Source organism: Actinomadura sp. 3N508 (assembly GCF_044326375.1).
Classification (GTDB): Bacteria; Actinomycetota; Actinomycetes; order Streptosporangiales; family Streptosporangiaceae; genus Spirillospora.
Genome location: NZ_JBIRAX010000001.1, coordinates 400,876 through 510,681, shown reverse-complemented (window position 1 = coordinate 510,681; position 109,806 = coordinate 400,876). Strand labels below are relative to the sequence as shown.

The window sequence follows — 109,806 nt, the reverse complement described above, 5'->3', positions numbered from 1 at the left end:
CGGTCCTCCTGATGCGTGCCGAAGGTCAGATTGCCGCAGCCGGCCAGCGTCGCCGCGGCCGCGGCCGTCACGACGGCGGTGATCGTCAGGGTCCTCACGTGGTCACTCCTGTTGTCGCTTGGCGCCCGCGGAAAGCCGTGCGCCTTATGGAACCAGCCTGCTCTGCGCAGGACCGCGTCACCAGGAGGGGAACCGGTCTTCCAGGGGTGGGGCTAACCCCACCCCTGGGTTCCTAACGCTCGCCGCCCGGCTTCCAGAGCACGTCGCCGTGCTCGGCGTTGGCGATGCGGCACAGGATGAACAGCAGGTCGGACAGCCGGTTCAGGTAGCGCGCCGTCAGCGGGTTCACGCCGCCCACCGGTGCCTCCGGGTCGCCTTCGGCGGCGGCGCCGTGCGCCTCCAGGGCCGCCCACGTGGTGCGTTCGGCGCGGCGGCAGACCGTCCGCGCGACGTGCAGCAGCGCCGCGCCGGGCGTCCCGCCCGGGAGGATGAAGCTGCGCAGCGGTTCGAGGGCCTCGTTGTGCTCGTCGCAGGCCGCCTCCAGCCGGTCGACGTAGGACGCGTCGACGCGCAGCGGCGGGTACTGCGGGTCGGGGACGACCGGCGAGCACAGGTCGGCGCCCACGTCGAACAGGTCGTTCTGGACGACCCTGAGCAGCGCGACGAGAGCGTCCGGCAGGGCGCCGAGCGCGATGGCAGTGCCGATCGCGGCGTTGGCCTCCTCGACGTCGGCGTAGGCGGCGAGCCGCGGGTCGGTCTTACGGGTCCGGGACGCGTCGCCCAGCGCGGTGGTGCCGTCGTCGCCCGTCCTGGTGTAGATCCGTGACAGGACGACGGGGTTGTCCCTGTTCTTCGCCATATCGAGCAGCCTAGCGTTGCGGCCGCCAGAAGCCCGTTCGGTAAGGTGCGAGAAATACCCCGGAGGCCGCCGTGTACGACTACATCATCGTGGGAGCGGGCAGCGCGGGCTGCGTTCTCGCCGCCAGACTGACCGAGGACCCCTCGGTGAAGGTCCTCCTGCTGGAGGCGGGGCCGCCCGACCACGCCCCCGAGATCCACATCCCGGCCGCCGCGGCCACGATGTTCAAGGGCCCCTACGACTGGAACTACACGACCGTCCCGCAGGAGCACGCCGCCGGACGCAGCGTGTACTGGCCGCGGGGCCGCACGCTCGGCGGGAGCTCGTCCACCAACGCGATGATCTACATTCGCGGGTCCCGGTACGACTACGACACCTGGCGCGACTCCTACGGCTGTGACGGCTGGGGCTACGAGGACCTGCTGCCCTACTTCTGCCGCGCCGAAGACCAGCAGCGCGGCGAGATCCCCTACCACGGCGTCGGCGGCCCCCTCCGCGTCGAAGATCTGCGCTACAAGCACCCGCTGACCCGCGCGTGGGTGCAGTCGGCCAAGGCGTACGGCCTCGCCGCGAACCCCGACTTCAACGGCGCCGACCAGGACGGCGTCGGCTTCTACCAGGTCACGCACAAGCGCGGCCGCCGCTGGTCCGCCGCCGCGGGCTACCTGCACCCCGTCTCGAACCGCCCGAACCTCACGATCGTCACCGACGCGCTCGTGACCCGCGTGCTGTTCGAGGGGCGCCGCGCGATCGGCGTCCGGTACGAGGCGCGCGGCGAGAGCCTGTCCGACCGCGCCGAGGCGGAGGTCATCCTGGCGGGCGGCGCGGTGAACAGCCCGCAGCTCCTCATGCTCTCCGGGATCGGGCCCGCCGACCACCTGCGCTCGCTGGGCATCGACGTCCTGGCCGACTCCCCGGTCGGGCAGCGGCTTCAAGACCACCCGTTCGTGAACGTCATGGTCGCCACGCCCCGGGCGAAGGCCCTGTGGGAGCTGGCGAACAGGCGGTCCCTCGGCCTCTACCAGGCGTTCGCGCGCGGCCCTTACGCGTCCAACATCGCCGAGGCGGGCGGGTTCGTCCGGACGGTCGACGGCCTGCCCGCGCCCGACCTGCAGTACCACGTGCTGCCGTCGCCGTTCGTCAACCAGGGCCTCACCGAATCGCACGAGCGGCTCCTGTCGGTCCTCGTCGCCGCGGTCGCCGTCACCGGCCGCGGCTCGGTCACGCTCCGCTCCGCGAGCCCGCACGCCAAGCCGCTGATCGACCCGGCCTACCTCGCGGACAAGGCCGACCTGGACATCCTGGTCGCGGGCGTCCGCCAGGCGCGCGAGATCGCCGCGTCCGGGCCGCTGGCGTCGCTGACCGCCGGCGAGTGGGCCCCCGGCGAGCAGGCCGACACCGACGAGGCCATCGTCGAGTACATTCGCCGCGACGTCGCGACCCTCTACCACCCGACGAGCACCTGCGCGATGGGCGGGGACGACGCCGTCTGCGATCCCGAGCTGCGCGTCCGCGGTGTCGAGGGCCTGCGGGTGGTGGACGCGTCCGTCATGCCGGCCGTCCCGCGCGGCAACACCAACGCCCCCACCATCGCGATCGCCGAACGCGCCGCCGACCTCATCCGCAACCGCACCCCCCTGAAGCCCGCCGCACCGCAGGCATGAAGATGCCCGCGCACTACTTCTCGCCGCCCCGCCGGAGACGAAGGCCGAGCACTGGGCGGAGCGAAGGTGATCTTGAGCGGGTAAAATGGGGGGTGCAGATTTCCATTCGGTGCCCTTGAGGAGGCATGACCTTGGAGTTACGCGCAGCACGTAATGCGGCGGTCATCGCGGCTGCCGCGGCGGCGCTCGCGGCGGCCGCCGTCGCGACCACCGTCGACGATGGCGACGCCCGGCAGGACTCCGTGGCCGGTGTCGCGACCCCGGATCACATGAAGCTGGCCGCCCCGGATCACATGAAGATCGCGACGCCCGATCACATGGAGATGTGAGGCGAGGCGGGGCGCGGGGGCGGTGAGCACCGAGACCGTCATCGGCCGGGTCGCGGAGACCGCCCGGCGGCTGGTCGGCTACTGGGAGCGGAATCCCGGCGGTGTTCGCCTGCCCGGCTGGCACGCGCCCTTCCGTCCGCTAGGTGACCTGCTGCCCGCGCGGGACGTCGAGTTCGCCGAGCGGAACCCCCAGATGGTGCCCCTGCTGTGGTATCCGGCCCTGAGCGCGGGGCCGGACACCCGGCGGGTCATCGACGTCCTCGACCATCTGCCGGTGGACCATGACGCCGCCTCGGCGATGATCCGGAGGCAGGAACTGTCCCGGATCTACAGTTGGGCGATCGCGTCCCGGACGGCTCTGGACTGGCTCGGCGACCGGCTCGCGGGCCGCGGCCTGCTGGAAGTCGGGGCGGGCAGCGGGTACTGGGCGTCGCTGCTGCGGGCGCAGGGCGCCGACGTCCTGGCGACCGACTCGGCGACGGACCGCAACGGCTACACCGACCGGTTCCGCTTCACCGACGTCCAGGCCGCTACGGCGGCGGAGGCGGCGCGGTGCCATCCGGACCGTGTCCTGGCCGTCATCTGGCCGCCGTATCGGGACACTATGGCGGCGGAGGCCCTGGACGCCTATCAGGGGTCCGGCCTCGTCTACATCGGGGGTGGCCGGGGCGGGCTCTGCGCCGAGCGCTCGTTCTTCGACGCGCTGGCCGAGCACTGGCGCCCGGTCTTCCGATGCCCTCTCGCGCTGCGCTGGCTCGGGTATGACGATCAGGCGACGTTCTACGTCCGGCGGTCGTCTTGAGCCCAAAGAGGAGCGCCCCCGTCCGTCCGGACGGGGGCGCGTGGCTGGGCGTACAGGCCGGGGGCGTCACCGCTTCAGGGCCTTCGCGATGCGGACGCGGCGGGCCTTCTTGGCCTCGTTGCGCAGCACCGTCACGCGGTCGCTGATGATGATGTTGCTGAAGTCCGGGCGGATCATCTCGATCTCCTTGTGTTCTGCCGGGCCCTCTCGGCCCGACATCTACAAGGTTCGTCCTAAGGCCCCGGGCCCCACATCGGGACGACGCCTTATCTAGGCGCCTTAGCCCGCCTTAGATCCGACCCGGGCGCCGCACCCCGGCTTAGGCGACCTCTACGAAACCTAGGCGGTCGTAGAGGCGGCGGGCGCGGCGGTTGCGGCGGGTCACCGCGAGGGTGAGGGTGTCGTGGCCCTGTTCGGCGAGGGCGTGCATGACGGCCTGGACCAGCTCTCGTCCCAGGCCGTGGCCGCCGTGGGACTTGGCGACGAACAGGAACGCCAGGAGCGGGACGTCCCTGTAGAGGGTGACGAGGGCCCCGGCCACGGGACGTCCATCGCGTTCGGCGATGAACGACGCCTCGCGCAGGAACGTCCCGTACTCGCCGTCCAGGGTGAGCCGCACCTCGCGTGCCGCGCCCTTGAGGTCTCCCACGTCGGCCTCGTCGGGGGTGCCGCGGTAGGCGTCCCACAGGAGGGCGGCGAGCGCGGCGGTGTCGGCGCCGTCGAACGTGCGGAAGCCGGGTGGCGGCGGGGGCGCCGGCTCCAGGGTCACCTGGAGCCGGCTGCGGACGGGTGCGTCGGAGCCCATGGTCCCCTCAGCGCTTGTAGCGGCGGCCGTGGATCAGGTTGATCATGTCGAGGAGGCGGGACATCTCCTTCTCGGTGCGGCCGAACGAGGTCACGTTCACGGTCGAGAACCGCTGCCGGGTGATCGCCTTGGGGCGGGTGAACTCGCGCAGGCCGTCCGCGCCGTGGATGCGGCCGAACCCCGACTCGCCGACCCCGCCGAACGGCAGCGCCGCGACCTGGGCGAACGCGGCGAACGCGTTGATGGAGGTCATCCCGGACCGCATCCGGCGGGCGGCGTCCAGGGCGCGGGACTTGTCCCCGGAGAAGATCATCCCGGCGAGGCCGTAGGCGGTGTCGTTCGCCTTCTCGACCGCCTCGTCCAGATCCTTGACGCGGTGGACGGTGATCGTCGGCCCGAACGTCTCCTCGCGGACGGCGGACGAGTCGTCCGGCACGTTGGTCAGCACCACCGGCTCCACGTACGGCTTGCGCACCGAATCCGCGCCGCCCACGACGGCCTTGCCGCCCCGGTCGAGTGCGTCCTTGATGTGGCGCTCGATGATGTCGAGCTGGCCGGGCATCGTGATCGGCCCGTAGGCGGCCTCGCGGTCGAAGCCGGGACGCAGGTCGCGGGCCTTCTCGGTGAGCTTGCCGAGGAACTTGTCGTAGGCCTCGTCCACCACGTAGATCCGCTCGACGCCGATGCAGGTCTGCCCGGCGTTGGCCATGGCGCCCCACAGCGCGGCGTCGGCGGCGGCGTCGAGATCGGCGTCGGCGTCGACGATGCAGGCGTCCTTGCCGCCGCACTCGGCGACGATCGGGGTGAGGTTCTCGGCGCAGGCTGCCATGACGCGCTTCGCGGTCCGGGTCGAACCGGTGAAGGCGATCTTGTCGACGCCGGGGGAGGACGCGAGCGCCGCGCCCGTCTCGCCCAGCCCCGTCACCGTCTGCAGGACGGGATGCTCCGGCACGACCGCGGCGACCAGCTCGGCGAGGAACGCGCCGACGCCCGGGGTGAACTCCGACGGCTTGAACACCACGGTGTTGCCCGCGGCCAGCGCGTACGCGATCGAGCCCATCGGGGTGAAGATCGGGTAGTTCCACGGGCCGATCACGCCGACGACGCCGAGCGGCTGGTACTCCAGCACGCACTTCTGGTTGATCGCCATGATCCCCGGGTAGACGCCGCGCGGCCCCAGCACCTTCTGGGCGTTGCGCGCCGCCCAGTCCAGATGCGTGATCGCCATGATCGTCTCGAGCTGGGCGTCCGGCAGCGGCTTGCCGGTCTCCTGGTGGATCAGCTCCGCCATCCGGTTGAGGTTCCGGGCGAGCGAGCCCTTGACGTTCAGCAGCCGGAGCCGGCGCTCCTTCCAGCCGAGGGCGCGCCACCACCCGGCGGCCTCCCGGGCGCGCTCGACGGCCGCGGCGACGGCGGCGGCGTCGTGGACGGGGTGCTCGGCGACGACCTCGCCGGTGGCCGGGTTCAGCGACGCGAACGTCTCGGTGCTCTCCGTGGCCACGGACATGGGAACCTCCCGGGAGGAGCCGTGTAAGTGCCTGCTTGCAGGTTGGTACTCGCTAGTAAACCACCCTAGGCCCACGCATGGCCGAGCAGATCGGCCCCGCGGCCCTAGAGGTAGTCCTCCCACCACTTGAACAGCGAGTGCCCGACCTGGATCGGCAGCTCGCCGAGGCCCAGCACGCCGGTGATGTTGAAGATCAGGTCGAAGAACGCCTTGTTGACCGGTTCCAGCCACAGCAGGGCGATCAGGACGAGGAAGGCGTACCCGCCGTAGGCGCCGAGCTGGTCGGCCAAGCGGCGCGGCAGGTAGGGCTCGACGATCCCGAAGCCGTCCAGGCCCGGAATCGGCAGCAGGTTCAAGATCGCGGCGGTGACCTGCAAGAACGCCAGGAACGCCACGCCCAGCCAGAAGACGCCGTGGTCCTGGTGGGCGAAGTTCTTGTACAGGACGGCGAGCATCACCGCGAACATCGCGTTCGACAGCGGCCCCGCCGCCGAGATCAGGCTGTGCCTGATCTTGCCCGGGATCACGTGCCGGTCGATCCAGACGGCGCCGCCGGGCAGGCCGATCCCACCGAGCAGGATGAACACCACCGGGATCACGAAGCTGAGCAGCGGGTCGGAGTACTTCAGCGGGTTCAGCGTCAGGTAGCCCTTGGCGACGACGCCGCGGTCGCCCGACCGGTAGGCCATGTAGGCGTGCCCGAACTCGTGCAGGGACAGCGACAGCACCCACGCCGACAGGACGAACCCGAACAGCGCGACCCGCGCCGCCGTCGTCGGGTTCTCCCCGTACCGCCAGACGACCAGGCCGCACAGGACGGTCGCCGCGACGATCACGAGGAACACCGGGCTCGGCCGGACCGCCGCGGCACCCCGCGTCCCGTGCGTGGTTCCCCTCATCGTTCCCGGCCCCTCTCGCCGTGCCGGCCGCCCGGCGTCCCGTCCAGCCTGATCTTCGCCGCCATCTCGGAAGCTACCTTCTCGCCGCGGTCATGGCGCCGCGATGACCGGAACGACATAGGTGCGCAGGAAGCGGCGCAGCCCGTCGGCGTCCCGGTCCCGGTCCATGACGATCAGCGAGGTGATGATGCGGAAGAGGAACTCGACCGTCCCCTCCACCTCGATGTCGGCCCTGAGCGTCCGCTGCCGCTGCGCCCGCTCGAAATGCGGCCGGACGTACTCGCAGCACAGCGCGAGCACGTGCTCCGCCGCGCCCGCCACCGCCGCCTGCATGTGCCCCGCCGCCTCCGGCACCAGGAAGTGCGCGACGGTGGGCTCGCGCCGGACGTACTCGACCGCGTCCAGCGTGCCCTCCACGATCGCCTCCGGCACCGACCGCTCGCCGCGCAGCCGCTCGGCGAGCCGGTCGAGGAAGCGGCGCAGGTCGCGCATCAGCACGGCCAGGATCAGCTCGTCCCGCCCGCCGGTGACGCTCCGGTACACGGTGGCCCGCGACAGGTTCGCCGCGGCGGCGATGTCCTCGACCGTCGTCTTGGCGACGCCGAAGCGGCCGAAACACTCTTCGGCGGCGTCGATGATCCGCTCGCGTGTCGCATCGGCGGTGACCGGGGGCATGCCTGAAGATTACCGGCAGCCCGCCCCGATTCCGCTCCGCCGCTCTGCCGCCCTCAGTCGAGCGTGTACTCCAGCGCCCAGGTGTGCCCGCCGTCCTCGGTGACGGTGATCTGCCCGAGCCCGCGGATGCCCGCCAGCTCCCCGGTGCCGGACGTCGGCACGATCAGCCACCGCAGCCACTGCGTGTCCGGGGTGCCGTCCTCGCTGCCCGCGCTGTGCTGCAGGACGAACGTCCCCTCCCGCCCGTGCAGGATGCCCTGGACGCTCTCGACCCCCACATAGGCCACGGGCCCGGCGGCGGACTCCACGGTGATCAGCTCGCTGCTGCTCGTCCCGACGAGATCGCCGTGAAAGGTCTTCCCGACCTGCACCCGGGTCAGCTTGGTCCCGTCCTGCTCGTCATAGGGCTTCTCGGCTTCCCACGAGTCGATGTCGAAGCTGCCGCTCGCTTGAAACGTCATGGAGCAATGATGCCGTGTTCGCCCCCGGAGAGGGCCCGGGTTAGAAGAGGGTTCCCTCGTGTTCGATGCCTCTGAGGGCGTCATAGTCGAGGGTGACGCAGTCGATGCCGCGGTCGGTGGCGAGGACGCGGGCCTGCGGCTTGATCTCCTGGGCCGCGAACACGCCGCGGACGGGCGCGAGGTGCGGGTCGCGGTTGAGCAGCTCCAGGTAGCGGGTGAGCTGCTCGACGCCGTCGATCTCGCCGCGCCGCTTGATCTCGATGGCGACGGTGGCGCTGTCGGCGTCCCGGCAGAGGATGTCGACCGGGCCGATCGCGGTGGGGAACTCGCGGCGGATCAGCGACCAGCCGTCCCCGAGCGTGGTGATGTGCTCGGCGAGCAGCTCCTGGAGGTGCGCCTCGACGCCGTCCTTCTGCAGGCCCGGGTCGATGCCCAGCTCGTGGCTGGTGTCGTGCAGGAACTCCTCGATGGTGAGGATGAGCCGCTCGCCGGACTTGCCGTGCGTGACCGTCCAGCGGGCGACGGCGCCGTCGCCCTCGTGCGGCTCCTCGCGCAGCGAGCAGGGCGGGTTCATCCAGTTCAGGGGCTTGTAGGCGCGGTCGTCGGCATGGATGCTGACGCTCCCGTCCGCCTTGATCAGGATCAGGCGGAGTGCCATCGGCAGGTGGGCGGTGAGCTTGCCGGCGTAGTCGACGCTGCAGCGGGCGATAACGAGACGCACGGCGACCAACCCTAGTGCGACCGGACGGCTAAGGCGCCCGGACGCCCGATATAAGGCGTCGTGCCGATGTGGGGGCCGGGGCCTTAGGACGAGTCTCTTAACTGCGGGGCCGTGCTGTTCGGCCTGGCAAGGGACCTGGGAGGGGTCGTGTTCCATCACGAGATCATGCAGTCGGTCATGGAGGAGCGGGCCCGCGAGCGGCGGGCGGAGGCGCGGGCCGTGCGGGCCGGGCGGGTGGCGCGCCGTGCCCGCGAGTACTGGGCGGAGCGCGCCGAGCGCGGGTCCGCCGCCCGTCCGATGCGGCGCCGGCCGTCCGGCCACGGCGCCCCGCAGGCGCGCTGAGCGCGTCCCGGCTCGCGGGGGCGGCCGGGACGCGCATAGCGGAATGAAAACCTTTGTCAACCCTGGAAATCTTCCGGTGGCGTGATTAGCGTCGGTGGCATCCGACGAAAGGACCCCCGCAATGTCCCTAGACGTGACCCCGGAACTCCTGGAGACGGCGAAGCAGGGTGAGGTCGGCGACGCGGAGTTCGTCGAATGCATCAAGACGTCCCTCCCGTACGCGTGGGACATGGTCAGCGGCCTGGTGGCCCGGCTGCAGGTGGACGGCGGCGAGTTCGCCGACAACCAGACGCCGCCGCCGGACGAGCAGGCCCGCGGCCAGCTGCTCCGGATGCTGGCGAGCGACTCGATGCGCGACGCGCTGGAACGCTACTTCGGTGTCAGGCTGGCCTTCCAGAACTGCCACCGCCTCGCCGTCTTCCCGGACGGCGGCTCGGACGCCTACCGCACGTTCGTGACGCCCCGCGAGCAGATCCTCAACCAGTCGCCCGAACTGCGCGACTGCTGACGCGCCGGCCTCGGCGCGCCGGGTCCACCGGCGCGCCGACCGCCGGCTCCCGGCGTGCCGCGCGTCAGCCCGGGGGCGTCGCGCGGCAACACCCGGACGCGCCGCGTGATCAGGATCCGGGAGCGCCGGAGCGGACCCTCGGCAGGACGTCCGCGCCGAGCCGGGCGATGTTCTCCAGCGTGGCCTCCCTGGACCCGGCCGCCTCGACCATCAGGATCAGATGCCGGATGCCGGTGCGTTCGACGGTGGTCACGAGCGACTCGACGCAGTCGTCCGGCGAACCCACGGCATGGAGCTCGCACATGAGCCGCGTGTAGCCGACCGGGTCGCGGGGCCGCCGCGGACGGTCGTCCACGGCGACGTATCCCTCCAGGCCGGGCGCCAGCCAGCGCGGCATCTCGGCCATGACCGTCTTGACGGCCTCCTCGCGCGTGTCGGCGACCTGCGCCACATGGGTGGAGATGTGCGGGGCGTCCGGCAGCCCGTGGCGGGCGACGGCCGCGGCCTTCTCGTCCGGCCCGGCGTGCATGCCCAGCAGCATCGGCAGGCCCCGCGCCGCGGCCAGCGCCTCGGTCTCCGGGGACATGCACGCGACCGTCACCGGCGGCGGCACAGGCGCGCGCGGGACGACCGGCACCTCGCGGAAGCTGAACTGCTCCCCGCTCCATCCGACCCTGTCGGATTTCAGCCAGGCCAGCAGCAGGTCCAGCGATTCGGCGAACCCGTGCTCGAAGCGGTCGAGGCCGGTGCCGAAGACCTCCAGGTCGCGCCACGGGCCGCCGCGTCCGACGCCCAGCCGGAACCGGCCGCCGGACAGCAGCGACAGCATCGCCGCCTGCTCGGCCAGGGCCACCGGATGCTGGGTGGAGAGCACGCTGACCGCCGTCCCGACGTCGATGCGTCCGGTGGCGGCCAGGACGTGCCCGGCGAGGACGGTCCCGGACGGGACGACCCCGTACGACATGAAGTGATGTTCCGCGAACCACACGTCGTCGAACCCGGCCCGTTCGGCGGCGATGGCCGCCTCCACGGTGCGGGAGAGGGCTGCGGCGTCGTCCTGGCCGGGGAAGCGGGTCGCGAGAAGGAAGAGTCCGAGGCGCACGTCCCCTGTCGTACCCGGCATCGTGGACGCCTGCGCGCTCTGCGAGACTGCCGTCCATGACTGGTCGTTCGTTCAGCAGGGTCGGGGTCGTCGGACTGGGCACGATGGGCGCGGGCATCGCGGAGGTGCTGGCACGCGGCGGCCTCGCCGTCGTCGGCGTCGAGGTGGACCGGGACGCGCTGGAACGCGGGCGCGGGCACCTGGAATCCTCGACCGGACGGGCCGTCAAGCGCGGGCGCCTCACCGCCGAGGCCCAGCAGGAGATCCTCGGCCGCGTCACGCTCTCGACCGACTTCGCCGACCTGGGCGACTGCGACCTGGTCATCGAGGCCGTCCCGGAACGGCTCGACCTGAAGCGCAAGGTGTTCGCCGAGCTTGACCGGGTGTGCCGCGACGACGCCGTCCTCGCCACGAACACCTCCTCGCTGCCGGTAACCGACATCGCGGCGGGCACCGGCCGTCCCGCCAAGGTCGTCGGCGTGCACTTCTTCAACCCGGCGCCGGTGATGAAGCTCGTCGAGGTGATCGCGACCGTCCTGACCGAGCCGGACGCCGTCACCCGCGTCGCCGAGCTGGTCAAGGGCCTCGGCAAGACCCCGGTCACGATCGGGGACCGCGCCGGGTTCGTCGCGAACCGGCTGCTCTTCGGCTACCTGAACCAGGCCGCGGCGATGCTGGAGTCCGGGCACGCCACCCGCGACGACATCGACACCGCGATGAAGACCGGCGCCGGGCTGCCGATGGGCCCGTTCACCCTCATGGACCTGATCGGCCTCGACACCTGCCTCCAGGTGCTGGAGGCGATCTACGCCGAGTCCCGCGACCGCCGCCACGCCGCCTCGCCGCTGCTGCGCGAGCTCGTCACCGCCGGGCTGCTCGGCCGCAAGACCGGCCGCGGCTTCTACACCTACGACGGCGCCGCCGGACAGCCCGCGCCGGAGGCCCCGGACGGCCCGCGGCCGGTCGTCGGCATCGTCGGCGTCGGCCCGCTCGCGGACGCGATCGCCGCCCTCTGCGACCGGGCGGGCACCCAGGTCCGCGACTCCGCCGCCGCGCTGGCCGGCTGCGACCTGGTCATCGAGGCCGCGGAGGACGCCGAGGCCGGCCGGGCGCTGCTGTCCGCCGCCGCCCAGGCCGTCAAGCCGGGCACGGTGCTCGCCGTGACGTCGGTGGACGGCTCGGTGATCCGGCAGGCCATGGCGACCGGACGTCCCGCCGACGTCGTCGGCCTGCACCTGCCAGACCCGGCGGCAGCGGCCCCGCTAGCCGAGATCGCTGCCACGGTCGCCACCGCGCCCGACGTCGCCGACCGGGCCGCCGACCTCGCCGGGCGCCTCGGCCTCACCGTCGTCCGCTGTCGCGACCGCGCCGGGTTCATCGTGGACGCGCTCCGCTTCCCGTACCTGAACGACGCCGCCGCCATGCTCGGCGCCGGATACGCCGACGCCGACTCGATCGACGCCGCGATGACGCTCGGCTGCGGCTACCCGACCGGCCCGATCGCCGACCTCGACCGTCTCGGCCTGGACCGTGCGGTCACCGTCCTGCAAGCCCTGCACGCCGAGACCCGTGACCCCGCCCTCGCCCCGACCCCGCTCCTTGTGGAGCACGCCACCGCGGGCAGCCCGCTGCGCTGAATATCCTCGAAGAGTGAGCCCCCGGAAGAACCGTCGAGCCGTGTCCGGCCGCCCTGAGAAAGGCGGCGGGGGCGGCTCGTGGGCTCAGGAGACCGAGGACGCGCCGGACGGGGAGTGGATCGTCCGGGCCGTGCCCGGGACCGGGGCGGGCAAGGCGTACCGGTGCCCCGGATGCGACCAGCAGATCCCGCCGGGCGTCGGGCACGTCGTCGCCTGGCGGGCCGACGACCAGGGCGGCGAGTACCGGCGGCACTGGCACCGGCCCTGCTGGCAGGCACGCTCCCGGCGTTCGCCCCGCGTGCAGAGGTCGCGCAACGCGCCCCGCTACTAAGGAGATCCATGGCTGAGATCAGGGCGGCCACCGTGCTGCCGGCGCGGCGTGAGGAGATCACGCTGCACACCTCCGACGGGCTGGAGCTGGTGGGGGAGCTGGCGCTGCCGGCCGACCGGCCGCCGGTGGCGACGCTGGTCTGCCTGCACCCGCTGCCCACGGCCGAGGGCATGATGGACAGCCACGTGCTGCGCAAGGCGTCCTACCGGCTGCCCGCGCTCGCCGGCCTCGCGGTGCTGCGGTTCAACACGCGCGGGACGACGTCCGCGCGCGGCACGAGCCAGGGCGAGTTCGGCGAGGGGGAGACCGAGCGGTTCGACGTGGCGGCGGCGCTGGAGTACACCGAGTACCACGATCTGCCGCGCCCGTGGCTGCTCGGCTGGTCCTTCGGGACGGAGCTGGCCCTGAAGTGGGGGCGTGACCCGCTGGTCCAGGGCGCGATCCTGCTGTCCCCGCCGCTGAAGCGCGCGGGCGACGCCGACCTGGACGCCTGGGGCGCCGACGGACGGCCCCTCGTGGCGCTCGTCCCCGAGCTCGACGACTACCTGCGTCCGGCGGAGGCGCGGGAGCGGTTCAAGCGCGTCCCGCAGGCCGAGGTGATCGGGGTCGGCAACGCCAAGCATCTGTGGGTGGGCGAGCCGTACGTGCGCATCGTGCTGAACGAGATCGTGAAGCGGGTCGCCCCGGCCGCCGCACCGCTGCCCACCGAATGGGATGAATCAGACAAATAACAGCATGCGGCCGGTCACGGCCATTTCCGTCACGTTTCCTCAATAGCGGGTAAACGATGGTGGAGGCGACGCCGTCCGGGAGGACCGGCCATGACCGTGCAGCTGTACGCCAGGGACGTCGGATCCGGTACGCCGCTCGTCCTCCTGCACGCGTTCCCGCTCTCCTCGGCGATGTGGCTCGCCCAGCGCGAGGGTCTCGCCGACCGGTTCCGGGTCATCACGCCCGACCTGCGCGGCTTCGGCGGCTCGCAGCTCGGCGACGACGACCCGTCGCTCGACGCGATGGCCGACGACGTCGCCCGGCTCTGCCGGCGGCTCGGCGTCCGGCGGGCCGTGGTCGGCGGGCTGTCCATGGGCGGCTACGTCGCGATGGCGCTGTGCCGGCGGCATCCCGACCTCGTCCGCGGCCTGGTGCTGGCCGCCACCCGCGCCGCCGCCGACAGCGGGCCCGTCCGGGAGAACCGGCTGCGCCAGGCGGGCCGGCTGGAGGGCGACGCCACCACAAGGGTCCTGGTGGACGAGGTCCTGCCCGCGCTCGTCGGGCCCACGACCTACCAGCAGCGCGCGCTGGTCTACGGGCGCGTCCGCGGGCTCGTCCAGGCGACGCCGCCGCGCGCCGCCGCGTGGGCGCAGCGCGCCATGGCGGAACGCCCCGAGTCGTTCGGCACGCTGCGCGGACTCCGCGTCCCCGCGCTCGTCATGATCGGGGACGAGGACACCCTCGCCACCGAGGACGAGGCCCGCGCCATGGCGGACGCGACGCCGAACGCGGAACTGCTCGTCATCCCGCGCGCCGGGCACCTGTGCGCCGTCGAGCAGCCGGACCTGTTCAACCAGGCCGTGGCGGAGTTCACCGCCGCCCTGGCCCGGACCAGCCGCTGACCCCGGGCGCCAGGGGCTACATCGTCTCCTGGCGCGGCACGACGATCTCGCGGATCAGCAGCGAGATCGCCGCCGCGGTCGGGATCGCCAGCAGCGCGCCGACCACGCCGAGCAGCGCCCCGCCGACCAGCGCCGCCACGATCGTCACCGCGGGCTGGACATCGACCGTCCGTTTCATCACCCGCGGATAGACCACGTAGTTCTCCAGCTGCTGGTAGATCAGGTAGAAGATCGCGCAGACGATCAGGTCGGTGACGTTCCCGGTGAGGAACGCGACCAGGCACACGACGACCGCGCCGATCGTGGCGCCGATCAGCGGGATCAGGTCCGTCACCGCGACGATCAGCGCCAGCGCCAGGGCGTACTTCACCCCGAGGATCGACAGGAAGATGTAGGAGATGGTGCCCGCTATGAACGCGATCGTGAACTGCCCGGCCACGTAGCCGCCGATCCGGTCGAGGATCTCGTCGCCGAGCAAGGCGACCCTGGCTCTTCGGGACCGCGGCGCCAGCTTGTAGAAGAACGTCTTGATCTGCGGCAGCGAGCTCATGAAGTACAGCGTCAGGATCAGGATCGTGATCGTCTGGAAGACGCCGCTGACCGCGACCTTGCCGATGCCGGTGGCGATGTCGGTGAGGCTCTTCTGGAAGTCGTCGCCCTTGACGGTCTGCTCGGCACGGTCCAGCAGCCCGTACCGCTTGTCCCAGTTGGCGAGGGTCTTGTTCTCCTGCAACTGCTCGACGTACTCGGGGATGTTCTTGCGCAGCTCGGTGACCTGCTCGGACACCGGCTGGACGAGCGAGGCCACGAACCCGGCGAAGAACAGGATCACGACCAGGAACACCGCCGCGACCGCCGCGCCGCGCGGCAGCCCGAACCTGCGCAGCCGCTCCACCGCCGGGTTGAGCCCGACCGCGAGGAACATCGCGACCACGATCATCACGATCACGGACTTGGCGTTGGACGCGGCCTGCACCAGCAGCCACGCGGTGATGACGCCGAGCGCGGCGGTGAACCCGAACACGAACGGGTGCGCGCGGCCGAGCGGCTCGCCGGGCCGCCCGAACGGGAAGCGGTGGTCGACGCCCGCCTCGCGCCTGCGCTGCTCGACGTCGTGCGCCGGGTCGGGCGCACCCGGCTCGGGCGTCACCTGGACGCCCGCCGCCGTCGCCACCGGGGCCGGGAGATTGACCGGGGCGCCGGTGGCCGGGTCACGCTCGCCGACGGGCTGCTCGATCTCCTCGGGCTTCAGCGCACCGCTGGCCGCGACGACCTCCGCATCCGGCTCGCCCGCCTCGGCCGCCGATTCGCCCGGCTCCTCGCGCGCATCGCGCTCGTCGCGTGCGACGGGCTCGTCGGGCTGGGTCGGCTCGTCGGGCTCGGCCGCTTCGTCGTTGTCGTCGGCGGGCGGAGCGGGTGCCGGGACCTTGCCGCCGGTGGTCGGACGCGCGTCGTCGTGCGTCGTCTCCGCGCCGTCCTCGTGGGGGCTCTGGTCGGGCACCGCTCTCCTCTTTCCCTCCGGCCGCGGTCGCCCGCCCGGCCCGCGACGGGATCCGGATCGAGCGACCACGAGGTAAGACATAGGAAAGCCTAGAGGCGTTTCCGGCCTCTAGGCTCTCCGTCGCACGTCGACCGCGTCACGCGGTCGTGAACCGGCTCACTCCTGCCACCAGTCCTCGTCGTCCTCGTCGGACTTCTTGGCCTGGCCCTGCTTGGCCGGCGCGCCCTTCGCGGCCGGCTGCTGCTGCTTCGGCTGCTGCTGCGCCGGGGCCGGCTTGGGCTCGGCCGCGGGGATCGCGGCCTTCTCCGGGGGCGCGGCCAGCTCGGCGTCGCCGCCCATCGTCGGCGCGACACCGCCGATGAGCTGGCGCAGCTGGTTGAGGTGGCTGGTGATGCTGTCGCGCTGCCGGGTGAGCTCGTCGACCTGCCGCTGCGCCGCCGTCCGGACGCGGTCGGCCTCGGCCTTGGTCTCGGCGAGCAGCTGCTCGGCCTGCGACTTGGCCTCGGCGATCACGTTGTCGGAGTTCTTGCGGGCGTTGGCCATGAGCTGCTTGGCGTGCGAGTCGGCCTCGCGCCGGGTCTGCTCGGCCTGCTGGGTCGCCTTCGCGGCCCGCTGCTCGGCGGACGCGGCGCGCTGCTCCGCCTCGGCGACGAGCTTCTGCGTGGCCTGCTGGGCCGCGGAGTGGCGCTCCGCGTCCTGCCGGTCGGCCTCCTCGCGGCGGGCGGCCAGCTGGATCTCGAACTCCGCCTCCGCCTGGGCGCGCTGGGCCTCGCTCTCCTCCAGGATGCGCTGGGCCTGGGCCCGCATCTCGTCGGCCTGCCGCTTGGCGGTGGTGAGGATCTCGTCCCGCTCGCGCTTGGTGGACGCGCGCAGCTGCGCGACCTCGCGCTCGGTCGTGGTCCGCAGCTTCGCGATCTCACGCTCGGCACCGGCGCGCTTCTCGGCGACCTCGTGGTCGGCGGTGGCGCGCAGCTTGGCGACCTCGCGCTCGGTCGTGGAGGTCAGCTCGTCGGCCTCACGGCGGGCCGACGTGCGCACCTCCTCGGCCTCGCGTTCGGCGGCACCGCGCATGTCGTCGCCCTCGCGCTGGGCGTTGGCGCGCAGTTCGGCCGCGTCGTTCTCGGCGTTGGCGCGCTGCTCGGCGGCGTCGACCTTGGCCGCGGCCTTGATCTCGTTCGCCTCGGACCTGGCGGCCTGCACGAGCTCGGTGGCCTGCTCCTCGGCCAGCCGGAGCAGCTGCTCGATGCGGGCGCCGAGCCCGGAGTAGGTCGGACGTTCCTGCTCCTGCAGCTGACGGTGCGCGTCCGACAGTTCCCGCTGCAGGGCCTGGGTCTGCTCGCGGGTCTGCCGGACTTCGTTGTCGAGCGATTTGATGTGCTCGTCGACCTGGTGCCGGTCGTAGCCGCGGAGCACCACGTCGAACTCGCGTGGGGGCGTGTCTTCGAAGAAGTTGCTGAGCTGGGCGTCGATGTCGGACTGCATGTGGCTCAATCCTGGATGTGACGGGGCTACCAGTGGTTCCGGGGACCGGTTGATCGCCTGGCATGACGGCATGACTGGCTCGCATGACGGGCTCTGTGCCCCAGACCTCTTCCGGCGAATGAAGCCTACTCCCGACACTGCCGTGTTGGGGGTTCATCTTGACACGCTGCGTGGTTTGTCCGCTTTGTGATCGACCTCACCGGGGCCGAGAGTCCGCAGGTACCGAGCCCACAAATACACCAAATGTGTCTGAACAGTCACAGAGCGGCGGTCGGGGTCGGGCCGTCCGGCGCCGTGATATCGAACACGTCACGATCCGGTCGCGCTCCGGGGCGGCGGTGCCACAGGGCCTGTGGGAGCGCGGCTCCGGGCGTCCCGCGGGCACCGCCCGCAAGATCATTCGGGGTCGCGGCGCTTCTGCACGAGCTCGGTCAGGACGCCGTGGCAGTCCTTCGGGTGCAAAAAGTTGATCAAGGATCCCATGGATCCGTTGCGCGGCGCGTCGTACAGGACGCGGACGCCCTTGCCCGCGATGCCGGCGGCCTCGCCGGCGACGGTCCCGTCCGTCCCGAACGCGATGTGGTGCACGCCCTCGCCGTTCTTCGCCATCCACTTGGCGACCGCGGAGTCGTCCCGGATCGGCTGGATCAGCTGCAGGTAGCTCGCCGCCCCGTCCCCGGTGTCGTTGATCTTGAGCATGCACTCCCGGACGCCCTGCTCCTCGTTCACCTCGAAGTGCGCGTCGGTGAAGCCATAGGTCGCCTTGTAGAACTCGACGGTCGCCTCAAGGTCGTGACAGGCGATGCCGATGTGGTCGATACGGGTCAGCACGGGCGTTCTCCCTACTACGGCGGCCAGGCGGGGCCGAACGGAACCGATCGGTCTCCTCCTGGGTATCGTGGCAAACGTCGCTGACGCACCCCTTGGAGGCCCCTAAATGTCCGTGATCGTCGCCGGCGCGCGTACCCCCGTTGGGCGTCTGATGGGCTCGCTGAAGGACTTCTCCGCCGCCGACCTCGGCGCGCACGCGATCAAGGCGGCGCTGGCGCGGGCGGGCGTGACCGGAGATCAGGTGCAGTACGTGATCCTCGGCCAGGTCCTGCAGGCGGGCGCCGGGCAGATCCCGTCCCGGCAGGCGGCGGTCAAGGCGGGCATCCCGATGAGCGTCCCGTCCGTCACGATCAACAAGGTGTGCCTGTCCGGGCTGGACGCGATCGCCCTCGCCGACCAGCTGATCCGGGCGGGCGAGTTCGACATCGTCGTCGCGGGCGGCATGGAGTCGATGACCCAGGCGCCGCACCTGCTGCCGAAGTCGCGCGGCGGCTACAAGTACGGCTCCGTCGAGGTCCTCGACCACATGGCCTACGACTCGCTCACCGACGCCTTCGACGGCCTCTCCATGGGCGAGTCGACCGAGCGCCACAACGCGAAGCTGAACATCTCCCGCGAGGAGCAGGACGAGTTCTCCGCCCGCTCCCACCAGCGCGCGGCCGCCGCCATCAAGAACGGCGTCTTCGACGAGGAGATCGCCCCGGTCGAGATCCCGCAGCGGCGTGGGGAGCCGGTCGTGTTCGCCACGGACGAGGGCGTGCGCGGCGACACCACCGCCGAATCGCTCGGCAGGCTGCGTCCCGCGTTCAGCAAGGACGGGACGATCACCGCGGGCTCGTCCTCGCAGATCTCCGACGGCGCCGCGGCCGTCGTCGTGATGTCCAAGGCCAAGGCCGAGGAGCTGGGGCTCACCTGGCTCGCCGAGATCGGCGCGCACGGCAACGTCGCCGGGCCGGACAACTCGCTGCAGTCCCAGCCGTCCAACGCGATCAAGCACGCCCTCGGCAAGGAGGGCCTGAGCGTGGCCGACCTCGACCTCATCGAGATCAACGAGGCGTTCGCGTCGGTCGGCGTCCAGTCGATGCGCGACCTCGGCGTCGACGCGGAGAAGGTCAACGTCAACGGCGGCGCCATCGCGCTCGGCCACCCGGTCGGCATGTCCGGCGCCCGCATCGTCCTGCACCTGGCCTACGAGCTGAAGCGGCGCGGCGGCGGCGTCGGCGCCGCGGGCCTGTGCGGCGGCGGCGGCCAGGGCGACGCCCTCATCCTCCGCGTCCCCACCGCCTGAGCACGAGTCGGGGTGGGGCTGGCACCAGTCCCATCCCACCGGCCAGCCGCATCGCGGCGGCCCGTTGATGATCTTTAGCCTCGACGGACCGCACCGGACGATGACGGCTGGAGGAGACGGCGATGCACTCGGACGCCGCACGTGCGCGGACGAGGCCCGGCCCACTGGCCGTGACCGGGACCCTGCTCCTCACCGCAGGGGTGGCGGTCGCTTCCGCGGCGCCCGTGTCGGCCGCCGCCGGGCACGCCGGGGACCGGCTGCGCCGCGATGTCGAGGGGCTCCACCGCCTCGGCATCACCGGAGTGCTCGCGGAGGCGGACACCCCGGAGGGACGGATCACCGCGCGCGCCGGCGTCGCCGACCTGCGGACCGGACGGCCCGTCCCGCCCGGCGCCCATTTCCGCGCCGCCAGCATCACCAAGACCTACGTCGCGACCGTCGTGCTCCAGCTCGCCGGCGAGGGGCGGCTCGGCCTCGACGACACGGTGGACCGATGGCTGCCCGGACTCGTCCGCGGCAACGGCAACGACGGGCGGAAGATCACGATCCGCCACCTGCTCCAGCACACCAGCGGCCTGCACAACTACCTGCTGGACATCCCGCTGCTGGAGAGCGCCGACTACTACCGCGAGCACCGCTTCGACGGCTACACGCCCGAACGGCTCGTCGCCCTGGCGCTTGAGCACGAGCCCGACTTCCAGCCCGGCGACACCCACCCCGGCGGGACGCCGAAATGGAACTACACGAACACCGGCTACGTCCTGCTCGGCATGATCATCAAAAGGGCGACCGGCAAGGACTGGGCGGACGAGGTCGGCGACCGCGTCATCCGGCCGCTCCGGCTTCACGGCACCTACGTCCCGGGGAACCGCGCCACGCTGCGCCGCCCGTTCGTCCGCGGCTACCACCAGTACGGACGCTCGGACGCGCCGCTGACCGACGTGACGCTGCTGGACCCGAGCGTGGCGGACGCGTCCGGCTCGATGATCACCACGCTGCGGGACAACAACCGGTTCTTCCGCGCGCTGATCGGCGGACGGCTGGTCCCGGCGCCGCTGCTCGCCCAGATGCAGCGGACCGTCCCGACCGGGTGGGACGGCCCGTACGAGGGTTCACGGTACGGGCTCGGCCTGTTCTGGTACCCGCTGCGCTGCGACCGCGCGGGTTACTGGGCGCACGGCGGCGACATGCTCGGCTACAAGATCCGCGAAGGCGTCCGCGCGGGCGGCGGCCGGGCCGTCACCGTCGCGATGGCGAGCCAGCTCGCCGGGGAGCCCGCCGAACGGCAGGGGATGGCCGCCAGGGCGACGATCGAGAACGTGCTCTGCTGACCCTGCCCCATCCCCTTACTGGGATGAGGGGGTGATGGTGACGGTCGTGAAGCCGAGGGCCTTGAGCATGTTCTCCAGCATCGTCCTGGTGTTGGCGTCGGCGCGTTCCTTCAGGCCGCTCCGCGCGGCGGCCGTCTGGATCTTCTGGGACGCCAGCACGTAGAGCTGCTGCTGGTCGTTCGGGTTGCTGCTGAAGAAGTCGCCGAGCCGGTTGAACAGCCCGCGTTCGGTGGCGTGGACGTAGCTGTGCTTGGTGTCCAGGTTGGTCTTCTCCAGCTGGGCGGGCGGCAGCGTGATGGTGGCGGACGTCCGGTCGGCGTTCACCTTGACGGCGCCCGAGCCCAGCTTCGAGAAGTCCACGTAGGCGTCGACGGAGCCGTTCCCGACGAACAGGGTGCGCTGGCCGCGCAGGCCGTCCGGCAGGAACTTGGCGTCCTTCTCCAGATCGACGATGACCTGGAAGTTGCCGCTCGCCGCTTCGTAGCGGTGCAGGTCGCGCATCGACTGCAGCAGGACGGGCCCGCTGCGGTCCTTCGTCTCCTCCGCGAAGGGGTTCAGCCAGCCGGGGAGGCCGCGCAGGGCCTGCTGGGCCAGCAGCAAGACCGCGACGGTCACGACGACGAGCAGCGCGGGGGCGAGGAGCCCGCGCCGGGGCAGAACGGAGAAGGACCTGCGGGGCGTGTCGTTCTTCGGTTCCGAGCGAGCCATGTACCGGACGTTCCCACCTGGACCGTCCCGTATCTGGCGAGACGGTTAGGTCGGTGTGAGAGACGCGGGCGCGCTGGTCCGGGGCGCGGCGGCCCGTTCCGTCAGTTTCCGCGTGCCTGGTTGTGCCTGCCGCGTCCTTCGCCGGGTTCCGGGCGCACTCCGCCGCCGTGCCCGGCGCGCCCGGCGTTGCCTGCGGTGCCCGGGCGTCCCGGGGTCTTGCGTTTCGGGACGGCGGCGCTCGAATCGGCCGCGGCCCGCCCCGGCCGCTGCGGGTGCTGGACGGTGCGGGTGTCGGTCGCCCGGAAGTCGGCCGGGCCGAGCGCGCACGACCGGTAGGCGGCGAAGTGCAGGCGCAGCCAGGTACGGCGCCGGGCCTCGCTCCAGGACGCGAACCGGCGCGCGGCGCGGGCGTCGGGGATGGTGGGGGAGTCGTCGCCGAGGAGCCAGGCGTCGACCATCGCGCGGTAGCCGTTCGGCGGGCCCGCGCAGGTGCGGGTGTCCTTGAGGCTCTCGCTGATCTGCCGGACGGCCCGCGCCGCGTACCCGGGCGACAGCCGCTCGTCGAGGTGGACGGTGGCGACGCCGTCCGTGACCGCGATCGGCGCCCACGCCGGACGCTGCTCGACCGTGGTGAACGCGCCGGGCGTCCCGTTGAGCCGGGCGGCAAGCGGGGTGGCCGCCGCCATCAGCCGGGGCAGCGCGTCCCGCAGCGCGGGGTGGACGCACACGGTCAGCGGCCACTCGCGGCACACCGGCTCGGCCGACACGGGCGCCGCCGTCCCGCCGCCGGAGCGGTGCAGGCCGAGCGTGGCGGTGACCGTCGCGGCCAGCGCCATGAGCAGCGGCAGCACGATCCAGAACCGCCGCGTCGCCCACAGCACGTAGCCGAGGATCAGCGCGGCGGTCAGCCCGGCCGCCCAGGTGACCTGGCCGGCGAGCACCCCGGGACGCAGCGTGGTGAACAGGGCCAGGTTGTCGAACGCGGCCGGGGGAAGCAGGCTCCACCACGACACGCCGGGGACGCGTGCCGCCGCCCACACCGACGTCACGGCGACGACCAGGGCCGCGGTGGCGCGATGCGGGACGACCCGCCCGGTCAGGTAGCCCGCGACGACGTGCAGCACGAGCGACGCCGCTCCCGAGAGCACGCCCAGCGGGTTGGGGTTCCCCGACCCCGCCTGCACGAGGGTGATGACGGTGACCACCAGCGTCACCGCGACGTAGGAGGCCAGTGCGGCGGCGGACAGCAGCAGCAGATCGAACAGCGCGCCCGTGGCGGGCGAGCGGGCGGTGAGGTCGCGCAGATAGTCGAGCGGACGTTCCCGTACCGCCGTCCAGGCGGCCAGGCCCGCGGCGACGGGGCTCAGGTAGCGGACCGCGTTGAGCAGCGCGACGACGGTGTTGTCCCAGTAGGCGACCGCGGGGGACAGCGACAGCGCGGCCGCCGTCGTTCCGACCGCGGTCAGCACGGGCACCGCGACCAGCAGTGCCGTGCGACGGGCGTCCAGCCGGAGCACCCGCCCCAGGTCAGACACCGGAGGCGCTCCCGGCGGGCGGCCGCCTCGCCCGCGGCCTCGCCAGCTGCGGCAGCGGCAGCTGCGGCAGGGACAGCTGTGGCAGCGCCGGCCGGGGCAGCGACAGCCGCGCGGGACGGCGGTGGCCCGCGCCGCTCCGCTTCCGCGGCGCCGCCTCCGGTGCCGTGCCGCCGGCACCGGCGCCGTCGAGCCTCGGGCCGTCGTGCGCGGTGCCGTCGTGCGCGGTGGCGCCGAGGACGCGGCGGTCGGCGGGGGTGCGGCCGCGGCGGGCGGCGGCCGAGTGGGTGGGCTGCTCGGTCAGCCTGCCGCGGGCGAGCGTGAACAGCCGGTCGCACCAGCCGTCGAGCGTCTCCGGCGCGTCGGCGGTGATCACCACCGTCGGGGCGAGGGCGCGGAGGACGGGGATGAGCTCGGCCATGGCGGCGGTGAGCGCGTGGCGTCCAGGACCGGCGGCGCCGGTGGGCCAGGGCTCGGCGGCGGCGCACAGGTCGCCGAACGGATCGTCCAGCAGGACGACGGCCGGCTCGTGGACGCAGGCGGCCGCGAGCCCGGCGCGGAGGCGGACGTCGGCCGGCAGCAGCGCGAGCTCGGTGCCGGCGGCCTCGGCGAGGTCGAGCCGCCGCATCGTGGAGCGCGCGGTGGACGCGCTCGTCCGCTTGTAGTAGGCCGCGTACTCGACGAACTCGCCCGCGGTCATGTGCTCGGCGCGGGCGAACCGCGCCGGCAGGTAGCCGATGCCGGCCCGCGCGGCGCGCAGGGCGGTGGCGTTGGTGATGTCGTGTCCGAGAATGTGCAGCGCACCGGCATTAGGCCTGCGCAAGGTCGCGAACGTGGCCAGCAGAGTGGATTTACCGGCACCAGGTGGACCGGCCAGGCCGACCACGCCTTCGGGAACGCCGAAGGTCACCGGGCGCAGGAGCCACCGCCCCCCGCGGCGGACACCCATTCCTCGGGCCACGATCACGGAATGCTCCGCGATCACAAGATTCCCCCCATAGCTTGTCATGCGGTCGCGGCGCCGGCCTGCGAACCGGTGCGGCGGGTGCGCCGGTGGCCTCGGTCCCCCAACCTGCCACGCGCCGTCCGCCCGACCGGGCCTCCGCCGTTCGGCGGGCCCGGTGCGCCGGTCGCTTTAGCCGTGCCGCGATGCATCGACACGGTGACTATAACCGGGCTTGGTGATGGCTGTCAGCAATCTTTTTGCCTTTACGGCGGTACTCCTGGATTCTTTGCCCGCCGCACCGAAGGTGAGAATTAGAAAAAGCCGGACAATTGCCGAATTGCACTCTGGATCGGGATGGGGCGGGTGTCTCGGACGCGCGGAGCGCTCCGCTTCGAGCGGACGGACGCGCAGCCACCGGCGGTCATGGGGCAGGATGGACCCATGTCTTCTCGGGACTTTTCGTTGCACGGGGCCATCGACCTGGGGGCGCGCCAGGCGGCCTCAAGGAAGCAGCAGGAACGCCGGGCCCAGGGAGGAGGCGCGTCCGCGGATGCGGGCGGGGGCGCCGGGCAGTACGTCGTGGACGTGACCGACCAGACCTTCAACACCGAGGTCGTGGAGCGGTCTCAGTCCGTCCCCATCCTCGTGGACTTCTGGGCCGAGTGGTGCGGGCCGTGCAAGCAGCTCTCGCCGATCCTGGAGAAGCTCGCCGCCGAGGCGGCCGGCGCGTGGATCCTCGCCAAGGTCGACATCGACGCCAACCCGCAGCTCGGCGCGTACATGCAGCAGATGGGCGTGCGCGGCATCCCGTTCGTCGCGGCGGTCGTCGCCGGGCAGCTGCTGCCGTTCCTGAACGGCGCGGCTCCAGAGGCGCAGGTGCGCCAGGCCATCGACCAGCTCTTCGAGGCGCTGCGCAAGGAGGGCATCCTCCCGGACGCCCCCGAGGGCGAGCAGGAGCCCGCCGCGGTCGCGGGGGAGGAGCAGCCCGCCGCCGACCCGCTGTACCAGGAGGCGCAGGTCGCCTTCCACAACGGCGATCTGGACGGCGCCAAGTCCGCGTTCGAGCGGATCCTCGCGGCCGACCCGCGCGACGCCCAGGCCAAGCAGGGGCTCGCGGCGGTCGAGGTGAGCATCCGGGTGCGGTCGCTCGACGACGCCGAGCGCGTCCTCCGGGAGGCCGCGGAGAAGCCGGGCGACGTGCAGACGCAGATCGGCGCGGCCGACGTGGAGATGGTGTCCGGACGGCCCGAGCAGGCCTTCGAGCGGCTGGTGACGGCGGTCAGGACGAGCGCGGGCGACGACCGCGACGCGGCGCGCAAGCACCTCCTGGCGCTGTTCGAGGTCCTGCCGCCCGACGACCCGCGCGTCGCCAAGGCCCGCCGTTCCCTCCAGTCCGCCCTGTTCTGACCAGCGCGTTCGGTTCCGATCGGTGCGTTCCGTCCATGCCCCCGGCGGGCATGGACGGGGTGTGAGCGCGCGCGTGGTGACGATCTCCGCCACGTACGGGGCGGGTGGTTCGAGCATCGGCCCCGCCGTGGCGGACCGGCTCGGGCTGCGCTTCGTCGACCGCGCCATCCCCGAGCTCGTCGCCGGGGAGATCGGCTGCACGCTGGAGGAGGCGCTCGCCCACGACGGCCGCGCCGAGAGCGGCATCGGCCGGATCCTCGCGGGGGCGGCGCGGCTGCCCACGGTCGCGCTCGGCATGGACGTCTACATCCCCGATCACGGGTTCGTCCCGCCGGAGGAGTTCGTCGAGCACACCGAGCGGGTCCTGATCCGCACGGCCGATCGGGGCGGGGCCGTCCTGCTGGGCCGGGCGGCGGCGGTCGTGCTGGCCGGTAGGGAGGACGCGCTCCACGTCCGGCTGGACGGTCCGAGGGAGCGCCGCCTGGCCCGCGCCATGACGGACGCCATCCCCGCGACCGGGCCTCCGGACCGCGATGTTGAGCGTATGCTCGAAGCCAATGACCGCGCCCGGACGGCCTACGTGAAGCACTTCTACGGGGCCGACCCCGCCGATCCACGGCTCTACCACCTCGTGATCGACGCCACGAGGTTCCCCGCGTCCGCGACCGCCGACCTCATCGCCCAGGCGGCGCGGGCGTTCTGAGCCCGTCGGCCGGTCGGCCAGGCCGGGCCGCGGCCCCCATCCGGAGCAGAGGGAGCAGTTGTCGTGGCGAGCGTGCCGAGCGTGTCGTACTCCATCACCGTCCGGCTCGAAGTGCCGGCGGGCGGCCGGGCCGTCAGCCAGATCACCCACGTCGTGGAGAACGCCGGCGGCATCGTCACCGCCCTCGACGTCAACACCGCCGGGCACGAGACGCTCCGCATCGACGTCACGATCGCGACCCGCGACACCCAGCACGCCGAGTCGCTCGCCGCGGCGCTGGAGCAGATCGACGCCGTCAAGATCCACAAGGTCAGCGACCGGACGTTCCTGATGCACCTCGGCGGCAAGATCGAGATGCAGTCCAAGGTGCCGCTGCGCAACCGCGATGAGCTGTCCATGGCCTACACGCCCGGCGTCGCCCGCGTCTCCCTCGCGATCGCCCGCAACCCCGAGGACGTCCGGCGGCTGACGATCAAGCGCAACAGCGTCGCGGTCGTGTCGGACGGCTCCGCGGTGCTCGGCCTCGGCAACATCGGCCCGGAGGCCGCGCTGCCCGTCATGGAGGGCAAGGCGGCGCTGTTCAAGCGGTTCGCCGGGATCGACGCCTGGCCGATCTGCCTCGACACCCAGGACACCGACGAGATCGTCCGGACGGTCCAGATCATCGCGCCCGCGTTCGGCGGCATCAACCTGGAGGACATCTCGGCGCCGCGCTGCTTCGAGGTCGAGGCCCGGCTGCGCGAGCTGCTCGACATCCCCGTCTTCCACGACGACCAGCACGGCACCGCGATCTGCGTGCTCGCCGCGCTGACGAACGCGCTGCGCGTCGTCGGCAAGGACATCGGCTCCGTCCGGATCACGATGGCGGGCGCGGGCGCGGCGGGCAGCGCGATCCTGAAGCTGCTGATCCACGCGGGCGCCCGCGACCTCGTCGTCTGCGACTACCGCGGCGCCGTCCACGCGGGCCGCGACGACCTCGACGACTCGCTCCGCTGGATCGCGACCCACACCAACGCCGCCGGCTACGCGGGCGACCTGCGCGGCGCCGTGAAGGACGCCGACGTGTTCGTCGGCGTGTCCGCCCCCGCCATCCTGACCGGCGACGACATCGCGACGATGAACGACGACGCGATCGTGTTCGCGCTCGCCAACCCCGAGCCCGAGGTGTCGCCGGACGAGGCCCGCGAGCACGCCGCCGTCGTCGCGACCGGCCGCAGCGACTACCCCAACCAGATCAACAACGTGCTGGCGTTCCCGGGCGTGTTCCGCGGCCTGCTGGACGCGCAGGCCGACGGCGTCACCCTGGAGATGCTCGCCGCCGCGGCCAAGGCGCTCGCGGAGGTCGTGACGCCGGACGAGCTGGGCCCGAACTACATCGTCCCGAGCGTGTTCCACCCGGACGTCAGCACCCGCGTGGCGGGCGCCGTCCGCGAGGCCGCCGGCGGCCGGCCCCGCACCGAGGCCTGACGGGCCCGGCGGCTAGGTGTTCTTCTTCGAGAAGACCTGCTCGCGGCGGCGCGGCCAGATCCCGCCGTACCAGAAGATGATCGCGCCGGTGAGGATGATGCCGACGCCGGTCGCGGCGCGCGCCCACACGACGTCGTCGGGGCCGGTGTGCGGGAGGTCGTCCGGCGGGGTCTTCGTCGGCGTCGGCGTCGGCGTCGTTCCGCCCCCGCCGCCGCTGGCCTTCTCGCAGTTCGCCTTGACGCTCTTGGCCACGATCCGCTTGTTGGCCCAGTTGACCGTGATGCGGGTGCGGCGGTCCTCGCGGAGCTTGACGGCGATCGTCCGGGTCGAGTCCGGCCGGATCTGGCCGGGGATCGCGGCGGTGTCGTCGTCCTTCTCGATCGCGAAGTCGATGGTCTTGCCGCTGGTGTTGCGGACGGTGACGGTCAGCGTCCGGGCCGGGCACGACACGCCCCCGATGGTGGCCGTCACCGCCAGCGCGGTGGAGGAGCCGTTCGGGGACGGGCTGGAGGTGGTGGCGGACGCGGCGGGCTCCGTGTCCGGCGACACCCAGTTGATCAGCGCCGGGACCGCGAGCAACGCTCCGATCACGAAGAACACGGCGGCGATGACGACCCTGGGCAACTGCATCGCTGTCCTCCCCGGCCCGCCGGCGGGTGCCGCGCGGGTGGCCGATGATCCTAGATCATTGTCAACCTAGGTTCTTGTGGTGCCGATATCCCCATCGATAGGAATGCGTAACAGGCTAACGAGCCCTGGGACGTGCCGCCGGAGGTCCGCGCAACGCATGATGGAACCCATGGAAGACGGCATCAGGGTGGGGCTCCTGCTGGTGGCGACCCCTCAGCTGGAGGATCCGAATTTCCGGCGGAGCGTCGTCCTGCTGGTCGAGCACGACATGGAGGGCGGAACGCTCGGCGTTGTCCTCAACCGGCCGACCGAGGTGCCGGTCGACCGCGTCCTGCCGCCGTGGGCCGAGCTCGTCACCGGCCCGGCGGTCGTGTTCCAGGGCGGCCCGGTCGCGCTGGAGAACGCGCTCGCCCTGGCCCGCCTGCCCGGCGAGGACGAGCCGCTCGGCTGGCGCGCCCTGGACGGCGGCACGGAGGTGGCCAGGGTCGGCCTGGTCGACCTGGAGGCCCCGCCCGGCCTGCTGGCCGCCGAGCTGCTGCAGTTCCGGGTGTTCGCGGGCTACGCCGGCTGGTCGGCGGGGCAGCTGCGCGGGGAGATCGAGGACGGCTCCTGGTACCTGGTGCCGGCCGAGGCGGGCGATGTGTTCGCCGCCGACCCGGACGGGCTGTGGCGGCAGGTTCTGCGCAGGCAGGGCGGCGATCTGGCGTTCGTCTCCACGTTCCCCGAGGACCCGACGCTGAACTAAGGTGAAGCACGTGAGTACGAAGATCCTGCCCGACGGCGACACCCAGACAGATGTGCGGCCGGACCTCTCGCACGGTGACGGCGACCATGAGCGGTTCGCGCACTATGTGAAGAAGGCGAAGATCACCGAGAGCGCGGTGAGCGGCACGCCCGTGATCGCGCTGTGCGGCAAGGTCTGGGTGCCGAACCGGGACCCGAAGAAGTTCCCGGTCTGCCCGGAGTGCAAGGAGATCTACGAGTCGATGAAGCCGAGCGGCGGCAAAGACGACGAGTGACCGGCCGCCGCTGGGGAGCGGTGGCCGAGGGCGCCTCGCCGGTATCGGCGTGCGCGCGTGAGAGGTCCCGCGGTCGGGGGACATGACCGCGGGGCCCTCGCAGTTCCACGGGGCTTGAACACATCTACGGGGGATCGATGCGGCGGATCGCCGGGGTTTCACTCTGCGCACTACTGGTCACGGTGTGCGCCGTTCCAGTTTCAGTGAGTGACAGGACGCGGACCAAGGACAGGTCAGGGGCCGGGGCGCGGGTGCGGGCCGTCGCTCCGGTGGCGGCGGCTCAGGACGACTGCCTTCCGGAGGGCGGTGCGCGGACCGCGCGTCCGGGTGACCGGGCCGATCTCGGCCACGACCAGGTCGTCGCCATGCTCGCCGACCTCCGCCGGACGCTCACCGCCCGGTTCGGCACGTCCGACGAGCACCGCCTGGACTCGATGCTGCGCAGGGCGCGGCACATCACCGTCCCGGTGCGGTTCCACGTCGTGCACAGCGGGGGCAAGGGGCGGCTGTCGAAGGCGGCCGTCAAGCGGCAGGTCGCCACGCTGAACGCCGCGTACGGGGGGAGGAAGGGCGGCGTGGACACGCGCGTCAGGTTCCGCCTCGCCGGCTTCGACCGGACGAACAAGCCGTCGTGGTTCCGCCATCCGCGCAAGTACGAGGGCGCGATGAAGAGGCGCCTGCGCAAGGGCGGGCGCGGCACGCTGAACGTCTTCACCGCCGCCGTGGGAACCGACGTGCTCGGCTTCGCCACCTTCCCGCACCAGTACAAGGAGGACCCGCGCCTGGACGGCGTCACCATCGACTACCGCAGCCTGCCGAAGGGGCCGCTCGCGGAGTTCGACCGCGGCTACACGGCCGTCCACGAGATCGGGCACTGGCTCGGGCTGCTGCACACCTTCGAGGACGGCTGCCTGCCGCCGGGCGACGGGGTGCGCGACACGCCGTACGAGGCGATGCCGGCGGAAGGATGTCCTGACTTCCGCGACACCTGCCCGCAGCGCGGCGACGACCCCGTGCACAACTTCATGGACTACGCCCACGACGCCTGCATGCGGGAGTTCACCGCAGGCCAGGGCCGCAGGATCCGCGCCGCCTGGGCCGCCTACCGGGGCCGCTGACACCGGCCGCGCCGCCGCGGGCCCGCCGCGGACCCACTGTGGATCTCGGCACAAGTGGGGCCGCGGCGGCGCGATCTGTCGGTGGGGCTCGGTAGCCTTCGATGACCGTGAGCACCTTCGCCGCATCGAGCATGCCTCCCGCCTTCCCCGAGCGGGCCGCCTGGGGGACGGCGCAGTCCCTGCGCGCCTGGCAGCAGCAGGCGCTGGAGGCTTACTTCGGAACCGACGGCACGCAACCCGGCCCGCGCGACTTCCTCACCGTCGCGACGCCCGGCGCCGGTAAGACGACGTTCGCGCTCCGCCTGGCCCGCGAGCTGATGGAACGCCGCGTCATCGCCGCGATCACGGTCGTGTGCCCCACCGAGCATCTCAAGCGGCAGTGGGCCGAGTCCGCAGCCCGCGTCGGCATCAAGATCAACCCCGAGTACCAGAACGGCGACGGCCCCGTCGGCAAGGACTTCGACGGCATCGCCGTCACCTACGCCACCGTCGCGGCGCGTCCCGCGCTGCACCGCAACCGCACCGAGTCCCGCAAGCACCTCATCATCTTCGACGAGGTGCACCACGCGGGCGACGGGCTGTCCTGGGGCGACGCCGTCCGGGAGGCGTTCGAGCCCGCCACCCGCCGGCTGGCGCTGTCCGGCACGCCGTTCCGCACCGACATCAACCCGATCCCGTTCGTCCAGTACGACGAGGGCCCCGACGGCGTGCGCCGCAGCCGCGCCGACTACACCTACGGCTACGGCCCGGCCCTCGCCGACGGCGTCGTCCGCCCGGTGATCTTCCTGGCGTACGCGGGGGAGATGCGCTGGCGCACCCGCGCCGGCGACGAGATCACCGCGACCCTCGGCGAGCCCCTCACCCAGGACCAGACCGCCCAGGCGTGGCGCGCCGCGCTCGACCCCAAGGGCGACTGGATCAGGCAGGTCATCGCCGCCGCCGACCGCCGCCTCACCGAGCTGCGCCGTGTCATCCCCGACGCGGGCGGCCTGGTGATCGCCACCGACCACGAGACCGCCCGCGCCTACGCCGGGATGCTGCGCGCCGTCACCGGCCAGGGCGCCACGGTCGTGCTGTCGGACGACCCGGGCGCGTCCAAGAAGATCAAGCAGTTCACCGACACCGACGACCGCTGGATGGTCGCGGTCCGGATGGTGTCCGAGGGCGTCGACATCCCGCGGCTGTGCGTCGGCGTGTACGCCACGTCCACCAGCACGCCGCTGTTCTTCGCGCAGGCCATCGGCCGTTTCGTGCGCGCCCGCCGCCGCGGCGAGACCGCGTCGGTGTTCCTGCCGTCGGTCCCCACGCTGATGGGGCACGCCGCCGACATGGAGGAGGAGCGCGACCACGTCCTCGACCGTCCAGTCCGTGAAGATGGCCTCGACGACGACCTCCTCGCCGAGGCCAACCGGCAGAAAGACACCCCGGACGCGGTCGGCGAGGAGCTGCCGTTCGAGACCGTCGAGGCGTCCGCGACGTTCGACCGCGTCCTCTACGACGGCGGCGAGTTCGGCATGCACGCCCAGCCCGGCTCCGCCGAGGAGGAGGAGTACCTCGGCATCCCCGGCCTCCTCGAACCCGACCAGGTGTCGGCGCTGCTGCGCAAGCGCCAGGCCGACCAGCTCGCCGGCGAACGCAAGAAGAAGACCGGCGACCCGCGCGCCGACCGCACCACCGCCGAAGACCTCGCGACCCTACGCCGCGAGCTGAACGGCCTGGTCAACGCCTGGTACCACCGGACGGGCCAGCCGCAGGGCGTCATCCACAGCGAGCTCCGCCGCTCCTGCGGCGGCCCCGCCGTCCCGCAGGCCAGCGCCGACGACCTCCGCAAGCGCATCGCCAAGATCCGCGAATGGGCCGCCAAACGCCGCCACTGACCCCGGCGCGCTGCTACGTCCGCGACTGACGCGACGAGTCGCCGGCGGACGGGGAGAGGTCGAAGGCCCGGAGGAGGTGGGCGACCGTCTCCTCCGGAGAGTCTGTGATCGGCACGGTCAGGACGCCCTCGTCCGGGGCCGGGCGTTCCAGGTCGGCGAACTGGGTGTCGAGGAGGTCGGCGCTGAAGAAGTGGGCGTCGCGCCCCCCGATGCGGGCGGCGATCAGGTCACGGTCGCCGTCCAGCATGACCACGCGGGCGCCCGGCCGCCCGCCCGCCACCATCTCCCGGTAGCGGCGTTTGAGCGCGGAGCAGCTGACCACGCCGGGACGTCCAGCGGCGAGATGGTCGTCGACCCAGGCGGCGATGGCGCTCAGCCAGGGGAGCCGGTCGCCGTCGGTCAGCGGGTGGCCCGAGCGCATCTTCTCGATGTTGGCCTCGGTGTGGAACGAGTCGGCGTCGGCGTAGTCCCAGCCGAGCCGCTCGGCGAGCAGCCTCCCGATCGTGGTCTTGCCGCTGCCGGACACGCCGGCGATCACGACGACCGTCGGGGGGTGCGGGGCCGCGGGGGGTGCCATGGTCAGGAGGCCACGACCGGGGCGCCGGACATGACGATGCCCTCCTGGGCGAGCTCGTCCAGGGCGCGGTCGACGGTCGCCTTGCTGACCCCGGCGGTGAGGTCGAGCAGGACGGCGGTGCGCAGGCCCGCGCGGGCGGCGTCGACGGCGGTGGCGCGGACGCAGTGGTCGGTGGCGATGCCCGCGATGTCGACGGCGTCCACGCCGCGGGCGGCGAGCCAGTCGGCGAGGGGCGTCTCGTCGTCGGACGCGCCCTCGAAGCCGCTGTAGGCGGCGGTCTCGCGGCCCTTGCTGAAGACGGCCTCGATCGGCGCGAGCGCCAGGTTGGGGTGGAAGTCGGCGCCCGGCGTGCCGATCACGCAGTGCGGCGGCCAGGTGTCGGCGAAGTCGGGCTCGGCGGAGAAGTGCTCGCCCGGGTCGAGGTGGAAGTCGCGGGTCGCGACGATGTGCGCGTACTCGGGCCGGTGCCCCGCCATGTACCCGGAGATGGCCGTGGCCACGTCCGCCCCGCCGGCGACCGCGAGGGAGCCGCCCTCGCAGAAGTCGTTCTGCACATCGACGATGATCAAGGCCTTCTTGCCCATGACCGCTCCCTGTACGAGGCACCCCGACCGAAAAGTCCGATTCATCCGCTCTCTTCTGAGACGTGGCATTCTCGGCCCGTCGCAGGATGAAAAGGGCTCAATGGGGACCGTACCCCAGCTCCGCCCGGATGTTCTCAGTGAACATTTTTCATCCGGCCTGTTCGCCACGACCTGGCCTCGCGCGCCTGCCGAGGATGAAAAGTGTTCAGTGGCGTGGGCCGCCGTTGACGAACTCGGTCGGGACCGCGGGCTCGCCCCTGGAGAGCTGCGTCGCCGTCGGCGGCAGTTCGGCGATCGCGCGCGCGTGACGTTCCCGGGCGGCGGGGAGCGATTCGCGCCCGACGATCTCGCCGTCCCGCACGAGCGGCACCTGGAGGACGCGGTCGCGCGGGCCGGGCGTCGGCTCTCCGGTGGAGACGGTCTCGGCGTAGGCGGTGCCGTGGCCGTCGATGCGGCGGACCGCCGTCTTGCGCCCGCCGCGGCTCGGCTTGCCGGTGGAGCGTTTCGCGACCGGGCGCATGGGCGCGTCGTCGTCGGGGCCGTCCGAGCGGGCGACGAGCTTGTAGACGAGCGACGCGGTCGGGGCGCCCGAACCCGTCACCAGGGACGTCCCGACGCCGTAGCCGTTCACCGGCGCGGCGGCGAGGGCGGCGATGCCGAACTCGTCCAGGTCGCCGGTGACCACGATGCGGGTGCCGTGCGCGCCGAGCGAGTCGAGCTGGTCGCGGACGCGCCGCGCCACCACCCCGAGGTCACCGCTGTCGATGCGCACTGCCCCCAGCGACGGCCCGGCGAGTTCCACGGCCGTGCGCACCGCCCGTTCGACGTCGTAGGTGTCGATCAGCAGCGTGGTGCTCTCGCCCATCGCGGCGAGCTGGGCCTCGAACGCGTGCCGCTCGCTGTCGTGCAGGAGCGTGAACGAATGCGCGCTCGTCCCGGCCGTCGGCACCCCGTAGAGGCGGCCCGCCTCCAGGTTGGACGTGGTGGCGAACCCCGCGATGTAGGCGGCGCGGGCGGAGGCCACGGCGGCGCGCTCGTGCGCCCGCCGCGAACCCATCTCGATGATCGGACGGTCCTGCGCCGCCTGCACCATCCGGGACGCGGCCGACGCGATCGCGCAGTCGTGGTTCAGGATCGACAGCGCGACGGTCTCCAGCAGGACGGCCTCCGCGAACGTCCCCTCCACCACCAGGATCGGCGATTCCGGGAAATAGCAGTCGCCTTCGGCGTAGCCCCAGACGTTCCCGGTGAAGCGGTACTTCTCCAGCCATTGCGCGGTGGGCTCGTCCACGATGCCGTTCGAGGTCAGGTAGTCCAGCTCGGCGGGCTCGAAACGGAACCGCTCGATCGCGTCGAGGAGGCGTCCCGTCCCGGCGATGACGCCGTAGCGGCGGCCTGCGGGCAGGCTCCGCGCGAACACCTCGAACACGGCGCGCCGGCCGGCCGTCCCGCTGCGCAGCGCGGCCTGGAGCATGGTCAGCTCGTACCGGTCGGTCAGCAGGGCAGTACCGTCTCCAACGTCCACAGGTGGAACCTTACGGCCCGCTGTGGGCACCATGGTCGTGTAGCCCGCCACACCGGGACCCCGCCACATCCGCCGGGAGCGGCGCATAGCATCGGGTGCGGTGGGCCACCGACTTCACGCAGAGAGGGAGGCGAGCGGAATGAGCGCCATGAGCACGGCGCCCGCGCCCGTCGAACTGGAAAGGCCGGACGTCGAAGAGGACGTCAGCGCCGACCGGCCCTGGCTGGCCATCGTCTGGAACGATCCGATCAACCTGATGTCGTACGTCACCTACGTGTTCCAGGCCGTCTTCGCCTATCCCAAGGCCAAGGCCGAGAAGCTGATGCTCGACGTCCACCACAAGGGCCGCGCCGTGGTCGCCAACGGCACCCGCGAGGAGATGGAGCGCGACGTGGAGATCCTCCACTCCTACGGCCTGTGGGCCACCGTCAAGCGGGACGACTGAGCCCGGATGAGCCTTGTGGAGAAGAGCAGGGACGGCATCCGGGTGCGGCTTGAGCCCGAGGAGACCGCGCTCCTGCGCGCACTGATGGAGCAGCTCCTCGCGCTGATCGGCGACGCGCCCGGCGAGGACGACGAGCTCGCGTCCATGGGCATCGCCGAGAACGCCACCACGCCGGACGACCCCGTCCTGGCGCGGCTGTTCCCCGACGCCTACCGCGACGACGGCGAGTCCGCGACGGAGTTCCGCCGCTACACCGAGATGGGCCTGCGCGACGGCAAGCGCGAGGCGGCCGGGACGGTGCTGGCCTCGCTGGCCGGTCCCGGGTCCGAGATCGTCCTGGACGAGAAGCAGGCGCAGGCGTGGCTGCGGGCGCTCAACGACGTCCGGCTGGCGCTCGGCACCCGGCTGGACATCACCGAGGAGTGGTACGAGGAGGCGGAGAACATGTCGCCGGACGACCCGCGCGCCCCCCTGTTCGCCGCCTACGACTGGCTCACGTCGCTGCAGGAGAGCCTCGTCCGCGTCCTCTGGTGACCGCCGGCACCCTGGCGCGGGCCGGTGCGCCGCCGGGTAGCCTTCGGATCATGCTGACGATCGAACGGGCCCTGGTCGACAAGATCGTCGCGCATGCGCGCGCCGACCACCCCGACGAGGCCTGCGGCGTCATCGCCGGTCCCCTCGGCTCGGACCGGCCCGTCCGCTACATCGCGATGACGAACGCCGAGCGCTCCCCGACGTTCTACCGGTTCGACTCCCAGGAGCAGCTCAAGGTGTGGCGGGAGATGGACGACCGGGACGAGGAGCCCGTGGTGATCTACCACTCGCACACCTCGACCGAGGCGTACCCGTCCCGCACCGACATCTCCTACGCCGCCGAGCCGAACGCCCACTACGTGCTGGTCTCCACCCGCGACGAGGACGATCACGAGTTCCGCTCGTACCGGATCGTGGACGGCGAAGTGACCGAGGAAGAGGTCACGATCGTCGACTCCTACGGCTGAGGGCGGCGGCATGGCGGCGGGTACGGCGGCGGGAATCGTCCGGAACGCGCCCGGTAAACTGGCCGTCATGTGGACGGGTGAGCAGGGATCGGGCGGCGTGCGGCGCCGCACCGGCACCTCCGCCGTCCCACCCGTACAGAGCTTCCTCTTCGGGCACTCGCGCGCCGAGGTCGTCTACGACTGTCGCTGACGCGCCGATCCCGCCTCGGGAGAGGCCCGAACACGCCCGACCATGCCCGGAATCATCCCGCTGCCCGCCCGGTTGTGAGCAGGTTAGAGGGCGGGGAGCCCCGTACGACGTAGAAGGAGACCACCGCGATGGCGATCGAGGTCCGGATCCCGACGATCCTGCGCAACCTCACCGACGGCGCCAAGGCCGTCGAAGGCAAGGGCGGCACGCTGGACGAGCTGTTCACCGACCTGGACGCGCGCCACCCCGGCCTGCGCGACCGGCTGGTCGACGGCAAGGGCCTGCGCAAGTTCGTCAACGTCTACCTCAACGACGAGGATGTGCGCTTCCTCGGCGGGCTGGAGACCGAGGTCGCCGACGGCGACAACGTCACGATCCTGCCGGCCGTGGCCGGCGGCTGACCCCCGCCGCGAGCAGCGCGGGCCGAACGGCCCGTGCCGACAGAACAGAGCAGACACATGCGCTTCGACTCGCTGCTGGACTCGCTCGGCCGCACCCCGCTGGTCGGGCTGCCGCGCCTCTCGCCGTCCGCCGACGTCCGGATCTGGGCCAAGCTCGAAGACCGTAACCCCACCGGTTCGGTGAAGGACCGGCCCGCCTTCTACATGATCGAGAAGGCGGAGAAGGAGGGGCTGCTGACGCCCGGCCGCACGATCCTGGAGCCGACGTCCGGCAACACCGGCATCTCCCTCGCCATGGCCGCCACGCTGCGCGGCTACAAGATGATCTGCGTCATGCCGGAGAACACGTCCGCGGAGCGCCGCCAGCTCCTGGAGATGTGGGGCGCCAGGATCATCTTCTCGCCGGCGGCGGGCGGGTCGAACGAGGCCGTCCGGGTCGCGAAGGGGCTGGCGGCGGAGAACCCCGACTGGGTGATGCTCTACCAGTACGGCAACGAGGCCAACGCGCTCGCGCACTACGAGACGACCGGCCCCGAGATCCTCGAAGACCTCCCGACCGTGACGCACTTCGTCGCCGGGCTCGGCACCACGGGCACGCTGATGGGCGTCGGCCGGTTCCTGCGCGAGCGGGTGCCGGACGTCAAGATCGTCGCGGCGGAGCCCCGGTACGGCGACCTGGTGTACGGGCTGCGCAACATCGACGAGGGCTTCATCCCCGAGCTGTACGACGACTCCGTCCTGACCACCCGGTTCTCCGTCACCTCGGGCGACGCGCTGCGCCGCACCCGCGAGCTGCTCCAGCAGGAGGGCATCTTCGCGGGCATCTCCACCGGCGGCGCGCTGCACGCCGCGCTCGGGATGGCGGCCAAGGCGGTCAAGGCGGGCGAGCGCGCCGACATCGCGTTCGTGGTCGCGGACGGCGGCTGGAAGTACCTGTCCACCGGCGCGTACGGCGGCACCCTGGAGGAGGCCGAGGCCCGCCTCGAAGGCCAGCTCTGGGCCTGACTCCGGCCGCTCCGCCCCCGCGCGGTAGAGTGCATTCTCGAACGTCATTCTAGAAATGCGGGAGGGTGCGGGTGATCGGGTTCGGTGCGGCGACCGCGGTCGAACCGGCGGGCGAGGGGCGGTACGGCGCCGTCCTCGACGCGGGCTACCTCATCGGCGACGCGCTCAACGGCGGCTACCTCATGGCCGTCCTGGGCCGCGCCGCCGTCGCCGCGTCCCCGCACGCGCACCCCGTCTCGACCGCGGTGAACTTCCACCGCGTCGCCGTGCCCGGCCCCGCCGAGGTGATCGTGGAGCCGCGCAAGGAGGGCCGGACGGCGGCCACGGCCCGGGTCACGCTCGTCCAGGACGGCCGCCCCGCCGCGGACGCCCTGATCACCACCGCCACCCTCGACACCACCGCCGAACCCGCCTGGTCCGGCGCCGAGCCCACCGGCCTGCCGCCCCTGGAGGAGTGCACCGCCGCCCGCCCGCCGTCCGGCAGCAGCGGTTTCGCCGACCAGGTGGACATGCGCTTCGACCCGGCCACGATGGGCTGGCTGGACGGGCGCCCCAGCGGACGGCCCGAGGTCCGCGCCTGGTTCCGGCTCCGCGACGGCCACCCGCCCGACGCCTACGTGCTCGCCCTCGCCGTGGACGCGCTGCCGCCCGTCGTGCTGAACCTCGGCGCGCGAGGCTGGGCACCGACCGTCGAGCTGACCTGGCACATGCGCGCCGTCCCGGCGCCGGGCCGGCTCGCCCTGCACGGCAGCGGCCGCGTCCTCACCGGCGGCTGGTTCGACGAGGACGTCGAGGTCTGGGACTCCACCGGACGGCTCGTCGCGCAGAGCCGCCAGCTCGCCCGCGCCCCCCGCGCCCCCCGCGCCGCGGAACGGCTGTGAGCCGAATCACCGGCGTTTCGGCGGGCCCGCGACCGCATCATCCGCGCGCCGCGTGAGCTGGACGGTTTTCCGCCGCGTGGCGGTGTGATGTCCAACGCATGACGCGCCCGCGCGCGGCCGTGTCGCTTAGCCTTGTGCACCATGTCAGACCCAACGCGGGGGGACGGCCTCCCGACGCTCCCATCGGGATCTCCGACAGCGGACTCCGCCGTCCCGCCGCCGCACGCTCCGCGCCCGTGGGCACCGCCCGCGCGCCCGGATCGGCGACGCCTCGCGGGCGGCACCTCGAAACCCGCGGACGACCGGGTCACACTGGTGGCAGGTGCCGACGCGGCCGCCACCGCCGTCAACCGGGTGCCGGCTCTCTGACCACCTGATTCCTCGGGGACCCGAAGGAGGAGTGAGCGTGCGGGTCACAGTGATCGGCTGCTCGGGGAGCTTTCCCGGGCCGGACAGCCCCGCGTCCAGCTACCTGATCGAGGCGGACGGCTACGCGCTGGTCCTTGATCTCGGCAACGGCGCCCTCGGGTCGCTGCAGCGCTTCCGCTCGCTGTACGAGATCGACGCCGTCTGCATCTCGCACCTGCACGCCGATCACTGCCTCGACCTGTGCGGTTACTGGGTGGCGCGCACCTACCGGCCGGGCGGCCCGGCGCCGCGGATCCCGGTGCACGGCCCCGAGGGCACGGCCGCGCGCATGGCCAAGGCCTACGACCTGGACCCCGAGCCCGGCATGTCCGGGGCGTTCGAGTTCCGGACGCTGCGCCGCGGCCCCTACGACATCGGCCCGTTCCGCGTGACGACCGCGCTGATGCCGCACCCGGTGGAGGCGTACGCGTTCCGCATCGAGCACGACGGCAAGACCGTCGCCTACTCCGGCGACACGGGCGCGTCGGACACGCTGGTCGAGCTCGCGAGCGGCGCCGACCTGTTCCTCTGCGAGGCGTCCTTCCTCGACAAGCCGGGCCTCCCGGCCGAGCTCCATCTGACCGCCCGCGAGGCCGGCGAGCACGCCGCCCGCGCCGGGACGGGACGGCTCGTCCTCACCCATCTGGTGCCGTGGAACGATGCCGACGTCTCGTTCAAGGAGGCCAAGGCCAGCGGCTACGACGGGCCCATCGAGCTGGCCCGTGTGGGCGCCCAGTACACCCTCTGAATCCCGCTAGGGTGTTCCGCATGGCTCGCCCCGATGATCGCGCTTACGACCAGCTCCGTCCCGTCCGCATCCAGCGCGGCTGGCTCGACCACGCGGAGGGGTCGGTGCTGATCGAGTTCGGCGCGACCCGGGTGCTGTGCGCCGCGTCCGTGCAGGAGTCGGTGCCCCGCTGGCGGCGCGACAGCGGCCTCGGCTGGGTCACCGCCGAGTACGCGATGCTGCCCCGCGCGACCAACACCCGCAACGACCGCGAGGCCGTCCGGGGCCGGATCGGCGGCCGCACCCACGAGATCTCCCGGCTGATCGGGCGGTCCATCCGCGCGTGCGTCGACTTCAAGGCGCTCGGGGAGAACACCGTCCAGCTCGACTGCGACGTCCTCCAGGCCGACGGCGGCACCCGCACCGCCGCGATCACCGGCGCGTACGTGGCGCTCGCCGACGCCGTCTCCTGGATGCGGGGCCGCAAGCTGCTGCGCGGCGACCCGCTGATCACGTCCGTGGCGGCGGTCAGCGTCGGCGTCGTGGACGGCGAGCCCCGCCTCGACCTCTGCTACGAGGAGGACACCGCCGCCAACACCGACATGAACGTCGTGTGCACGGGCGACGGCCGCTTCGCCGAGGTGCAGGGCACCGCCGAACGCACCCCGTTCGACCGTTCCGAGCTGGACGCGCTGCTCGACCTCGCCTCCGCCGGCTGCGCCGAGCTGACCGGGCTCCAAGCCGCGGCGCTCATCCGATGAGGATCGTCCTCGCGACCCACAACCAGGGCAAGGTCGCGGAACTGAAGCGCATCCTCGGCGACCTCGACATCGCCGGTCTCGACGACTTCCCCGGCGCGCCCGACGTGGCGGAGACCGAGCTGACGTTCGAGGGCAACGCGCTGCTGAAGGCCCGCGCGGTCTCCGCGTTCACCGGCCTGCCCGCCGTCGCCGACGACTCGGGCCTGTGCGTGGACGCGCTGAACGGCATGCCGGGCGTCCTGTCCGCCCGCTGGTCGGGCCGCCTCGGCGCCGCCACCGGCGACCGCGACGCCGCCAACCTGCGGCTCGTGCTCGACCAGATCGCCGACGTGCCCGACGAGCAGCGCGGTGGGGCGTTCGTGTGCGCGGCCGTCCTGGTCGTCCCGGGCGGCGTGGAGCACGCCGTCGAGGGCCGGCTGCGCGGCACCGTGATCCGCGAACCCCGCGGAACGGGCGGCTTCGGCTACGACCCGGTCTTCGTCCCCGAAGGGGAGACCCGCACCACCGCGGAGATGTCCCCGGAGGAAAAGGACGCCATCAGCCACCGGGGCAGGGCCTTCCGCGCCCTGGCAGCCCTGATCCCCGCAGCCCTGGCCTAACGAACCCGCAGGCGGACGAACGTTCCATCCCAGCCGGCGCGGAGTTCCATCAGGTCGACCAGGAGGCGGACGGTCCAGAGGCCGAAGCCGCGCTGGAGGGCCGAGTCGGGCGGGATGAAGCCGGTGAGCGGGCTCGGGCCGGGCCGCCAGAAGCCGTTGTCGCCGATCTCGCAGATCAGGTCGGTGCCGTCCTGCCAGACCCAGAGCCCGATCGGGGGCGTGCCGTGCTGCAGCGCGTTCGCGGCGACCTCGTTGGCGGCGGTGACCAGGTTCTGCGCGCGCTGGTGGGCGAGGCCGTGCTTGACGGCGCGGTCGCCGACGAAGGCCCGCAGCGCGTGCAGGTCGTCGCCGTCGATGGGCAGGTAGTCGGCGTCGCGCGGGCGGTCGAAGCGCAGGCCGCGGTCGCAGCCGGAGCCGAACGTCTCCGGGTCGACGTAATGCTCGCTGCGCTCGCTGTGCCCGGGTGACACCAGCCAGGGGTGGGTGCGCCGCGCCTCCGCGACGACCCGGGGCGGCAGCGTCCCGGTGTCGTAGGGGCAGAGCGCACGGGCGCCCGAACCATCGAACACGACGTTGATGAGGGATTCGTAGCGGATCCACTCCAGGGTCTGCCGCTCGTCCCAGCCGTCCCAGACGGGCTCGGCGAGGGCGCAGACGGTGCGCGGCGCGCTCTCCTTCACCACGTTCTGGTAGTCGCGCAGGGTGTGGACCGGATGCCGGTAGAAGTCGGCCGAGTCGAAGTACTGGATCGGCGGGGCGTCGGCCGCGAGCACGTCCCGCAGCGCGGTGAGGTTGGGTTCACGGGCCACGGCGATCACGGCCTGGTCGCGCTCCAGCCCGGACTTGAGGAACGGGATGGTGACGTCCAGGAACTCCTCGACGTCGCGGTACAGAAAAGCCCTGTGGTCGATGCTCATCAGCCGATCCCCTCCGTGCCGGAGAGCGGCCCCTCTTCGCCGCGGGTGAGGCCCGGCAGCCGGTGCCAGCCGACCATCTCGATGACGCTCTCCACACTGGGCGCCAGGCGGTCGAGCACCAGCGGCTCGCTCGCCGGCAGGACGGTGGCGTGCCGCGCCATCAGGTGCAGGCCGCCGAGGTCGATGAACGCGAGCCGGGACAGGTCCAGGTGGACGCGGCGGCGCTCCTTGCTCACCTGGGTGAGCTGCTCGGCGAACACGGCGTGCCGGGCGGCGTCGAGCTCTCCTTCGACGCGCAGGCCGTCAGGTTCGAAAGTGCGCACTATCTTCAGGATCCCGTCATCGAATTCGGGGTTCACTTCCACGAGAACCTCGTGTGTGTCGCGGAGGGCGATGAGCTCTTCGCGCGGGCACGCGTGCTGGTCGATCTGGCAGATCGCCATGGCCATGGTGCTCGGCGAGACGGCGTCGCCGACCCGGTGCTCGCAGCCCAGCATCTGGCCGAGGTCGGAACCCGGCTCGGTCAGCAGCCAGCTGTAGTCGGTGGTGATGCGCACGGCGCGGAAGCCCTGGTCGAAAGCCTGGTCGACCTCGTGGCCGAGGGTGTCGACCATCATGGCGGGCGCGAAGCCGCCGTACCGGTCGAGGCAGGCTTCCTGCCGTGAGATCACCCGGAGCTGGCCGGTCCGGCGGTAGGCGTCCACGTCGATCCGGTGCCGTTCGCCGAGGCCGGGAAGCCGCTCGGGCGGCGCGTCGGTGACGTACACGACCTTCTCGTTGGTCTGCAGGCCCTCCTGGACGAAGGGCCCGATGACCCGGTCGCGCTCCTCGGGACCGCTGTAGGCCAGCCAGCCGTGATCTCCGGGCCGGACGCCGCTGACCGGGCGCTTGGCGAACCAGGGTGTGTCCATGGCCTGCCCATCAAGGTCGGTGACTGGTTCAGCGTACGCCGCCGGCGGCGTTTTGGAAGCCCAACGCATGGAGTTCCTCACGCTCTGTCCATGTCCGGCGACGAAGGCAAGGTCAGCCGCAGGCGGACGACGCTGCCATGGTCGCCCGTCCGGATCTGGACGACCGAGCACAGCAGCCGTACCGCCCACAGGCCGAACCGCCCGTCGGACTTGGCGGCCCTGGGGCGCGGCGGGATCAGCCCGTAGCCGCTGCCCGGCGGCCACGTGCCCCCGTCGGTGACCTCGCAGACGAAGGCGGGCTCGCCGTCGGAGGCGTCCGTCCACATGCGCAGGACGATCGGCGGCTCGCCGTGCCGCAGCGCGTTGGTGACGATCTCGGTGACCGCGACGAGGAGCCGCTGGACGCCCTCCTCGGGCAGCGGCGTCAGCCGGGCGTACTCCGACACGTAGGCGCGCAGCCAGAACAGGTCGGGCTGGTCGATCTTGAAGGTGTCGGCGCCGGGCGGCGGCGCGGGCAGCGGCTCGCGGTCGCACTGCTCGCAGAAGGTCCACGGGTCGACGAACCCGGGGTTGGCGAGGGCCCGCGCGCCGCGCACGGTCTCGGGGTGCGTCTTGCGGGCCGCCGCGACGACCCCGGCGGGCAGCGTGGCCGCGTAGGGGCACAGCAGCACCGCGCCGGTGCCGCGGAACGCGACGTTCAGGACGGCCTCGGCGCGCTGCCACTCCGCGACCTCCAGCGGTGACCGCGACGCCCACACCGGGTCGCCGAGGACACGGAGCCGGCGCCCCTGCCAGGCGGTGTCGTCGGCGTCGCTGAGGCAGTCGGCCAGCGTCCGGGACGGGTGCGCGTACCACGCGGACGCGTCGGCGAACTCGACGGCCGCGGCGTCGGGGCCGAGCGCGTCGCGCAGCAGCATCTCCCGCGCGGTCCCGCACACGGCGAGGACGCGATCACCGGCGTTCACGCCCTCCTGGAGGAACGGCACGGCTCCGTCGAGGAGCTGATCCTTGCCGTTGTAGGGAAGCACGCGGTGCGTGAAGGAATCGTTCACGGCGGTACCGCCGAGCATGTGGTCATGGCGTCACCGACTGTGCGGGCGGGCGGACTCATCAAGCCTAGGCCGCGCGCGTCCGCCTGCCGAGGGCGTTCCGCAAATACCCTGGTGGCAAATATGGGACGGCTGTCCGCAATTCCGGCGAGGGGGCGTCCCTTACCCGGACGGGCAGGCGATCAGTCCATCACTCGACATTGACGCGAGCGTCCGGCCGGTGAATTACGTTGCCGGGCCGGCCGACCAAAACGCTAAGCTGAACGCGCTTCCTCGAAGCACCGGCGGGCGTGGCGAAATCAGGTATACGCGGCAGGTTTAGGTCCTGTTGGTGGCGACACCGTGGGGGTTCGAATCCCCCCGCCCGCACTGTGTTGGCCCAGGGGGGCGACCCCCTGGAACCCCCGTTGCGGTCGGCGGACCGTTTCCCGAGCCGCTGGCGCGTCTCGTGAAACGGCCCGCCGACCGTCGGGTCGTGCGACCTCCGGGCGCTGGGCGCCCTCCGGCCGCACGACCCGTAACCCCGGCTGAGGTTCCCGCCCAGCGCCCTCGGTCGTAGGGGCCGTGACCTGGGATTAGGGCTCGTCCGAGAAGGTTGGGGCCTTAGAGGTCCAGGTCTCGGCGGAGGCGGTCTACGTGGCCGGTGGCGCGGACGTTGTAGTACGCCTGCTCGATCTTGCCTTCGGCGTCGATGATGAAGGTGGACCGGATGACGCCTACGACGACCCGGCCGTACAGCTTCTTCTCGCCGTAGGCGCCGTACGCCTGGAGGGTCTCGGTGTCGGCGTCCGAGAGCAGCGGGAAGGTCAGGCCCTCCTTCTCCCGGAACTTGGCGAGCTTGGCCGGCTTGTCGGGGGAGATGCCCACGACCGCGACGCCCGCCGTCTCCAGGTCGCCGAGGCTGCCCTGGAAGTCGACCGCCTCCTTGGTACAGCCGGGCGTCAGGGCGGCCGGGTAGAAGTAGAGGATCACGCGCCGCCCGCGCAACGAGGCCAGCGACAGCGGTTCGCCGTCGGCGTCGGGAAGCTCGAACTCGGGGGCGACGTCCCCTGGCTGCAGCCGCTCGGACACGCTGTCCGCCTTTCGCTCGGGTGGTTCGTCCAACGGTACCGGCTGGGGTACGGCGGACGTCCGGCGGGAAGACCTGCCACACTGTTCGGATCACTTCGCTGGTCATGGATTCGCCCGACACGATAAGGACACGGCATGGCTGACAGGGCCCGCGACCCGGACGCGCTGGAACGGGAGCTCCAGCTCACCCGCCAGAGCTTCGCCCGCACCATCGACGAGCTCGCCGCCCGGGTCAATCCGAAGAACGTCGCGCAGCGGGGCACCGAGCGGCTGAAGGAGGAGGCCGGTCAGGTCGCGCGGGCGGTCGGGTCGGTCGTGCGTCCGGCCGAGAAGTCCGGCGAGTCCGACACCAAGGAGCCGGGCGGGATCGACAAGCGGCTGGTGGTGGCGGGCATCGGGGCCGCCGTCACCGTGACCGCCCTGGTCCTCTGGAACCGTAGGCGCAAGCGCCGCTGAACCTTGACCCGGAGGCGCCGGTCCGCATGTCGCGGCCGGCGCCTTTGCGTGCCGGGACGACGCGCTTGTGCGCGGGGCGCTGTGCGATGGTGCGGCGGAGCAGCTCGGCGACGCCGCGCAGCTCGGCGAGCTCGGCGCGGCACGGCGGGCAGCCGCGCAGATGCGCCGACAGCTCGGCCGCCTCGGCGCCGCGCAGCCGTCCCAGGGCGTAGACGCCGAGGCCGATGCGGAACTCCCCGCAGTCCGGTCCTCCCACACCATGGAGTACGGGCGGCGGGCCCGGCCCGTTCAGCGGGACGCGTCGAGGTCGGGCGGGGTGACGGTGAAGCGGGCCTCCACGGCGGCGCGGACGGTCTGCGTCGCGGGCTCCAGATCGATCGGCTCGGGCTCGTCCGGGGCCACGCCGCCGTACGCGGCGGCGAGCGTGACGGGGCCGCCCAGGTCGTGGCGGCCGAGGCCCTCGTCGGACAGCTCGACCAGCCCGGTGAGCCGGGAGCCGAGCGCCTCGGCGTAGCTGCGGGCGCGCTCGACGGCCTCGTGCGCGGCCTGCCGCGCCGCCCGCCCGTACACCTCGCTGTCGCGCCGCAGCTCCCACTCCGGCCCGTTCACGTAGGTGCGCTCCATGTCGGCGAGCCGGGTGACCAGCTCGCCGAGGATGCCGAAGTCGGCGACCGTGATCTTGATCCAGACCGTGCCGCGGTAGGCGCGGACGTCCCCCTCGCGCCGCTTCTGCCTCAGCAGCGGCGCGATCGACAGCCCGCCCGTCTCCACCTTCTCCACGGCCTCGCCGTAGGACCTGACCAGGTCGAGGCAGCGCTGGTTGCGCTCGGTGAGCCGGTCGAGGGCCGCGCGCCGGTCGGGCTCCTGCGACTGGACGTGCACCGACAGCCGCGCGATCTCCGGGTCGGCCTCCAGCACCGCCTCACCGCGAACACTGATCATCGGAGCATCGCTCATGCCCCCAACCTAGCCCTCACCCGACCTTCTCGGACGGGACCTCAGCCGCCGCCACGGGGGTTGAAGGGGGTCGCCCCCCTTCACAGGAAGGTCTGGGCCTCGCCTCTGTAGGTGGGGACGGTTCGGACGATTCTGCCGTCGTCGATCAGGTGGAGGGCGGCGAAGCGCTCGCAGAGTTCGCCGGCCTTGGTGTGGCGGAACCAGACGCGGTCGCCGACGGAGAGGAGGTCGGCGGCGTGGCCGAGCAGCGGGGTCTGGACCTCGCCCGCGCCCTCGTCGCGGTCGTAGCGCAGGCCGGCGGGCAGGTAGGGCTGCGGGAGCCGGACGGCGTCGCCGGGGCCGGAGGCGAGGTAGCCGCCGCCGAGGCAGGTCGCGACGCCGGGGGCGGGGCGCCGGACGACGGGCAGCGCGAACAGCGCGGCGGGGCGTCCGGTGAAGTTGGAGTACTGGTCGAACAGGTGCGGCTGGTAGAGGCCGGAGCCCGCGGCGACCTCGGTGATCGAGCGTTCGGCGGCGGTCGTCTCGACGCTGCCGGTGCCGCCGCCGTTGACGAACTCCAGGTCGGTCAGCGCCCGGACGGCCTGGACGATCGCGGCGCGGCGGCGGGCCAGCTCGATCCGGGACCGCCGCTGCATGGCGCGGATGGCGCGGCTCCGGGCGGGGCGTCCGGGCGGGACGTCGCCGACCCCGGCGATCTGCGACTCGTACGCCATCAGCCCGGCGAGGTGGAGCGAGGGCCGCTTGAGGATCTGCTCGGCGAACTCGGTGACCTGGGCCGGGGTGTGGAGCGGGGAGCGCAGCGCGCCGATCCGGACGCGTCCGCCTAGGGGGCGGTAGGAGGCGTCGATGTCGACGCAGACGCGGATCGGGTGGTCGCCCGCGGCGGACTCGATCAGGTCGAGGTGCTCCGGCGAGTCGGTCATGAGCGTGATGGCGCGGGCGGCGGCGGGGTCGGCGGCCAGGTCGGCGAGGGCGGTCCGGTCGGTGGTGGGGTAAGCGACGAGGATGTCGTCGCTGACGTTCGCGCGCGCTAGCCAGAGCGCTTCGGGGAGGGTGAACGCCATGATCCCGGCGAAGCCGTCCAGGGCGAGGACGTCCTCCAGGAGCGCGCGGCAGCGCACCGACTTGCTCGCGACCCGGATCGGCTTGCCGGCGGCGCGGCGGGCGAGGCCGGCGGCGTTGGCGCGGAAGGCCGCGAGGTCGACGACGGCGAACGGGGCCTCGAGCCCGGCCGTCGCGGCGTCGTAGCGATCCCGGAGGTTCATGCTCGTCACGGCGGCCAGTATAGGACGAACGTGAAAACCTCTCACGTAAGGAGAGGGTGGCGGCGGCTATCGAGTTATGTGGACCTTCCGGGTCCCGGCATCGGCGGCGGCGAAGCCGATCATGCGGTGCGCCTCCGCCTCCAGTGCCTCGGCGTCGGCCGGTTCGGGTTCGTCGTATGTCTTGATCGTCAGGGTGGCCTGGTCGCCCTGGTGATCGAGGGTCCATTCGCCCGCGGTGAAGCCGTCGATGAGGACGATGCTGGGCACGGGCCGCCGCACGCGGTAGTTCCGCGCCTCGAAGTGGCCGGTGATCACGCGGCTCCGGTCGGCGTGCGACAGCAGCAGGTTGTCGAAGTCGTAGAGCAGCCGCGGCGGCGCGGGCACGTCGGGGCCGGGACGGGGAGCGTCCGGCAGGTCGAACAGCTCGCGTCCCTTCTCGTCCTCGAACGTGACCAGGCGCGGCCGGAGCCGCTCCATCACCTCCTTCAGCCTGGTCAGGCCCGACCAGGTCTGCGCGTCCATCACGGTGGACGGCCCGAACGCCGCCAGATAGCGCATGATCAGCTCGTCGGGCGCCGTGCCGGCCGCGAGCGGCTCGCCCAGCCACGCCTCGGCGGTGGTGTGCGCGATCGGGCCGCTCGACCCCCACACGCCGCGCGGCGGGACCTGCACCAGCGCCATCATGCAGCGGGCCGCGTAGGCGAGGGACGCCGGGGCGCGGTCGCCCCAGCCGGCCGCGCGGCCATGCTCGGCCAGAAGCGCGCCGAGCTGCTTGCTCGTGAGCGGCTTCTCCTCCAGGAGCGGGCGAGCCGCGGCGACCAGTTCGGCCATGTCGAGGCCCTCGACGGGCTTGGCGTGCGTGAAGTTCTTGAAGAGGTCCCGGTCGAGGACGGGCTGGACGAGGGGGCGCAGGCGGAGCGCGTCCCGGGCGCTGACCAGGTGGATCGTCGATCGCATCAGCGCCAGCCGGACGAGCCGGCGGGACACGAGCAGCTCCGCCACGTCCTGCGGCGTCACCCCGTCGAGCCGGACGCCGAGCCCCGCGTACCAGGTGTGCGGGGTCTGCGCCTGGAGCCCGGCCAGCCGCTCGACCGCCTCCACCACGGGCATCGCCGCCCGTTCCAGCAGGAGCTGCCGGGCCAGCGTGGCGCGGTTCAGGGCGCGCCGGGACAGTCGCTCGCTCATGCGGGCCATTCTCCAGCCCGGCGCGCGCCGCTCGGGCCCGTGGGGGGTGGGCGGCGCGTAAGCTCGGAGAGAGGTCCTGAGCTGCCGCTTCCCGCCCGAAAGATGAGACCCGTGAACCAATATGTGCTGACCCTGTCATGCCCCGACCGGCCCGGCATCGTCGCCGCCGTCTCGGGGCTGCTGGCCGAGCGCGGGTGCAACATCCTGGAGAGCCAGCAGTTCGGCGACGGCGACTCCGGCGTCTTCTTCATGCGGGTCCAGTTCGCCGCCCCGGACGGCACCGACCCCGACGAGATGCGCGGCGCGTTCGCGTCCCTGGCGCCCGAGTTGGAGCTGGAGTGGCGGCTGCACGCGCTGGCCGAGCGGCCGCGCGTCCTGATCATGGTGTCGAAGGGCGGGCACTGCCTGAACGACCTGCTCTACCGGACGCGGTCCGGGCTGCTCGACATCGACATCGTCGCGGTCGCGTCCAACCATCCCGACCTGCGGCCCCTCACCCAGTCGTACGGGATCGACTACCACCACCTGCCGGCCGGGCCGGGCGGCAAGCCCGCGCAGGAGGCCGAGATCCTGACGCTGGTCGAGCACTACCGCGCCGACCTGGTCGTCCTCGCCCGGTACATGCAGATCCTGTCGGACGACTTCTGCGCCAAGCTGCCCGGCGCGATCATCAACATCCACCATTCGTTCCTGCCGAGCTTCAAGGGCGCCCGCCCCTACCACCAGGCGCACGCGCGCGGGGTGAAGCTGATCGGCGCCACCGCGCACTACGTCACCGCCGACCTGGACGAGGGCCCGATCATCGAGCAGGAGGTCGCGCGCGTCGACCACACCCACAGCCCGGAGGAGCTCGTGGCCGTGGGGCGCGACGTCGAGTGCCTGGCGCTGGCGCGGGCCGTCCGGTGGCACACCGAGCACCGCGTCCTGCTCAACGGGGACCGCACCGTCGTCTTCCGCTGACCCGCGCGGGGTCGCGGCGGCTGACCTGCGCTTCGTCCGGACGATGTCGGCATGGCGGGTTTCGCTGTGCGTAACGATGCCTCACCATGGGTGACGATGTCGGACGTGCCGATGGCTCACGGGGGTGGCCATGACCGAGACGCTGGTCCAGCGTTCGGGTGACAAGGACGTGATCGAGGAGGCGCAGCACGAGCGGCGGGCGCGGCGGCTGGCCGTCCGCGAGTTCCGGCCCCGGCGCGCGCTCGCCGGGTTCGCCGCCGCGCTGCTGGTCACCGCCGTGGGCGGGGTCGCCGCGATCGAGCTGCTGGCGGCGCTGCTCGGGTCCGCCGTGCACCCCGTGCCGGGCATGGCCGAGGCCGCGGACGCGCTGCGCGGGCGCACCTGGAACGACCCGGACGTCATGATCGCCGCGGCCGGGGTCGCCGCCCTCGGGCTCGCGTTCCTGCTGGCCGCGCTGCCGGGACGGCTCCGCGGCATGCCGCTGGCCGGGTCCGATCCGCGCCTGGCGGGCGTGCTCGGACGCGCCGCCCTGCACCGCACGCTGGCGGACGCGGCGCTCGGCGTGCACGGCATCGAGCGCGCCCGCGTCCGCCGCCGGGGGCTGGTCCGCAGGCGGCTCGTCGTCCGGGCGGCCACGCACTACCGCAACCCGGCGAACCTCGCCGAGCTGGTGCACCGCGCGGTCGACGAGCGCCTCGACCGCATCGAGCCGATGCGCCGGCCGGACGTCGACGTCCGGCTCGGCTGGCGGAAGGACTGAGATGCGGATCGCGATCGCGGCAACCGGAGCGGCGCTGCTGCTCTGCGGGGGCGCGGCCCTCGCCGCCGGCCTCGGCGCGTTCGACGCGCTCCTCGCCCTGTCGGGCCGGCCGCTGCTCGACCCCGCCCTCCCGCGGTTCGCCGCCGGCAACGGCTGGTTCCTGCCCGTCGCGGCGGGCGTCGCGGAGATCGTGGCGCTCGCCGGGCAGCTGTGGCTGGTGTTCCAGTGCCGGGCGCTCGTCCACCGGCGGTGGCCTGACCTGGACGCGCAGACCCGCGCCCTCGCCCGGACCGCGGCCGGCGACCTGGCCCGGGACGCGCGGGGGCTGCCGGGCGTGCAGGACGCCCGCGTCCGGCTCACCGGCACGGCCACCCGGCCCCGGCTGCGCATGCGGGTCTCGTTCGCGGGCGACGCCCTCGTCGGCGAGGTGTACGGCGAGCTGGGCGCGGGCCCGGTCGAGCGGTACCGGCAGGCGGTCGGGATGCCGGACTTGCCGGTGGTGGTCCGCTTCCGCGCCGCGTCCAAGCGCGGTAAGCGGCGGTAAACGGCGGTAGGGCCCCGGAGGCGCCCGGGAAGGGCCGCCCGGTGTCAGGAGCGGGGTGGACTCTGACACCGGGCGGCTGCGCGCGGGCCCCGGAACGGAACCGGCCGATTCCGGTGTGAAGCACATCCCGTCCACCGGCTGAAGCTCGCCCGCGCGGCTCGCGCGGCCGCACGCCCGCGCGCCTGAACGCGGTGTGCCGGCCGATCTTCTGACGCGCCCGTTCGGGCCGACCTCGGCCAATCCGGCATACGGCGCGTACTACGACCTTGTGATGCTCCAAGCTGTGAAGCAAGGAGCGGCGCCCGTCCGGATCCGCTGGTTGCGGGGGCTGCGGATCCTGGACGGGCGCCGGCGCCTCGGCAGACGCCCATGCGCCGGGCGGAGCGGGCGCATGCACACGGCGGACGCCTGCACTGGAAACGGGCTCGCAGGTGTGGAGCCTTTTCGTCTGAGGCGGAGTCTGTGCACTCGTGACTATGCGCGGTCCAGTAACGATGGTCACGCTTGTGTACATTTCGTTCACGGCGTGGAGCGACGAAAGGTGGCGACAGTGCGGCGTCCCGCATGGACGTGGCCCGGCCGCTGGAGCCTGGCACGGCAGCTGCTCGTGCTGCAGGCCGCGATCGTGGGCCTGCTCGTTTCGGTCGGCGCGACCATCGCCTACCTCGACGCCGACCGCGCCGCCGACGCCGCCGCCAGGCAGACGGTGACGGCGGTCGCGCGGACCATCGCGAACGCCGCGAACATCCCGGCCGCGCTCGCCACCCGCGACCCGAGCAAGCTGCTGCAGCCGTACGCCGAACGCGTCCGCCGCGACGCCCGCGTCGACTTCATCACGATCATGAGCCCGGGCGGGATCCGCTACACCCATCCGAACCCGGCCAGGATCGGCGGGCAGTTCGTCGGCAACACCGGGCCCGCCCTCGCCGGACGGACGTTCACCGAGACCTACACCGGCACGCTCGGCCCGTCCGTCCGCGCCGTCACGCCCGTGTTCGGCCGTGACGGCCGCATCATCGCGCTCGTGTCGGTCGGCATCACGGTCCGCGTCATCTCGGCGGAGCTGCAGCAGCGGCTCCTCTACGTCGTCGGCGTGGCCTGTGCCGTCCTCGCCGCCGGGCTGGGCTGCAGCTACCTGGTGTCCGCGCGGCTGCGCCGGCAGACCCGCGGCGCCGCGCCCGGCGAGCTGCGCGAGATGTTCGAGTACTATCAAGCGATCTTGCACGCCGTCCGCGAGGGCCTGCTCCTCCTGGACCGGGCGGGACGCATCGTCCTGTGCAACGACGCCGCCCGCGACCTGCTCGGCCTCGGTGACGCCTCGCGCGGGCAGCCCGTCGCGAAACTCGGGCTGTCCGACGAGCTGGTCGCCACGTTCGTGTCCGCCAAACCGCGATCGGACGAGATCCATGTCAGCGACACCCGCGTCCTCGTCGTGAACACCTCGCCGGTCCGGTCGCGGGACCGGGCGATGGGCAACGTGGTCACCCTCCGCGACCACACCGAGCTGATGGGGCTGACCGGCGAGCTGGACACCGTCCGCGGCTTCGCCGAGTCGCTGCGCTCCCAGGCCCACGAGGCCGCGAACCGGCTGCACACGGTCGTGTCGCTGGTGGAGCTCGGCCGTCCGGACGACGCCGTCGAGTTCGCCACCGCCGAGCTGGAGACCGCGCAGCGGCTCACCGACCGGGTCGTCGGCTCGGCGACCGAGCCGGTGCTGGTCGCGCTGCTGCTCGGCAAGTCCGCGGAGGCGGGGGAGCGCGGCGTCGAGCTCGTCGTCACCGACGACACCGCCATCGAGGGCCTGGTGGAGCCCCGCGACCTCGTCACCATCCTCGGCAACCTCATCGACAACGCCGTCGACGCCGCCCTCGCGGGCTCCGGGTCCCGCCCGCCCCGCGTGGTGGTCAGCGCCCGCAGGGACGGCGGCGAACTCGTCCTCCAGGTCGCCGACAGCGGGCGCGGCGTCGACCCGGCCGCCGTCCCGGAGATGTTCCGGCGCGGCTGGACGACCAAGACCTCCGGCGGGCCCGTCGGGCACGGCCTCGGCCTCGCCCTCGTCGGGCAGGCCGTCCGGCGGCACCGCGGCGACATCCACGTCGGCCACGACGGCGGCGCCATCTTCACCGTCCGACTTCCCCTGGAGTCCCGATGATCAGAGTGCTCGTCGTCGAGGACGACCCCGTCGCCGCCGAGGCGCACCGCTCCTACGTCGAGCGCGTCGCCGGGTTCACCGTCGCGGGGGTCGTCCATTCCGGCGCGGACGCCCTCCGCTTCTGCGAGAAGACCCCCGTCGACGTCGTCCTGCTCGACTTCTACCTGCCCGACACCCACGGCCTGAAGGTGTGCCGCGCGCTCCGCGCCGGCGGCAGCGACGTGGACGTCATCGCCGTCACCTCCGCGCGCGACCTCGCCGTGATCCGCTCGGCGGTGTCGGTCGGCGTCGTCCAGTACCTGCTCAAGCCGTTCACGTTCGCGTCCCTGCGCGACAAGCTCGTCGGATATGCGCGGTTCCGGGAGCAGGCCGTCGGCACCGGCGAGGTCAGCGGCCAGGCCGACGTGGACGGCATGCTCGCCACCCTCCGCAGCCCCGGCCACCGCTCGCTGCCGAAGGGCATGAGCCGCGAGACGCTCCAGGCCGTCACCGAGGTGCTGGCGGGCGCTGCCGACGGGCTGTCGGCCGCCGCGGCCGCCGACCTCACCGGCGTGTCGCGCGTCACGGCCCGCCGCTATCTCGAATACCTCGCGGAGAATGGCCTGGCGCGGCGCAGGCCCCACTATGGTCAGGTCGGGCGTCCAGAGGTGCGCTTCTACCCCGGGTAGACGGGGTACGCATGAGGCGACGGTGAAACGACAGCGGGGGAGTCGTGGTGAACGAGAAGCCGGAGAAGGCCGAATCCGAGACGACCGGCGCCGGGACCAGCGGTTCCGAGACGACCGGGGCCGGGACGGCCGGGGAGGACCGCGAGAAGCGGCCGCCCGCGTCCGCCAAGGACGAGCCCCAGCCGAAGAAGAAGCCCGGCGACGCCGCCCGCAAGATGCGCGAGATGTTCAAGGGCTAGCCCGGCCGCGGCATCCGATGCCGGGCCTGTGCGGGTAAACCGGCGTTGACCTGGTCTTTCGCTGAAATGGTGATTCGCCGCCGCGGTCGCGAGCATGAACCGGACGTCAGCCGTCCCGCGGGGCGAACCCGCGGGCGGGAGCGAACCGGAGGCGCGGAGCGCCGGTCCTTCTCAGGGAGCCGAATCATGAGCCAGGACGACGGGCCGGGCACCGGCCGGAGCGGTGCCGGGACGATGCGCAAGCGGGGCGCCGACGGCGGCTCCAGCGAACTCGTCACATCCGGCGGCCGGACCACGATCGCCGACGCCGTGGTCGCCAAGGTCGCGACGATGGCCGCCAAGCAGGTCGGCGGCGTCCACGAGATGGGCGCGGGCATGACCCGCACGATCGGCTCGGTGAGGGACCGCCTGCCGGGCATGGCGGCCAACGGTACCCAGGGCGTGGACGTGCAGGTCGGCGAGCGGCAGGCCGCCGTCGACATCGACCTCGTGGTGGACTACGGGCTGTCCATTCCCGACCTCGCGGGCGCCGTCCGCGACAACGTCATCAGCGAGGTCGAGCACATGTGCGGGCTGGAGGTCGTCGAGGTGAACATCACCGTCGACGACATCCACGTCGAGGGCGATGATTCGGACGACTCCGAGAGACGGTCCGAGGAGCCCCGCGTCCGATGATCGCCTGGACGGACACGCTGCACGGGGGACCCCGGACCGACCTGGCCGACCAGGTCGCCGAGGCGGCCATGACCTGCCCGGACGTCCACGCGCTGACGGCCGGGCCGCATGCCCGCGTCGCGACGTACCGGGCGGGGCTGCCGCTGGCGGGCGTCGCGGTGCGCGAGGACGAGATCGAGATCGGGGTGGTCGTCCGCTACGGGCGGCCGCTCCCGGAGATCGCCGAAGATGTCCGCCGCCTGGTCCGCCCGCTGGCGGACCGGCGGACCATCGACGTGCTGATCGCGGACCTGGCCGATGGGTGACGGCCCGAGAGGAAGATCCGGATGGACGTGAAATGGCCCATGGTCGGGCTGGCCTTCGGCGCCGCGCTCGGCTTCGCGGGCGCGTTCGGCGGGTTCGGGGCGTTCTTCATCGTCCTGTTCCTGGGCGCGCTCGGCTTCCTCGCGGGACGTGCCGTCGAGGGCAACCTTGACCTCAGGCAGCTGTTCAGCTCGGTGAACACGGGGCGGCGCCCCCGATGACGGACGTCCAGGACGAGGAGACGGCGCCACCGCGCGGGCGGACGATCATCCGCGACCGGGTCGTGGCGCGGATCGTGGCCCGGGCGGCGGCGGAGATCGACGAGTCCGGCGGCGTCGGCCGGACGGTCCTCGGCGTCCCGGTGCCCGGACGCGGCCCGGCCCGCACCGAGGTGCGGGTGAACGGGGACATCGTCACGGCCCGCGTGGCGATGTCGGTGACCTACCCGATGCCGGTGCGCGACGTCGCCCGGCAGGTGCGGGAGAGCGTGCGGGAGCGGGTGGCGGAGCTGACCGGCTACACCGTCCGGCAGGTGGACATCGACGTGGCCGAGCTGGAGCGTCCCGCCGCCGGCGAACGGACCGTGCGGTGACCGCGCAGGCCGATCAGCGGCCCGCCACGATGCGGCGCGCCCCGGTGGACGAGCCCCGGAAGGCCGACCGCGCGGCCAAGCACGCGTTCCGCTCCCGCCGGGTGCGGCCCGCCATGATCGTCGCGCTGCTCCTGACGGCGGCCGGGACGCTCACGGCGCTCGAGGTGATCTCGGCGCTGCTCGACCGTCCGGCGGGCGTGTTCCCCTACGACTGGGCGAAGGACGTGGCGTGGAACGACCCGATCGCGCTCGCGATCTTCGGCGCCCTGACGCTGGTCGGCCTGCTGTGCCTGCTGGCCGCGCTGCTGCCCGGAAAGTCGCGGATCGTGCCCCTGCACGGCCGGGACCCGAGCCTGATGATGGGCGTGAGCCGCCGCGGCCTGAAGGGCGCCGTCGCGGCGGCCGCAGAGGACGCCCCAGGCGTCTCCCGGGCCCGCCGGGTCCGGCTGCGCCGCCGCCGGGTGAAGGTCGTGGCGGAGACCCCCGTCCACGCCCCCGGAGACTTGGACAAGGGCGTCGAGGAAGCCGTCCGCGCCCGCCTTGACAGCCTGGAGCCCCTCCCTGCCCGATCCGTCTCAGTGAAGATGAAACGGCGGGATCGGTGATGGATCGTCGGCCAGCGCATCTCAACCGCACCGGGCTGAGCCTGCTCGGCGCCGTCCTGGCCGCGGCCGGGGGCGCGGGCCTCGCCCGCGGCCTGGGCGCCTTCGGTGAAGGACGGGCGTCCGCGCCGGTCCTCGCCGACGACGTCCGGCGCTTCGCCGACGAGCGGGGCTGGTTCTGGCCCGCGCTCGCCGCCGCGGCCGTCGTGCTGGCGCTGCTGGGGCTGGCATGGCTGCTCGCGCAGGCGCGCTCCGGCAAGCTGGCGGGCCTGTCGATGGAACCGGACGCCGACACGGGCGGGACACGCCTGTCGGCGAAGGCCGTCACCGGCGCGATCGAGGACGAGATCGCGGAGTACCCGGGCGTCCGGAAGGTGCGGGCCCGGCTGATCGGCTCGTCGAGCCGCCCTGAACTGCGGCTGAACGTCGCGTACGGGCACCGCGCCGACGCCGCCGAGCTACGGCGGCGCATCGAGGAGGAGAGCGTGCCGCGCCTGTGCGCCGCACTCGAACGCGACTCGATGCCCACGGTGGTGCGGCTGCGCCTGGTCCCGAAGGAACAGCCGCCGACCGTCGTCTGAGCGCCCGATCCCTTACGGGCCCTTTGAAGTTGTTTGGGGGCCTATGGCGGCTTGTGGAGCTATTGTCCGAAGGGAACCTGACGTCGAGCCCAGAGGAGGCAGCGCTTGTCCGATCCTGCACTTCCGGGCGGCTCCGCCGAGGGGCGCTTCGACGTATGGAGGGAACAGACGGACCACAGCATGGGCCCCTCCCGCTGAGCGGCCCGACACCCGGAGGCCGCGGCACACACCGCGGCCCCCGGGTTTTTCGCATGGCCGGGGTTCAGAGCTTTGAGAGCAGGGCCGTCGCCGGTGCGACGAGCACCATGATGTAGAAGATCACCCACACGCCGACGGTTCTCAGCGGGCTGGACACGTCTCTCCAGTCAGAGCGCCCGGTGTGCAGGCGGGGCGGGATGGCGTTACTTCTGTGGAAGAGGCCGCGGCCCGGGCCGGACGGCGCGTAGACGAGCTCCGCCGGCTCCGATGCCAGGACCGTCCCGGAGCTCCGGACGGGAATGGGACCTGCTATTTCCCCGTCGTCCACCAACTCCTGGCCCTGGACTGCGCGGAGCGTCCAGGACGGTTCTCGGAGCACGTAGATGCTGGTACCCCATTCGGCGGGGACGGTCTCCCCGTTCACTGTGACCGCAGGCCGGTACTCGTCACGGGATGATTGGAAATTCTTATGCGCGAACGGCCACACGTACCGGACGACCAGTTGGAGCGACTCTTCTTCACCCTGGACCGGACGTAGCAGCGGGCCGAACCAGCCGGACTTGGAATTCATCGTGCTACATCCGATCGGCCAGAGTATTCGCGACAAAGAGAATGACGAATGCGGCGAGAAGGAAGAGACCGACCCGCAGGTTCCAGCTCTGCAGTCCTTTTTTCGGCCGTGGTAGCGGGCTCGAAACGACCATTGGCACGACCGCTCCGGGCCGGATCCAGACCTGGATGAGCCGGGCACGTCCCTTGACCGCGTCCACGGCGAAGGACGCGGTGACACCGCACCGCACCGTGATCGTCCGTGACCCGGAGGCGACCGGGATGTACCAGCGCCCCACGGCGACGTCCAGGGATTGGCCGTCGATCTGACACGACAGTTCTGGGAGCTCTCCGGCGAACTCGGAGTCTACCGAGAACCGGATGTCCAGGCCCGAATCCTCGGGGACGGGAGCCGGTACCTCCGCGCTTTCGAGTAGTAGCGGCCTCAAAGTTTGCACAGTTCCACCACCGAATCTACGCCTGCCGGGGCGGACTGACCGGGCCCGGGAAACCGCCGGGATCCAGTTTCGTCCGTATTTCTTCGGGGGAGCCTCCACCGCCGGTGGCGCCTTGCCACGCTGTGCCGCCTGATTTGAACGCCGCGTTGATCCCAGTGCTGATCGACCAACCGCTGAGCAGATCTAGACCGCGCCGGTTCTCTGCCGCGTGCCTGGCCAGGTGGCGTAGCAGCGTGGATAGGCGGATCAACACGTTGCGCACCTTTTGGATCATGCTTGAGGCGCGCTGGAAGGCGACCGTGGCCTGAATACCGGTGGCCCCCGCGGCGGAGGCGGTGCTGGCGCCGGCCGTCACCGGCGCGGCCGCCATCGCAGGAACCCAGACCGCGATCAGCCAGTCGACCAGAGTACTGATGAGGTCGATCATGAAAGCTTGTGCGACCTCCATGATCGTTTTACTTGCGCCGAGGATGGCTCGCACATGAGTGACCTCCTTCGCCAGGTCGTCCAGCCCTTCGGCGAAGGCGGTCATATGCGCTCTCGCCCGGTCGGCGGCAGGTCCCTTCCACACGCTCTCGGCGATGTCCTGCTGCGGTATCTGCTGAACCTGCTTGGACAGCTCGCCAAGTTTCTTGCCCGCAAGCTCCCATTGGTTGCTCGCATCGTCGATCTTCTCCGGGTGCCCGGTGACGTAGGCAAGGGCGTCCTCCAATGGCTGGATGATGTCTATGAGAAAGCTGAGACCCAAGCCAGTGAGAAAGCCTGCTGGATCGGCGGCCAGCCCGATACCCGCACTGATGGCATCTCCGGCGAAGGATGACAGGTCGGCGAATTCCTTATCTTCAAACGCCTTTTTGACCCCCTTGCCGAGGGAGCTGATAACCGGTATGTCCTCGAGGGCATCGAATTTGAGCGGGCCCGCCTCACTCAGAGAGGGAGGGCGTTCGGGTGCCATCGCCTTGCCCGTTGCGGGGCTGGCGAGGAGTTTCTCCACATTCTTGATCTTGCTCAGAACCTGCTGGTCCGCCTTGCGGTAGTTCTCGGCGGTCTTGAGCAGCGAGTCCGCCGCCTTGTGAATGTACCGCTCCGGCAATTGAAGAGACTCGTGCAGTTCGTTGGCCGCCTTCTGGTACCAGTCATTGAGTTGGGCGGCTCTGCCGATGCCTCCCCACACGTCGAAGCCGTGGCCCGGGTCGGCGGCCTTGGCGGAGGCTTTGATGTTGGCGGCAATGGAGTGGTAGCCGTCCATCTTCTCTGCGGCGGAGACCAGTTTGGCTGCGTCGTAGACGATCTCGGTCACCACCGGATGCCCTTCTTCCGCAGGTACTCCTCCGGGGCGTCGGTCTCGACGTCGGGCAGGTGCGCGTTGACCATGTCCATCACGTCGACGCCGGGGGGCGCGATCGGTTGAACGAGGTCGGCCATTTCCTGGTTCACCTCGGCGGTCGCCTTCCTGATCACGGTGATGAGCGTTTGGGCGAGCCGCTCCGGCCCGAGGCGAAGTGCCTGCTGCTGGAGTTCGATGTTCTGTACGGCCCCGCCGGGCCCCACGGTGACCGTGACCGTTCGGTCCTGAGAAGAGGCCGAGGCGCTCAGGTGCTGGATCTCCTCGCGGACGTCCTTGTATTTGGCCAGCTGATCAGCCAGCTCTTCATCGATCGAGGCGAACGGTTCCGGGGCGTCGGCGTCGCCTCTTTGGTCGTTGTCGCTCATGCGTACTCCGCTGTCGACTACAGGTCCGCGGGGTATTCAATCCTGAAAAGAGGATTGGTGCGGAGACATTCAACCATGATTGACAGGTCTGTTCAAATGTCCGTAAAGCATACTTATGTCCCTTGGTTTGAACGGGGATGAGGGCAGGCCGGGTATTGGAATCAAGGGACTGGTCACCCGATTCGGTCGGCGCCAAAAGGTCGTATCACTTGTCCCGAATGCGTTTCCCAGGTTCGGGGTGGGGTGGTGGGGTGATCGAGGTCACCTGGGAGTGGGTTGTGTTTTCCAACTGAGTGGAGGGATGCTCGAAGGGTGAGTTGGAAAAACAGACGGAGGTGGGGATCATGCGGGACGCGGTGATCGTGGAGGCGGTGCGCACACCGGTCGGGAAGGGCAAGCCGAACGGGGCGCTGCACGACGACCACCCCGCCGACCTTCTCGCGCGGACGCTGCAGAAGCTCGTCGAGCGTGCCGGGCTCGATCCCGCGCAGGTGGACGACGTCATCGGCGGCGTCGTGACCCAGGCGGGCGACCAGGCGCTCAACATCACCCGCACGGCCGTCCTCGCCGCCGGGTTCCCCGAGAGCGTTCCGGCCATGACGGTCGACCGGCAGTGTGGCTCGTCCCAGCAGGCCCTGCACATCGCGGCGCAGGGCGTGCAGAGCGGTGCGTACGACATCGCGATCGCGTGCGGCGTGGAGTCGATGTCCCGTGTGCCGATGGGGTCGGCCGTGCTGACCGGCAGCGACCCGTTCGGGCCGATGCTCGCCGAGCGCTATCCCGGCGGCCTCGTCGGCCAGGGGATCAGCGCCGAGCTGATCGCCGCCCGCTGGGATCTGCCGCGCGAGGACCTCGACGCCTACGCCTACGAGTCGCACCGCCGCGCCGCCGAGGCGTGGAAGAACGGCGAGTTCGACCGCGAGGTCGCCTGGCCGGGGCAGCGGGACGAGACCGTCCGCCCGGACACATCGCCGGAGGTCCTCGCCGGGCTCAGGCCCGCCTACTACGACGAGCGGACGGCCGAGCGGTTCCCCGAGATCGGCTGGAAGATCACCGCGGGCAACGCGTCCCCGATCAACGACGGCGCGGCGGCCGTGCTCGTCATGGGCGCGGACGTCGCCGAACGTCTGGGGCTGCGTGCCCGTGCCCGCTTCCACGCGTTCGCCGTCACCGGCGACGACCCGCTGCTGATGCTCACCGCGATCATCCCGGCGACCGAGAAGGTCCTGACGCGCGGCGGCCTCACGCTGGACGACATCGACCTGTTCGAGGTGAACGAGGCGTTCGCCCCGGTCGTCCTCGCCTGGCAGCGGGAGACCGGCGCCGATCTGGCGAAGGTCAACGTCCGCGGCGGCGCGATCGCGATCGGGCACCCGCTCGGCGCCAGCGGCGCCCGCATCATGACGACGTTGCTGCACGCGCTCGAAGACCGGGGCGGACGGTTCGGGCTCCAGACCATGTGCGAGGCCGGCGGGCTGGCGAACGCCACCGTCATCGAGCGGCTCTGACGGCGGTTAGGCTGCCCGCTATGCCGAAGGACGCCGCGCCGCGCGAGTGCTCCATCGCCGACACCCTTGACCTGGTCGGCGAGCGCTGGAGCCTGCTCGCCATCCGCGAGCTGAGCTACGGCGTGCGGCGGTTCGACCAGATCGTCCGGAACACGGGCGCGTCCCGCGACATCCTCACGGCCCGGCTCCGCAAGCTGGAGGCGAACGGCATCGTCCGCCGCGAGCGCTACAGCGATCACCCCGCCCGCTACGAGTACCACCTGACGCGGGCGGGCGTGGAGCTGTGCGACGTCCTTCTGGTGCTGATGGCGTGGGGCGACCGGCATCTGCACCCCGACGATCCGCCCGTCCGCTGGCAGCATTCCTGCGGCCATGCGGTCAGCCCGACGGTCGTCTGCGGCCACTGCGGCAAGGATGCCCGCCGTGGGGCCCATTCCCCGTCCGGTCGCGGCGCCCTGACCGGCTGACTCACCGTTCGGCGGCCAGGCGCACCCCGAGGCCGATGAAGAGGCCGCCCACGGCGACGTTGAGCCGCCGGCGGGCGGCCCGCCGGTGGCGCAGCCAGTCCCCGATCCGTCCGGCGAGGACGCCGACCGTGCCGTCGACGAGGAACTCCAGCGCGATGAGAATGGCGCCGAGGACCGCGAACTGCACCCATACGTGACCCATTCCCGGGTCGATGAACTGGGGCAGGAACGCGATCGTGAACGTGACCATCTTCGGGTTCAGCAGATTGGTCAGCAGGCCGTTGACATAGGCGCGTCGCCCCGGGACCCGGCCCGTGGACGGCAGGCCGTCGTCCAGATCGTCCTTGCGGCCGCGAATGGTCTGGACGCCGAGGTGGACGAGGTAGCCGGCTCCGGCGATCCGTACCACCGTGAACGCGACCGGCGCCGCGGCGAACAGCGCCGCCAGCCCCGCCGCCGCGACGGCGACGTGGACGGCCTCGCTCGTCGCCACCCCGGCCGTGGCCAGCAGCCCCGCCCGCGCCCCGCCCCGCATCCCGCACCCGAGGACGAACAGCATGTCCGGCCCGGGAATGATCATGGCCACGAGCGAGGTCACGAAGAACGCCACCAGCAAATGGGGATCAATCGGCATAAAACGATCATCCCATACCGGGTCCGGCGTCCGCGCCTGTGGAGGTGTGGTCCGTCGATCCCCTCGGGTCCATGGTTTGGCCGCCGGTGGATTCTCGTGGCCTGGCAAACACTCGGCTTATTGAAGTGATCGTGTGGCTCGGGCAATTGTGGGTCAAGGGGAGACAGGCGCCCTCCTTAAGGCGTAATAAGTCCGGGGCCGTGGTTAGCGATCTTCGTTCCGGCAAGGGTGGCGGAGGGTTCGCGATGTCCACCGGCATCGCGGGCCGGATTTCGACATTGCCGCCGAATTCACGGAAATCGGGGGAGCCATGGCAAGGGTGAAGCGGGAGCACGACGGTCACGACGAGACGGCGGACGCCGAGGTGCTGTCGTCGATGGAGTACGCGGCCGAGCTCAGGGAGGATTCGAGCGGCCGCAGTTTCGGAGCGGCGAGCTGCGGGGCCCCGGCCGAGGGGCTGGAGCAGCACATCTGCATGGGGCTGAACGCCTGCAAGGCCTTCGACGTCGACGGCGGGGCGACCATGGCGGGGACCGGGAACTGCGCGACCGTGCGCCATGTGTGCCACGGCGAGGGGCAGTGTCGTGGGCAGGGCGGCTGCGGCTACGCCGGGAGCGACGAGCAGCAGTGGCGGCCCGGCGAGCAGGCGTGCCGGTTCAACGGCAGCTGCGCCAGCCCGGTGAACATCAGCCGGGTGTTCAGCGCGGGCCCGATGAAGGGCAAGAGCGTGTGGCTGCAGGCCAGGCGCATCATGGAGGACCGGATGTACCGGGCCGGGCTGGCGTACGGACCGGCCCCGGCCGAGGGCATCCCCGACGACATGCTGCCCGAGTACGACATCGACGACGGCCGCGACCTGCCGGGCCCACAGTCGAACGGGCAGCGCAAGGCGACATCGCGGACGAGCACGTCGAGCACGTCGAGCACGTCCCGCGCGAGCACGTCCCGCGCGGGCACGTCGCGCACGAGCACGTCTCGGACGAGCACCGCCGGGGCGCGCCGGAAGGGCGCGTCCGGGAAGAAGCGATGACGCCGCCGAGCACCGGGGAACGGCCGCTCGGATTCGGGCTGGGGCTGCGCGCGCCGCACATGGACCATGTGCGGCGCCACCTCCCGGACGTCGGGTTCTTCGAGGTGATCTCGGAGAACTTCATGGACTGCGGGGGCGGACGCCGCCGCGCCCTGGACGCGATCGCCGACCGCTACCCGATCGTCCTGCACGGGGTCTCGCTGTCCATCGGCTCCACCGATCCGCTCGACTTCGGTTACCTCGCCCGGCTGCGCGACCTCGCCGGCGCGGTCAGGGCCCGGCTGGTGTCCGACCACGTGTGCTGGACGGGGGTCATGGGCCGCAACACCCATGACCTGCTGCCGCTGCCGTTCACCGAGGCGGCGCTGGCGCACGTGGCCGGCCGGGTCCGCATCGTCCAGGACGTCCTCGGACGCAAGCTGGTGCTGGAGAACCCGAGCACGTACGTCGGTTTCGCGGCGTCGACCATGACCGAGCAGGAGTTCATGGCCCGGCTCGCCGAGGACACCGGCTGCGGCCTGCTGCTGGACGTCAACAACGTCTACGTCTCGGCGGCCAACCACGACGTCGACCCGGTGGACTACCTCGACGCGATCCCGCTGGAGAGCGTGGAGCAGATCCACCTGGCCGGGCACACCGACTACGGCACCCACCTCATCGACACCCATGACGGCCCGGTCACCGACGAGGTCTGGGACCTGTACCGCCGTGTCGCCGAGCGCCGCGCCGACATCCCCACCCTCCTGGAGTGGGACGACAAGCTGCCCGCCTTCCCCGTCCTGGAGGCCGAACTCGGCAAGGCCCGGCAAGTCGCGAGCAGAGCCCGGCAGGCGAGCCTGGCCGGGGACCGCCGCGATGGCTGAGCCGTCCGACCTCGCCGGGCTCCAGCGATGCCTGCAGACGGCGATCATGGACCCGGACGGCGACCTGGACGAGGCGGCCCAGGTGCTCACCGCGTCCGAGACGCTGACCGCCCGCCAGCGCCTGGCGATCTACTGGCGCGGCTACCGGCTCCGGCTGCTGGAGAACATGCGCGGCCTGCATCCCGGGCTGACCCATCTGCTGGGCGAGGAGACGTTCGACCGCTTCGCCCTGGACTACCTCGACGCCCGTCCACCCAGCGCCTACACGCTGTCCCGGCTGGACGAGGGCTTCGCCGCCCACCTGTCGGCGACCCGGCCGGACCGGCGCGCGCCGGGCACATCGAAACGACCGGACTGGCCCGACCTGATCATCGACATCGCCCGCCTGGAACGCATCATCACCGAGGTCATCGAGGGCCCCGGCACGGAGAACGCCGACCTCCCGGCCACGGACGATCTTCCGGAACCCGCCGATCTGCCCGGCCTGCGCCCGGTGGTCGCCCCCTGCCTTCGGCTGCCGAGACTGGCCTTTCCCGTCCACGAGTACCTGACGGCGGTCCGGCGGGGTGAGGATCCCGATCCTCCCGCGGCCCGTCCCGTGCGGCTGGCCGTCCACCGGCGGGACTACAAGGTCACGATGCGGGAGCTCGATCCCGCGGCCCACCGGGCGCTGCGGGCGCTGGCAAAGGGCGCCGCGGTGGGCGTCGCCTTCCAGGACGTCGACGCGCAGGCCATCGGCCTCCTCCGCCGCTGGATCGACCTCGGCTTCTTCTCCCACCTCGACGAACCCGCTGACCGCGAACCCGCTGACCGCGAACCCGCTGACCGCGAACCCGGGAGCGGCTCCATCACATCCACGAGAAAGGGCGCACGATGACCACCAAGACGATCGGCACGAGGAGCCGCAGGACGGCCGCGAAGGCCACGGCGAAGCCGGCGGAAGTGGCCAGGGCCGAACCGATCAAGAAGCTCGATCCCAAGAAGGGCATCCAGAGCGTGCAGGACCTGGCCGACCATCTGCACGCCGCCGCCCAGGTGGAGTTGTCCACCATCCCGCTGTACCTGTACGGCGCCTACTCGATCAGGACCCGCGGGCACTCCCAGTGGGCCGCGCCGCGCGGCGTCCTGCGGTCGCTGATCGGGATCTCGATCGAGGAGATGCTGCATCTGGCGCTGGTGCGCAACCTGATGGTCGCGATCGGGTGCGGTGACCAGATCACCTTCTACGACAAGAAGTTCATCCCGTCCTACCCGAGCAAGATGCTGCACCGCTACAACCCCGATGACAAGGACGGCGCGGAGATCGACCTCTCCCTCGGCAGGCTGTCCTTTGAGCAGGTGAAGACGTTCCGCAGGATCGAGATGCCGGACGACGTCAGCTCCAAGGCGACCACCTTCGACGCCCATCCCAAGGCCGTCGACCAGTACACCAGCCTGGGCGCGTTCTACCGCTCCATCGAGAAGGGCTTCTGCGACCTGGACGAGAAGAAGAAGATCAAATGGGCGCTCGGCGACGCGCGCAAGCAGTACAAGCGCGCCTTCTGGAACGAGTTCGGCAACGGGAAGCCGATCCGCGTCCACGACCTCAAGACCGCCAAGGCGGCGCTGAACCTCATCATCGAGCAGGGCGAGGGCACCCGCAAGGACCACCAGCACCTCAAGGTCAAGCACGGCGTCGAGGACTTCACCCACTACGAGAAGTTCCTGCGCATCGAGCGGGGCGAGGAGGGCATCGGCGCGGTCGACGGAGCCGACCACGACATCCGCCTCGACAACCCGGAGGCGACCTGGCCCGTGCTGTCCGACCCGAAGGTGGCCGACTTCACGGACCAGCCGGACGTCCACAGCCTGATGACGCTGTTCAACGCGGCCTACTGCTACACCCTGTGCGTGCTGGACGAGCTCTACAAGACCTCCACCGACGACGTGGAGACGGTGCGGATCCAGGAGGACCGCCACGAGCTCTTCAGCCGCCGGTACGGGCTCGAACGCAACGGCGTCGCCATCATGCAGGGCGTCCTGTACCCGATCGCCCAGGTGCTCGTCAGCACGCCCATCCCCGGCGGCAAGGAGGAGGGGATGCTCCACGCCGCGCCGTCATTCGAGTTCTTCGATTTCTCGAAGGCGAAGAACCGCACCAAGAAGCAGCAGCTCATCGACCTGTGCGACAAGGCGATCGACCACTACCCGGTCCTCGGCGGCCCGGACGGCGTCCAGCGCCAGATCAGCCTCCTCGCCGAGGTCTGACGGCGCCGGCTCCGCCTCCTCGCCGGTCAGCACTCGATGACGTTGACGGCCAGGCCGCCTCGCGAGGTCTCCTTGTACTTGTCGAGCATGTCGCGGCCGGTGTCGCGCATCGTCTTGATGGCCTTGTCGAGGGAGACGAAATGGCGGCCGTCGCCGCGCAGGGAGAGGCGGGCGGCGCTGATGGCCTTGATGGCGCCGACCGCGTTGCGTTCGATGCACGGGACCTGGACGAGACCGCCGACGGGGTCGCAGGTGAGGCCGAGGTTGTGCTCGATGCCGATCTCGGCGGCGTTCTCGACCTGCTCGGGGGTGCCGCCGAGGACCTCGGTGAGGCCGGCGGCGGCCATCGAGCACGCGGAGCCGACCTCGCCCTGGCAGCCGACCTCGGCGCCGGAGATGGACGCGTTCTGCTTGAACAGGACGCCGATCGCCCCGGCGGTGAGGAGGAAACGCACGACGCCCTCGTCGTCGCGCCCGGGGACGAAGCGGTCGTAGTAGTGCAGGACGGCCGGGACGATCCCGGCGGCGCCGTTGGTGGGGGCGGTGACGATGCGCCCGCCGGCGGCGTTCTCCTCGTTGACGGCGAGGGCGTACAGGGTGACCCAGTCCATGGCGTGGAGCGGGTCGGCGGGCTTCTCGGTGGAGAGCTGCCGGTGGAGCTGCGGCGCGCGGCGGCGCACCTTGAGGCCGCCGGGGAGGAGGCCCTCGCGGCTACAGCCGCGGGTGACGCAGGCGCGCATGACCTGCCAGAGGTTCAGGAGCTCGGCGCGGATCTCCTGGGGCGTGCGGCCGAACGCCTTCTCGTTCTCCAGCATCAGCGCGGAAATGGACAGGCCCGTCTCGTGGCAGCGTTCGAGGAGTTCGGCGGCCGTGTCGAACGGGTGCGGCAGGACGGTGTCGTCGGGCTTGATGCGGTCGGCGCCGGTGGCGTTCTCGTCCACGATGAAGCCGCCGCCGACCGAGTAGTACACCCTGGAGCGCAGCTCGTTGCCCGCGTCGTCGCGGGCGGTGAAGCGCATTCCGTTGGGGTGGCCGGGGAGCGATTCCTTGCGTTCGAAGACGAGGTGCTCGTTGACGACGAAGGGAATGTCGTGGTCGTTGAAGAGGTGGAGCGTTCCGCGTTCGCGGATCGATGCCAGGCGCTCGTCGATGCCGTCCACGTCGACGAGTTCGGGTTTGTCGCCTTCGAGGCCGAGGATGACGGCCTTGTCGCTGCCGTGGCCCTTTCCGGTGAGGCCGAGCGAACCGTAGAGGGTGGCGTGGACGGTCGCCGTCTTCTCCAGGAGCCCGTCCCGGTGCAGGCCCCGGGCGAACCGGTGCGCGGCGGCCATCGGCCCACCGGTGTGGGACGACGACGGGCCGATGCCGATCTTGAACAGGTCGAAAACGCTGATGGCCATTGCTGCCCCCTTCGCGTCCGCGCCCCCTCGCGATCGAGTGCGAGGGGGCGCGGCGGACGTCACAGGTCGGGATACAGGGGATGCCTGTCCGCCAGTGCCTTCACTCGGGCGGACAGCGCATCGCGGTCGAAGGACGGCTGCAGCGCCAGCGCGATGACGTCGGCGACCTCCGCGAAGTCGGCGGCGGTGAAGCCGCGCGTCGCGAGGGCGGGCGTGCCGATCCGGAGCCCGGAGGTCACCATCGGCGGTCGCGGGTCGTTCGGGACGGCGTTGCGGTTGACGGTGATGCCGACCTCGTGCAGGCGGTCCTCGGCGTCCCGTCCGGTGAGGTCGGAGTCGACGAGGTCGACCAGGACGAGGTGGACGTCCGTCCCGCCGGTCAGGACCTTCACGCCGGCCTTCGCGGAGTCTTCGGCGAGGAGGCGGTCGGCGAGCAGCCGGGCGCCCTCGACGGTCCGGGCCTGCCGGTCGCGGAACCCGTCCGACGCGGCGAACTTGAGCGCGACGGCCTTGGCGGCGATCACATGCTCCAGCGGGCCGCCCTGCATACCGGGGAACACCGCCGAGTTGATCTTCTTGCCGTACTCCTCGCGGGCGAGGATCAGCCCGCCGCGCGGGCCGCCGAGCGTCTTGTGCGTCGTGGTCGTGACGATGTCCGCGTGCGGGACGGGCGACGGGTGCAGCCCCGCCGCGACGAGCCCCGCGAAGTGCGCCATGTCGACCATGAGCAGCGCGCCGACCGAGTCGGCGACCTTCCGGAAGGCCGCGAAGTCGAGCTGCCGCGGGTACGCCGACCAGCCCGCCACGATCATCTTCGGGCGGTGCTCGGCCGCGAGCGCGGCCACCTCGTCCATGTCGACGAGGCCGTCCTCCGCGCGGACGTGGTAGGGCACCACGTTCAGCACCTTGCCGGAGTAGTTCAGCCGCATCCCGTGCGTGAGGTGCCCGCCGTGCGCGAGGTCGAGGCCGAGGATCGTGTCCCCGTGCTGCAGCAGCGCGAAGTACACCGCCGTGTTGGCCTGCGCCCCGCTGTGCGGCTGGACGTTCGCGAACTCGGCCCCGAACAGCGCCTTCGCGCGGTCGATCGCGAGCTGCTCGGTGACGTCGACGAACTCGCAGCCGCCGTAGTAGCGCCGGCCGGGATAGCCCTCGGCGTACTTGTTGGTCAGGACGGAGCCCTGCGCCTCCAGGACGGAGACCGGCGCGAAGTTCTCCGACGCGATCATCTCCAGGGTGGACTGCTGCCGCCGCAGCTCGGCGGCGACCGCCTCGGCCACCTCCGGGTCGGCCGCGGCGAGCGGGTCGTGCAGGCGCACCGTCAGTCCTCCTCGATCAGCTTCTCGTAGGCGACGGAGTCGAGCAGGTCGCCCGGCTCGTCCGACACCCGGACCTTGAAGATCCAGCCCTCGCCGTACGGGTCGTCGTTGATGACCTTCGGCTCGTCCACCACCGCGGTGTTGATCGCGGTGACCTCGCCGCTGACCGGCGAGTACAGGTCGCTGACCGACTTGGTCGACTCGACCTCGCCGCACGGCTCGCCCGCCTCGACGGTGTCGCCCTCCGACGGCTGCAGTTCGAGGTAGACGATCTCCCCGAGGGCGTCGGCGGCGTGGGCGGTGATGCCGATGGTGACGATGCCGTCGTCGCCCCCCAGGCCGGACACCCACTCGTGTTCTTCGCTGTAGCGGAGCTGCTCCGGAACGCTCACGATCACTTCTCTCTTCTCATTGCGGGAGTTCCCCCGGATTTCAGGAACGCTTGTAGAACGGCAGGGCCACCACGTCCACGGGCTCGTTCCGGCCGCGGACGTCCACGGCGAGACCGGTCTCCCCGGCGCCGCTGTCGAGGTAGGCCATGGCGATCGGCTCGCCCAGTGTCGGGGACGGGGCGCCGCTCGTCACGACCCCGCACGGCGCGCCACCGGACGTGACGACCTGGTACCCCTTGCGCGGTGCCCGGCGCCCCCGCGCCACCAGTCCGACGAGCCTACGGCCCGGCGGGGTCTGCGCCACCGCCGCCAGCGCCGCCTTGCCGACGAAGTCGCCGGGCTTGTCCAGTTTCACGACCCGGCCGAGACCCGCCTCGAACGGCGTCGTCTCGGCGGTCAGCTCGTTGCCGTAGAGCGGCATGCCCGCTTCGAGGCGCAGGCTGTCGCGGGCGGCCAGCCCGGCGGGGACGACGCCGTCCACGCCTTCGAGCGTCTTCCACAGCCGGACGGCGTCGGACGCGTCCACGAACAGCTCGAAGCCGTCCTCCCCGGTGTAGCCGGTGCGGGCGACGAGCGCGTCGACGTCCGCGACCCGTGCGGCGAGGATCGCGTAGTACTTGAGGTCGGCCAGCGGGGCGTCGGTGAACTCTTCGAGAATCTTCTGCGAACGCGGCCCTTGCAGGGCGATCAGCGCGTACGAGGCGGACCGGTCGTCCACGGCCGCCTCGAAGCCCGCGGCGCGCTCGGCCAGCGCGTCCCGGACGACGTCGGCGTTGGCGGCGTTCGCGACGACCATCCACGTCGTGTCGGCGAGCCGGTAGACGATCAGGTCGTCGAGGACGCCGCCGTCCGGCGCGCAGATCATCGTGTAGCGGGCCTTGCCGACGGGCATCGCCGCCAGCTTCCCGACCAGCGCGTAGTCGAGCGCGTCGCCCGCGCCGGGACCGGAGAGGAAGATCTCCCCCATGTGCGACAGGTCGAACAGCCCGGCGCCGGTGCGGACCGCCTGGTGCTCGGCCGTCTCGCTCCGGTAGCGCAGCGGCATCAGGTATCCGGCGAAGTCCACGAGGTTCGCGCCGAGATCCTGGTGGACGTCGTGCAGCGGCGTCTTCCGGGCGGACGACGCGCTTTTCGCGGGTGGATCGGCGGGCATGGGTTCGGCTCCTTCGTCGCGGGCACGCGTGGTCCATCGTCCCACTCGCGCACCGGGCGTATCGGTGCCTCCCCCTCTGTCATCGGCGCCTGAGAGCTTCACCCGTCGCAAAGGACGGGCTTGCACCTTCGGCGGGGGAACCTGTCCCCGCTTTCCAGAGGTCGCCTCGCCCGTGCGGTCCGTGGGCCTGAGAGGTTCCGGGGAGGAGTTGCTCCTTCGGCGTCCCTCACCGGCTGCGAGGGACTCTCCCGCACGGGATCGTCGGCTGCCGGTCAGGCTAGCAGCGGCTTCGCCGCACGACCACCCACAGTCCCCCCACCGCGGGAGGAGGGTTCCTCCACGGTAATGACCTTGAGTGATTCTGTCGTATCCCACCGTTATGGTGCCGATCATGTCTCCCGCACCCGTGGGCCCGACCTCCGTGCAGGAAGTTCGGGGTCATGTCCGCTATACCTACCGGGCTCGCCTGTCGAGCACGGCCGAACGGGCCTTGCAGGCGGAATGGGACCGCTGCCGCTGGGTGTGGAACATGTGCGTGGAAAGCTCCAAGACCCTGCACCAGGCCGGTGAGAAGATCGGACCTGCCGGGCTGTGCAAACTACTGACCGGCTGGCGCGCCGAACACGGCTGGCTGCGCGCCGGGTCGAGCGTGGCGCAGCAGCAGACCATCCGCGACTTCGGGCGGGCCCGCGCCAAGACGATCAAGGACATCGCCGACGGCCTGCCGATGCGGCGGCGAGCCGGGATGCCCCGGTTCAAGACCAAAGCCACGGCGGCGCCGACGCTGAACTACCACCGAGGGGGCTTTCGGCTCAAAGACGGCCAGGTGCATCTGGCGGGAGGCATCGTGGTGCGGGTGGTGTGGTCGCGGGACCTGCCGGCCGATCCGACATCGGTGCGGATCTACCGCGACACCCTTGGCCATTGGTATGTCAGCTTCGTGGTCCCCGCCCAGGTTGCCCCGTTGCCTCCGGCGAACACGATGATCGGGGTGGACTGGGGTGTGAAGGAGATCGCCACCACCACCTGCGACGCGCACGACCTGCCGCACCCCCGGCACGGCGGCAAGGCCGCCGCCGGGCTGGCTCGCTACCAGCGGCGCATGGCGCGGCGTCGGCCCGCCAAAGGGCAGAAGACGTCCAAGGGGTATCAGCGCGCGAAGAAGCAGGCCGCCCGGGCCGCCAGGAAGGTCGCCCGGCAGCGGCAGGACACCGCCCGCAAGTGGGCCAAGAGTGTGGTCCGCGATTTCGATCAGATCGCGGTCGAGGATTTCCGCCCCAAGTTCCTGGCCAAGACCACCATGGCGCGCAAGGCGGCCGACGCCGCGATCGGCACCACCAAAGCGGCCCTGGTGGAGATGGGTCACAAACACGGCCGCGACGTCCGCCTCGTCAACCCCAGGAACACCACGACCGACTGCGCGGCATGCGGTGCGAGAACCAAGCACCGCCTGCCGCTCGGAGAACGCACTTACACCTGCACCACCTGCGGAGCGTCCCAGCCCAGGGATAAGAACTCCGCCCAGGTGATGCTGGTCAGGGCCGGTTTCGTCCCTGCTGGTGCCGAGGGTGTAAGACCGCAAGGCCCGCCGGGCCTCACGGCGACCTGAGCCAGAAATCCCCTGCCCTCGGGGAGGGGAGGATTCAAGTACTCTGAATTGATTGCTGGAGATCACCCCCCGGTGAGCGGGGTGCACGACCGGAGGGCGAAAGCGCATGGCCTACCTGGCTGGAGCGTTGATCATATTCTTCGGCCTGCTGGTGTCCATCGCCCTGCACGAGCTCGGGCACTTCTCGTTCGCCAAGCTGTTCGGGGTGCGGACGACCCAGTTCATGGTCGGGTTCGGCCCCACGATGAAGTCGTGGCGGCGCGGCGAGACCGAGTACGGCATCAAATGGATCCCGCTCGGCGGCTACATCCGCATGATCGGGATGCTGCCGCCGCGCAAGGGCGACGCCCCGGGGCAGGTCCGGCAGGCCAGCACCGGCCCCTTCCAGGGGCTGATCGAGTCCGCGCGCGGCGCGGCGCTCGAAGAGGTCAGGCCCGGCGACGAGGACCGCGTCTTCTACGCCAAGAAGTGGTGGCAGAAGGCGCTGATCATGGTCGGCGGGCCCGCGATGAACCTGCTCCTCGCCGTGCTGTTCTTCGCGATCCTGCTGATGGGCATCGGCACGGTCCGCGACCAGCCGGTCGTCGACACGGTCTCCAAATGCGTCGTGCCGGCGAGCCAGTCCGACCTCAAGGACTGCCCGGCGGGCGCGCAGCCGACCCCCGCCCACCAGGTCGGGCTGCGGCCGGGCGACCGCATCGTGACGTTCGACGGCAAGAAGATCGACGAGTACCGGGAGCTCCAGGAGCAGATCCGCGGCGCGGGCGGCCGGACCGTCCCGATGACCGTCCGGCGCGACGGGAAGGATCTGCAGCTCAACGTCCCCGTCACCCGCAACAAGATGCGCGACCTCGACGACCAGAAGAAGGTCGTCAACGCCGGGTTCCTCGGCATCACCCCGGCCAACGCGGTCGAGCGGCAGGGGCCGGGCGCGGTCGCGAGCACGATGGGCGAGCTGACCACGCGCACCGCGGGCGCGCTGGTGCGGATGCCGCAGAAGATGGTCGGGGTCTGGAACGCGGCCTTCGGCGGCGAGGAGCGCGACCCCAACGGCCCGATCGGCGTCGTCGGCGTCAGCCGGATCGGCGGCGAGTTCGCCGCCGACGACCGCATCGACGGGACCCAGAAGGTCGCCTTCTTCGTGATGCTGCTCGGGTCGCTGAACCTCGCGGTCGGGATGTTCAACCTCGTCCCGCTGCTGCCGCTGGACGGCGGCCATATCGCCGGCGCCCTGCTGGAAGCGGTCAAGAAGCTGTTCGCCAAGATCTTCCGAAGGCCCGATCCCGGGTATGTGGACGTCGCCAAGGCCCTCCCGGTGACCTATGTGATGGCGGTCGTCCTCATCATCATGGGCGGGCTGCTCATCTACGCCGACCTGTTCAACCCCGTCCGCGTCACCGGATAGCGGCCGCCGGCGGGGCGTCCGGCGCCCCGCCGTCAGCGGACGGGGGGCAGCTTCCCGGTCTTCAGGAAGTCCTCCAGCGCGGTCAGGTACGGCTCGATGTCGAGGCCCTGCGCGGCCAGCCAGGCGTCCGAGCCGTAGGTGCCGGTGTAGCGTTCGCCGCCGTCGCAGATAAGCGTGACGACGCTGCCGCGCTCCCCGCGCGCCCGCATCTCGGCGATCAGTTCCGCCGCGCCCCACATGTTGGTGCCGGTGGAGCCGCCGACGTGGCGCCCGCTGACCTCGCTCGTCCAGCGCATCGCGGCGACGGACGCCGCGTCCGGCACCTGGATCATCCGGTCGATCACCGTGGGCAGGAACGACGGCTCGACGCGCGGCCGGCCGATGCCCTCGATCCGGGAGCCCGCGGCGGTCCGCTCCGGGTCGCCGTCGGCGAACGAGCCGTGGAACGCCGAGCCGTCCGGGTCGACGACCGCGAGCCGCGTCTGGAACCGCCGGTAGCGGGCGTAGCGGCCGATCGTCGCGGACGTCCCGCCGGTGCCCGCGCCGACCACCACCCAGGACGGCTCGGGGAAGCGCTCCAGCCGCAACTGCTCGAAGATCGACTCGGCGATGTTGTTGTTGCCGCGCCAGTCCGTGGCACGTTCCGCGTAGGTGAACTGATCCATGAAGTGGCCGCCGCACTCGGCCGCGAGGCGCCGCGACTCGTCGTAGATCGAGGACGGGTCGGACACCAGATGGCAGCGCCCGCCGTAGAACTCGATCAGCTGGATCTTCTCCGGGCTCGTGGACGCGGGCATCACCGCGACGAACGGCAGCCCCAGCAGCCGCGCGAAGTACGCCTCCGACACCGCCGTCGACCCGCTGGACGCCTCGATCACCGTCGTGTCCGCGCGGATCCAGCCGTTCGCCAGCCCGTACAGGAACAGCGACCGCGCCAGCCGGTGCTTCAGCGACCCCGTCGGGTGGACGGACTCGTCCTTCAGGTACAGGTCGATGCCCCAGCCGGGCGGCAGCGGGAACACGTGCAGGTGCGTGTCGGCGCTGCGGTTGGCGTCGGCGTCGACCAGCCGGATCGCCTCCGCGACCCACGTGCGGTACGCGGGATCCCAGCGGTCCACGGTGCGGTTCACGGCGACTCCTTTGTTGACCCAGGGGGGCGACCCCCTGGAACCCCCGTCAGGCACGGCGGGCACGTTTCCCGGGCCGCTGGCGCGTCCCGCGAAACGCACCCGCCGTGCTCGGTTCGTGCGACCTCCGGCGCGGGGCGCTGTGTTTGCCCAGGGGGGCGACCCCCTGGAACCCCCGTCAGGCACGGCGGGTGCGTTTCCCGAGCCGCTGGCGCGTCTCGCGAAACGCACCCGCCGTGCTCGGGTCGTGCGACCTCCGGCGCTGGGCGCCTCCGGCCGCACGACCCGTGACCTCGGCTTGGGTTCAGGCCTCCGTGACCGGGGCCGGGGTTGATTGCGTGTCCGGGTCCCACGATATCCGCGCATGTCACCGGGCATGATGGAGGCTGCGGGGGGCAGATTGATCGAGATGTTCGACGCGCGCATCGTGGAGACCGGGCGGCTGCCGCTGTTCGGGTTCTTCGTCGCGTTCATGATCACGTTCGTGCTGACGCGGGTGAACGTGCGGCTGATCCGTTCGGACGTGCGCTGGTTCCGGAACGTGACCGCTGGTGACGTGCACATTCACCATGTCGTGTTCGGTGTCGTGCTGATGCTGGCGGGCGGGGTCGCGAGCCTCGCCGTGCCGGACGGGCACGTCCGGCTCGACCTGGTCGCGGCCGCCGTGTTCGGGATGGGCTCGGCGCTCGTCCTGGACGAGTTCGCCCTCATCCTGCACCTCAGCGACGTCTACTGGACGGAGAAGGGCCGCGCGTCCGTCGACGCCGTGTTCGTCGCCATCGCCATGACGGGGCTGCTGCTGCTCGGCGTCCGCCCGTTCGGCTACGAGGGCATCGGCATCGATCCGGGCGGCGGCGACCTCAGCGTCGGCTACGTCGCGTTCCTCGCCGGCAACCTCGCGCTCGCCGTGATCACGCTGCTGAAGGGCAAGATCTGGACCGGGCTGATCGGGCTGTTCCTGCCCGCGCTGCTGATCGTCGGGTCCGTGCGGGTGGCGCGGCCCGCCTCGCCCTGGTCGCGCTGGCGCTACGACGAGGGCTCGCGCCGCTACCTGCGGGCCGTCCGGCGGGAGAAGCGGCTCCGGCGGCCGCTCATCCGCGGCAAGATCTGGGTGCAGGAGTTCATCGCGGGGCGGCACGACCTCATCCCGCCGGAGCTGCTGCAACGCCGCACCGAGGCGGCCGAGCGCGCCCGCCGCCGCCTCCGCAGGTCGACGGCGCGCGCCGAGCGCCGGGCCGCAGCCCGCGCGGAACGCAAGGCCGCCGCCCGCGCGGCCCGCGCCGCGCGCACCGGACGCAAGACCGGCACGTGGCCCGAACGGCGGGGCGCGGCACGCGAGCGGCGCCGCGCCGATTCCCGCGAGGACCGCGCCCGCGGCAGGGGCGCGCCGCGCCTGCGGACGCGCGCCGTGTCCAGACGCCAGGCCCGCCGCACCGCCCCGGACCGCGCGTCCCGCGACCGGGCCGCCCGCGGACGAGCCGTCCCCGACCGCGCCGCGCCCGAGAAGGAACCGCCGCCGAGCACCGCGCCCTCCGCCCGGGACCCGGACCCGGCGACGCTCGACGACCGCCCGAGCTGACTCGCGTCAGTCCATGACGGGCGCGACGGCGCGGACCGTGTCGATCGTGTCGGCCTCGGCCGCGGACTTGTCCGGCCGGTACCGCAGGACGCGCGCGAACCGCAGCGCGATGCCGCCCGGGTAGCGGGGGCTGTGCTGGACGCCGTCGAACGCGATCTCGACCACCAGCTCGGGACGGACGTGGACCGTCCAGCCGTCCTCCCGCACGGCCAGCTCGCGGAGCCGCTCGGTCTGCCAGGCGAGCAGCTCGTCGGTGAGGCCCTTGAACGTCTTGCCGAGCATGACGAACCCGCCGGTCTCGGGGTCGCGGGCGCCGAGATGCAGGTTGGACAGCAGGCCCTGCCGCCGCCCGTGCCCCCATTCGACGGCGAGGACGACGAGGTCGAGGGTGTGCCGCGGCTTGACCTTGATCCAGCCCGCGCCGCGCCGCCCGGCCGTGTAGGGCGTGTCGAGGGACTTGACCACGACGCCCTCGTGGCCGCGCGCGACCGCCTCGTCGAAGACCTCCTTCGCCCGCGCCGGGTCGCCGGTGATCACGCGCGGCATCCGCAGTTCCTCGGGCACGACCCGGACGAGCGCCTCGTTCCGCTCCGCGCCCGGGGCGTCGAGCAGGTCGGCGCCGTCGAGATGCAGGACGTCGAAGATGAACACGGCCAGCGGCACGGGCTCGGTGTTCTTGGCGGTGCGGGTCGCGGTGCGGGCGGCCGTGACCTGGAACGGGTGGGGACGCCCGTCCGGCCGCAGCGCGATCAGCTCGCCGTCGAACACGGCGTCGCGGACGGGCAGCTCCCGCACGGCCGCCACGACCTCCGGGAGCCGGGAGGTGATCTCGTCGAGCGTCCGGGTGAACACCCGCACCTCGCCCCCGGACACGTGGATCTGCGCGCGGATGCCGTCGAGCTTCCACTCCACGGCCGCCTCGGCCTTGAGCTTGGCGAACGCCTCGTCGATGGACGGCGCGGACGCCGCCAGCATCGGCTTGATCGGGCGCCCGACCTCAAGCGTGAACCCGCGCAGCCCGCCGACGCCCTCGGCCATGGCCGCCGTCGCGACGGGCCCGAGCGACCCGCGCAGCATGAACGCCCGCCGCACCTCCGCGGACGGTACCTCGGCCGCCGCCGCGATCGCCTCCGCCATCACGCCGTCCAGCGCGCCCTGCCGCAGCTCGCCCGCCAGCAGCCTGATCAGGAAGTCCTGCTCGGCAGGGGTGGCGCGGCCGAGCAGCCCCGCGACGAGCTCGCGCCGCCGGGCCACCGAGCCCGGCCCGGACACCGCGCCGATCTCGGTGAAGGCCGCGTCCACGCCCAGCACCGTCAGGGACGGCTCCGCGGCGGGCTCCGGGACGTCGCGCAGCGCGGCGTACCCCACGCCGATCTGCCGCTGGGGCAGCTCGCCGGACAGGTAGAAGACCACGATCGCGGCCTCGTCCGGCTCCGCCGCGCGCAGGCACTCCGCGAGCGCCGCGACCTTGGCCTTCCGGCCGGGCGTGGCGGCCACGGCCGCCGACGTCCGGGTGATGTCCGCTATCAGCACCCCCTCATTGTGTCCACCTGCACCGACAATCAACACTGGCCAGATCCCGCGCGCCTGACCTACCTTGACGTGGGGCCAATCGGTGATCTGACGGGGAGAGTGAGGAGCGGGGCTTGAGCCTTCAGCGTCCGGGCGGACCGTTCCACCGGCCCTACTCGCCGCCGGAGCCGCCGGCTCCCGCCCGCCGGCTGCCGAAGCGGCTCGCGGTCCTCGTGACCGCCGGGCTCCTCGCCGCTGCCGCCGTGGCGGCCTTCCTGGTGGTGCCCGGCCAGGGCAAGGAGAAGGCGACCGTGCGTCCGACACCACCGGTTGGAACGCGCCAGAGCGCGACGCTCACCGCGCTCCCGCCCCCATGCGAAACGGTCTCGAAAGGCACCATCGACCGCACCGTCCCCATGGCGACGCGCACGGAGAACGCGAACTCGACGCTCACCACATGCACCTACACCCCGACGGGTGCGGCGTTCCCATGGCTGCGTGTGGAGGCGCGCCTGTACTCGTCCGGCAACACCACGACCCCGGTCCAGGACGCCAAGGACTACTACGCCACCCAGTGGACGCAGGCGCACGACGCCCGGCTCGTCCGGACGATCACCCTCGAACGCGACCGGGCCCTGGGGGACGAGGCGTACCGCTGGTACCGCGCGGACCACGGACGCCCGTCCGTGGTCGGGCAAGTCACCGCCAGGGTCCGCAACGCGGTCTTCACCGTCACCTACGCCGAGCGGGCGCCGGGCAGGGCCGCCCAGGACGCGCGAGAGGGCCCCTGCATCGCCACGGTGACCGCCGTCGCCCGCGAAGTCCTCGCCGTGCTAAATCATTTCTGACCTGAATCGGCCGATCAAGGCATATGTGCTGTCAATAGCTTCTAGGGTGTTCCGGTAAGGGGAGGGGGTGCGCCGATCATGCTCCCGGGACCATGCCAGGTCGTCGGCGTGCTTGAGATACCCGGGGAGGAGGAGGTCGACGACGTGGCCGCGCAATCGGTAGGAGTGTCCTGGGTGAGGTGAGATCCCAGGTCAACAACCTGTACGCGTCGACGGGCCGCGGAGTGGACCTCGCTCCGCGGCCCTTTTGCTCCCCTCTCATGTACCAGTGACCCCGCATTCGCGAACCATTTTCTCAATCCTGTTTCGACCTTGAGAGAAATGGTTCGAACTGGAACTACCCGCCGTTCCGGCGTCAGGGGCGGGGGATGGGGATTCTGGCCAGGAGGCGCAGGGATGCGGGGGACACCCTTGATGCCGCGTGCAGGAGGTGGCCCTCGAAGTTCACGGGGATCATCGGCTTGTTCTTGACGATGGCCTGGACGATCCGCTCGGCGACCTTCTCCGGCGGGTAGTTGCGCCGCTTGAGGGCCCACTGGCCGCGCTCGCGGAGCCGTTCCCTGGCCGGCTCGTCGCCCTCGACGTAGGTGCCGTTCTTGACGATGTCGGTGCTGACGAAGCCGGGGCAGACGGCGGTGACGCCGATGCGGAAGCCCGCCAGCTCGGCGCGCAGGCACTCGCTGAGCATGAGGACGGCGGCCTTCGTCGTGCAGTAGGCGGGCAGCGTGCGGGTGGGGCTGTAGGCGGCGGCGGACGCGATGTTCACGATGTGGCCGCCGAAGTTGGGCTTGTCGGGCTTGTTGGGGAGGGCCTCGACGCGGTCCCGCATCTGCTTGCCGAACAGGCGGCAGCCGTGGATGACGCCCCACAGGTTGACGCCGAGGACGGCGTTCCAGTCGTCCAGGCCGGTGTCGAGGAACGAGCCCGCGAGCGCGATGCCGGCGTTGTTGACGACGATGTCGGGCGCCCGGCGGGACTCCCTGACCTCGGCGGCGAAGGTCTCCATCGCGGCGGCGTCGGACACGTCCACCTCGTAGGGGGAGGCTCCGGCGCCGACCGTCTTCGCGAGGGTGACGGTCCGCTCGGCGGCGGCCAGGTCGATGTCGGCGGCGATGACGTGCGCGCCGCGCTCGGCGAGGGCGAGGGCGGTGGCCCGGCCGATCCCGCTGCCGGCTCCGGTGACGACGGCGAGCGCTCCGTCGAAGTGCGCGAGAGGCATGGAGCCAACCGTACTCAGGACGCGTCCGGCAGGTACGGGCTGAGCCCGTTCCAGCAGAAGTCGGTCATATGGCGGGCCGCGTCCTCGGGGGAGACGCCGGGGTGCTGCGTCTGCCAGTGTGCCAGGCGCTCGCTGCCGCCCATGATGATCTGGGTGAAGGCGTCGATGACCTCGGCGGGCGCGGACGGCGCGAACGTGGACAGCGCGCCCGCGATCAGCGTGCTCTGCTGCCTGCGCGTCGCGTCCACGGCCTCGGCGGCGGACGGGGGCGCGGAGAGCGGCTCGCGGAGAAGCATGGAGAACGATCTGCTGTGGGTGTGGACGAACCTGAAGTAGGCGACCATGCCGCGCCACAGGATGTCCTTGGGGTCGCTCGCCCCGGCCATGGCCTTCTGGGTGAGGTCGAGCAGCTCCGCCTTGGAGCGGGTCACGCAGGCCACGAGCAGGCCGTCCTTGGAGCCGAAGTACTCGTAGAGCATCGGCTTGGAGACGCCGCAGCGCTCGGCGATCTCGTCCATGGAGGTGGCCCGGTAGCCGCGCTCGCCGAACACCTCCTCGGCCACGTCCAGCATCTGCCGCTCGCGGTCGGCGCGGGACATCCGGCGGCGTGGACGGGGTGTGGCGGCACTCACAGGGGGATCCTCCAATTGGATCTACCGTCAGTAACCTACTCCGGGTAACTTACTGCGAGTAGGTTACGCGAGAGGACGGGATATGAGCGAGCGCGCCCCGGCGATCGTCGTCATCGGCTCCGGCTTCGCCGGCCTCGGCATGGCGATCCGGCTGAAGCAGGCCGGTTTCCACGACTTCGTGATCCTGGAGAAGAGCGACGCCCTCGGCGGGACGTGGCACGACAACACCTACCCCGGCTGCGCCTGCGACGTCCCCTCGCACATGTACTCCTTCTCCTTCGAGCTCAACCCGGGCTGGTCGCGGATGTTCGCGCCGCAGCCCGAGATCCGCGCCTACATGGAGCGGACGGCCGACAAGTACCGGGTGCGCGAGCACATCCGCTTCGGCGCGGCCGTCGACTCGATGGAGTACGACGACGCGTCCCGGCGCTGGAACGTGCGGCTCGCGGACGGGACCGTCCTCACCCCGAAGGCCGTCGTGTCCGGCATCGGCGCGCTGCACATCCCGTCCTTTCCGGACCTGCCGGGCATCGAGCGGTTCCGCGGCACGGCGTTCCATTCCGCCGAGTGGGACCACTCCTATGAGCTGGGCGGCAAGCGCGTCGCGGTCATCGGGACGGGTGCGTCCGCGATCCAGTTCGTCCCGCGGGTCGCGGAGCAGGCAGCGGAACTCGTGGTGTTCCAGCGGACGCCGCCGTGGGTCCAGCCGAAGCCCGACTTCGCCATCCCCGGGGTGGTCCGCAAGGCGTTCGGGATGATCCCGGGTGCGGCGCGGGCGTTCCGCGGCGGCATCTACTGGGCGCTGGAGGCCCGCGCGATCGGCTTCACCATCGACCCGCGCCTGTCGGGGCCGCAGGAGCGGGTCGCGCGGCGGCACATCGAGCACCAGATCGCCGACCCGGAGCTGCGCGCCAAGGTGACGCCGGACTACACGATCGGCTGCAAGCGGATCCTGCTGTCCAGCGACTACTATCCGGCGCTCGCCAGGCCGAACGTGGAGCTGGAGACGTCCGGGATCGCCGAGGTGCGCGAGCACTCCATCCTCACCGCGGACGGGCGCGAGCACGAGGTCGACTGCATCATCTACGGGACCGGCTTCAAGGTGACCGACGCCCTCACCGGCCTGCGCGTCACCGGGCGGGACGGCGTCAAGCTCCAGGAGATCTGGGCGGACGGCATCGAGGCCCACTGCGGCACGACGATCCCCGGCATGCCGAACTTCTTCATGCTGCTCGGGCCGAACACCGGCCTCGGCCACAACTCGGTGGTCTTCATGATCGAGGTGCAGATCCAGCACGTGCTGAGCTGCCTGCGCCTGCTGCAGGAGAGCGGCGCGGACACGATCGAGCCGAAGCCGGAGGCGTCCCGCCGTTTCAACGACCGCCTGCAGCGGCGGCTGCGCCGCGCCGTCTGGAACGAGGGCGGCTGCGACAGCTGGTACCTGGACGCTCAGGGCGTGAACCGCACGCTGTGGCCGGGCCACACGTTCGAGTTCTGGGCCGGGTCCCGCAAGGCCCGGCCGGAGGAGTTCGCGCTGCGCCGCTGAAACGCTATTTCTGCGGCGTGAAGATCGGGCTGAAGCCCGCGATGAGCTGGCGGATCACCGGGCGCTGCTCGGCCGGGCTGCGGCCGCGCAGGTGGTGGATCGGGTCGAGGCCGTCGTAGTACGGGGCGAGGGCGAGGAACGGCAGCAGCGTCATCAGCCAGGTGGCGATGACGTCGAGGTCGGCGTCCTCGCGGATCGTGCCCCGCTCCTGGCATAGCTGCAGGAGCGGATGGATCACCTGCAGATAGTGCGAGTTGGCGGTGTCGCGGACGACGGACCGGACGCTGTTGTCGAGTTCGAAGTTCGTCGCGGCGGTGATGCCGCGCTCCAGCGGATGCTCCGCCATGTACTCGGTCCAGTCGCAGAGCGCGTCGAACAGCCATTCGTCGAACGGCTGGTCGAAATCGATCAGCTCCATGCGGCGTTCCATCTCCTCGCGGACGCGGCGCGACGCCTCGTCGCACACGAACGCGAAGAACTCCAGCTTGTCGCTGAAGTACTGGAAGAGGGAGCCCTTGGCGATGCCGGCCTCGCGCGCGATGGTGTTCAGGCTTCCCGTCGAGTACCCGTTCTCTCCGAACTCGCGCATCGCCACCTCGAACACCCGCTCGCGCTTGGCGACATTGAGGCGGAACCAGGTCGACGTCGGCATGGACCCTTCGACTTTCCGTCAGGAACCGGTAATCCGAACGTCAGGATAACGCTCCGTCGCGCCCACTGTGGCCCGTACCATCACCGGCCCTCGGGCGCGGGACCGTCGAGATACTGGAGCGTGAATTCCGCGGACGCGTAGGCACCGCCCTGCGGTACGCCCGGCCCGACAAATGTGTCCGGAATGTCGTAAGTTGCTGCATCATCGACCGGTTCGTAGCCGAGCCGTCCGTCCAGTTCCCAGAATCGGCGCGCATTGGCGGAGACGGCATAGGCGGCGAGGAATCCCGGCGACGGGACGGTCAGCGCCGCGCGGACGAACCCGGCGCAGTCGCGATGGCTCAGCCAGGTGGCGAGATGCCGGGGCTCGGAGGGGCGGCGTTCGAGGCTGCCGATGCGCAGGCACACCACGTCCAGGCCGAACTTGTCGGCGTAGAGGCGGGCGAGCGCCTCGGTGGCGACCTTGCTGACCCCGTACAGGCCGTCCGGCCTCGGCGGCATCCGCGCGGACACGGTCTCGGTCGAGGGGTAGCAGCCGGTCAGCCGGTTGCTGCTGGCGAGCACGACGCGCCGGACGCCGGTGACGCGCGCCGCCTCCAGGATGCGCTGGGTGCCGAGGATGTTGCCCTCGACCAGGTCGGGGAACGGCGCCTCGTCGGACACCCCGGCCAGGTGGACGACCGCGTCCGCGCCGTCCATGATCTGCGCCGCGTCGGACAGGTCGGTCCGGTGGACGGTCTCGTTCGGCGCCTCGGCGCGCAGCGGCGCGCGGTCGGCGAGGACGAGCCGCTCCGCCTCGTTCCGCAGCGGTGTCCGGAGCGCGGCGCCGACCCGTCCGGCGGCTCCCGTCAGCACGATCGTTCCCAGTGTCATGGGCAGAGTGTCGCATCCGGCGGTGACGCGGTCGGGCGGGCTCAGGGGCCGGGGGCGCCGCGCCTGTTCAGCGTGCGGCGGCGGTGCAGGCTGGCGGCGCGGAGGGTGGCGTCCAAGGAGAAGCGCGCGTCGGCGTCGTCCAGGCTGTCGCCGAGATAGCTCTCCAGCTGCCGGAGCCGGTACCGGACGGTCTGCGGATGGATCTTGAGCCGTTCGCCGATGTCGACCGCGGTGGCCCGGGTCGTGACGGCCTCGGCGAGCGTCTCGACGAGGCGGCGGCGCTGGCCGTCGGACACATCGCGCAGCGGTTCCAGGTGCCGCCGGGTCAGCTCCTCGATCAGCGGCGGGTCGGACAGCAGCCACATGGTCATGAGGTGGTCGCGGCACGGGATGAGGGAGCCGTCCCGGATGACGCCCTCCTCGGCGAGCCCGAGGACGCGGCGCGCCCAGCGCAGCGAGTGCGTCGCCCGCTCCAGCGGCAGCGTGAGGCCGATGACCGAGCTCGCGTCGGCCAGCGCGGCGCGCAGCATGGCGTGGCGCGGCGCGGTGAGCGGTCCCGGGACGAGCAGGCACGGTTCGGCGGAGTCCAGGTCGGCGAGGACGTCGGCGTCCAGCGCCGCGCGGGTGTAGGGGGCGTCGGGGTGGATGGCGACGAGCGTCGCCTCCTCGGGCAGCGGCCACCAGCCGGTGGACTTGGCCGGCCCCTCGATCGCCTCGGGCACCACCGCGGGCTGCTGGAGGATCAGGTGCAGGAGCCGTTTGCGGTCCTCGCGGCGGCGGATGTCGGCGTGGCCGGTGGCCTGCTGGTGGCCGAGCCGGGCCTGCGCGACGACCTCGTCCAGGTAGACGAGCATCGCGTCGACGATGGTGGCGACGACGGCGGTCGGGACCCGCTCGCGTTCGGCGGCGGTCACCGTCCGGCGCCAGGCGATGTGGAAGGCGGTGCGGGTGGCGGCCTGGAGGAGGTCGAGGCTGCGTCCCTCGACGGCCTCGAAATGGCCGAGCGCCCGGCAGGTCTCGTCGCGCTGGGCGGTGGAGGCGCCCGGGTCGGCGACCTTGTCCAGCAGGCCGGCGAGCAGGAGGTCGACGCTGAGCCGGAGGATCCGGTCGTAGGCGGACAGGTGCGCCCTGTCGTACTCCGGGATGCTCTGCTTGATCTCGGTGACGACCTCCTGCGCGACATCGGGCAGTTCCGCGCGCAGCAGCTCGAGGAAGGCGCGGAAGACGCGCTGGCTCCGGTCGGTCTCGGACCATTCCAATGCCTGCGACATGGGAAAGGCGACCTCCGTATCGGCCGGCTGAGAACACCGCGAACATAAAGTCACCACCCGGCGCTGGCAAGACCATCTCGCCCGGCGGCCCGCGGAACGGCGCGTTTTTGCGCGTGAAGTGACAAGAACGGGGTTCGGTTGATGGCTCGGTGACAAACCGGGACCGCCGGGACGGGCCGGCAGGCCCCCGAACCCCCTCAAGTTACCGCCAGGTAATCACCGGTGTTGTGTTTCCGGACCTCGAAGACTAACCCGGTGACAATTTTTGGGTGCCATTCATCGAATTGCGTCAGGAATCCTGCGAAGCCCTATTGAATGCGTGGGCTACTCGGCCGTAACGTCCTCGCGACGTGCTTTATCGCGAGTGGTGGTGTGCGTGGGAATCGAAGTCGTCGTCGAGGGCCTGACCAAGGCGTTCGGGCCGCAGGTGATCTGGCGCGATGTCACCCTCACCCTGCCCGCCGGGGAGGTGAGCGTGCTGCTCGGCCCGTCCGGCACCGGCAAGACGGTGTTCCTCAAATCGCTGATCGGCCTGCTCAAGCCCGAGGAGGGGCGCGTCCTGATCGACGGCGTGGACATGGTCAACGACCGCGACCGCCTCGTCTACGAGGCCCGCAAGCGGTTCGGCCTGATGTTCCAGGACGGCGCGCTCTTCGGCTCCCTCACCCTCTACGACAACATCGCGTTCCCGCTCCGCGAGCACACCCGCAAGAAGGAGGCCGAGATCCGGCGGATCGTGCTGGAGCGGATGGAGCTGGTCGGCCTCATCGGCGCGGAGAGCAAGCTGCCCGGCCAGCTGTCCGGCGGCATGCGCAAGCGGGCCGGGCTCGCCCGCGCGCTCGTCCTCGACCCGGAGATCATCCTGTGCGACGAGCCGGACTCGGGGCTCGACCCCGTCCGCACCGCGCACCTGTCGCAGCTGCTGATCGACGTCAACGCGCGGATCGACGCGACGATGCTGATCGTCACCCACAACATCGAGATCGCCTCGACCGTCCCCGACAACATCGGGATGCTGTACCGCCGCGACCTGGTCGCGTTCGGCCCCCGCGAGGCGCTGCTCACCAGCGACGAACCCGCCGTCGCCCAGTTCCTGCACGGCGACGTGCGCGGGCCGATCGGGATGTCGGAGGAGAAGGACGCCGCGCTCCTCGCCGCGGAGGCCGCCGCCCGCCCGCCGGCGCGCCGGACGATCGAGATCCCGCCGCAGCTCCGCCCGACGCCCGGGATGCCGCCGCGCCAGGGCGAGTTCCGGCACGCGCTGCGCGTGAACGCGATGTTCCCGCAGCTCTCGCCCCAGGCTCAGCGGGCCATCCGCGCCAACCGGCAGGAGGGCAGCGGCCATGGCACGCCCTGAGACCACCGGCCTTGATCCCTCGACGCCCGATCCCGCGCCGCCGGTGGTGCCGGGCGCGGGCGCGCTGCGGCAGGTCGGGCGGCTGTTCGCGCTCGCCGGGACGGTGCTGGTGATGACGTTCCGGCGGCCGTTCCAGGTCCGCGAGCTGATCCAGCAGTTCTGGTTCATCGCCTCGGTCGCGATCCTGCCGACCGCGCTCGTGTCCATCCCGTTCGGCGCCGTCATCTCGCTGCAGGTCGGGTCGCTGGCCAAGCAGCTCGGCGCGCAGTCGCTCACCGGCGGCGCGAGCGTCCTCGCCGTGGTGCAGCAGGCCAGCCCGCTGATCGTGGCGCTGCTGATCTCCGGCGCGGCGGGCTCGGCGATCTGCGCCGACCTCGGCTCCCGGACGATCCGCGAGGAGATGGACGCGATGGAGGTCATGGGCGTCTCGCCGATCCAGCGGCTCGTCGTCCCGCGCGTCCTGGCCTGCATGGCGGTCGCGGTGCTGCTGAACGGGCTCGTGTCCGTCGTCGGCGTCGCGGGCGGCTACTTCTTCAACGTGCTGATGCAGGACGGCACGCCCGGCGCCTACCTCGCCTCGTTCTCCGCCCTCGCGCAGCTCCCCGACCTCTACATCAGCGAGCTGAAGGCGCTGCTCTTCGGGTTCATCGCGGGCGTGGTCGCCGCCTACCGCGGGCTGAACCCGAGCCCCGGGCCGAAGGGCGTCGGCGACGCGGTCAACCAGTCGGTCGTCATCACGTTCCTGCTGCTGTTCTTCGTGAACCTCGTGCTCACGGCGATCTACCTCCAGGTCGTCCCGCCGAAGGGAGCGTGACGTGGCGATCCCCGGTGCGCGGCGGCTCCGTCCGGTGAAGCTCGTGTCGTGGCTGGACGGGCCCGGCGACCAGCTCGGCTTCTACGTCCGGGCGCTGCTGTGGACGCCGCGCGCCGTCCGCCGCTACATGCGGGAGTCGCTGCGGCTGCTCGGCGAGGTCGCGTTCGGCAGCGGCGCGCTCGCCGTCATCGGCGGCACGGTCGGCGTGATGATCGGCATGACCGTGTTCACCGGCGTCGTCGTCGGGCTCCAGGGGTACGCGGCGCTCGACCAGATCGGGTCGGCGGCGTTCACCGGGTTCGTGTCCGCGTACTTCAACACCCGCGAGATCGCGCCGCTGGTCTCCGGGCTCGCGCTGTCGGCGACGGTCGGCGCGGGCTTCACCGCCCAGCTCGGCGCGATGCGGATCAACGACGAGATCGACGCGCTGGAGGGCATGGGCATCCAGTCCGTCCCGTACCTGGTGACGACCCGGATCATCGCGGGGACGGTCGCGATCGTCCCGCTGTACGGGATCGGGCTGCTCAGCTCCTACCTGGCGTCCAGGCAGGTGACGCTCTGGTTCAACGGGCAGTCGGCCGGGACCTACGACCACTACTTCAACATCTTCCTCTCGCCCGAGGACGTGGTGCTGTCGTTCGCCAAGGTGCTGATCTTCAGCGTCATGGTCGTCCTGGCCCACTGCTACTACGGCTACCGCGCGGCCGGCGGCCCCGCCGGCGTGGGCGTCGCCGTCGGCCGCGCGGTCCGCACCGCGATCGTGCTGATCAGCGTGACGGACTTCTTCATCAGCCTCGCCATCTGGGGGGCCACGACGACGGTGAAGGTGACGGGCTGACATGCCGCGACGAACCACCCGGCACGTGGCCGGGCAGCGCCTCACCGGGGTGGCGTTCCTGCTGGTCCCGGCGCTGCTGATCTGGTTGTCGATCGCGATCTACGACAAGCGGTTCACCGAGGTGACGACGGTGACGCTGCGCACCTCGACGGCGGGCCACGAGATGCATCCGATGGCGGAGGTGAAGGTCCGCGGCGTCGTCGTCGGCGAGGTCCGCTCCATCGAGGCGGACGGGACGGGCGCGAAGCTCGAACTGGCGCTGAAACCGGAGCTGGCCGATCGGGTCCCGGCGGACGTGCGGGCGCGGCTGCTGCCGACGACGGTGTTCGGCGCCCGGTACGTGTCGCTCGTCCCGCCGGACGGCTCGTCCGCCAGGCCGATCGAAGCGGGCGACGTGATCTCCGAGGACCGCAGCGAGAACGCGGTCGAGCTGTCGGAGGTCCTCAACCACACGATGGACCTGCTGAACGCCGTCCAGCCGGCGAAGCTGTCGGCCACGCTGAACGCGATGGCGACCGCGCTCCAGCAGCGCGGCGACCAGATCGGCCGCACCTTCGAGCAGCTCGACGCGTTCCTCCGCAAGCTCAACCCGGAGGTCCCGGCGCTCACGCGCAACCTCGCCGAGCTGGCGGAGTTCTCGCGGCACGCCTCCGACGCGGCCCCCGACCTGCTCCAGGCACTCACGGACTTCACGGTGACCAGCCGGACGCTCGCCGAGCAGCGCACGGCCATCGCGAGCCTGTACGACGCGGTGTCGGGATCGTCCGCCGATCTGGACGGCTTCCTGCGCGCCAACTCCGGGAACATCATCGCGCTGGCGTCCGCGAGCCGGGGGAGCCTGGAGCTGATGCGCCGGTACGCCCCGGCCGCGCCCTGCACGTTCCGGACGCTCGCGGAGTTCGTCCCGAAGATGAACCGGGTGCTGGGGCAGGGCACCGGCAAGCACGGCGTGCACGGTGTGGTCGTGTCCGTCCCGCAGCAGGGCCGCTACCTGCCGGGCAAGGACAAGCCGCGGTACGGCTCGGGCGGCGGGCCGCGCTGCCCGAGCGTCCCGTACCTGGCCGCCGACGGGCCCCGGGTGCTGGCCGCGGGCGGGGTCCCCGGCCAGGGCGGCGGCGGTGCGGCCGGGAGCGGGCTCGGGCCCGCGAACTCGGCGTCCGAGAACGACCTGGTCAACGAGCTGGCCGGGCCGTCGCTCGACGAGGTCCCCGAGGAGCTGCCGGACTGGTCGAGCGTCCTGATCGGCCCGATCTACCGGGGCACGGAGGTGACGGTCAGGTGAGGCTCACCGGACAGGGGCTGCGGGGCCTGGCGTTCCCGCTCACCAGCTCGCTGATCTTCATCGCGGTGACGGCGGCGGCGACGATGCTGCTGGCCTCCAGCATCACCGGCGCGACCAGCGGCGACCGCGTCACCTACCACGCCAAGTTCACCGACGTCGCCGGGCTGCATCCGGGGCACGGCGTCCGGATCGCGGGCGTCGAGGTCGGCCAGGTCGAGAAGATCGAGGTCAGCGACCGGCGGCTGGCGCGCGTCACGTTCGAGGTCGACCGCGACCGGCGGATCCCGGCGTCGGCGACCGCCGCCGTCAAGTACCTGAACCTGGTCGGCGGACGGTACATCGCCCTCAGCCGCGGCCCCGGTTCTCCGGGCGCGGCGCTGAAACCCGGCGGGACGATCCCGGTCCGGCAGACGACGGGCACGCTCAACCTCACCCAGCTGTTCCAGGGTTTCCAGCCGCTGATGCAGGCGCTGTCGCCCGGCGACGCCAACAAGCTGTCGGAGTCGATCGTCAAGGTGCTCCAAGGCGAGGGCGGGACCATCGAGAGCCTGCTGCGCACGGTCGGGGAGCTGACCACCACGCTCGCCGCGAAGGACCGGGTGATCGGGCAGGTCATCACGAACCTGAACAGCGTCGTCCAGACCGTCAACGCGCGGGACCGGCAGCTCGTCGACCTCGTCACCACGCTGCGCCGGTTCACCTCCGGGCTCGCCGCCGACCGCAGGCCGATCGGCGAGGCGCTCGGGTCGATCGCCGACCTGACCAGCGCCACCGCCGGGCTCCTCCAGGTCGCGCGCCCGCCGCTGAAGGACGACATCGTCCACCTGGGCCGCCTCGCCGGCAACCTCGACCGCGACGAGCCCCTGCTGGAGCGCTTCCTGCGGCGCTCGCCGGGGAAGACGGCGACGCTCGGGCGGCTGGGCTCCTACGGGTCGTGGATGAACTTCTACCAGTGCGAGGTCAAGCTCGTCGGCGTCACCTGGGCCGGCGCCGACGTATCCGACCGGCCGCCGCCGACCGGCATCCCGATCAAGGACGCGAGGTGCCGCGGATGAAGCGGATGAAGCCGCTGCGGGAGCGCAACCCGATCGCGGTGGCCGCCGCCGGGATCGCCGTGCTGCTGGCGCTCGGCGCGCTCGCCTTCCGCGCCGACGACCTGCCCGTCATCGGCGGCGGGACGACCTACAGCGCGTACTTCTCCGAGGCCGCCGGGCTGAAGGACGGCCAGGAGGTCCGCGTCGCCGGGGTCAAGGTCGGCAAGGTCACCGGGGTCGCGCTGGCCGGGAACAAGGTGAAGGTCACCTTCCGGGTCAAGGACACCTGGGTCGGCGACGCCACCCGCGCCAACATCATGATCAAGACCCTGCTCGGGTCGAAGTACCTGCAGCTCGACCCGCTCGGCGCCCGCCCGCAGGACCCCGCGCGGCCGATCCCGCTCGACCGGACCGTCTCCCCGTACGACGTCACGACCGCGTTCGAGGACCTCGGCCGGACGTTCGACCGGCTCGACACCGCCAGGCTCGCCTCCAGCCTCCAGACGATCTCCACGACGTTCGAGGACACCCCGGCGAGCGTCCGCGTCGCGCTGAAGGGCGTGTCGGCGCTGTCGACCACGATCGCGTCGCGGGACGCGGAGCTGGCGCGGCTCCTCGCCGGGACCAAGAAGCTGTCCGGCACCCTCGCCGCGCAGAACGACCAGTTCAGGACGCTGTTCAAGGACGGCAACCTGATCCTGGACGAGCTGCGCCGCCGCCGCGAGGCGATCCACGCGCTGCTGGTCGGCACGCGCCGCCTCGCGGACGAGCTGATCGGGCTGGTCGACGACAACCGCTGGAAACTCCAGCCGACGCTCGCGTCGCTGAACGAGGTCACCGACGTCCTCGCACGGAACCAGAAGAACCTGGACCGGACGCTGGAGACCGCCGCCCCCTACATCCGCGTCGTCGGCAACGCGATGGGCAACGGGCGCTGGGTGGACGGCTACCTGTGCGGCACCGTCCCCAAGAACTACCTGGAGAACGGCAACTGGAAGCCGCCCGTGACCGGCTGCAAACCGCCCCATCTGACGGGAGGCCGATAATGCGGTTGCCGTCCCCGATACGAGACCACCGGACGCGCGTCGTGGAGGCTCTCTTCGCGGGCTTCGTGATCCTGGCCGCGGTGGCGCTCATCCCCGTCCTGGGCGGCGGGCCGTCGCGGCGGATCACCGCGGAGTTCGCCACCGCCATCGGCGTCTACCCCGGCTCCGACGTGCGCGTCCTCGGCGTGAAGGTCGGGTCGGTCGACACGATCGAGCCGCTCGGCGACCGGGTGAAGGCCGTCCTGCGGGTGGACGAGGACGTGCCCGTTCCCGCCGGCGCGCGCGCCGTCGTGATCGCGCCGAACCTGGTGTCCGACCGGTACGTGCAGCTCGACCCCGCCTACGGCGGCGGCCCGCGGCTGCCGGACGGCGCGTCGATCGACCAGAGCCGCACCGCGACGCCGCTCGAACTCGACCAGCTGTACGACGCCGTCCGGCGCTTCTCCGCCGACCTCGGCCCGCAGGGCGTGAACGCGCACGGCGCGCTGTCGGACGTCGTCCGCGTCGGCGCCGCCAACCTCGGCGGCAACGGCAAGGCCCTCAACACCACGATCGCCGACCTCGGGAAGGCGTCGCAGACGCTGTCGGACTCCAGCGGCGACCTGTACGCCACCGTCGCCAACCTCAACAGGTTCAGCGTGATGCTCAGGGAGAACGACGCGCAGATCCGGCTGGCGGAGGGCCAGCTCGCCGAGGTCAGCGGGTTCCTCGCCGCCGACCGGGACGAGCTGGGCGCGGCGCTGCGCAGCCTCGCGCTGGCGCTCGCCGAGGTCAAGGGGTTCATCGAGGACAACCGGGCGCTGCTGGAGCAGAACGTCGGCAAGCTCGCCGGGATCACGCAGGTGCTCGTCGACCAGCGCGCCTCGCTCGCCGAGATCCTCGACACCGCGCCGCTGCTCACCCAGAACGCCCTCAACGCCTACGACCCGAAGACGCGGTCGCTGATGACGCGCGGCAACCTGCTGGAGATCACCAAGGCGTTCGGGAGCGCGAGCCAGCCGGGCGTCGATCCGCCCGCCGCCGACCTGCGGCCGGTGTGCGCGGCGGCGGCGTCCGCGGCCGGGACGCTCCGGGAGCAGTGCGAGCGGCTGACGACGTCCGGGCTGGTCGCGGTGCCGCCGTCGCAGGCGTCCGGGCTGCTGCCGCTGCCGCTGCCGCCCGCCGGACGCACCTATGCCGGGCAGGGAGGCCGCTGATGCGCGCGTCCAGGCTCGTCGCGATCCTCGCCGCCTTGGCCGTGGCGGCGGGCTGCTCGATGCGGATCGAGGACGTCCCGCTGCCCGGCGGCGCCGATCTCGGCGACCACCCGTACACGGTGAAGGTGCAGTTCGAGGACGTGCTGAACCTCGTCCCGCAGGCCGCCGTCCGGGTCAACGACGTCCCGGTCGGGCGGGTGCAGAAGGTGGCGCTGCCGGAGGGCTCCTGGAACGCCGAGGTGACGCTGCTGGTGAACGGCGACGTCCGGCTCCCCGCGAACGCCACCGCGAACCTGGAGCAGTCGAGCCTGCTGGGGGAGAAGTACATCCGGCTCGCCGCCCCGGCCACGGCACCGTCCGCGCGGCCGCTGACCGACGGCGCCACGATCCCGGTCGCCCGGACGACGCGGAACGCCGACACCGAGGAGGTCTTCGGCGCGCTGTCGCTGCTGCTGTCCGGCGGCGGGCTCCCGCAGATCCGGACGATCAACCGCGAGCTGAACAAGGCGCTCGGCGGCCGGGAGGACACGATCCGGTCGGCGCTGCGGAACCTCGACGACCTGACGGCGACGCTCAACCGCAACCGGCGATCGATCGTGGACGCGCTGGACGGCCTGAACCGGCTTTCGGCGACGGTCGCGTCCCGCAACGGGCAGGTCGAGACCGTCCTGGACGACCTGTCGCCCGGCCTGAAGGTCCTGGACGAGCAGCGCGGACAGCTCGTGGAGATGCTGCGCAAGCTGGAGAGACTCGCGGACGTCGCCGTCAAGACGATCAACGCCAGCAAGGACGACACCGTCGCGGACCTGCGCTCCCTCGCGGTGATCCTGCGCAAGCTCGCCGACTCCGGCCGCGACCTGCCGAAGTCGCTGGAGGTGCTGCTCACCTACCCGTTCACGGACGAGGCGCTCAAGGGCGTCAAGGGCGACTACCTCAACGGCTACCTGACCGTCGTCGCCACCACGGGCGGCAACTGCGTGATCCCGCCGGTCAAGGAGTACGACCCGCGCTCGGACCTGAAACGGCTGCGGGCCCTGGCCGCCGCGCCGCCCGCGGGCCCGATCCCGACCCCGTGCCCGGACGCCGGAGACGGCTCCGAGCCCGGCGCCCCCACCGCCCCGGCGCCGCAGCCGCTCGCTCCGCAAGCTCCTGATGATCGGCCCGCCCTGCCGCTGCCGACGCTCGGGGAGGGGAACTGACATGCTCACCGCCGTCACCCGGATCAAGATCGTCGCGTTCGCCGTGATCGCGGCGCTGGTCGTCGGCCACATCGGCGTCACCTACGCCGACCTCGGCCGCCACGTCGGGATGCGCGGCTACTACACCGTCCGCCTCGACCTGGCGACCACCGGCGGGCTGTTCGAGGGGTCCGCGGTGTCGTACCGGGGCGTGACCGTCGGGACGGTCGGCGCGCTCGACCTGTCCCGGGACGGGGTCATCGCCGAACTCCGCATCGACGACTCGGCGGCGAGGATCCCGGCGGACCTCCAGGCGATCGTCGCGAACCGCTCCGCCGTGGGCGAGCAGTACGTGGACCTCCGTCCCCGCGCGCCGTCCGGGCCGTACCTGGCGCAGGGCAGCACGATCCCGCGCAGCGCCACGGTCACGCCGACGCCGGTCAGCGAGACGCTGAAGAGCGTCAACGACCTGGCCGCGTCGCTCCCGCTCACCGACGTGCGGGTGCTGATCGACGAGCTCGGGCTGGCGTTCGCCGGGCAGGGCCCGCATCTCCAGCAGCTCCTCGACACCAGCGCCCGGTTCGTCGCGGCGTCGGACGCGGCGTTCCCCGACTCCCGCGCCCTGATCCACAACGGGCGGGCGGTGCTGCGGACGCAGAACGAGATGTCGGACGCGTTCAAGTCCTTCGCGGCCGACTCCCGCCTGCTGGCCCGGCAGCTCCGCGACTCCGACACCGATCTGCGCAAGGTCATCGCGTCCGGCCCCGGCGCGGCCGGTGAACTCTCCAGGCTGCTGCGCGACCTGGACCCCGCCCTCGGCGTCCTCCTCGCCAACCTCCTCACGACCGCGCGGGTGGGGGAGCCGCGCCAGGCCGCCCTGGAGGAGCTGCTCGTCAACCTGCCGAAGGTCGCGGGCATGGGCTCCACGATCGTGTCAGATGGGCAGATCCGGCTCGGCCTGGTGAACACGTTCTTCAACCCGCAGCCCTGCACGCGCGGCTACGGCGGGACCCGCTACCGCAACGGCCTCGACCTGTCGCCCGCCCCCGGATTCAACACGGGCGCGCACTGCGCGGAGGCCCCGGGCAGCGGCATCAACGTCCGAGGCACGGCCAACGCCCCGCGCAAGGGCGTCCCGCCTCCGGCCAGGCCCACCGACCTGCGGACGCTCCTCGGTCTCGGCGGTGCGCCATGACCCGCTGGATCCGCCCGGCCGGCTACGTGCTGACGGCCGCCGCCACCGCGTTCCTGTGCCTGTCGCTCTGGTCGCTGGTCCAGTCCGGCCGGGGCGCCGACCACGACCTCGCCGCCGCGCGGGACGAGGTCAGCCGGACGGCCGTCCGCGACCTCGCGCTGCTCAACAGCATCGACCCCAAGGTCGCCGAGCTCGACCTCGCGCACTGGCTGGACGTCGCCACCGGCCCCTTCCACGACGCGCTCGAACGCGACATGCCCAACGCGCGCGCGAGGTTCGCCAAGCAGAAGGCGCCCTCGCAGGGACGTGTCACCGCGCTCGCCGTCACCGCCCTCGACCGCTCCGCGGGGGAGGCGACCGTGATCGCCTCCGTCAGGATCCGCACCGGCCCGTCCGGCGCCGCCGGCGCCGCCGCCGAGGGCACCGAGCAGCGCGAACGCTACGAGGTCGGGATGCGGCGCGTCGGCGGCGTGTGGAAGATCAGCTCGCTGCGGCCCCTGCCGCCCGCGAGGAGCACGCCGTGAGCGTCCCCGGCAAGGCGCGGCCGCGGGCCATCGGACGCGGGTGGTGGCCGGTGGCCCTCGCCCTGGCGATCTCCCTGGCCGCCTTCGCGGTGGACGGCTGGGCGGACAGGCGCAGCGAGGGCTCACCGGCCGCCAACCGCGCGCTCGTCGACCGGGCCCGGACCAGCGAGGTGATCGCGGACGTGTCCGCCGACGTCGCGCGGATCTTCACCTACACCCACGCCGATCCCGCGGCCACCGAGCGGGCGGCGCGCACCGCCCTCACCGGCCCCGCCACCGCCGACCACCGCCGCCTGTTCGGCCTGGTGAAGCAGAACGCCCCGGTCATGAGGCTCGCCCTCACCACGAAGGTCGCCAAGGCCGGGCTGATCGAACTGACCCGCGACGGGACGGCGGCGGTCCTGCTGGTCGTCCTCGACCAGACCGCGACCCGCGGCGGCAGGCCCACCGGCGCGCCCGTCGCGGCGCAGCTCATCGTCACGGCCCGTTACGACGACCGGCACGGCTGGCGTATCAGCGACCTCCGGGCCGCCTGAGGGAAAGGGGTGGAATGCAGGTGACCGAGACCGCCGATCCGCTGGTCAGGGTGGCGCTGGCGGTGACCGTGGCCGCCGCTTCGGCGTGCGCGTGGTTCGGCTACGCCTACCGCTCCGCGTCCGCTGACGACTCGCTGGCCTACGCCGCCGAACGCGACCGCGTCCTCGCCGCCGCCGACCAGGCGATCGTCAACCTCAACACGCTCGATCACCGCAGCGTGGACGCGGGCCTGAAGGTCTGGCAGGACTCGTCGACCGCCCAGCTCTACGACGAGATCGTCCAGGGCCGTGCGCGGCTCAAGAGCGATATCGAGAAGGCCGGGACGACGAGCTCCGCCAAAGTCGTCGAATCGGCGCTCACCGAACTCGACGCCCGTGCCGGAAAGGCCGCCGTCATCGCCGCCGTGAACGTGACGATCACCCGCGCCGACGGGAGGCCGGTGAGCAATCTGCGCAGATTCGCGGGGCAGCTCACGCGAACGTCCTCGGGCTGGAAACTGTCGGCCCTCGGCCAGGCCCCGACCGGAACACCCTGACGAGGAGCGGCACCCATGGCAGCAGCGATCAGCACGCTCGGACGGGCGGTCCCCGGCTCCGGCCGCAGCCGCCTCATCGCGTTCCTCGGCGCCCTCACGGTCGCGTTCGGCGCGGCCGCCGCCTGGCTGCACGGCCAGACCGGCGAGCTGACCGGCGCGGCGTCCGCCCGCAACGACGCGCTCAGCGACAACGGCCGCACGGCCGAGGTGAAAGGGCAGATCACCACGGCCGTGAACACCGCTTTCTCCTACAACTACGCCGATGTGGCCAAGACCGAGAAGGCCGCCAGGGAAGTGCTCACGGGGAAGGCCGTCCAGCAGTACGACCAGCTCTTCGCGCTCGTCCGCCGGCAGGCGCCCGGGCAGAAGCAGGTGCTCACCACCACGGTCACCGACTCGGCGGTCAAGTCCCTTTCCGGCGACGAGGCGCGCCTTCTCGTCTTCGCCGACCAGCGCAACACCCGCACCGACAAGAACCAGACGAGTTACTCCGCCGCCGTCTTCGCGGTGAACGCCGTCAACGTCAACGGCCGCTGGAAAATCACCACCATCGACACCATGGCGCAGTGACAATGAATCAGAGATCGAAAACGCACTTGATGACAATGGCCCGAACAAATTCAGAAAGGGTCGCGATAAGTATTGATAGCCAGGTTACTGGTGCGTATCTTCAAGGTAGTGGCCGCTAAAACAAAAACCACCATGAGGAAAGCAGAACCGGCATGCGAAAGCTCATCCGTACCTACCTCGCCGCGGCCGCCGTCGCCGCGGCCGGCGTCGGCCTGACCGCGGCCCCCGCCCACGCGGACGCGACCTGGACCGTCGTCAACGGCGGCTCGATCACGGCGTCCAACACCGGGAACGTCATCGCCGAGAACCTCACCACCGGCGCGGTCGTGACGTGCACCGACTCCACGGCGAACGCCACCGTCCCGAACAAGGCCGGCGGCGCGAACCCGCTCGGCTCGGTGACCGGCGTGACGTTCGCGACCCCCGCCAACCCCGACGGCTGGTGCGACGGCCCGGGCGGCCTGTTCGTCCACCTCATCCCCGAGAACCTCCCCTGGACGCTGGAAGGCACCACCTACACGGCGCCCGAGACGATCGGCAGGCTCACCGGCGTGAAGGCGCGGCTCGAGGCCGACGACGGCTGCGTCGCGACGATCACCGGCCCGGGCGGCGGCACGGGGACGGTCGACGGCAAGTACAACAACTCGACCGCGAACCTCACCGTGCTCGGCGGCACGTCGAACAACCTCGAGGTCGCCACGGTCAACGCGTTCTGCGACCCGCTGCTCATCAACCCGGGCGACAAGGTGAAGCTCGACGGCACCTACCACGTGAACCAGTCCCCGGCCCCGCAGATCAGCAGCCCCTGACACGCCGTCCGCCCGGCCTCGCCGGGCCCCGATCCCTGCCGGGGGCCGTGCCGTGCCGCCGCGCCGGCGCGGCCCCCGTCCCACGATGAGGACCACATGCACCTGACGCCCAGACGCGCCGCGTGGACGGCCGGGTTCACCGGCTGCTGCACGGCCGCCGGACTCCTCGCCGGACCGCTTCCCGCCCGCGCCGCCCTGGCGGCCGAGATCCCCTACACCTGCGCGACCGACGTCGCGGTGCACCGGGTGACGGTGCGGGTGGCGGGCGGCCGGACACCGGCGCGGGCTTCGGCGGGCGAGGCGATACGTCCGGGAAGGGTGTCCCTGGATCTCGCGGTCCCGGAGGCGCTGAAGAGGGAGATGCTCCGGGACGTCCCGACCGCCGCGCCGCCCGCCACTCCGGCGGCGAGCGGCATGCGGCAGGACGAGACGGCGCGCCTGACGGGCGTGGCGAACCTGTCGGTCGTCGTCTCCCAGGGTGGCCGGGCATCAGGGGAGGAGACGAACTGGCCGGTCTTCCACATCCGCGAAAAGGGCGGCGGAACCGGCGCGCTGCGGCTCACCGGAGAGGGACCGGTGCCGGGCGTCGTACCCCCGGCACCGGGTCATGTGACCTGGACCGCCGCCCGCCTGGCATTCGCGCTCACCACGAACACGGACGGGACGACCACATCGAGCCCGGCAATGGTCTGCACCCCCGAACGTAAGGTGATCCTGGGCTCGGTACCGGTGGGTCTCGCAAGCAACCGCCAGGCAGGCACCACCCCGTCCACGCAGTCCGCAGCCGGAAACGCTGCACGCCTCCCCGAATGCATCCGGGTGCCGGACTACAGAACCGACCCGGCATGGGATTTCAACGAGGACCCACGGTTGCTGGACGTCTTCGACACCCCCTCCCTCCCCGACCCCAAGGCCCCGGAGAACTGGGTGGAGAACCCGGCCGACCCCTCCCGCCGCAGGGGCGTGCCGTACTGCATCCGCGCCGCCGGTTTCGCGAACGTCAAGAAGGTCGGCGCGGCCACCCCGGTGGCCGCGCTCACGCTGCTCCGGCGGGCCGTCTACGGAATGGCGGCCAACCGCGCGACGGGCAACACGGCCAACTACTTCCAGCAGCGCGGCTATTTCAACACCGAGGCGATGCCGTCGACCGCGTCGGTGCTCTCGTTCGGTTTCATGCCCACCACCGCGACCGCGAGGGTGCAGCAGGTCGCCCCGCCCGGCTCCGGCTCGACGGGCCTGACGACAGGGAACCTGCGAACGGATCTGGCGCTGAACGCGGGCCGTCCCGGAGCCAAGCGCGACGGTGTCGAGATCGGTGACGAGACATGGACGAAGGCATTCGTCCAGATGGGCGTCGGGGAGACCTCCGTCAATGGCGTCCGGCTCGACCTGGGCGAGAAATGCGGAACCTCGCCGACGATCCTCTACCTCAACACGTTCACCGGCGACTACCGGACCGGCCGCCTCAACATCACCGACGGAAGCGCCCTCACCGGACACATAGAGATACCGAAGTTCGCGCATTGCGGCGTCGGCGAAGACCTCAGCCCGCTGCTGACGGCGAGCATCTCCGGGCCTGGAAACTACGTGCAGATCGAGTCCGGGCCCTGGTGCAACACGAACGTCTCCACCGAGAAATGCGACGAGACCACGGAACCCACGACCTGGACCGTGGCTCCCGGCGGCCCGGTGACCATAACCCAGGCGCCGCTGGTGCTGGTCGGCCCGGCCGGGACGGAACTCAGATGCGATTCCCTCGTGATGAAGGGGAAGCTCAGAGAAGGCCACTGGAACAGCCGCTTCGTCGTCGGGAAGTTCGGCGACGTGCGCTTCAACGGCTGCACGCAGCGCACCGCCACCCGGACGAGCCCGGTGGAACTCGCGGCGGTCGGCACGCCATGGGCCTTCAGCATCAACGCCCCGAATCCCGACGGCACCGCCTCGGTGCAGATATCGCGGGTCTTCTTCACCGCGGATCTTCCGGCCGGACAGAGCCGCTGCAAGGTCCGGTTCGGGGCCAGGGATGCCAATCTGCCCGACGAGAAGCCCGCCGAGATCCAAGGGGACTACGACAACGCCTCGCACAGCTTCACCGTTCCGGCCGGTGCGCAGCTGAAGATCAACGGCGCCGGCTGCGCGACCCCGCCGCCCGGATTCGAGGTCGGGTCGCTGCACGCGCTCGGCGGCGGCGCCTACGTCTTCGATCCCGCCCAGAAGATCACCCAGCCCTGACGGCCGCCCGGCCCCCCTCCACCGCCGGCGACCCGGATCCGGACGCACCCCGAACGTCGAAAGGACAGCACAGTGAAGACCTCGTTCAAGAGCATCGCCCGAATCGCCGTTCCGGTGGCCGTCACCGCGACCGCGCTCACCCTCTCCGGCGGAGCCGTCGCGCAGGCGTCCCCGGCCGCTCAGGCGGCCCCGGGCGCCCCGGCCCTGGCGGACGACCCCATCCCCACCTTCGACTTCACCGACTGCCCGGCCCTCCCCGCGGGGTCGGCGCCCAGATCCTCGCTCTGCTTCAACGCCGTCGTCACCAGCGGCCAGATGGTGCTCGGGAAGTTCACGCAGAACCTCACCAAGCCCATCAGGATGACGTTCGCGACCGCCTACAACCCGGACACGCGGGTGCACACCCCGGTCTTCGGGCGGATGCGCTCCGACAAGATGCTCGTCATGCCGGGCATCTTCGGCGACCCGATCCTCACCGCCGTCTACGCCAGGCCTGAGTACGCTGGCGGATTCGACATCAAGAACTTCCAGGTCAAGCTGAACCTCAAAGTCCGGCTCACGAACCCGTTCCTCGGCGGCACCTGCCTGATCGGCGACGACCGGGACCCGATCCGGCTCGACCTGATCACCGGCACCACCAGCCCGCCGCCGCCCAACACCCCGATCACCGGCAAGCCCCCGGTGATCATCGGCACCGACGGCACCACCGTGACCCGGTCGCTCGGCCATGTCGACAACTCGTTCTCGGTGCCCGGCGCCCGCGGCTGCGCCCTGGACATCGGCCTGGTCAACCAGATCGTCAACGCGCAGGCGGGCGTCCCGTCCGCCGCGGGCCGCAACACGATGATCTTCAACGAGTACGTCGGCTACCGCACCTACGCCACGTTGCCCGCCTGACACCGCCGCCGTCCTGACCGAGCTGTCTCTCGTCAGGAAGCCCGGCCCGTACCCGCCCGGCGGCCGATCCCGCCGGGCGGGTGTGAGCGAAAGCGCGAACTCGACGCCGAGTGTCACGGCTTATTGACACAGCGGTGAATTTGCGTTTTCTTTACTTTCAGGCCTGACACAAGTGATCTACCTTCAATGTGGTTCGGCTCACATGACGCGGGGGGCGTGCAGGGGTCCCCCGCTCGGCGCGCCCTCGACGTCCCGCCGCACCGCCGACCGTCCGGGACGCCGGGCGCCCCTCCCGGCGACACGCCAGGGCCCGCGACGGCGGCGTTCTCGGAGGTGTGCCGATGGCGCAGACGATGACGCCGGGAGTCGTGCGGCGGCGGACCAGGCTGCCGCGCAGGCTGGCCGTGCTGATGCGGCCGGAACTGCCCACCCTCGCGCAGGAGATCGTCCACGAGGTGCGCGGGACCATTCCCGAATACGGCCGCCAGCTCAAGGGCCCTTATGTGGAGGCGCTGCGCATCGGCGTCGAACGCGCGCTGACCGATTTCGTCGAGCAGGTCGCGAACCCGCTGGCCCCGCGCGAGCGGCATTTCGAGACCTACCGGCGGCTCGGCCGCTTCGAGGCGCAGGAGGGGCGGACGCTCGACACGCTACAGTCCGCGCTCCGCCTCGGCGCGCAGGTCGCGTGGCGCCGCATCATGAAGGTCGGCCCGCGCAGGCACCTGTCGCCCGAGGTCATGGCGCAGCTCGCCGACGCGCTGTTCGCCTACATTGACGAGCTCGCCGCGCTGGCGCTGGAGGGCTACCTGGACGCGCGGCCGGACGGCGAGGCCGAGAGCCACCGGCGGCGGCTGCTGGAGCTGCTGATGCGCCCGCTCGGGTCGCCGCGCGTGCTCGCCGACGCCGCCGGACGCGCCGGCTGGCAGATCCCCGACGAGGTCACCGTGGTCGTGGCCCCGCCCGGCGCGCAGTACGTGCGGGCGGCGCTGGAGGACGACGTGCTCGCCGACCTCACCGCGGCCGAGCCGTTCCTCGTCGTGCCGGGCACCCTGACCCCGGAGCGGCGGCAGGCGCTGCTGCGCGTCCTGCCGGACGGGCGGCTCGTCGCGGGACCGGCGGTCCCGGCCGGGCACGCCGCCGACTCGCTGCGCTGGGCGCGGCAGGCCCTCGGGCTGGTCGAGTCCGGGGTGCTCGGGGACGGCCCGGTGACCGACTGCGAGGACCACCTGATCACGCTGCTGCTCCTTTCCGACCAGGCCCTCATCGACCAGCTCGCGCGCCGCCATCTCGGCAGGATGGCGCAATTCAGCCCCCGCCAGCGCGACCGGCTGCTGGACACGCTGCACGCCTGGCTGGTGAGCCGCGGAACGGCCGCCGGAATCGCCAAGGAGCTCGATATCCATCCGCAGACCGTCCGTTATCGGATGCGCCGCCTCGAAGAGATCCTGGGCGACCGGCTCACCGATCCCGACGCGCGTTTCGCGATCGAGGCCGTGCTGCGCGCGAAGTGGCTACGTGATCATGCGACGGCGGAGAAACGAGCACTTGTTGACAATCGGGGAACGCCGGATCGGCGCATCATCAGCAACTGACAAGGACCTTGACGCGCGGGGTTGAATGATCTCCGCATCGCATGCTTCCATCCCATAGGACGCAATTCAGACGGGATGGTCGCGACGCGGCGGAGGTGTTCTCAGGGTGGGTTCACGATCGGCCCGTTCGGTCCTGGCAGGGCTCGCCGCGACGGCGGTCGTCGCGCTGGCGGGCGCGCCCCCGGTCATCGCGGAACCCACTCCGGACCCCTCCGCGACCGCCACCGACGCCCCCAGCGAGCCACCGACCGACCCGCCCGCCACCGACCCCCCGACCGACCCGCCCACCGACCCGCCAACAGATCCACCCACGGACCCCCCGACCGACCCGCCAACGGACCCGCCCACGGACCCGCCAACAGATCCGCCGACGGACCCACCAACCGATCCGCCAACCGACCCCCCGACGGATCCGCCGACCGACCCGCCCACTGATCCACCGGGCCCGACCGACCCGACGGATCCGCCGACCGGGCCCGGCACGCCGAAGGCTCCCGAGCTGGCGCTCGGGCTGACGGTGTCGGAGGCGACGATGCGTCCCGGCGGCTCGGTCACCGCGACCGTGCGGGTGTCGTCCAGGTACGCGACCGCGGGGAACACCGTCCTGCGGCTGTCGGCGTCCGGCGCCTCGGTGAGCCCGCGGGCGCGGAATCTCGGCACCGTCGGCGCCGGCGGAGCCGCCACCCTGGCGACCGTGCGGGCGCCGTCCGACGCCAGGCCCGGCCTGATCACGGTGCGGGCCGCGGCCTCCGCGACCAAGGCCAGGGGCGTGTCCCGCAGCTACAAGCTGATCGTCACGGACGCGTCCGGCGCGCCGCCGCCCGGGGTGAGCCTGGCGAACCTGCCGCCCGGCGTCCCGCCGCTGACCCCGTCCGGGTTCAACCCGCTCGCGGGCATGAGCGGGCCCCAGGTGGTGTTCCCGCCGATCGCCCAGCCGCAGGTCGCGCCGAGCCCGGCGCCGCTGGTTCCGGTGTCGGGCCTGCGGGAACTCCCGGACGAGCCGCTCACCGTCCAAGATCTCGGCGCGCTCCAGGCCGGGTTCCTGGCGGCGCTCACGGCCTCGGTCACGTTGCTGCTGCTCAGGCTGCGGCTGATGCGCCGTGCGACCGACGTCCGGCCGCCGCGGGCCGTCCGGCGCCGCGCCCGGAGCGCGGGGAAGCGGCTCACCGCCGCCAGGCTGCGCGCGCTGCCGCCGCAGCCCGCCGCCCGGATCCGCCCTGCCAGGCCCGCCCTGTTCCCGCTGCGGCAGGCCCGCCCCGCGCGCCTGTGAGCAGGGCGGCGCGGCTCAGCGGGCCAGGCGGATGAGGATGCGGCACACCTCTTCGATGATCTCCGTGGCCTCGGCCTCGCTCTCGGCCGTGGCGATCTCCCGCCCCGTCTCGCCGATGACGGTGGTGAGGACGAGGCTCAGCACCTGCTCGGGACGTCCGGCGGGCTCCTCGGGGGACGGCCCGCGCAGCAGTTTGGTGTTCTGCGCGATCCAGTGCTGCCCGCGGCTGCGGCGCATCAGCGACGACCCGGACGGCCCCTCGCCGCCGAGGAACAGCCGGGCGGCGTCCCGGCGCTCCCAGCACACCCGCAGGTAGGCGCGGGCGCCCGCGATGAACAGCGCGATCGGGTCGGACTCGCCGCTCTTGCGCGCCGCGGACACTGCCTGCGCGGCGCTCGCCTCCTGCTCGGCGCTGAGGTCCTCCCACAGCGCCACGTACAGCCCGGCCTTGCCGCCGTAGTGGTGGTAGAGGCTGCCGACGCTGATCCCGGACCGCTCGACGATCTCGGCGATGCCCGCGTCGGCGTAGCCGCGGTCGGCGAAGACGTCCAGCGCGGCGGTCAGCAGAGCCTGCCGCGTGGCGTCGGCCCGGGCCCACTGCCGCCCGCCGCCACCGCCGCCGCCCGCGCCGCCGGTGCCGTCATCGCCGGTCGCCTCGTCGTCCTCGTGGGGCCTGCTCGTCCGCATCCCCTCATGGTGCCAGCCCGCCCCAGGCGGGCACCGCGACTCAGTACCAGTTGTGGGACTGCCAGAACGACCAGGCGCCGCACGGGTCCTTGTAGCGGGCCTTGATGTAGCCGAGGCCCCACGCGATCTGTGTCGGCGTGCTGGTGCGCCAGTCGTTCCCGGCGCTGGACATCTTCGAGCCCGGCAGCGCCTGCGGGATCCCGTACGCGCCGCTGGACGGGTTCTCGGCCCGCTCGTTCCAGCCGCTCTCGTGGTTCCACAGCGTCAGAAGGGACGGCCAGCAGCGATCCCACCCCTTGAGGGCGTTCATCTTCTTGCCGTACGCCTTGTTCTGCGCGGAGCTCGGGTTCAGCTTGGCGAGGCGCTCCTTCTCCTGCTGCGCCTTCAGCTTCGCCCGCGCCGCCGCCTCCTTCTTGGCCCGGCGCTTCAGCTCCTCCATCTCGCGCTTGTGCTTCTCGTAGGCGCGCTGTTTCGCGGAGGCGACCGCGTCCGCGACGACCGGGTTCATGTCGGTCGCCGTCAGCCTGGTGAGCATCTCGTTGGTCGACAGGTCACCGGCGGCCATCTTCGGCGGCTTGGTGCCGTCCTCGCCGGTGAAGCGGCCGATGTCGACGAGCACGACCGCCGCGACGATCGCGACCAGCGCCACGATCATGATCGTGACGTTACTCGTCAGCACCTGCCGGATCCGCCGTTTCCGCGACGGCGGGACATCGCCCGGCGGCATCCCGCCCCCGCGCGGGTCATAGGGGTCATAGGGCGCGTACGGGCCGGGCCCGCGCTCGCCGCGCGCGCCGGGGGCCTCGCGGGGCGGGGGTACCTGCACGGCGTCGCGACCGCGTCGCTCCGATCGCCGCGGCCCGGAACGGGCGCGCCGGGAGGTGTCGGGGGGACGTCTGCGCGTGCCGTGACTCTGTGGCATAGGAGAAGACTGCCTTATCGCCCGGGGTGGTGTTGTCGTCCGTGTGATGATCCACGAACGAGGGCCGGCCGTCCATGGACGAGTTCCATCAGGTTGTCCATCCGCCTGTACGGGAGCCGGGTGACCAGAGGTTCACCCGTCGCGGTGCCCCCGGTCCCGTCCCGCGCCAGGGTTCAAGAGTTCCACATCTCCGGCCGCGAGGCGCGCCGGTTGCAGCGCTTCGAAGATCTCGCGGTGCCGCCCGTCGAACGCGGCGAACTCCCCGCTCGGCGACTCCAGTGCCAGGCTGACCTCGTTGGCGCGGTCGCGCCCGGCGCCGGTGATCTCCACGAGGGTGGCCCGCCGGTCGCGCGGATGGCGGCTGCGGGCGACGAGGCCCGCCGCCTCCAGCTGGTCGACGGTGAGCTTCACCGTCGTCGGATGCATCATCAGGATCCGGCCGAGCGTGCTCAGCCGGGCCCGGCCGTGGACGGTGAGCGCCAGCGTGGTCAGCAGGAGGTAGCCGGTCCGGGTGAGGTCGAGCCGCTTCAGCTCGGTGTCCAGGGCCTTCTTCAGCAGCTGGTTGAGCCGGCCCACCGCGCAGATCGCCATGAACGGCCAGGGCCCGCCGCGGAGCCCCTGCTCCTCCCAGCGGTCGCGGACCCCCATGACCAGCGGGTCGACGCCGTCCGCGGCATCGGCCGCGAAGCCCCAGGTGTCCGCCGTGTCGGCCGCCATACCCGCCGTTCCGTCCCCTCCGGTGTCGTCTCGCGCCTCGGTTCGCACCGGATGATCTTAGCCGCCGGCAAATCAGGATGTAAGTACTCGCTTCTTAGACCTTCTTCCAATAGAGTGCCTCAGATCACATGCGGTGCCCGAGTGCTTGCTTGGGCGCGGGCCCCGCTTGTGGTCCCGGTCTCCGCCGAGACCGCGGTGGCGCGCGAACGAGTAAAGAGCAGGTCGAGCGCGCCCCGTGCCGTGGCGGGGCGCCGGAGTATCGGATGAGCGCCGACGTCCGAGAAGCGAAGGAGGCTGGGTTGCGTCCTCACCGAACCCCCCTGGGGGAGGGCACCGGCTGATGGCCCTGAGCCTCGCGAAGGCCCCGGACCTCGCGCGCAGACGCGTCGGGCGGACGCTCGACGAGACCGGGCTGCTGTGCGTCACCCTCCTGGAGGGGCTGCGCCGCACCTGGGACGTGCGCCAGTGGTGGGGCGAGTTCATCGAGCAGTGCTGGTTCCTGGCGCGCGTCACCGCCGTCCCGGTGATGCTGATCGCGGTGCCGCTCGGCGCGACGATCTCGCTGCAGGTCGGCGACATCGCCCGGCAGCTCGGCGCGCAGTCCGGCACCGGCGCGCTGCTCACCGCCGCGATGATCCAGCAGGTGGCGCCGCTGGCCGCGGCGCTGCTGGTCTCCGGCGTCGGCGGGTCCGCGATCACCTCCGACATGGGCGCCCGCAACATCCGCGACGAACTCGCGGCGATGGAGGTCATGGGCATCAACCCGGTCCACCGCCTGGTCACCCCCAGGCTGTGGGCGGCGAGCACGGTGTCCCTACTGCTGTGCTCGGTGGTGATCCTGGCGGGCGTCCTGGGCGGCTACTACTTCAACGTCATCCAGCAGGGCGTCAGCTCCGGCGCGTTCTTCGACGGCGCCACGACCCTGCTGCAGTTCCCCGACCTGGTGATCACCCTGTTCAAGGCGTGGGTGTTCGGCTTCATCGCCGCCGCCGTCGCCTGCTACATGGGCATGAACTGCGACTACGGGCCGGTCGGCGTCGGCCGCGCGGTCAACAGGGCGGTGGTGGTCACGTCGATCGTGGTGTTCCTGACGAACTACGTCCTCACCATGATCTACCAGGTTCTCTTCCCCCCGAGGTTCTGATGGTCGCCATTTCCCCCGTACGCAAGCTGGGCCGGGCCGTCCGGGGCCGGACCGCCGGGCTCGCCGGCTCGGCCGACCTGCCCGTCTTCCTCGGCCGCGTGCTGTACCACCTGGTCGTCGACATCATCATCCGGCGCAAGTACGGCCGGACGCTCGCCAAGCAGGTCAGCGACATCACCGTCGGCGTCGGCGCGCTCGTCATCGGCGGCGGCATGATCTTCGTGATCGCGACGATGTCGCTCGCCACCGGCGCCATGGTCGGCCTGCAAGGCTACCCGGGGCTGGAGCGGATCGGCGCGGAGGCGTTCACCGGGCTGGTGGCGAGCTACTCCAACGTCCGCGAGGTGACCCCGATCATCGCGGGCGTCGCGCTGGTCGCGCAGGTCGGCACCGGGTTCACCGCCGAGATCGGCGCGATGCGGATCTCCGAGGAGATCGACGCGCTGGAGGTCATGGGCATCAACTCCCTCGCCTACCTGGTGTGCACGCGCGTCGCCGCCGGGGTCATCGCGCTGGTGCCGCTGTACCTGGTGTCGCTGTTCATGGCGTTCTTCGCGACGAGGTTCATCACGATCCAGTACTTCGGGCTCTCACCCGGCATCTACGACTACTACTTCCACCTCTACCTGCCGCCGATCGACGTGTTCTACAGCGTCATCAAGGTGGCGGTGTTCGCCTTCATCATCATGTTCATCCACTGCTACCGCGGCTACTACGCGGCGGGCGGCCCGGTCGGCGTCGGCGTCGCCGCGGGACGCGCGATCCGGGAGTCCACCATCCTGATGATCCTGATGAACCTCGTCCTGTCCTACATCTTCTGGGGGCACGGCAGCACGGTGAGGCTGACCGGATGAGCGAGGAGACGCTGTCGAACCGCTCCCGGACCATCTTCGGGCTGGTCGGCGCGGGCGTCATCGCGGCCGCGACGGTGTTCGTCGCGGTCGGCTCGACGCCGTCGCACGAGGGCTCCACCTACTACAACGCGACGTTCGGCCGGGCCGGGCAGGGCCTCGACCCCGGCAAGTCGGACGTCAAGATCCGCGGCATCGCGGTCGGCACCGTCGACAAGATCACCCTGGTGGACAGCGGCCGGGTCAACGTCCGGTTCCGCGTCGACAAGGGCATCAGGGTCGCCGACACGACGGTCGCGGCGGTCGAGCCGGTCTCGGTGTTCGGGCCGAAGGACCTCGCGCTCGAGCTCGGCGCGCACGAGCTGTCCGGCCCCTACCTGGACGACGGCGGCAAGATCGCCAAGACGCGCGACCCCGAGGAGCTGTCCGACACCGCCTGGCCCACCTACAAGCTCACCCGGGCCATCAACCCGGACGAGCTCGCCACGATTCTGCACACGTTCGGCAGCGGGCTCTCCGGCCAGGGCCCCGCGCTGAACCGGACGATCGACAACGGCGCCAAGGTCGTCGACGCGACGTACCGGAGCCGGGCGGCGATCAGCGCGCTGCTCGCCGACCTCAACGGCCTGTCCGGCACGCTCGGCACCCGCGGCGACACGATCTCCGGCCTCGCGGGCGACTTCAACCGGCTCTCGCGCACCGTCAACGAGCGTCCCGACAAGATCTCGCAGCTGCTCGACGAGTCCGGGCGGCTCGGCGACACGCTCGGCACCAACCTCCAGCGGCACGGCGGCAACCTCGGCAACATCATCGACTCGGGCGGCCAGGTCGTCGCGGTGCTGAACGGTCAGCGCCGCAACATCCCCGTGCTGCTGGACAGCCTGAACGGGTTCTTCAACCTGCTGGCGCAGGTCATCCGCATCCCCGGCCCGGAGGGCACGCTGATCGCCCAGATGCGCGACGACCTCCCGCTGGACATCTGCCAGATCCTCATCGACATCTGCCCCGCCAAGCCGGCCACGACGGCGTTCACCGCCCCGCTGTCCCGCACGTCCACCGGGGGGCGGCCGTGAGCCCGCGCGGGCGCGCCAGGTCCGCGCGCGGCCCGGCCCGCTCCACGACGCTGAAGTTCGCGGTGTTCGTGGCGGTCACCGGGCTGCTGACGTTCTTCATCGGGCAGCAGATCCTCGGCACGAGCTTCGCCTCCCGCTACCGGCTGACCGCGACGTTCGACGACGTCACCGGCCTGCTGGAGGGCGACGACGTGAAGGTCGCCGGGACGCCCGTCGGGCA

At 71.7% G+C, this 109,806-nt stretch carries 120 protein-coding genes, 1 tRNA gene and 1 riboswitch (2 of these 122 cut by a window edge); of the genes, 76 read left to right on the top strand and 45 right to left on the bottom strand.

The features are described from left to right. Positions 1–98: the 5' end (the start) of a DUF4097 family beta strand repeat-containing protein gene (locus ACH34S_RS02340; RefSeq protein WP_395950675.1), read on the bottom strand. Its footprint begins 835 nt before the window's first position; 98 of the gene's 933 nt are visible here — the first part of the coding sequence; the start codon lies at positions 96–98; its stop codon lies beyond the left edge, outside the window. 134 nt (positions 99–232) lie between these two features. After that, positions 233–859: a cob(I)yrinic acid a,c-diamide adenosyltransferase gene (locus ACH34S_RS02335; protein WP_395950674.1), complete on the bottom strand. Its 627-nt coding sequence runs from the start codon at positions 857–859 to the stop codon at positions 233–235. A gap of 71 nt (positions 860–930) precedes the next feature. Here ACH34S_RS02335 and ACH34S_RS02330 point away from each other — a divergent pair, with 71 nt between their 5' ends. The 3 genes from ACH34S_RS02330 to ACH34S_RS02320 all read left to right on the top strand — a co-directional run bounded on the left by ACH34S_RS02330 (position 931) and on the right by ACH34S_RS02320 (position 3,654). Then, on the top strand, positions 931–2,523 hold the full coding sequence (locus tag ACH34S_RS02330) for a GMC family oxidoreductase (protein ID WP_395950673.1): 1,593 nt from the start codon (positions 931–933) through the stop codon (positions 2,521–2,523). A 125-nt stretch (positions 2,524–2,648) separates the two neighbouring features. Beyond that, entirely contained in the window at positions 2,649–2,852 is a 204-nt protein-coding gene (locus ACH34S_RS02325) for a hypothetical protein (protein WP_395950672.1), read from the top strand. 22 nt (positions 2,853–2,874) lie between these two features. Continuing rightward, on the top strand, positions 2,875–3,654 hold the full coding sequence (locus ACH34S_RS02320; RefSeq protein ID WP_395950671.1) for a hypothetical protein: 780 nt from the start codon (positions 2,875–2,877) through the stop codon (positions 3,652–3,654). 319 nt (positions 3,655–3,973) lie between these two features. On the opposite strand, the gene ACH34S_RS02315 is transcribed toward ACH34S_RS02320, so the two are convergent. The 6 genes from ACH34S_RS02315 to nucS form a co-directional block, all read right to left on the bottom strand. After that, complete coding sequence (locus ACH34S_RS02315) at positions 3,974–4,459, bottom strand: GNAT family N-acetyltransferase (protein WP_395950670.1); 486 nt, start codon at positions 4,457–4,459, stop codon at positions 3,974–3,976. Positions 4,460–4,466: 7 nt separating this feature from the next. Continuing rightward, positions 4,467–5,966, bottom strand: coding sequence for an aldehyde dehydrogenase family protein (locus tag ACH34S_RS02310; protein ID WP_395950669.1), 1,500 nt, complete (start codon positions 5,964–5,966; stop codon positions 4,467–4,469). 104 nt (positions 5,967–6,070) lie between these two features. Then, positions 6,071–6,865: a site-2 protease family protein gene (locus tag ACH34S_RS02305; RefSeq protein ID WP_395950668.1), complete on the bottom strand. Its 795-nt coding sequence runs from the start codon at positions 6,863–6,865 to the stop codon at positions 6,071–6,073. A gap of 90 nt (positions 6,866–6,955) precedes the next feature. Continuing rightward, positions 6,956–7,540 (bottom strand): TetR/AcrR family transcriptional regulator, encoded by a 585-nt coding sequence (locus ACH34S_RS02300; RefSeq protein ID WP_395950667.1) that lies wholly within the window; start codon positions 7,538–7,540, stop codon positions 6,956–6,958. Between the two features lie 53 nt (positions 7,541–7,593). Next, positions 7,594–8,001 carry a DUF3224 domain-containing protein gene (locus ACH34S_RS02295; RefSeq protein WP_395950666.1) on the bottom strand — a complete coding sequence of 136 codons (408 nt, stop codon included), beginning with the start codon at positions 7,999–8,001 and terminating at the stop codon, positions 7,594–7,596. Between the two features lie 40 nt (positions 8,002–8,041). Next, positions 8,042–8,722 carry an endonuclease NucS gene (gene nucS / locus ACH34S_RS02290; RefSeq protein ID WP_395950665.1) on the bottom strand — a complete coding sequence of 227 codons (681 nt, stop codon included), beginning with the start codon at positions 8,720–8,722 and terminating at the stop codon, positions 8,042–8,044. A gap of 147 nt (positions 8,723–8,869) precedes the next feature. Here nucS and ACH34S_RS02285 point away from each other — a divergent pair, with 147 nt between their 5' ends. Next, a complete protein-coding gene (locus ACH34S_RS02285) occupies positions 8,870–9,064 on the top strand; it encodes a hypothetical protein (protein ID WP_395950664.1) in 195 nt (64 codons plus the stop codon). Between the two features lie 121 nt (positions 9,065–9,185). Continuing rightward, positions 9,186–9,572, top strand: coding sequence for an SCO5389 family protein (locus ACH34S_RS02280; protein WP_395950663.1), 387 nt, complete (start codon positions 9,186–9,188; stop codon positions 9,570–9,572). A gap of 109 nt (positions 9,573–9,681) precedes the next feature. On the opposite strand, the gene ACH34S_RS02275 is transcribed toward ACH34S_RS02280, so the two are convergent. Continuing rightward, on the bottom strand, positions 9,682–10,674 hold the full coding sequence (locus ACH34S_RS02275; RefSeq protein ID WP_395950662.1) for an LLM class flavin-dependent oxidoreductase: 993 nt from the start codon (positions 10,672–10,674) through the stop codon (positions 9,682–9,684). Positions 10,675–10,730: 56 nt separating this feature from the next. Here ACH34S_RS02275 and ACH34S_RS02270 point away from each other — a divergent pair, with 56 nt between their 5' ends. The 4 genes from ACH34S_RS02270 (at position 10,731) to ACH34S_RS02255 (ending at position 14,255) form a co-directional block, all read left to right on the top strand. After that, positions 10,731–12,311: a 3-hydroxyacyl-CoA dehydrogenase family protein gene (locus ACH34S_RS02270; protein ID WP_395950661.1), complete on the top strand. Its 1,581-nt coding sequence runs from the start codon at positions 10,731–10,733 to the stop codon at positions 12,309–12,311. Positions 12,312–12,324: 13 nt separating this feature from the next. Beyond that, the gene (locus ACH34S_RS02265; RefSeq protein WP_395950660.1) at positions 12,325–12,642 is read left to right on the top strand and encodes an ATP/GTP-binding protein; all 318 of its coding nucleotides are present in this window, start codon (positions 12,325–12,327) and stop codon (positions 12,640–12,642) included. 8 nt (positions 12,643–12,650) lie between these two features. Then, positions 12,651–13,373, top strand: a complete 723-nt coding sequence (locus tag ACH34S_RS02260) for an alpha/beta hydrolase (RefSeq protein WP_395950659.1) — start codon at positions 12,651–12,653, stop codon at positions 13,371–13,373. Between the two features lie 90 nt (positions 13,374–13,463). Then, positions 13,464–14,255 carry an alpha/beta fold hydrolase gene (locus ACH34S_RS02255; protein WP_395950658.1) on the top strand — a complete coding sequence of 264 codons (792 nt, stop codon included), beginning with the start codon at positions 13,464–13,466 and terminating at the stop codon, positions 14,253–14,255. Between the two features lie 16 nt (positions 14,256–14,271). On the opposite strand, the gene ACH34S_RS02250 is transcribed toward ACH34S_RS02255, so the two are convergent. The 3 genes from ACH34S_RS02250 to mce form a co-directional block, all read right to left on the bottom strand. Beyond that, positions 14,272–15,756 (bottom strand): AI-2E family transporter, encoded by a 1,485-nt coding sequence (locus ACH34S_RS02250; RefSeq protein WP_395950657.1) that lies wholly within the window; start codon positions 15,754–15,756, stop codon positions 14,272–14,274. A 156-nt stretch (positions 15,757–15,912) separates the two neighbouring features. Further along, positions 15,913–17,238, bottom strand: a complete 1,326-nt coding sequence (locus ACH34S_RS02245) for a DivIVA domain-containing protein (protein WP_395950656.1) — start codon at positions 17,236–17,238, stop codon at positions 15,913–15,915. A 396-nt stretch (positions 17,239–17,634) separates the two neighbouring features. Next, positions 17,635–18,069 carry a methylmalonyl-CoA epimerase gene (gene mce / locus ACH34S_RS02240; RefSeq protein WP_395950655.1) on the bottom strand — a complete coding sequence of 145 codons (435 nt, stop codon included), beginning with the start codon at positions 18,067–18,069 and terminating at the stop codon, positions 17,635–17,637. Between the two features lie 106 nt (positions 18,070–18,175). Between mce and ACH34S_RS02235 the strand changes: the two genes are divergently transcribed. Both ACH34S_RS02235 and ACH34S_RS02230 read left to right on the top strand, forming a co-directional pair. Continuing rightward, positions 18,176–19,357 (top strand): acetyl-CoA C-acetyltransferase, encoded by a 1,182-nt coding sequence (locus ACH34S_RS02235; RefSeq protein ID WP_395950654.1) that lies wholly within the window; start codon positions 18,176–18,178, stop codon positions 19,355–19,357. Positions 19,358–19,479: 122 nt separating this feature from the next. After that, positions 19,480–20,688, top strand: a complete 1,209-nt coding sequence (locus ACH34S_RS02230) for a serine hydrolase domain-containing protein (RefSeq protein ID WP_395950653.1) — start codon at positions 19,480–19,482, stop codon at positions 20,686–20,688. A gap of 15 nt (positions 20,689–20,703) precedes the next feature. Here the strand turns inward: ACH34S_RS02230 and ACH34S_RS02225 are convergent, their stop codons facing one another. From ACH34S_RS02225 to ACH34S_RS02215, 3 genes are all read right to left on the bottom strand, one after another. Further along, positions 20,704–21,396 carry a DUF4230 domain-containing protein gene (locus ACH34S_RS02225; protein ID WP_395950652.1) on the bottom strand — a complete coding sequence of 231 codons (693 nt, stop codon included), beginning with the start codon at positions 21,394–21,396 and terminating at the stop codon, positions 20,704–20,706. 101 nt (positions 21,397–21,497) lie between these two features. Further along, positions 21,498–22,931, bottom strand: a complete 1,434-nt coding sequence (locus tag ACH34S_RS02220) for a hypothetical protein (protein ID WP_395950651.1) — start codon at positions 22,929–22,931, stop codon at positions 21,498–21,500. Beyond that, positions 22,924–23,877, bottom strand: coding sequence for an ATP-binding cassette domain-containing protein (locus tag ACH34S_RS02215; protein ID WP_395951422.1), 954 nt, complete (start codon positions 23,875–23,877; stop codon positions 22,924–22,926). The genes ACH34S_RS02220 and ACH34S_RS02215 overlap by 8 nt, the downstream gene beginning before the upstream one ends. Positions 23,878–24,315: 438 nt before the next feature. Between ACH34S_RS02215 and ACH34S_RS02210 the strand changes: the two genes are divergently transcribed. The 3 genes from ACH34S_RS02210 to ACH34S_RS02200 all read left to right on the top strand — a co-directional run bounded on the left by ACH34S_RS02210 (position 24,316) and on the right by ACH34S_RS02200 (position 27,451). Beyond that, positions 24,316–25,281 (top strand): tetratricopeptide repeat protein, encoded by a 966-nt coding sequence (locus ACH34S_RS02210; protein ID WP_395950650.1) that lies wholly within the window; start codon positions 24,316–24,318, stop codon positions 25,279–25,281. 61 nt (positions 25,282–25,342) lie between these two features. Next, positions 25,343–25,984: an AAA family ATPase gene (locus ACH34S_RS02205; RefSeq protein ID WP_395950648.1), complete on the top strand. Its 642-nt coding sequence runs from the start codon at positions 25,343–25,345 to the stop codon at positions 25,982–25,984. 63 nt (positions 25,985–26,047) lie between these two features. Continuing rightward, complete coding sequence (locus tag ACH34S_RS02200; protein WP_395950646.1) at positions 26,048–27,451, top strand: NAD-dependent malic enzyme; 1,404 nt, start codon at positions 26,048–26,050, stop codon at positions 27,449–27,451. A gap of 12 nt (positions 27,452–27,463) precedes the next feature. Here ACH34S_RS02200 and ACH34S_RS02195 read toward each other — a convergent pair whose 3' ends face one another. Next, entirely contained in the window at positions 27,464–28,081 is a 618-nt protein-coding gene (locus tag ACH34S_RS02195; protein ID WP_395950645.1) for a hypothetical protein, read from the bottom strand. Positions 28,082–28,250: 169 nt separating this feature from the next. Between ACH34S_RS02195 and ACH34S_RS02190 the strand changes: the two genes are divergently transcribed. From ACH34S_RS02190 to ACH34S_RS02175, 4 genes are all read left to right on the top strand, one after another. Beyond that, positions 28,251–28,826, top strand: a complete 576-nt coding sequence (locus ACH34S_RS02190) for a YqgE/AlgH family protein (protein ID WP_395950644.1) — start codon at positions 28,251–28,253, stop codon at positions 28,824–28,826. 10 nt (positions 28,827–28,836) lie between these two features. Next, a complete protein-coding gene (locus tag ACH34S_RS02185; protein ID WP_395950643.1) occupies positions 28,837–29,100 on the top strand; it encodes a DUF3039 domain-containing protein in 264 nt (87 codons plus the stop codon). Between the two features lie 203 nt (positions 29,101–29,303). Then, positions 29,304–30,218, top strand: coding sequence for a zinc metalloprotease (locus ACH34S_RS02180; protein ID WP_395950642.1), 915 nt, complete (start codon positions 29,304–29,306; stop codon positions 30,216–30,218). Between the two features lie 131 nt (positions 30,219–30,349). Then, on the top strand, positions 30,350–32,095 hold the full coding sequence (locus ACH34S_RS02175) for a DEAD/DEAH box helicase (protein ID WP_395951421.1): 1,746 nt from the start codon (positions 30,350–30,352) through the stop codon (positions 32,093–32,095). A gap of 13 nt (positions 32,096–32,108) precedes the next feature. On the opposite strand, the gene ACH34S_RS02170 is transcribed toward ACH34S_RS02175, so the two are convergent. From ACH34S_RS02170 to ACH34S_RS02160, 3 genes are all read right to left on the bottom strand, one after another. After that, positions 32,109–32,672: a gluconokinase gene (locus tag ACH34S_RS02170; RefSeq protein ID WP_395950641.1), complete on the bottom strand. Its 564-nt coding sequence runs from the start codon at positions 32,670–32,672 to the stop codon at positions 32,109–32,111. A gap of 2 nt (positions 32,673–32,674) precedes the next feature. Further along, entirely contained in the window at positions 32,675–33,256 is a 582-nt protein-coding gene (locus ACH34S_RS02165) for an isochorismatase family protein (RefSeq protein WP_395950640.1), read from the bottom strand. Between the two features lie 205 nt (positions 33,257–33,461). After that, entirely contained in the window at positions 33,462–34,814 is a 1,353-nt protein-coding gene (locus tag ACH34S_RS02160; protein ID WP_395951420.1) for a nicotinate phosphoribosyltransferase, read from the bottom strand. Positions 34,815–34,929: 115 nt separating this feature from the next. Here ACH34S_RS02160 and clpS point away from each other — a divergent pair, with 115 nt between their 5' ends. The 10 genes from clpS (at position 34,930) to rdgB (ending at position 41,199) form a co-directional block, all read left to right on the top strand. Beyond that, positions 34,930–35,226: an ATP-dependent Clp protease adapter ClpS gene (gene clpS / locus ACH34S_RS02155; protein WP_395951419.1), complete on the top strand. Its 297-nt coding sequence runs from the start codon at positions 34,930–34,932 to the stop codon at positions 35,224–35,226. A 6-nt stretch (positions 35,227–35,232) separates the two neighbouring features. Beyond that, positions 35,233–35,760 carry a DUF2017 domain-containing protein gene (locus tag ACH34S_RS02150; RefSeq protein ID WP_395950639.1) on the top strand — a complete coding sequence of 176 codons (528 nt, stop codon included), beginning with the start codon at positions 35,233–35,235 and terminating at the stop codon, positions 35,758–35,760. Positions 35,761–35,810: 50 nt separating this feature from the next. Next, positions 35,811–36,227: a Mov34/MPN/PAD-1 family protein gene (locus ACH34S_RS02145; protein WP_395950638.1), complete on the top strand. Its 417-nt coding sequence runs from the start codon at positions 35,811–35,813 to the stop codon at positions 36,225–36,227. Positions 36,228–36,237: 10 nt separating this feature from the next. Further along, a complete protein-coding gene (locus tag ACH34S_RS02140; RefSeq protein ID WP_395950637.1) occupies positions 36,238–36,417 on the top strand; it encodes a hypothetical protein in 180 nt (59 codons plus the stop codon). 128 nt (positions 36,418–36,545) lie between these two features. Next, the gene (locus ACH34S_RS02135; RefSeq protein WP_395950636.1) at positions 36,546–36,818 is read left to right on the top strand and encodes a MoaD/ThiS family protein; all 273 of its coding nucleotides are present in this window, start codon (positions 36,546–36,548) and stop codon (positions 36,816–36,818) included. A 57-nt stretch (positions 36,819–36,875) separates the two neighbouring features. Further along, positions 36,876–37,823: a PLP-dependent cysteine synthase family protein gene (locus tag ACH34S_RS02130; protein ID WP_395950635.1), complete on the top strand. Its 948-nt coding sequence runs from the start codon at positions 36,876–36,878 to the stop codon at positions 37,821–37,823. A 71-nt stretch (positions 37,824–37,894) separates the two neighbouring features. Then, the gene (locus tag ACH34S_RS02125) at positions 37,895–38,704 is read left to right on the top strand and encodes a thioesterase family protein (RefSeq protein WP_395950634.1); all 810 of its coding nucleotides are present in this window, start codon (positions 37,895–37,897) and stop codon (positions 38,702–38,704) included. 406 nt (positions 38,705–39,110) lie between these two features. Further along, positions 39,111–39,860, top strand: a complete 750-nt coding sequence (locus ACH34S_RS02120) for an MBL fold metallo-hydrolase (protein WP_395950633.1) — start codon at positions 39,111–39,113, stop codon at positions 39,858–39,860. 20 nt (positions 39,861–39,880) lie between these two features. Continuing rightward, entirely contained in the window at positions 39,881–40,600 is a 720-nt protein-coding gene (rph, locus tag ACH34S_RS02115; RefSeq protein WP_395950632.1) for a ribonuclease PH, read from the top strand. Further along, the gene (gene rdgB, locus ACH34S_RS02110) at positions 40,597–41,199 is read left to right on the top strand and encodes an RdgB/HAM1 family non-canonical purine NTP pyrophosphatase (RefSeq protein WP_395950631.1); all 603 of its coding nucleotides are present in this window, start codon (positions 40,597–40,599) and stop codon (positions 41,197–41,199) included. Before rph ends, rdgB begins: the two co-directional genes overlap by 4 nt. Here rdgB and ACH34S_RS02105 read toward each other — a convergent pair. The 3 genes from ACH34S_RS02105 to ACH34S_RS02095 form a co-directional block, all read right to left on the bottom strand. Beyond that, complete coding sequence (locus tag ACH34S_RS02105) at positions 41,196–42,116, bottom strand: anti-sigma factor RsbA family regulatory protein (protein WP_395950630.1); 921 nt, start codon at positions 42,114–42,116, stop codon at positions 41,196–41,198. The two genes, rdgB and ACH34S_RS02105, sit on opposite strands and share 4 nt — an antisense overlap. Then, complete coding sequence (locus ACH34S_RS02100) at positions 42,116–43,027, bottom strand: MEDS domain-containing protein (RefSeq protein WP_395950629.1); 912 nt, start codon at positions 43,025–43,027, stop codon at positions 42,116–42,118. The genes ACH34S_RS02105 and ACH34S_RS02100 overlap by 1 nt, the downstream gene beginning before the upstream one ends. A 77-nt stretch (positions 43,028–43,104) precedes the next feature. Then, complete coding sequence (locus ACH34S_RS02095) at positions 43,105–44,097, bottom strand: anti-sigma factor RsbA family regulatory protein (RefSeq protein WP_395950628.1); 993 nt, start codon at positions 44,095–44,097, stop codon at positions 43,105–43,107. A 263-nt stretch (positions 44,098–44,360) separates the two neighbouring features. Here ACH34S_RS02095 and ACH34S_RS02090 point away from each other — a divergent pair. After that, positions 44,361–44,445: transfer RNA gene (locus ACH34S_RS02090), tRNA-Leu, on the top strand. A 234-nt stretch (positions 44,446–44,679) separates the two neighbouring features. Here the strand turns inward: ACH34S_RS02090 and bcp are convergent. Then, positions 44,680–45,147, bottom strand: coding sequence for a thioredoxin-dependent thiol peroxidase (gene bcp / locus ACH34S_RS02085; protein ID WP_395950627.1), 468 nt, complete (start codon positions 45,145–45,147; stop codon positions 44,680–44,682). A gap of 135 nt (positions 45,148–45,282) precedes the next feature. Between bcp and ACH34S_RS02080 the strand changes: the two genes are divergently transcribed. Beyond that, positions 45,283–45,603, top strand: a complete 321-nt coding sequence (locus ACH34S_RS02080; RefSeq protein ID WP_395950626.1) for a DUF3618 domain-containing protein — start codon at positions 45,283–45,285, stop codon at positions 45,601–45,603. Here ACH34S_RS02080 and ACH34S_RS02075 read toward each other — a convergent pair. The 4 genes from ACH34S_RS02075 to ACH34S_RS02060 all read right to left on the bottom strand — a co-directional run bounded on the left by ACH34S_RS02075 (position 45,554) and on the right by ACH34S_RS02060 (position 49,010). After that, the gene (locus ACH34S_RS02075) at positions 45,554–45,859 is read right to left on the bottom strand and encodes an anti-sigma factor family protein (protein WP_395950625.1); all 306 of its coding nucleotides are present in this window, start codon (positions 45,857–45,859) and stop codon (positions 45,554–45,556) included. The genes ACH34S_RS02080 and ACH34S_RS02075 overlap by 50 nt on opposite strands. A 32-nt stretch (positions 45,860–45,891) precedes the next feature. After that, positions 45,892–46,560 carry an SIMPL domain-containing protein gene (locus ACH34S_RS02070; RefSeq protein ID WP_395950624.1) on the bottom strand — a complete coding sequence of 223 codons (669 nt, stop codon included), beginning with the start codon at positions 46,558–46,560 and terminating at the stop codon, positions 45,892–45,894. A gap of 80 nt (positions 46,561–46,640) precedes the next feature. Beyond that, positions 46,641–47,825, bottom strand: coding sequence for an amino acid deaminase/aldolase (locus ACH34S_RS02065; RefSeq protein ID WP_395951418.1), 1,185 nt, complete (start codon positions 47,823–47,825; stop codon positions 46,641–46,643). Positions 47,826–47,891: 66 nt separating this feature from the next. Further along, positions 47,892–49,010 (bottom strand): winged helix DNA-binding domain-containing protein, encoded by a 1,119-nt coding sequence (locus ACH34S_RS02060; protein WP_395950623.1) that lies wholly within the window; start codon positions 49,008–49,010, stop codon positions 47,892–47,894. A gap of 102 nt (positions 49,011–49,112) precedes the next feature. Here ACH34S_RS02060 and purU point away from each other — a divergent pair, with 102 nt between their 5' ends. The 12 genes from purU (at position 49,113) to ACH34S_RS02000 (ending at position 57,086) form a co-directional block, all read left to right on the top strand. After that, entirely contained in the window at positions 49,113–49,970 is an 858-nt protein-coding gene (gene purU, locus ACH34S_RS02055) for a formyltetrahydrofolate deformylase (protein ID WP_395950622.1), read from the top strand. A gap of 130 nt (positions 49,971–50,100) precedes the next feature. Further along, entirely contained in the window at positions 50,101–50,730 is a 630-nt protein-coding gene (locus ACH34S_RS02050; protein WP_395950621.1) for a DUF6286 domain-containing protein, read from the top strand. Between the two features lies 1 nt (position 50,731). Further along, the gene (locus ACH34S_RS02045; protein WP_395950620.1) at positions 50,732–51,274 is read left to right on the top strand and encodes a hypothetical protein; all 543 of its coding nucleotides are present in this window, start codon (positions 50,732–50,734) and stop codon (positions 51,272–51,274) included. A gap of 550 nt (positions 51,275–51,824) precedes the next feature. Next, positions 51,825–53,426 carry an ATP-binding protein gene (locus ACH34S_RS02040; RefSeq protein ID WP_395950619.1) on the top strand — a complete coding sequence of 534 codons (1,602 nt, stop codon included), beginning with the start codon at positions 51,825–51,827 and terminating at the stop codon, positions 53,424–53,426. Next, a complete protein-coding gene (locus ACH34S_RS02035) occupies positions 53,423–54,094 on the top strand; it encodes a response regulator (RefSeq protein WP_395950618.1) in 672 nt (223 codons plus the stop codon). The genes ACH34S_RS02040 and ACH34S_RS02035 overlap by 4 nt, the downstream gene beginning before the upstream one ends. 47 nt (positions 54,095–54,141) lie before the next feature. After that, positions 54,142–54,333, top strand: coding sequence for a hypothetical protein (locus ACH34S_RS02030; protein WP_395950617.1), 192 nt, complete (start codon positions 54,142–54,144; stop codon positions 54,331–54,333). 186 nt (positions 54,334–54,519) lie between these two features. Then, positions 54,520–55,008, top strand: coding sequence for an Asp23/Gls24 family envelope stress response protein (locus tag ACH34S_RS02025; protein ID WP_395950616.1), 489 nt, complete (start codon positions 54,520–54,522; stop codon positions 55,006–55,008). Further along, positions 55,005–55,313 (top strand): hypothetical protein, encoded by a 309-nt coding sequence (locus ACH34S_RS02020; RefSeq protein ID WP_395950615.1) that lies wholly within the window; start codon positions 55,005–55,007, stop codon positions 55,311–55,313. Before ACH34S_RS02025 ends, ACH34S_RS02020 begins: the two co-directional genes overlap by 4 nt. Positions 55,314–55,334: 21 nt before the next feature. Continuing rightward, positions 55,335–55,532: a hypothetical protein gene (locus tag ACH34S_RS02015; RefSeq protein WP_395950614.1), complete on the top strand. Its 198-nt coding sequence runs from the start codon at positions 55,335–55,337 to the stop codon at positions 55,530–55,532. After that, complete coding sequence (locus ACH34S_RS02010) at positions 55,529–55,903, top strand: Asp23/Gls24 family envelope stress response protein (RefSeq protein WP_395950613.1); 375 nt, start codon at positions 55,529–55,531, stop codon at positions 55,901–55,903. Before ACH34S_RS02015 ends, ACH34S_RS02010 begins: the two co-directional genes overlap by 4 nt. Then, positions 55,900–56,508: a DUF6286 domain-containing protein gene (locus ACH34S_RS02005; protein WP_395950612.1), complete on the top strand. Its 609-nt coding sequence runs from the start codon at positions 55,900–55,902 to the stop codon at positions 56,506–56,508. Before ACH34S_RS02010 ends, ACH34S_RS02005 begins: the two co-directional genes overlap by 4 nt. Then, positions 56,508–57,086, top strand: coding sequence for an alkaline shock response membrane anchor protein AmaP (locus ACH34S_RS02000; protein ID WP_395950611.1), 579 nt, complete (start codon positions 56,508–56,510; stop codon positions 57,084–57,086). Before ACH34S_RS02005 ends, ACH34S_RS02000 begins: the two co-directional genes overlap by 1 nt. A 262-nt stretch (positions 57,087–57,348) precedes the next feature. On the opposite strand, the gene ACH34S_RS01995 is transcribed toward ACH34S_RS02000, so the two are convergent. After that, a complete protein-coding gene (locus tag ACH34S_RS01995) occupies positions 57,349–57,855 on the bottom strand; it encodes a hypothetical protein (protein WP_395950610.1) in 507 nt (168 codons plus the stop codon). 167 nt (positions 57,856–58,022) lie between these two features. Between ACH34S_RS01995 and ACH34S_RS01990 the strand changes: the two genes are divergently transcribed. Next, a complete protein-coding gene (locus tag ACH34S_RS01990) occupies positions 58,023–58,163 on the top strand; it encodes a hypothetical protein (protein WP_395950609.1) in 141 nt (46 codons plus the stop codon). A 144-nt stretch (positions 58,164–58,307) separates the two neighbouring features. On the opposite strand, the gene ACH34S_RS01985 is transcribed toward ACH34S_RS01990, so the two are convergent. Next, on the bottom strand, positions 58,308–59,591 hold the full coding sequence (locus tag ACH34S_RS01985) for a hypothetical protein (RefSeq protein WP_395950608.1): 1,284 nt from the start codon (positions 59,589–59,591) through the stop codon (positions 58,308–58,310). Further along, complete coding sequence (locus ACH34S_RS01980; RefSeq protein ID WP_395950607.1) at positions 59,588–60,004, bottom strand: YbaB/EbfC family nucleoid-associated protein; 417 nt, start codon at positions 60,002–60,004, stop codon at positions 59,588–59,590. The genes ACH34S_RS01985 and ACH34S_RS01980 overlap by 4 nt, the downstream gene beginning before the upstream one ends. 344 nt (positions 60,005–60,348) lie before the next feature. Here ACH34S_RS01980 and ACH34S_RS01975 point away from each other — a divergent pair, with 344 nt between their 5' ends. Beyond that, a complete protein-coding gene (locus ACH34S_RS01975; RefSeq protein ID WP_395950606.1) occupies positions 60,349–61,512 on the top strand; it encodes a thiolase family protein in 1,164 nt (387 codons plus the stop codon). A gap of 20 nt (positions 61,513–61,532) precedes the next feature. Next, positions 61,533–61,979, top strand: coding sequence for a winged helix-turn-helix transcriptional regulator (locus tag ACH34S_RS01970; RefSeq protein ID WP_395950605.1), 447 nt, complete (start codon positions 61,533–61,535; stop codon positions 61,977–61,979). Between the two features lies 1 nt (position 61,980). Here ACH34S_RS01970 and ACH34S_RS01965 read toward each other — a convergent pair whose 3' ends face one another. Continuing rightward, positions 61,981–62,613, bottom strand: coding sequence for a LysE family translocator (locus ACH34S_RS01965; protein WP_395950604.1), 633 nt, complete (start codon positions 62,611–62,613; stop codon positions 61,981–61,983). Between the two features lie 310 nt (positions 62,614–62,923). On the opposite strand from ACH34S_RS01965, the gene ACH34S_RS01960 reads away from it, so the two are divergent. From ACH34S_RS01960 to ACH34S_RS01945, 4 genes are read left to right on the top strand one after another with little or no spacing between them, the layout of a single operon-like run. Further along, positions 62,924–63,643 (top strand): hypothetical protein, encoded by a 720-nt coding sequence (locus tag ACH34S_RS01960; protein WP_395950603.1) that lies wholly within the window; start codon positions 62,924–62,926, stop codon positions 63,641–63,643. Beyond that, a complete protein-coding gene (locus tag ACH34S_RS01955; RefSeq protein WP_395950602.1) occupies positions 63,640–64,506 on the top strand; it encodes a DUF692 domain-containing protein in 867 nt (288 codons plus the stop codon). Before ACH34S_RS01960 ends, ACH34S_RS01955 begins: the two co-directional genes overlap by 4 nt. Then, the gene (locus ACH34S_RS01950) at positions 64,499–65,383 is read left to right on the top strand and encodes a putative DNA-binding domain-containing protein (RefSeq protein WP_395950601.1); all 885 of its coding nucleotides are present in this window, start codon (positions 64,499–64,501) and stop codon (positions 65,381–65,383) included. Before ACH34S_RS01955 ends, ACH34S_RS01950 begins: the two co-directional genes overlap by 8 nt. Beyond that, positions 65,380–66,753 carry a ferritin-like protein gene (locus ACH34S_RS01945; RefSeq protein WP_395950600.1) on the top strand — a complete coding sequence of 458 codons (1,374 nt, stop codon included), beginning with the start codon at positions 65,380–65,382 and terminating at the stop codon, positions 66,751–66,753. The genes ACH34S_RS01950 and ACH34S_RS01945 overlap by 4 nt, the downstream gene beginning before the upstream one ends. 26 nt (positions 66,754–66,779) lie before the next feature. On the opposite strand, the gene ACH34S_RS01940 is transcribed toward ACH34S_RS01945, so the two are convergent. The 4 genes from ACH34S_RS01940 to gcvT are packed head-to-tail and all read right to left on the bottom strand — an operon-like array spanning position 66,780 to position 71,014. Further along, on the bottom strand, positions 66,780–68,153 hold the full coding sequence (locus ACH34S_RS01940; RefSeq protein WP_395950599.1) for an L-serine ammonia-lyase: 1,374 nt from the start codon (positions 68,151–68,153) through the stop codon (positions 66,780–66,782). 59 nt (positions 68,154–68,212) lie between these two features. Beyond that, entirely contained in the window at positions 68,213–69,469 is a 1,257-nt protein-coding gene (glyA, locus tag ACH34S_RS01935; RefSeq protein ID WP_395950598.1) for a serine hydroxymethyltransferase, read from the bottom strand. 2 nt (positions 69,470–69,471) lie between these two features. Continuing rightward, complete coding sequence (gcvH, locus tag ACH34S_RS01930; RefSeq protein WP_395950597.1) at positions 69,472–69,861, bottom strand: glycine cleavage system protein GcvH; 390 nt, start codon at positions 69,859–69,861, stop codon at positions 69,472–69,474. Between the two features lie 40 nt (positions 69,862–69,901). After that, entirely contained in the window at positions 69,902–71,014 is a 1,113-nt protein-coding gene (gene gcvT, locus ACH34S_RS01925) for a glycine cleavage system aminomethyltransferase GcvT (RefSeq protein WP_395950596.1), read from the bottom strand. Between the two features lie 165 nt (positions 71,015–71,179). Then, positions 71,180–71,275: riboswitch (glycine riboswitch) on the bottom strand. A 130-nt stretch (positions 71,276–71,405) separates the two neighbouring features. Between gcvT and ACH34S_RS01920 the strand changes: the two genes are divergently transcribed. Both ACH34S_RS01920 and ACH34S_RS01915 read left to right on the top strand, forming a co-directional pair. Beyond that, a complete protein-coding gene (locus tag ACH34S_RS01920) occupies positions 71,406–72,623 on the top strand; it encodes an RNA-guided endonuclease InsQ/TnpB family protein (RefSeq protein ID WP_395950595.1) in 1,218 nt (405 codons plus the stop codon). A gap of 106 nt (positions 72,624–72,729) precedes the next feature. Beyond that, positions 72,730–74,028 (top strand): M50 family metallopeptidase, encoded by a 1,299-nt coding sequence (locus ACH34S_RS01915; RefSeq protein ID WP_395950594.1) that lies wholly within the window; start codon positions 72,730–72,732, stop codon positions 74,026–74,028. Positions 74,029–74,060: 32 nt separating this feature from the next. On the opposite strand, the gene ACH34S_RS01910 is transcribed toward ACH34S_RS01915, so the two are convergent. Continuing rightward, a complete protein-coding gene (locus tag ACH34S_RS01910) occupies positions 74,061–75,158 on the bottom strand; it encodes a PLP-dependent cysteine synthase family protein (protein WP_395950593.1) in 1,098 nt (365 codons plus the stop codon). 406 nt (positions 75,159–75,564) lie between these two features. On the opposite strand from ACH34S_RS01910, the gene ACH34S_RS01905 reads away from it, so the two are divergent. Then, positions 75,565–76,734: a hypothetical protein gene (locus tag ACH34S_RS01905; RefSeq protein ID WP_395950592.1), complete on the top strand. Its 1,170-nt coding sequence runs from the start codon at positions 75,565–75,567 to the stop codon at positions 76,732–76,734. A gap of 6 nt (positions 76,735–76,740) precedes the next feature. Here ACH34S_RS01905 and ACH34S_RS01900 read toward each other — a convergent pair whose 3' ends face one another. Continuing rightward, positions 76,741–78,267 carry an ATP-dependent DNA ligase gene (locus tag ACH34S_RS01900; RefSeq protein WP_395950591.1) on the bottom strand — a complete coding sequence of 509 codons (1,527 nt, stop codon included), beginning with the start codon at positions 78,265–78,267 and terminating at the stop codon, positions 76,741–76,743. A 113-nt stretch (positions 78,268–78,380) separates the two neighbouring features. On the opposite strand from ACH34S_RS01900, the gene ACH34S_RS01895 reads away from it, so the two are divergent. After that, the gene (locus ACH34S_RS01895) at positions 78,381–79,094 is read left to right on the top strand and encodes a hypothetical protein (protein WP_395950590.1); all 714 of its coding nucleotides are present in this window, start codon (positions 78,381–78,383) and stop codon (positions 79,092–79,094) included. A gap of 355 nt (positions 79,095–79,449) precedes the next feature. On the opposite strand, the gene ACH34S_RS01890 is transcribed toward ACH34S_RS01895, so the two are convergent. Both ACH34S_RS01890 and ACH34S_RS01885 read right to left on the bottom strand, forming a co-directional pair. Next, complete coding sequence (locus tag ACH34S_RS01890) at positions 79,450–80,313, bottom strand: SDR family NAD(P)-dependent oxidoreductase (protein WP_395950589.1); 864 nt, start codon at positions 80,311–80,313, stop codon at positions 79,450–79,452. A 14-nt stretch (positions 80,314–80,327) separates the two neighbouring features. Further along, positions 80,328–80,945: a TetR/AcrR family transcriptional regulator gene (locus ACH34S_RS01885; protein WP_395950588.1), complete on the bottom strand. Its 618-nt coding sequence runs from the start codon at positions 80,943–80,945 to the stop codon at positions 80,328–80,330. Between the two features lie 82 nt (positions 80,946–81,027). Between ACH34S_RS01885 and ACH34S_RS01880 the strand changes: the two genes are divergently transcribed. After that, positions 81,028–82,491 carry a flavin-containing monooxygenase gene (locus ACH34S_RS01880; protein WP_395950587.1) on the top strand — a complete coding sequence of 488 codons (1,464 nt, stop codon included), beginning with the start codon at positions 81,028–81,030 and terminating at the stop codon, positions 82,489–82,491. 4 nt (positions 82,492–82,495) lie between these two features. On the opposite strand, the gene ACH34S_RS01875 is transcribed toward ACH34S_RS01880, so the two are convergent. From ACH34S_RS01875 to ACH34S_RS01865, 3 genes are all read right to left on the bottom strand, one after another. After that, complete coding sequence (locus tag ACH34S_RS01875; protein ID WP_395950586.1) at positions 82,496–83,143, bottom strand: TetR/AcrR family transcriptional regulator; 648 nt, start codon at positions 83,141–83,143, stop codon at positions 82,496–82,498. Between the two features lie 80 nt (positions 83,144–83,223). Then, positions 83,224–84,015 carry an NAD-dependent epimerase/dehydratase family protein gene (locus tag ACH34S_RS01870; protein ID WP_395950585.1) on the bottom strand — a complete coding sequence of 264 codons (792 nt, stop codon included), beginning with the start codon at positions 84,013–84,015 and terminating at the stop codon, positions 83,224–83,226. 41 nt (positions 84,016–84,056) lie between these two features. Continuing rightward, positions 84,057–85,286, bottom strand: a complete 1,230-nt coding sequence (locus tag ACH34S_RS01865) for a helix-turn-helix domain-containing protein (RefSeq protein ID WP_395950584.1) — start codon at positions 85,284–85,286, stop codon at positions 84,057–84,059. Between the two features lie 376 nt (positions 85,287–85,662). On the opposite strand from ACH34S_RS01865, the gene ACH34S_RS01860 reads away from it, so the two are divergent. The 18 genes from ACH34S_RS01860 (at position 85,663) to ACH34S_RS01775 (ending at position 104,192) form a co-directional block, all read left to right on the top strand. Then, positions 85,663–86,643: an ABC transporter ATP-binding protein gene (locus ACH34S_RS01860; protein ID WP_395950583.1), complete on the top strand. Its 981-nt coding sequence runs from the start codon at positions 85,663–85,665 to the stop codon at positions 86,641–86,643. Between the two features lie 112 nt (positions 86,644–86,755). Next, positions 86,756–87,457, top strand: coding sequence for an MlaE family ABC transporter permease (locus tag ACH34S_RS01855; protein ID WP_395951417.1), 702 nt, complete (start codon positions 86,756–86,758; stop codon positions 87,455–87,457). 7 nt (positions 87,458–87,464) lie between these two features. Next, positions 87,465–88,295, top strand: a complete 831-nt coding sequence (locus ACH34S_RS01850) for an MlaE family ABC transporter permease (protein ID WP_395951416.1) — start codon at positions 87,465–87,467, stop codon at positions 88,293–88,295. A gap of 1 nt (position 88,296) precedes the next feature. Beyond that, a complete protein-coding gene (locus ACH34S_RS01845; RefSeq protein ID WP_395950582.1) occupies positions 88,297–89,577 on the top strand; it encodes an MCE family protein in 1,281 nt (426 codons plus the stop codon). Further along, positions 89,574–90,632, top strand: a complete 1,059-nt coding sequence (locus ACH34S_RS01840; RefSeq protein WP_395950581.1) for an MCE family protein — start codon at positions 89,574–89,576, stop codon at positions 90,630–90,632. The genes ACH34S_RS01845 and ACH34S_RS01840 overlap by 4 nt, the downstream gene beginning before the upstream one ends. Beyond that, positions 90,629–91,657, top strand: coding sequence for an MCE family protein (locus tag ACH34S_RS01835; protein WP_395950580.1), 1,029 nt, complete (start codon positions 90,629–90,631; stop codon positions 91,655–91,657). The genes ACH34S_RS01840 and ACH34S_RS01835 overlap by 4 nt, the downstream gene beginning before the upstream one ends. Next, positions 91,657–92,853 (top strand): MCE family protein, encoded by a 1,197-nt coding sequence (locus ACH34S_RS01830; protein ID WP_395950579.1) that lies wholly within the window; start codon positions 91,657–91,659, stop codon positions 92,851–92,853. Before ACH34S_RS01835 ends, ACH34S_RS01830 begins: the two co-directional genes overlap by 1 nt. Beyond that, complete coding sequence (locus ACH34S_RS01825) at positions 92,853–94,052, top strand: MCE family protein (RefSeq protein ID WP_395950578.1); 1,200 nt, start codon at positions 92,853–92,855, stop codon at positions 94,050–94,052. Before ACH34S_RS01830 ends, ACH34S_RS01825 begins: the two co-directional genes overlap by 1 nt. Before the next feature lies 1 nt (position 94,053). Next, entirely contained in the window at positions 94,054–95,226 is a 1,173-nt protein-coding gene (locus ACH34S_RS01820; RefSeq protein WP_395950577.1) for an MCE family protein, read from the top strand. Continuing rightward, the gene (locus ACH34S_RS01815) at positions 95,223–95,750 is read left to right on the top strand and encodes a hypothetical protein (RefSeq protein ID WP_395950576.1); all 528 of its coding nucleotides are present in this window, start codon (positions 95,223–95,225) and stop codon (positions 95,748–95,750) included. The genes ACH34S_RS01820 and ACH34S_RS01815 overlap by 4 nt, the downstream gene beginning before the upstream one ends. After that, complete coding sequence (locus ACH34S_RS01810) at positions 95,747–96,286, top strand: hypothetical protein (RefSeq protein WP_395950575.1); 540 nt, start codon at positions 95,747–95,749, stop codon at positions 96,284–96,286. The genes ACH34S_RS01815 and ACH34S_RS01810 overlap by 4 nt, the downstream gene beginning before the upstream one ends. 14 nt (positions 96,287–96,300) lie before the next feature. Then, positions 96,301–96,822 carry a hypothetical protein gene (locus ACH34S_RS01805; RefSeq protein ID WP_395950574.1) on the top strand — a complete coding sequence of 174 codons (522 nt, stop codon included), beginning with the start codon at positions 96,301–96,303 and terminating at the stop codon, positions 96,820–96,822. A gap of 15 nt (positions 96,823–96,837) precedes the next feature. Next, positions 96,838–97,392 (top strand): hypothetical protein, encoded by a 555-nt coding sequence (locus tag ACH34S_RS01800; protein ID WP_395950573.1) that lies wholly within the window; start codon positions 96,838–96,840, stop codon positions 97,390–97,392. 152 nt (positions 97,393–97,544) lie between these two features. Beyond that, a complete protein-coding gene (locus ACH34S_RS01795) occupies positions 97,545–98,201 on the top strand; it encodes a hypothetical protein (RefSeq protein ID WP_395950572.1) in 657 nt (218 codons plus the stop codon). 96 nt (positions 98,202–98,297) lie between these two features. Beyond that, positions 98,298–100,433, top strand: a complete 2,136-nt coding sequence (locus tag ACH34S_RS01790; protein WP_395950571.1) for a DUF6801 domain-containing protein — start codon at positions 98,298–98,300, stop codon at positions 100,431–100,433. Between the two features lie 72 nt (positions 100,434–100,505). Further along, positions 100,506–101,330, top strand: a complete 825-nt coding sequence (locus tag ACH34S_RS01785; RefSeq protein ID WP_395950570.1) for a hypothetical protein — start codon at positions 100,506–100,508, stop codon at positions 101,328–101,330. A gap of 341 nt (positions 101,331–101,671) precedes the next feature. After that, on the top strand, positions 101,672–102,922 hold the full coding sequence (locus ACH34S_RS01780; protein WP_395950569.1) for a helix-turn-helix domain-containing protein: 1,251 nt from the start codon (positions 101,672–101,674) through the stop codon (positions 102,920–102,922). Between the two features lie 106 nt (positions 102,923–103,028). Next, positions 103,029–104,192: a hypothetical protein gene (locus tag ACH34S_RS01775; protein WP_395950568.1), complete on the top strand. Its 1,164-nt coding sequence runs from the start codon at positions 103,029–103,031 to the stop codon at positions 104,190–104,192. A 15-nt stretch (positions 104,193–104,207) separates the two neighbouring features. Here ACH34S_RS01775 and ACH34S_RS01770 read toward each other — a convergent pair whose 3' ends face one another. The 3 genes from ACH34S_RS01770 to ACH34S_RS01760 all read right to left on the bottom strand — a co-directional run bounded on the left by ACH34S_RS01770 (position 104,208) and on the right by ACH34S_RS01760 (position 106,518). Then, positions 104,208–104,879 (bottom strand): TetR/AcrR family transcriptional regulator, encoded by a 672-nt coding sequence (locus ACH34S_RS01770; RefSeq protein WP_395950567.1) that lies wholly within the window; start codon positions 104,877–104,879, stop codon positions 104,208–104,210. 40 nt (positions 104,880–104,919) lie between these two features. Next, positions 104,920–105,705 (bottom strand): lytic transglycosylase domain-containing protein, encoded by a 786-nt coding sequence (locus tag ACH34S_RS01765; protein WP_395950566.1) that lies wholly within the window; start codon positions 105,703–105,705, stop codon positions 104,920–104,922. A gap of 228 nt (positions 105,706–105,933) precedes the next feature. Next, complete coding sequence (locus ACH34S_RS01760; RefSeq protein ID WP_395950565.1) at positions 105,934–106,518, bottom strand: MarR family transcriptional regulator; 585 nt, start codon at positions 106,516–106,518, stop codon at positions 105,934–105,936. Between the two features lie 340 nt (positions 106,519–106,858). On the opposite strand from ACH34S_RS01760, the gene ACH34S_RS01755 reads away from it, so the two are divergent. The 4 genes in view from ACH34S_RS01755 to ACH34S_RS01740 are tightly spaced (each overlapping or abutting the next) and all read left to right on the top strand, a layout consistent with a single transcriptional unit that may run on beyond the window. After that, positions 106,859–107,662 carry an MlaE family ABC transporter permease gene (locus ACH34S_RS01755; RefSeq protein ID WP_395950564.1) on the top strand — a complete coding sequence of 268 codons (804 nt, stop codon included), beginning with the start codon at positions 106,859–106,861 and terminating at the stop codon, positions 107,660–107,662. Next, entirely contained in the window at positions 107,662–108,516 is an 855-nt protein-coding gene (locus tag ACH34S_RS01750) for an ABC transporter permease (RefSeq protein WP_395950563.1), read from the top strand. The genes ACH34S_RS01755 and ACH34S_RS01750 overlap by 1 nt, the downstream gene beginning before the upstream one ends. Continuing rightward, positions 108,513–109,586 (top strand): MCE family protein, encoded by a 1,074-nt coding sequence (locus tag ACH34S_RS01745; RefSeq protein WP_395950562.1) that lies wholly within the window; start codon positions 108,513–108,515, stop codon positions 109,584–109,586. Before ACH34S_RS01750 ends, ACH34S_RS01745 begins: the two co-directional genes overlap by 4 nt. Next, positions 109,583–109,806, top strand: the start of a protein-coding gene (locus ACH34S_RS01740; protein WP_395950561.1) for an MCE family protein. It continues 859 nt past the right edge of the window; 224 of the gene's 1,083 nt are visible here — the first part of the coding sequence; its start codon is at positions 109,583–109,585; the stop codon falls past the right edge of the window. The genes ACH34S_RS01745 and ACH34S_RS01740 overlap by 4 nt, the downstream gene beginning before the upstream one ends.

Excerpts from the sequence above, each read along its gene's own strand:
- ACH34S_RS01820 (WP_395950577.1), top strand. The coding sequence starts at position 94,054 with ATGCTCACCGCCGTCACCCGGATCAAGATCGTCGCGTTCGCCGTGATC.
- ACH34S_RS02060 (WP_395950623.1), bottom strand. The coding sequence starts at position 49,010 with ATGAGCGAGCGACTGTCCCGGCGCGCCCTGAACCGCGCCACGCTGGCC.
- ACH34S_RS01875 (WP_395950586.1), bottom strand. The coding sequence starts at position 83,143 with ATGCCGACGTCGACCTGGTTCCGCCTCAATGTCGCCAAGCGCGAGCGG.
- ACH34S_RS02270 (WP_395950661.1), top strand. The coding sequence starts at position 10,731 with ATGACTGGTCGTTCGTTCAGCAGGGTCGGGGTCGTCGGACTGGGCACG.
- ACH34S_RS02130 (WP_395950635.1), top strand. The coding sequence starts at position 36,876 with ATGCGCTTCGACTCGCTGCTGGACTCGCTCGGCCGCACCCCGCTGGTC.
- ACH34S_RS01835 (WP_395950580.1), top strand. The coding sequence starts at position 90,629 with ATGAAGCGGATGAAGCCGCTGCGGGAGCGCAACCCGATCGCGGTGGCC.
- ACH34S_RS02305 (WP_395950668.1), bottom strand. The coding sequence starts at position 6,865 with ATGAGGGGAACCACGCACGGGACGCGGGGTGCCGCGGCGGTCCGGCCG.
- ACH34S_RS02095 (WP_395950628.1), bottom strand. The coding sequence starts at position 44,097 with ATGCTCGGCGGTACCGCCGTGAACGATTCCTTCACGCACCGCGTGCTT.
- ACH34S_RS01855 (WP_395951417.1), top strand. The coding sequence starts at position 86,756 with ATGACGTTCCGGCGGCCGTTCCAGGTCCGCGAGCTGATCCAGCAGTTC.
- ACH34S_RS02260 (WP_395950659.1), top strand. The coding sequence starts at position 12,651 with ATGGCTGAGATCAGGGCGGCCACCGTGCTGCCGGCGCGGCGTGAGGAG.
- ACH34S_RS01870 (WP_395950585.1), bottom strand. The coding sequence starts at position 84,015 with ATGACACTGGGAACGATCGTGCTGACGGGAGCCGCCGGACGGGTCGGC.
- ACH34S_RS02195 (WP_395950645.1), bottom strand. The coding sequence starts at position 28,081 with ATGCAGTTGCCCAGGGTCGTCATCGCCGCCGTGTTCTTCGTGATCGGA.
- ACH34S_RS02070 (WP_395950624.1), bottom strand. The coding sequence starts at position 46,560 with ATGAGCGATGCTCCGATGATCAGTGTTCGCGGTGAGGCGGTGCTGGAG.
- ACH34S_RS02020 (WP_395950615.1), top strand. The coding sequence starts at position 55,005 with ATGATCGCCTGGACGGACACGCTGCACGGGGGACCCCGGACCGACCTG.
- ACH34S_RS01800 (WP_395950573.1), top strand. The coding sequence starts at position 96,838 with ATGGCAGCAGCGATCAGCACGCTCGGACGGGCGGTCCCCGGCTCCGGC.
- ACH34S_RS01770 (WP_395950567.1), bottom strand. The coding sequence starts at position 104,879 with ATGCGGACGAGCAGGCCCCACGAGGACGACGAGGCGACCGGCGATGAC.
- ACH34S_RS02140 (WP_395950637.1), top strand. The coding sequence starts at position 36,238 with ATGGCGGCGGGTACGGCGGCGGGAATCGTCCGGAACGCGCCCGGTAAA.
- ACH34S_RS02280 (WP_395950663.1), top strand. The coding sequence starts at position 9,186 with ATGTCCCTAGACGTGACCCCGGAACTCCTGGAGACGGCGAAGCAGGGT.
- ACH34S_RS01920 (WP_395950595.1), top strand. The coding sequence starts at position 71,406 with ATGTCTCCCGCACCCGTGGGCCCGACCTCCGTGCAGGAAGTTCGGGGT.
- ACH34S_RS01830 (WP_395950579.1), top strand. The coding sequence starts at position 91,657 with ATGCGGTTGCCGTCCCCGATACGAGACCACCGGACGCGCGTCGTGGAG.
- ACH34S_RS01795 (WP_395950572.1), top strand. The coding sequence starts at position 97,545 with ATGCGAAAGCTCATCCGTACCTACCTCGCCGCGGCCGCCGTCGCCGCG.
- ACH34S_RS02100 (WP_395950629.1), bottom strand. The coding sequence starts at position 43,027 with ATGGACACACCCTGGTTCGCCAAGCGCCCGGTCAGCGGCGTCCGGCCC.
- ACH34S_RS01755 (WP_395950564.1), top strand. The coding sequence starts at position 106,859 with ATGGCCCTGAGCCTCGCGAAGGCCCCGGACCTCGCGCGCAGACGCGTC.
- ACH34S_RS01745 (WP_395950562.1), top strand. The coding sequence starts at position 108,513 with ATGAGCGAGGAGACGCTGTCGAACCGCTCCCGGACCATCTTCGGGCTG.
- ACH34S_RS01915 (WP_395950594.1), top strand. The coding sequence starts at position 72,730 with ATGGCCTACCTGGCTGGAGCGTTGATCATATTCTTCGGCCTGCTGGTG.
- ACH34S_RS02335 (WP_395950674.1), bottom strand. The coding sequence starts at position 859 with ATGGCGAAGAACAGGGACAACCCCGTCGTCCTGTCACGGATCTACACC.
- ACH34S_RS02245 (WP_395950656.1), bottom strand. The coding sequence starts at position 17,238 with ATGCAGTCCGACATCGACGCCCAGCTCAGCAACTTCTTCGAAGACACG.
- ACH34S_RS02105 (WP_395950630.1), bottom strand. The coding sequence starts at position 42,116 with ATGAGCATCGACCACAGGGCTTTTCTGTACCGCGACGTCGAGGAGTTC.
- ACH34S_RS02035 (WP_395950618.1), top strand. The coding sequence starts at position 53,423 with ATGATCAGAGTGCTCGTCGTCGAGGACGACCCCGTCGCCGCCGAGGCG.
- clpS (WP_395951419.1), top strand. The coding sequence starts at position 34,930 with ATGAGCACGGCGCCCGCGCCCGTCGAACTGGAAAGGCCGGACGTCGAA.
- gcvT (WP_395950596.1), bottom strand. The coding sequence starts at position 71,014 with ATGCCCGCCGATCCACCCGCGAAAAGCGCGTCGTCCGCCCGGAAGACG.
- ACH34S_RS02135 (WP_395950636.1), top strand. The coding sequence starts at position 36,546 with ATGGCGATCGAGGTCCGGATCCCGACGATCCTGCGCAACCTCACCGAC.
- ACH34S_RS02230 (WP_395950653.1), top strand. The coding sequence starts at position 19,480 with ATGCACTCGGACGCCGCACGTGCGCGGACGAGGCCCGGCCCACTGGCC.
- ACH34S_RS02300 (WP_395950667.1), bottom strand. The coding sequence starts at position 7,540 with ATGCCCCCGGTCACCGCCGATGCGACACGCGAGCGGATCATCGACGCC.
- ACH34S_RS01760 (WP_395950565.1), bottom strand. The coding sequence starts at position 106,518 with ATGGCGGCCGACACGGCGGACACCTGGGGCTTCGCGGCCGATGCCGCG.
- rph (WP_395950632.1), top strand. The coding sequence starts at position 39,881 with ATGGCTCGCCCCGATGATCGCGCTTACGACCAGCTCCGTCCCGTCCGC.
- ACH34S_RS02165 (WP_395950640.1), bottom strand. The coding sequence starts at position 33,256 with ATGGGCAAGAAGGCCTTGATCATCGTCGATGTGCAGAACGACTTCTGC.
- ACH34S_RS02175 (WP_395951421.1), top strand. The coding sequence starts at position 30,350 with ATGCCTCCCGCCTTCCCCGAGCGGGCCGCCTGGGGGACGGCGCAGTCC.
- ACH34S_RS01960 (WP_395950603.1), top strand. The coding sequence starts at position 62,924 with ATGGCAAGGGTGAAGCGGGAGCACGACGGTCACGACGAGACGGCGGAC.
- ACH34S_RS02315 (WP_395950670.1), bottom strand. The coding sequence starts at position 4,459 with ATGGGCTCCGACGCACCCGTCCGCAGCCGGCTCCAGGTGACCCTGGAG.
- ACH34S_RS01780 (WP_395950569.1), top strand. The coding sequence starts at position 101,672 with ATGGCGCAGACGATGACGCCGGGAGTCGTGCGGCGGCGGACCAGGCTG.
- ACH34S_RS02015 (WP_395950614.1), top strand. The coding sequence starts at position 55,335 with ATGGACGTGAAATGGCCCATGGTCGGGCTGGCCTTCGGCGCCGCGCTC.
- ACH34S_RS01890 (WP_395950589.1), bottom strand. The coding sequence starts at position 80,313 with ATGCCTCTCGCGCACTTCGACGGAGCGCTCGCCGTCGTCACCGGAGCC.
- ACH34S_RS01940 (WP_395950599.1), bottom strand. The coding sequence starts at position 68,153 with ATGGCCATCAGCGTTTTCGACCTGTTCAAGATCGGCATCGGCCCGTCG.
- ACH34S_RS02145 (WP_395950638.1), top strand. The coding sequence starts at position 35,811 with ATGCTGACGATCGAACGGGCCCTGGTCGACAAGATCGTCGCGCATGCG.
- ACH34S_RS02190 (WP_395950644.1), top strand. The coding sequence starts at position 28,251 with ATGGAAGACGGCATCAGGGTGGGGCTCCTGCTGGTGGCGACCCCTCAG.
- ACH34S_RS02310 (WP_395950669.1), bottom strand. The coding sequence starts at position 5,966 with ATGTCCGTGGCCACGGAGAGCACCGAGACGTTCGCGTCGCTGAACCCG.
- ACH34S_RS02045 (WP_395950620.1), top strand. The coding sequence starts at position 50,732 with ATGCGGATCGCGATCGCGGCAACCGGAGCGGCGCTGCTGCTCTGCGGG.
- ACH34S_RS02025 (WP_395950616.1), top strand. The coding sequence starts at position 54,520 with ATGAGCCAGGACGACGGGCCGGGCACCGGCCGGAGCGGTGCCGGGACG.
- ACH34S_RS01965 (WP_395950604.1), bottom strand. The coding sequence starts at position 62,613 with ATGCCGATTGATCCCCATTTGCTGGTGGCGTTCTTCGTGACCTCGCTC.
- ACH34S_RS01880 (WP_395950587.1), top strand. The coding sequence starts at position 81,028 with ATGAGCGAGCGCGCCCCGGCGATCGTCGTCATCGGCTCCGGCTTCGCC.
- ACH34S_RS01865 (WP_395950584.1), bottom strand. The coding sequence starts at position 85,286 with ATGTCGCAGGCATTGGAATGGTCCGAGACCGACCGGAGCCAGCGCGTC.
- ACH34S_RS01955 (WP_395950602.1), top strand. The coding sequence starts at position 63,640 with ATGACGCCGCCGAGCACCGGGGAACGGCCGCTCGGATTCGGGCTGGGG.
- ACH34S_RS01790 (WP_395950571.1), top strand. The coding sequence starts at position 98,298 with ATGCACCTGACGCCCAGACGCGCCGCGTGGACGGCCGGGTTCACCGGC.
- ACH34S_RS01805 (WP_395950574.1), top strand. The coding sequence starts at position 96,301 with ATGCAGGTGACCGAGACCGCCGATCCGCTGGTCAGGGTGGCGCTGGCG.
- ACH34S_RS02000 (WP_395950611.1), top strand. The coding sequence starts at position 56,508 with ATGGATCGTCGGCCAGCGCATCTCAACCGCACCGGGCTGAGCCTGCTC.
- ACH34S_RS02080 (WP_395950626.1), top strand. The coding sequence starts at position 45,283 with ATGGCTGACAGGGCCCGCGACCCGGACGCGCTGGAACGGGAGCTCCAG.
- ACH34S_RS01825 (WP_395950578.1), top strand. The coding sequence starts at position 92,853 with ATGCGCGCGTCCAGGCTCGTCGCGATCCTCGCCGCCTTGGCCGTGGCG.
- ACH34S_RS02160 (WP_395951420.1), bottom strand. The coding sequence starts at position 34,814 with ATGGTGCCCACAGCGGGCCGTAAGGTTCCACCTGTGGACGTTGGAGAC.
- ACH34S_RS02170 (WP_395950641.1), bottom strand. The coding sequence starts at position 32,672 with ATGGCACCCCCCGCGGCCCCGCACCCCCCGACGGTCGTCGTGATCGCC.
- ACH34S_RS01950 (WP_395950601.1), top strand. The coding sequence starts at position 64,499 with ATGGCTGAGCCGTCCGACCTCGCCGGGCTCCAGCGATGCCTGCAGACG.
- rdgB (WP_395950631.1), top strand. The coding sequence starts at position 40,597 with ATGAGGATCGTCCTCGCGACCCACAACCAGGGCAAGGTCGCGGAACTG.
- ACH34S_RS01750 (WP_395950563.1), top strand. The coding sequence starts at position 107,662 with ATGGTCGCCATTTCCCCCGTACGCAAGCTGGGCCGGGCCGTCCGGGGC.
- ACH34S_RS01905 (WP_395950592.1), top strand. The coding sequence starts at position 75,565 with ATGTTCGACGCGCGCATCGTGGAGACCGGGCGGCTGCCGCTGTTCGGG.
- ACH34S_RS02325 (WP_395950672.1), top strand. The coding sequence starts at position 2,649 with ATGACCTTGGAGTTACGCGCAGCACGTAATGCGGCGGTCATCGCGGCT.
- ACH34S_RS01945 (WP_395950600.1), top strand. The coding sequence starts at position 65,380 with ATGACCACCAAGACGATCGGCACGAGGAGCCGCAGGACGGCCGCGAAG.
- purU (WP_395950622.1), top strand. The coding sequence starts at position 49,113 with ATGAGACCCGTGAACCAATATGTGCTGACCCTGTCATGCCCCGACCGG.
- ACH34S_RS02235 (WP_395950654.1), top strand. The coding sequence starts at position 18,176 with ATGTCCGTGATCGTCGCCGGCGCGCGTACCCCCGTTGGGCGTCTGATG.
- ACH34S_RS01980 (WP_395950607.1), bottom strand. The coding sequence starts at position 60,004 with ATGAGCGACAACGACCAAAGAGGCGACGCCGACGCCCCGGAACCGTTC.
- ACH34S_RS02150 (WP_395950639.1), top strand. The coding sequence starts at position 35,233 with ATGAGCCTTGTGGAGAAGAGCAGGGACGGCATCCGGGTGCGGCTTGAG.
- ACH34S_RS01815 (WP_395950576.1), top strand. The coding sequence starts at position 95,223 with ATGACCCGCTGGATCCGCCCGGCCGGCTACGTGCTGACGGCCGCCGCC.
- ACH34S_RS02215 (WP_395951422.1), bottom strand. The coding sequence starts at position 23,877 with ATGGGTGTCCGCCGCGGGGGGCGGTGGCTCCTGCGCCCGGTGACCTTC.
- ACH34S_RS01975 (WP_395950606.1), top strand. The coding sequence starts at position 60,349 with ATGCGGGACGCGGTGATCGTGGAGGCGGTGCGCACACCGGTCGGGAAG.
- ACH34S_RS02210 (WP_395950650.1), top strand. The coding sequence starts at position 24,316 with ATGTCTTCTCGGGACTTTTCGTTGCACGGGGCCATCGACCTGGGGGCG.
- ACH34S_RS02295 (WP_395950666.1), bottom strand. The coding sequence starts at position 8,001 with ATGACGTTTCAAGCGAGCGGCAGCTTCGACATCGACTCGTGGGAAGCC.
- ACH34S_RS01970 (WP_395950605.1), top strand. The coding sequence starts at position 61,533 with ATGCCGAAGGACGCCGCGCCGCGCGAGTGCTCCATCGCCGACACCCTT.
- ACH34S_RS01995 (WP_395950610.1), bottom strand. The coding sequence starts at position 57,855 with ATGAATTCCAAGTCCGGCTGGTTCGGCCCGCTGCTACGTCCGGTCCAG.
- ACH34S_RS02225 (WP_395950652.1), bottom strand. The coding sequence starts at position 21,396 with ATGGCTCGCTCGGAACCGAAGAACGACACGCCCCGCAGGTCCTTCTCC.
- ACH34S_RS01990 (WP_395950609.1), top strand. The coding sequence starts at position 58,023 with ATGAGCCGGGCACGTCCCTTGACCGCGTCCACGGCGAAGGACGCGGTG.
- ACH34S_RS01845 (WP_395950582.1), top strand. The coding sequence starts at position 88,297 with ATGCCGCGACGAACCACCCGGCACGTGGCCGGGCAGCGCCTCACCGGG.
- ACH34S_RS02255 (WP_395950658.1), top strand. The coding sequence starts at position 13,464 with ATGACCGTGCAGCTGTACGCCAGGGACGTCGGATCCGGTACGCCGCTC.
- ACH34S_RS02050 (WP_395950621.1), top strand. The coding sequence starts at position 50,101 with ATGACCGAGACGCTGGTCCAGCGTTCGGGTGACAAGGACGTGATCGAG.
- ACH34S_RS02010 (WP_395950613.1), top strand. The coding sequence starts at position 55,529 with ATGACGGACGTCCAGGACGAGGAGACGGCGCCACCGCGCGGGCGGACG.
- ACH34S_RS02065 (WP_395951418.1), bottom strand. The coding sequence starts at position 47,825 with ATGAACCTCCGGGATCGCTACGACGCCGCGACGGCCGGGCTCGAGGCC.